Annotated in this window: 114 protein-coding genes (1 of these 114 running past the window's edge); 70 read left to right on the top strand and 44 right to left on the bottom strand. The window is 34.4% G+C overall.

Annotated elements, in window-relative coordinates; translation table 11 throughout:
* Positions 1–251: the 5' portion of a 5-(carboxyamino)imidazole ribonucleotide synthase gene (locus DFQ11_RS11475; protein WP_110476024.1), read on the bottom strand. It extends 940 nt beyond the left edge of the window; the window shows 251 of its 1,191 coding nt (coding positions 1–251); its start codon is at positions 249–251; the stop codon falls past the left edge of the window.
* A gap of 219 nt (positions 252–470) precedes the next feature.
* On the opposite strand from DFQ11_RS11475, the gene DFQ11_RS11465 reads away from it, so the two are divergent.
* The 5 genes from DFQ11_RS11465 (at position 471) to DFQ11_RS11445 (ending at position 4,786) form a co-directional block, all read left to right on the top strand.
* Positions 471–1,580: an adenylate kinase gene (locus DFQ11_RS11465; RefSeq protein WP_110476022.1), complete on the top strand. Its 1,110-nt coding sequence runs from the start codon at positions 471–473 to the stop codon at positions 1,578–1,580.
* Positions 1,581–1,680: 100 nt separating this feature from the next.
* Positions 1,681–2,679 carry a GTPase ObgE gene (gene obgE / locus DFQ11_RS11460; RefSeq protein WP_110476021.1) on the top strand — a complete coding sequence of 333 codons (999 nt, stop codon included), beginning with the start codon at positions 1,681–1,683 and terminating at the stop codon, positions 2,677–2,679.
* 15 nt (positions 2,680–2,694) lie between these two features.
* Positions 2,695–3,411: an ion transporter gene (locus tag DFQ11_RS11455; RefSeq protein ID WP_110476020.1), complete on the top strand. Its 717-nt coding sequence runs from the start codon at positions 2,695–2,697 to the stop codon at positions 3,409–3,411.
* A gap of 41 nt (positions 3,412–3,452) precedes the next feature.
* On the top strand, positions 3,453–3,980 hold the full coding sequence (locus DFQ11_RS11450; RefSeq protein ID WP_229791287.1) for a DUF4136 domain-containing protein: 528 nt from the start codon (positions 3,453–3,455) through the stop codon (positions 3,978–3,980).
* A gap of 80 nt (positions 3,981–4,060) precedes the next feature.
* Entirely contained in the window at positions 4,061–4,786 is a 726-nt protein-coding gene (locus tag DFQ11_RS11445; protein ID WP_110476018.1) for an SDR family oxidoreductase, read from the top strand.
* An 80-nt stretch (positions 4,787–4,866) separates the two neighbouring features.
* Here the strand turns inward: DFQ11_RS11445 and DFQ11_RS11440 are convergent, their stop codons facing one another.
* The 3 genes from DFQ11_RS11440 to DFQ11_RS11430 all read right to left on the bottom strand — a co-directional run bounded on the left by DFQ11_RS11440 (position 4,867) and on the right by DFQ11_RS11430 (position 12,947).
* Positions 4,867–6,258: a T9SS type A sorting domain-containing protein gene (locus DFQ11_RS11440; RefSeq protein ID WP_110476017.1), complete on the bottom strand. Its 1,392-nt coding sequence runs from the start codon at positions 6,256–6,258 to the stop codon at positions 4,867–4,869.
* Positions 6,259–6,260: 2 nt separating this feature from the next.
* On the bottom strand, positions 6,261–6,761 hold the full coding sequence (locus DFQ11_RS11435) for a hypothetical protein (protein WP_146221533.1): 501 nt from the start codon (positions 6,759–6,761) through the stop codon (positions 6,261–6,263).
* Positions 6,762–6,908: 147 nt separating this feature from the next.
* The gene (locus DFQ11_RS11430) at positions 6,909–12,947 is read right to left on the bottom strand and encodes an alpha-2-macroglobulin family protein (RefSeq protein WP_110476015.1); all 6,039 of its coding nucleotides are present in this window, start codon (positions 12,945–12,947) and stop codon (positions 6,909–6,911) included.
* A gap of 226 nt (positions 12,948–13,173) precedes the next feature.
* On the opposite strand from DFQ11_RS11430, the gene DFQ11_RS11425 reads away from it, so the two are divergent.
* Together DFQ11_RS11425 and DFQ11_RS11420 are read left to right on the top strand one after the other, a co-directional pair.
* Positions 13,174–14,091, top strand: a complete 918-nt coding sequence (locus DFQ11_RS11425) for a tetratricopeptide repeat protein (protein ID WP_229791288.1) — start codon at positions 13,174–13,176, stop codon at positions 14,089–14,091.
* Between the two features lie 177 nt (positions 14,092–14,268).
* Positions 14,269–15,624, top strand: coding sequence for a UDP-N-acetylmuramate--L-alanine ligase (locus DFQ11_RS11420; protein WP_110476013.1), 1,356 nt, complete (start codon positions 14,269–14,271; stop codon positions 15,622–15,624).
* 148 nt (positions 15,625–15,772) lie between these two features.
* Here the strand turns inward: DFQ11_RS11420 and DFQ11_RS15175 are convergent, their stop codons facing one another.
* The 4 genes from DFQ11_RS15175 to DFQ11_RS11400 all read right to left on the bottom strand — a co-directional run bounded on the left by DFQ11_RS15175 (position 15,773) and on the right by DFQ11_RS11400 (position 19,891).
* Positions 15,773–17,617, bottom strand: coding sequence for a PLP-dependent aminotransferase family protein (locus DFQ11_RS15175; RefSeq protein WP_158525001.1), 1,845 nt, complete (start codon positions 17,615–17,617; stop codon positions 15,773–15,775).
* 189 nt (positions 17,618–17,806) lie between these two features.
* Positions 17,807–18,751, bottom strand: coding sequence for a tRNA dihydrouridine synthase (locus tag DFQ11_RS11410; protein ID WP_110476012.1), 945 nt, complete (start codon positions 18,749–18,751; stop codon positions 17,807–17,809).
* 130 nt (positions 18,752–18,881) lie between these two features.
* A complete protein-coding gene (locus tag DFQ11_RS11405) occupies positions 18,882–19,289 on the bottom strand; it encodes a hypothetical protein (protein ID WP_110476011.1) in 408 nt (135 codons plus the stop codon).
* Positions 19,290–19,300: 11 nt separating this feature from the next.
* Complete coding sequence (locus DFQ11_RS11400) at positions 19,301–19,891, bottom strand: FMN-binding negative transcriptional regulator (RefSeq protein ID WP_110476010.1); 591 nt, start codon at positions 19,889–19,891, stop codon at positions 19,301–19,303.
* A 104-nt stretch (positions 19,892–19,995) separates the two neighbouring features.
* On the opposite strand from DFQ11_RS11400, the gene radC reads away from it, so the two are divergent.
* The 4 genes from radC to DFQ11_RS11380 all read left to right on the top strand — a co-directional run bounded on the left by radC (position 19,996) and on the right by DFQ11_RS11380 (position 23,531).
* On the top strand, positions 19,996–20,694 hold the full coding sequence (radC, locus tag DFQ11_RS11395) for a RadC family protein (RefSeq protein WP_110476009.1): 699 nt from the start codon (positions 19,996–19,998) through the stop codon (positions 20,692–20,694).
* Positions 20,695–20,787: 93 nt separating this feature from the next.
* Positions 20,788–22,083 (top strand): polysaccharide deacetylase family protein, encoded by a 1,296-nt coding sequence (locus DFQ11_RS11390; protein ID WP_110476072.1) that lies wholly within the window; start codon positions 20,788–20,790, stop codon positions 22,081–22,083.
* Positions 22,080–22,766 (top strand): YjjG family noncanonical pyrimidine nucleotidase, encoded by a 687-nt coding sequence (locus tag DFQ11_RS11385; protein WP_110476008.1) that lies wholly within the window; start codon positions 22,080–22,082, stop codon positions 22,764–22,766. Before DFQ11_RS11390 ends, DFQ11_RS11385 begins: the two co-directional genes overlap by 4 nt.
* Before the next feature lie 12 nt (positions 22,767–22,778).
* Positions 22,779–23,531: a hypothetical protein gene (locus DFQ11_RS11380; RefSeq protein WP_110476007.1), complete on the top strand. Its 753-nt coding sequence runs from the start codon at positions 22,779–22,781 to the stop codon at positions 23,529–23,531.
* A gap of 40 nt (positions 23,532–23,571) precedes the next feature.
* On the opposite strand, the gene DFQ11_RS11375 is transcribed toward DFQ11_RS11380, so the two are convergent.
* Complete coding sequence (locus tag DFQ11_RS11375; RefSeq protein ID WP_110476006.1) at positions 23,572–24,849, bottom strand: replication-associated recombination protein A; 1,278 nt, start codon at positions 24,847–24,849, stop codon at positions 23,572–23,574.
* A 148-nt stretch (positions 24,850–24,997) separates the two neighbouring features.
* On the opposite strand from DFQ11_RS11375, the gene DFQ11_RS11370 reads away from it, so the two are divergent.
* On the top strand, positions 24,998–25,777 hold the full coding sequence (locus tag DFQ11_RS11370) for a rhomboid family intramembrane serine protease (RefSeq protein ID WP_110476005.1): 780 nt from the start codon (positions 24,998–25,000) through the stop codon (positions 25,775–25,777).
* A gap of 213 nt (positions 25,778–25,990) precedes the next feature.
* Here the strand turns inward: DFQ11_RS11370 and DFQ11_RS11365 are convergent, their stop codons facing one another.
* The 6 genes from DFQ11_RS11365 to DFQ11_RS11340 all read right to left on the bottom strand — a co-directional run bounded on the left by DFQ11_RS11365 (position 25,991) and on the right by DFQ11_RS11340 (position 38,904).
* A complete protein-coding gene (locus DFQ11_RS11365) occupies positions 25,991–27,427 on the bottom strand; it encodes a SusD/RagB family nutrient-binding outer membrane lipoprotein (RefSeq protein WP_110476004.1) in 1,437 nt (478 codons plus the stop codon).
* A gap of 13 nt (positions 27,428–27,440) precedes the next feature.
* Positions 27,441–30,680 carry a SusC/RagA family TonB-linked outer membrane protein gene (locus DFQ11_RS11360; RefSeq protein WP_110476003.1) on the bottom strand — a complete coding sequence of 1,080 codons (3,240 nt, stop codon included), beginning with the start codon at positions 30,678–30,680 and terminating at the stop codon, positions 27,441–27,443.
* Between the two features lie 493 nt (positions 30,681–31,173).
* A complete protein-coding gene (rlmB, locus tag DFQ11_RS11355; protein ID WP_110476002.1) occupies positions 31,174–31,908 on the bottom strand; it encodes a 23S rRNA (guanosine(2251)-2'-O)-methyltransferase RlmB in 735 nt (244 codons plus the stop codon).
* Between the two features lie 215 nt (positions 31,909–32,123).
* The gene (locus tag DFQ11_RS11350) at positions 32,124–33,767 is read right to left on the bottom strand and encodes a RagB/SusD family nutrient uptake outer membrane protein (protein ID WP_110476001.1); all 1,644 of its coding nucleotides are present in this window, start codon (positions 33,765–33,767) and stop codon (positions 32,124–32,126) included.
* A gap of 29 nt (positions 33,768–33,796) precedes the next feature.
* A complete protein-coding gene (locus tag DFQ11_RS11345; RefSeq protein WP_110476000.1) occupies positions 33,797–36,925 on the bottom strand; it encodes a SusC/RagA family TonB-linked outer membrane protein in 3,129 nt (1,042 codons plus the stop codon).
* Positions 36,926–37,215: 290 nt separating this feature from the next.
* Positions 37,216–38,904, bottom strand: coding sequence for a POTRA domain-containing protein (locus tag DFQ11_RS11340; RefSeq protein ID WP_229791289.1), 1,689 nt, complete (start codon positions 38,902–38,904; stop codon positions 37,216–37,218).
* A gap of 177 nt (positions 38,905–39,081) precedes the next feature.
* Between DFQ11_RS11340 and rpsL the strand changes: the two genes are divergently transcribed.
* The 34 genes from rpsL (at position 39,082) to eno (ending at position 59,675) form a co-directional block, all read left to right on the top strand.
* Entirely contained in the window at positions 39,082–39,456 is a 375-nt protein-coding gene (gene rpsL, locus DFQ11_RS11335; RefSeq protein WP_019386263.1) for a 30S ribosomal protein S12, read from the top strand.
* 92 nt (positions 39,457–39,548) lie between these two features.
* Positions 39,549–40,025, top strand: a complete 477-nt coding sequence (rpsG, locus tag DFQ11_RS11330) for a 30S ribosomal protein S7 (RefSeq protein WP_110475999.1) — start codon at positions 39,549–39,551, stop codon at positions 40,023–40,025.
* A 7-nt stretch (positions 40,026–40,032) separates the two neighbouring features.
* Positions 40,033–42,159 carry an elongation factor G gene (gene fusA, locus DFQ11_RS11325; RefSeq protein ID WP_110475998.1) on the top strand — a complete coding sequence of 709 codons (2,127 nt, stop codon included), beginning with the start codon at positions 40,033–40,035 and terminating at the stop codon, positions 42,157–42,159.
* Between the two features lie 11 nt (positions 42,160–42,170).
* Positions 42,171–42,476, top strand: coding sequence for a 30S ribosomal protein S10 (gene rpsJ / locus DFQ11_RS11320; protein ID WP_007650482.1), 306 nt, complete (start codon positions 42,171–42,173; stop codon positions 42,474–42,476).
* A 182-nt stretch (positions 42,477–42,658) separates the two neighbouring features.
* Complete coding sequence (gene rplC, locus DFQ11_RS11315) at positions 42,659–43,273, top strand: 50S ribosomal protein L3 (protein ID WP_110475997.1); 615 nt, start codon at positions 42,659–42,661, stop codon at positions 43,271–43,273.
* Positions 43,273–43,902, top strand: coding sequence for a 50S ribosomal protein L4 (rplD, locus tag DFQ11_RS11310; protein WP_110475996.1), 630 nt, complete (start codon positions 43,273–43,275; stop codon positions 43,900–43,902). The genes rplC and rplD overlap by 1 nt, the downstream gene beginning before the upstream one ends.
* A 5-nt stretch (positions 43,903–43,907) precedes the next feature.
* Positions 43,908–44,198 (top strand): 50S ribosomal protein L23, encoded by a 291-nt coding sequence (gene rplW / locus DFQ11_RS11305; protein ID WP_110475995.1) that lies wholly within the window; start codon positions 43,908–43,910, stop codon positions 44,196–44,198.
* Positions 44,199–44,210: 12 nt separating this feature from the next.
* Entirely contained in the window at positions 44,211–45,038 is an 828-nt protein-coding gene (gene rplB, locus DFQ11_RS11300) for a 50S ribosomal protein L2 (RefSeq protein WP_110475994.1), read from the top strand.
* Positions 45,039–45,048: 10 nt separating this feature from the next.
* A complete protein-coding gene (rpsS, locus tag DFQ11_RS11295) occupies positions 45,049–45,327 on the top strand; it encodes a 30S ribosomal protein S19 (RefSeq protein WP_020897652.1) in 279 nt (92 codons plus the stop codon).
* A gap of 5 nt (positions 45,328–45,332) precedes the next feature.
* Positions 45,333–45,740 carry a 50S ribosomal protein L22 gene (gene rplV / locus DFQ11_RS11290; RefSeq protein ID WP_110475993.1) on the top strand — a complete coding sequence of 136 codons (408 nt, stop codon included), beginning with the start codon at positions 45,333–45,335 and terminating at the stop codon, positions 45,738–45,740.
* A gap of 9 nt (positions 45,741–45,749) precedes the next feature.
* A complete protein-coding gene (rpsC, locus tag DFQ11_RS11285) occupies positions 45,750–46,466 on the top strand; it encodes a 30S ribosomal protein S3 (protein WP_110475992.1) in 717 nt (238 codons plus the stop codon).
* A gap of 20 nt (positions 46,467–46,486) precedes the next feature.
* Positions 46,487–46,906, top strand: coding sequence for a 50S ribosomal protein L16 (rplP, locus tag DFQ11_RS11280; protein WP_110475991.1), 420 nt, complete (start codon positions 46,487–46,489; stop codon positions 46,904–46,906).
* 12 nt (positions 46,907–46,918) lie between these two features.
* On the top strand, positions 46,919–47,110 hold the full coding sequence (rpmC, locus tag DFQ11_RS11275; protein ID WP_110475990.1) for a 50S ribosomal protein L29: 192 nt from the start codon (positions 46,919–46,921) through the stop codon (positions 47,108–47,110).
* 17 nt (positions 47,111–47,127) lie between these two features.
* Positions 47,128–47,385 (top strand): 30S ribosomal protein S17, encoded by a 258-nt coding sequence (gene rpsQ / locus DFQ11_RS11270; protein WP_110475989.1) that lies wholly within the window; start codon positions 47,128–47,130, stop codon positions 47,383–47,385.
* 2 nt (positions 47,386–47,387) lie between these two features.
* Positions 47,388–47,756, top strand: coding sequence for a 50S ribosomal protein L14 (gene rplN, locus DFQ11_RS11265; protein ID WP_110475988.1), 369 nt, complete (start codon positions 47,388–47,390; stop codon positions 47,754–47,756).
* 12 nt (positions 47,757–47,768) lie between these two features.
* On the top strand, positions 47,769–48,080 hold the full coding sequence (gene rplX / locus DFQ11_RS11260; RefSeq protein WP_110475987.1) for a 50S ribosomal protein L24: 312 nt from the start codon (positions 47,769–47,771) through the stop codon (positions 48,078–48,080).
* Positions 48,081–48,082: 2 nt separating this feature from the next.
* A complete protein-coding gene (gene rplE, locus DFQ11_RS11255) occupies positions 48,083–48,634 on the top strand; it encodes a 50S ribosomal protein L5 (protein WP_110475986.1) in 552 nt (183 codons plus the stop codon).
* A gap of 2 nt (positions 48,635–48,636) precedes the next feature.
* A complete protein-coding gene (gene rpsN, locus DFQ11_RS11250) occupies positions 48,637–48,906 on the top strand; it encodes a 30S ribosomal protein S14 (RefSeq protein ID WP_110475985.1) in 270 nt (89 codons plus the stop codon).
* A gap of 62 nt (positions 48,907–48,968) precedes the next feature.
* A complete protein-coding gene (gene rpsH, locus DFQ11_RS11245) occupies positions 48,969–49,367 on the top strand; it encodes a 30S ribosomal protein S8 (RefSeq protein ID WP_110475984.1) in 399 nt (132 codons plus the stop codon).
* 12 nt (positions 49,368–49,379) lie between these two features.
* A complete protein-coding gene (rplF, locus tag DFQ11_RS11240; RefSeq protein WP_110475983.1) occupies positions 49,380–49,922 on the top strand; it encodes a 50S ribosomal protein L6 in 543 nt (180 codons plus the stop codon).
* Positions 49,923–49,932: 10 nt separating this feature from the next.
* A complete protein-coding gene (rplR, locus tag DFQ11_RS11235; protein WP_110475982.1) occupies positions 49,933–50,289 on the top strand; it encodes a 50S ribosomal protein L18 in 357 nt (118 codons plus the stop codon).
* Between the two features lie 6 nt (positions 50,290–50,295).
* A complete protein-coding gene (rpsE, locus tag DFQ11_RS11230) occupies positions 50,296–50,820 on the top strand; it encodes a 30S ribosomal protein S5 (protein WP_110475981.1) in 525 nt (174 codons plus the stop codon).
* A gap of 13 nt (positions 50,821–50,833) precedes the next feature.
* Positions 50,834–51,013, top strand: a complete 180-nt coding sequence (gene rpmD, locus DFQ11_RS11225; protein ID WP_110475980.1) for a 50S ribosomal protein L30 — start codon at positions 50,834–50,836, stop codon at positions 51,011–51,013.
* Positions 51,014–51,029: 16 nt separating this feature from the next.
* Positions 51,030–51,482: a 50S ribosomal protein L15 gene (gene rplO / locus DFQ11_RS11220; RefSeq protein WP_110475979.1), complete on the top strand. Its 453-nt coding sequence runs from the start codon at positions 51,030–51,032 to the stop codon at positions 51,480–51,482.
* A 10-nt stretch (positions 51,483–51,492) separates the two neighbouring features.
* The gene (gene secY, locus DFQ11_RS11215) at positions 51,493–52,854 is read left to right on the top strand and encodes a preprotein translocase subunit SecY (RefSeq protein WP_110475978.1); all 1,362 of its coding nucleotides are present in this window, start codon (positions 51,493–51,495) and stop codon (positions 52,852–52,854) included.
* Positions 52,855–52,933: 79 nt separating this feature from the next.
* Positions 52,934–53,149 carry a translation initiation factor IF-1 gene (gene infA, locus DFQ11_RS11210; RefSeq protein WP_007094967.1) on the top strand — a complete coding sequence of 72 codons (216 nt, stop codon included), beginning with the start codon at positions 52,934–52,936 and terminating at the stop codon, positions 53,147–53,149.
* 53 nt (positions 53,150–53,202) lie between these two features.
* Entirely contained in the window at positions 53,203–53,319 is a 117-nt protein-coding gene (gene ykgO / locus DFQ11_RS11205) for a type B 50S ribosomal protein L36 (RefSeq protein ID WP_008269159.1), read from the top strand.
* Between the two features lie 2 nt (positions 53,320–53,321).
* On the top strand, positions 53,322–53,696 hold the full coding sequence (rpsM, locus tag DFQ11_RS11200) for a 30S ribosomal protein S13 (RefSeq protein WP_110475977.1): 375 nt from the start codon (positions 53,322–53,324) through the stop codon (positions 53,694–53,696).
* 102 nt (positions 53,697–53,798) lie between these two features.
* Positions 53,799–54,182 carry a 30S ribosomal protein S11 gene (rpsK, locus tag DFQ11_RS11195; RefSeq protein ID WP_087491750.1) on the top strand — a complete coding sequence of 128 codons (384 nt, stop codon included), beginning with the start codon at positions 53,799–53,801 and terminating at the stop codon, positions 54,180–54,182.
* 215 nt (positions 54,183–54,397) lie between these two features.
* Positions 54,398–55,003 carry a 30S ribosomal protein S4 gene (gene rpsD / locus DFQ11_RS11190; protein ID WP_110475976.1) on the top strand — a complete coding sequence of 202 codons (606 nt, stop codon included), beginning with the start codon at positions 54,398–54,400 and terminating at the stop codon, positions 55,001–55,003.
* Between the two features lie 94 nt (positions 55,004–55,097).
* Positions 55,098–56,090, top strand: a complete 993-nt coding sequence (locus tag DFQ11_RS11185; RefSeq protein WP_110475975.1) for a DNA-directed RNA polymerase subunit alpha — start codon at positions 55,098–55,100, stop codon at positions 56,088–56,090.
* Between the two features lie 154 nt (positions 56,091–56,244).
* On the top strand, positions 56,245–56,724 hold the full coding sequence (gene rplQ / locus DFQ11_RS11180; protein ID WP_110475974.1) for a 50S ribosomal protein L17: 480 nt from the start codon (positions 56,245–56,247) through the stop codon (positions 56,722–56,724).
* 330 nt (positions 56,725–57,054) lie between these two features.
* Entirely contained in the window at positions 57,055–58,155 is a 1,101-nt protein-coding gene (gene carA / locus DFQ11_RS11175) for a glutamine-hydrolyzing carbamoyl-phosphate synthase small subunit (protein ID WP_110475973.1), read from the top strand.
* A gap of 224 nt (positions 58,156–58,379) precedes the next feature.
* A complete protein-coding gene (gene eno, locus DFQ11_RS11170) occupies positions 58,380–59,675 on the top strand; it encodes a phosphopyruvate hydratase (protein ID WP_110475972.1) in 1,296 nt (431 codons plus the stop codon).
* A gap of 88 nt (positions 59,676–59,763) precedes the next feature.
* Here the strand turns inward: eno and DFQ11_RS11165 are convergent, their stop codons facing one another.
* Positions 59,764–60,522, bottom strand: coding sequence for a DUF481 domain-containing protein (locus DFQ11_RS11165; RefSeq protein ID WP_110475971.1), 759 nt, complete (start codon positions 60,520–60,522; stop codon positions 59,764–59,766).
* Between the two features lie 176 nt (positions 60,523–60,698).
* Here DFQ11_RS11165 and DFQ11_RS11160 point away from each other — a divergent pair, with 176 nt between their 5' ends.
* A complete protein-coding gene (locus DFQ11_RS11160; protein WP_110475970.1) occupies positions 60,699–61,985 on the top strand; it encodes a citrate synthase in 1,287 nt (428 codons plus the stop codon).
* Positions 61,986–62,048: 63 nt separating this feature from the next.
* A complete protein-coding gene (locus DFQ11_RS11155) occupies positions 62,049–62,960 on the top strand; it encodes a dimethylarginine dimethylaminohydrolase family protein (protein ID WP_110476070.1) in 912 nt (303 codons plus the stop codon).
* Positions 62,961–62,968: 8 nt separating this feature from the next.
* On the opposite strand, the gene DFQ11_RS11150 is transcribed toward DFQ11_RS11155, so the two are convergent.
* The 6 genes from DFQ11_RS11150 to rsfS all read right to left on the bottom strand — a co-directional run bounded on the left by DFQ11_RS11150 (position 62,969) and on the right by rsfS (position 67,749).
* The gene (locus DFQ11_RS11150) at positions 62,969–63,235 is read right to left on the bottom strand and encodes an acyl-CoA-binding protein (protein ID WP_110475969.1); all 267 of its coding nucleotides are present in this window, start codon (positions 63,233–63,235) and stop codon (positions 62,969–62,971) included.
* Positions 63,236–63,889: a phosphatidylserine decarboxylase family protein gene (locus tag DFQ11_RS11145; RefSeq protein WP_110475968.1), complete on the bottom strand. Its 654-nt coding sequence runs from the start codon at positions 63,887–63,889 to the stop codon at positions 63,236–63,238.
* Positions 63,879–64,700 carry a phosphatidate cytidylyltransferase gene (locus DFQ11_RS11140; RefSeq protein ID WP_110475967.1) on the bottom strand — a complete coding sequence of 274 codons (822 nt, stop codon included), beginning with the start codon at positions 64,698–64,700 and terminating at the stop codon, positions 63,879–63,881. The genes DFQ11_RS11145 and DFQ11_RS11140 overlap by 11 nt, the downstream gene beginning before the upstream one ends.
* On the bottom strand, positions 64,700–65,308 hold the full coding sequence (locus DFQ11_RS11135) for an LUD domain-containing protein (protein ID WP_110475966.1): 609 nt from the start codon (positions 65,306–65,308) through the stop codon (positions 64,700–64,702). Before DFQ11_RS11135 ends, DFQ11_RS11140 begins: the two co-directional genes overlap by 1 nt.
* Before the next feature lie 108 nt (positions 65,309–65,416).
* On the bottom strand, positions 65,417–67,360 hold the full coding sequence (gene ftsH / locus DFQ11_RS11130; protein WP_110475965.1) for an ATP-dependent zinc metalloprotease FtsH: 1,944 nt from the start codon (positions 67,358–67,360) through the stop codon (positions 65,417–65,419).
* 17 nt (positions 67,361–67,377) lie between these two features.
* Positions 67,378–67,749 (bottom strand): ribosome silencing factor, encoded by a 372-nt coding sequence (gene rsfS, locus DFQ11_RS11125; RefSeq protein WP_110475964.1) that lies wholly within the window; start codon positions 67,747–67,749, stop codon positions 67,378–67,380.
* Between the two features lie 94 nt (positions 67,750–67,843).
* Here rsfS and DFQ11_RS11120 point away from each other — a divergent pair, with 94 nt between their 5' ends.
* Entirely contained in the window at positions 67,844–68,575 is a 732-nt protein-coding gene (locus tag DFQ11_RS11120; protein ID WP_110475963.1) for a biotin--[acetyl-CoA-carboxylase] ligase, read from the top strand.
* Positions 68,576–68,605: 30 nt separating this feature from the next.
* Here the strand turns inward: DFQ11_RS11120 and DFQ11_RS11115 are convergent, their stop codons facing one another.
* A complete protein-coding gene (locus DFQ11_RS11115) occupies positions 68,606–69,001 on the bottom strand; it encodes an SRPBCC family protein (protein WP_110475962.1) in 396 nt (131 codons plus the stop codon).
* A gap of 73 nt (positions 69,002–69,074) precedes the next feature.
* Positions 69,075–69,719, bottom strand: coding sequence for an orotate phosphoribosyltransferase (pyrE, locus tag DFQ11_RS11110; protein ID WP_110475961.1), 645 nt, complete (start codon positions 69,717–69,719; stop codon positions 69,075–69,077).
* Positions 69,720–69,839: 120 nt separating this feature from the next.
* On the opposite strand from pyrE, the gene DFQ11_RS11105 reads away from it, so the two are divergent.
* The gene (locus DFQ11_RS11105; protein ID WP_110475960.1) at positions 69,840–70,421 is read left to right on the top strand and encodes an NUDIX hydrolase; all 582 of its coding nucleotides are present in this window, start codon (positions 69,840–69,842) and stop codon (positions 70,419–70,421) included.
* 24 nt (positions 70,422–70,445) lie between these two features.
* Here the strand turns inward: DFQ11_RS11105 and DFQ11_RS11100 are convergent, their stop codons facing one another.
* From DFQ11_RS11100 to DFQ11_RS11075, 6 genes are all read right to left on the bottom strand, one after another.
* Positions 70,446–71,156, bottom strand: coding sequence for a membrane or secreted protein (locus DFQ11_RS11100; RefSeq protein ID WP_110475959.1), 711 nt, complete (start codon positions 71,154–71,156; stop codon positions 70,446–70,448).
* A 78-nt stretch (positions 71,157–71,234) separates the two neighbouring features.
* Entirely contained in the window at positions 71,235–71,906 is a 672-nt protein-coding gene (locus DFQ11_RS11095; protein ID WP_110475958.1) for an N-formylglutamate amidohydrolase, read from the bottom strand.
* The gene (locus tag DFQ11_RS11090) at positions 71,903–73,129 is read right to left on the bottom strand and encodes a glutamate-cysteine ligase family protein (protein WP_110475957.1); all 1,227 of its coding nucleotides are present in this window, start codon (positions 73,127–73,129) and stop codon (positions 71,903–71,905) included. The genes DFQ11_RS11095 and DFQ11_RS11090 overlap by 4 nt, the downstream gene beginning before the upstream one ends.
* 85 nt (positions 73,130–73,214) lie before the next feature.
* On the bottom strand, positions 73,215–74,660 hold the full coding sequence (locus tag DFQ11_RS11085; protein ID WP_110475956.1) for a RimK family protein: 1,446 nt from the start codon (positions 74,658–74,660) through the stop codon (positions 73,215–73,217).
* Positions 74,661–74,740: 80 nt separating this feature from the next.
* Positions 74,741–75,373 (bottom strand): class I SAM-dependent DNA methyltransferase, encoded by a 633-nt coding sequence (locus DFQ11_RS11080; protein ID WP_110475955.1) that lies wholly within the window; start codon positions 75,371–75,373, stop codon positions 74,741–74,743.
* A gap of 38 nt (positions 75,374–75,411) precedes the next feature.
* Entirely contained in the window at positions 75,412–77,169 is a 1,758-nt protein-coding gene (locus DFQ11_RS11075; protein ID WP_110475954.1) for a M14 family metallopeptidase, read from the bottom strand.
* Positions 77,170–77,291: 122 nt separating this feature from the next.
* Here DFQ11_RS11075 and ctlX point away from each other — a divergent pair, with 122 nt between their 5' ends.
* The gene (gene ctlX / locus DFQ11_RS11070) at positions 77,292–78,224 is read left to right on the top strand and encodes a citrulline utilization hydrolase CtlX (protein WP_110475953.1); all 933 of its coding nucleotides are present in this window, start codon (positions 77,292–77,294) and stop codon (positions 78,222–78,224) included.
* 42 nt (positions 78,225–78,266) lie between these two features.
* On the opposite strand, the gene DFQ11_RS11065 is transcribed toward ctlX, so the two are convergent.
* Positions 78,267–80,324 carry an ATP-binding protein gene (locus DFQ11_RS11065; protein ID WP_110475952.1) on the bottom strand — a complete coding sequence of 686 codons (2,058 nt, stop codon included), beginning with the start codon at positions 80,322–80,324 and terminating at the stop codon, positions 78,267–78,269.
* A gap of 640 nt (positions 80,325–80,964) precedes the next feature.
* Between DFQ11_RS11065 and argS the strand changes: the two genes are divergently transcribed.
* From argS to DFQ11_RS11035, 6 genes are all read left to right on the top strand, one after another.
* Positions 80,965–82,743 carry an arginine--tRNA ligase gene (gene argS, locus DFQ11_RS11060; RefSeq protein ID WP_110475951.1) on the top strand — a complete coding sequence of 593 codons (1,779 nt, stop codon included), beginning with the start codon at positions 80,965–80,967 and terminating at the stop codon, positions 82,741–82,743.
* Between the two features lie 515 nt (positions 82,744–83,258).
* Positions 83,259–84,026, top strand: a complete 768-nt coding sequence (locus DFQ11_RS11055) for a helix-turn-helix domain-containing protein (RefSeq protein WP_146221532.1) — start codon at positions 83,259–83,261, stop codon at positions 84,024–84,026.
* Positions 84,027–84,125: 99 nt separating this feature from the next.
* Complete coding sequence (locus tag DFQ11_RS11050; RefSeq protein ID WP_110475949.1) at positions 84,126–85,418, top strand: carboxypeptidase-like regulatory domain-containing protein; 1,293 nt, start codon at positions 84,126–84,128, stop codon at positions 85,416–85,418.
* A gap of 319 nt (positions 85,419–85,737) precedes the next feature.
* On the top strand, positions 85,738–87,069 hold the full coding sequence (gene ffh, locus DFQ11_RS11045) for a signal recognition particle protein (RefSeq protein ID WP_110475948.1): 1,332 nt from the start codon (positions 85,738–85,740) through the stop codon (positions 87,067–87,069).
* 107 nt (positions 87,070–87,176) lie between these two features.
* Positions 87,177–88,061 carry a bifunctional 5,10-methylenetetrahydrofolate dehydrogenase/5,10-methenyltetrahydrofolate cyclohydrolase gene (locus DFQ11_RS11040; protein WP_110475947.1) on the top strand — a complete coding sequence of 295 codons (885 nt, stop codon included), beginning with the start codon at positions 87,177–87,179 and terminating at the stop codon, positions 88,059–88,061.
* A gap of 9 nt (positions 88,062–88,070) precedes the next feature.
* Positions 88,071–88,805: a YwaF family protein gene (locus DFQ11_RS11035; protein ID WP_110475946.1), complete on the top strand. Its 735-nt coding sequence runs from the start codon at positions 88,071–88,073 to the stop codon at positions 88,803–88,805.
* On the opposite strand, the gene DFQ11_RS11030 is transcribed toward DFQ11_RS11035, so the two are convergent.
* The 6 genes from DFQ11_RS11030 to DFQ11_RS11005 are packed head-to-tail and all read right to left on the bottom strand — an operon-like array spanning position 88,791 to position 93,361.
* Entirely contained in the window at positions 88,791–89,210 is a 420-nt protein-coding gene (locus tag DFQ11_RS11030) for a VOC family protein (protein ID WP_110475945.1), read from the bottom strand. The two genes, DFQ11_RS11035 and DFQ11_RS11030, sit on opposite strands and share 15 nt — an antisense overlap.
* A gap of 2 nt (positions 89,211–89,212) precedes the next feature.
* Positions 89,213–89,983, bottom strand: coding sequence for a 23S rRNA pseudouridine(2604) synthase RluF (gene rluF, locus DFQ11_RS11025; protein WP_110475944.1), 771 nt, complete (start codon positions 89,981–89,983; stop codon positions 89,213–89,215).
* Between the two features lie 21 nt (positions 89,984–90,004).
* Positions 90,005–90,832 (bottom strand): alpha/beta fold hydrolase, encoded by an 828-nt coding sequence (locus DFQ11_RS11020; protein WP_110475943.1) that lies wholly within the window; start codon positions 90,830–90,832, stop codon positions 90,005–90,007.
* A gap of 2 nt (positions 90,833–90,834) precedes the next feature.
* A complete protein-coding gene (locus DFQ11_RS11015; protein WP_110476069.1) occupies positions 90,835–91,209 on the bottom strand; it encodes a cupin domain-containing protein in 375 nt (124 codons plus the stop codon).
* A gap of 41 nt (positions 91,210–91,250) precedes the next feature.
* The gene (locus DFQ11_RS11010; RefSeq protein ID WP_110475942.1) at positions 91,251–91,805 is read right to left on the bottom strand and encodes a hypothetical protein; all 555 of its coding nucleotides are present in this window, start codon (positions 91,803–91,805) and stop codon (positions 91,251–91,253) included.
* Between the two features lie 14 nt (positions 91,806–91,819).
* Positions 91,820–93,361, bottom strand: coding sequence for a helicase HerA-like domain-containing protein (locus DFQ11_RS11005; RefSeq protein ID WP_110475941.1), 1,542 nt, complete (start codon positions 93,359–93,361; stop codon positions 91,820–91,822).
* 188 nt (positions 93,362–93,549) lie between these two features.
* On the opposite strand from DFQ11_RS11005, the gene DFQ11_RS11000 reads away from it, so the two are divergent.
* Positions 93,550–94,182 carry a 7-carboxy-7-deazaguanine synthase QueE gene (locus DFQ11_RS11000; protein ID WP_110475940.1) on the top strand — a complete coding sequence of 211 codons (633 nt, stop codon included), beginning with the start codon at positions 93,550–93,552 and terminating at the stop codon, positions 94,180–94,182.
* Positions 94,183–94,269: 87 nt separating this feature from the next.
* On the opposite strand, the gene DFQ11_RS10995 is transcribed toward DFQ11_RS11000, so the two are convergent.
* Complete coding sequence (locus tag DFQ11_RS10995) at positions 94,270–94,815, bottom strand: DUF2911 domain-containing protein (protein ID WP_110475939.1); 546 nt, start codon at positions 94,813–94,815, stop codon at positions 94,270–94,272.
* A gap of 263 nt (positions 94,816–95,078) precedes the next feature.
* On the opposite strand from DFQ11_RS10995, the gene asnB reads away from it, so the two are divergent.
* The 10 genes from asnB to secDF all read left to right on the top strand — a co-directional run bounded on the left by asnB (position 95,079) and on the right by secDF (position 108,168).
* On the top strand, positions 95,079–96,740 hold the full coding sequence (asnB, locus tag DFQ11_RS10990) for an asparagine synthase B (protein WP_110475938.1): 1,662 nt from the start codon (positions 95,079–95,081) through the stop codon (positions 96,738–96,740).
* Between the two features lie 115 nt (positions 96,741–96,855).
* Positions 96,856–97,446: a Crp/Fnr family transcriptional regulator gene (locus DFQ11_RS10985; RefSeq protein ID WP_110475937.1), complete on the top strand. Its 591-nt coding sequence runs from the start codon at positions 96,856–96,858 to the stop codon at positions 97,444–97,446.
* 118 nt (positions 97,447–97,564) lie between these two features.
* Positions 97,565–98,434 carry a pirin family protein gene (locus DFQ11_RS10980; protein ID WP_110475936.1) on the top strand — a complete coding sequence of 290 codons (870 nt, stop codon included), beginning with the start codon at positions 97,565–97,567 and terminating at the stop codon, positions 98,432–98,434.
* Between the two features lie 149 nt (positions 98,435–98,583).
* The gene (locus DFQ11_RS10975) at positions 98,584–98,886 is read left to right on the top strand and encodes a phosphoribosylpyrophosphate synthetase (protein WP_110475935.1); all 303 of its coding nucleotides are present in this window, start codon (positions 98,584–98,586) and stop codon (positions 98,884–98,886) included.
* Positions 98,887–99,336: 450 nt separating this feature from the next.
* Positions 99,337–101,286, top strand: coding sequence for a DNA topoisomerase (ATP-hydrolyzing) subunit B (gene gyrB / locus DFQ11_RS10970; RefSeq protein WP_110475934.1), 1,950 nt, complete (start codon positions 99,337–99,339; stop codon positions 101,284–101,286).
* Positions 101,287–101,439: 153 nt separating this feature from the next.
* On the top strand, positions 101,440–102,456 hold the full coding sequence (locus DFQ11_RS10965; protein ID WP_110475933.1) for a DUF6588 family protein: 1,017 nt from the start codon (positions 101,440–101,442) through the stop codon (positions 102,454–102,456).
* 129 nt (positions 102,457–102,585) lie between these two features.
* The gene (locus DFQ11_RS10960) at positions 102,586–103,512 is read left to right on the top strand and encodes a malate dehydrogenase (RefSeq protein WP_110475932.1); all 927 of its coding nucleotides are present in this window, start codon (positions 102,586–102,588) and stop codon (positions 103,510–103,512) included.
* 93 nt (positions 103,513–103,605) lie between these two features.
* Positions 103,606–104,262, top strand: a complete 657-nt coding sequence (locus tag DFQ11_RS10955; protein WP_110475931.1) for a DUF4412 domain-containing protein — start codon at positions 103,606–103,608, stop codon at positions 104,260–104,262.
* A 70-nt stretch (positions 104,263–104,332) separates the two neighbouring features.
* Positions 104,333–104,944: a hypothetical protein gene (locus DFQ11_RS10950; RefSeq protein WP_110475930.1), complete on the top strand. Its 612-nt coding sequence runs from the start codon at positions 104,333–104,335 to the stop codon at positions 104,942–104,944.
* Between the two features lie 176 nt (positions 104,945–105,120).
* Positions 105,121–108,168 (top strand): protein translocase subunit SecDF, encoded by a 3,048-nt coding sequence (secDF, locus tag DFQ11_RS10945; RefSeq protein ID WP_110475929.1) that lies wholly within the window; start codon positions 105,121–105,123, stop codon positions 108,166–108,168.
* A 420-nt stretch (positions 108,169–108,588) separates the two neighbouring features.
* Here the strand turns inward: secDF and DFQ11_RS10940 are convergent, their stop codons facing one another.
* The 6 genes from DFQ11_RS10940 to folE all read right to left on the bottom strand — a co-directional run bounded on the left by DFQ11_RS10940 (position 108,589) and on the right by folE (position 112,832).
* Positions 108,589–109,089, bottom strand: coding sequence for a DUF192 domain-containing protein (locus DFQ11_RS10940; RefSeq protein WP_110475928.1), 501 nt, complete (start codon positions 109,087–109,089; stop codon positions 108,589–108,591).
* On the bottom strand, positions 109,089–109,913 hold the full coding sequence (gene lgt / locus DFQ11_RS10935; protein WP_110475927.1) for a prolipoprotein diacylglyceryl transferase: 825 nt from the start codon (positions 109,911–109,913) through the stop codon (positions 109,089–109,091). Before lgt ends, DFQ11_RS10940 begins: the two co-directional genes overlap by 1 nt.
* A 240-nt stretch (positions 109,914–110,153) precedes the next feature.
* Entirely contained in the window at positions 110,154–110,285 is a 132-nt protein-coding gene (locus tag DFQ11_RS15385; protein WP_262508287.1) for a hypothetical protein, read from the bottom strand.
* Positions 110,275–110,514 (bottom strand): membrane protein insertion efficiency factor YidD, encoded by a 240-nt coding sequence (gene yidD / locus DFQ11_RS10930; RefSeq protein ID WP_373287856.1) that lies wholly within the window; start codon positions 110,512–110,514, stop codon positions 110,275–110,277. Before yidD ends, DFQ11_RS15385 begins: the two co-directional genes overlap by 11 nt.
* 98 nt (positions 110,515–110,612) lie before the next feature.
* Complete coding sequence (gene cysS, locus DFQ11_RS10925; RefSeq protein ID WP_110475926.1) at positions 110,613–112,094, bottom strand: cysteine--tRNA ligase; 1,482 nt, start codon at positions 112,092–112,094, stop codon at positions 110,613–110,615.
* Between the two features lie 60 nt (positions 112,095–112,154).
* Positions 112,155–112,832 (bottom strand): GTP cyclohydrolase I FolE, encoded by a 678-nt coding sequence (folE, locus tag DFQ11_RS10920; protein ID WP_110475925.1) that lies wholly within the window; start codon positions 112,830–112,832, stop codon positions 112,155–112,157.
* Positions 112,833–113,033: 201 nt separating this feature from the next.
* Between folE and DFQ11_RS10915 the strand changes: the two genes are divergently transcribed.
* Both DFQ11_RS10915 and DFQ11_RS10910 read left to right on the top strand, forming a co-directional pair.
* Positions 113,034–113,495 (top strand): hypothetical protein, encoded by a 462-nt coding sequence (locus DFQ11_RS10915; RefSeq protein WP_158525000.1) that lies wholly within the window; start codon positions 113,034–113,036, stop codon positions 113,493–113,495.
* Between the two features lie 21 nt (positions 113,496–113,516).
* Positions 113,517–115,343: PKD domain-containing protein (locus DFQ11_RS10910; RefSeq protein WP_146221530.1), on the top strand; the 1,827-nt coding region annotated here is incomplete at its 3' end.

Raw genomic sequence — 115,343 nt, 5'->3', positions numbered from 1 at the left:
AAGGCATCTACATTAACGTTTTCTATTTCAATAGTTAAAACATCTACGTTTTTACCAAAGTCCACTACAGTTTGATAGTCTAATAAGTCGCCAACATAGAATTCGTCGCAGGCTAATCTTGAAGGCGCATCTGGACTTGGATCTAATACACAGGTGTAAATATCAAATTTACGCGTGTCGTATAACATCATTTTGCCAAGTTGGCCACCGCCTAGAATGCCGAGTTTAAAATTTGAAGAAAAATAGTTCATATTAATGTCCCACGAAGGTGGAAATACTTATAATTTAAAGGAAAGTTTTCGAAAGCGTCTGGATTTCTCGAGAATACATTCGGAAACTTTTGGGATTAAAAATCTGCTTTTCAATAGCAAAAATACGCTAATTCTACTATATAATTCTAAATTCCTAAATCAAAAAACCCTCAAACCTCAATCAAATATGTATCTTTGCATTTCTAAAATAAAAAGAAAGTGATTAAGCTTCACGATTTATACTTTAAACCCTTTATATCTGAGGAAGAAATAGATACTGCCGTTCAAAAGATGGTAGATGGCATTGCTGAAGATTTAGGAGACGAGGTGCCTGTATTTATTGGTATACTAAATGGTTCCTTTATGTTGGTGAGTGATTTTGTAAAAAAATATCCAAAACCATGTGAGGTGACCTTTATTAAATTAGCCTCTTATGAAGGTGTGAAATCAACTGAAGATATTCAACGATTAATTGGTTTAACCCAAGACTTAACGGGAAGAACGGTTGTTATTTTAGAAGATATTATAGATTCAGGAAATACCTTAGCAGAGGTTCATCGTATTTTTAAAAATGAGAATGTAAAGCAATTACTCATTGCTACTTTGTTTTTTAAACCTGAAGCCTATAAGAAAGATTTTAAACTTCATTATGTTGGCATGGAAATTCCGGATAAGTTTATCGTTGGCTATGGCTTAGACTATAACGGATTAGGAAGAGATTTGCCAAACGTCTATCAATTAAAAACTACACAACACATGACAAACTTAGTGCTATTTGGTCCTCCTGGAGCAGGCAAAGGAACACAAGCTAACTTTCTAAAAGAAAAATACGATTTAATCCATATCTCTACCGGCGACGTTTTTAGATTCAATATCAAAAATGAAACTGCATTAGGTATGTTGGCTAAATCTTATATGGACAAAGGCGAATTAGTTCCTGATCAAGTCACTATTGATATGTTGAGTAAAGAGGTTGAAAAGAATGCCGGTGCTAAAGGTTTTATTTTTGATGGCTTTCCGAGAACAAATGCTCAAGCGAAAGCTTTAGATGTATTAATGGAAAGTAAAGATTCTCAAATCGATGCGATGGTAGCTTTAGAAGTTGATGATGAGGTTTTGGTAAATCGTTTACTTGAAAGAGGAAAAACGAGTGGAAGAACAGATGATGCCGATGAAAGCATTATTAGAAACCGAATTTCTCTATATTATAAGAAAACAGCAGTACTAAAGAACTACTACATGGATCAAGATAAATATTTTGGTGTTGATGGAGTAGGTAGTATTGAAGAAATCACTGAGCGTTTAAGCAAAGTGATTGATAATCTATAATTAAAGACCATTAATCGAAATAGATTAAATCGTTTTTGAATAATAGAATAAAGAATTAAGATTTTAACTAATACAATTCCCATTGAGATGGGAAGTGAACATGACTGAAGGAAATTTTGTTGATTACGTAAAGATGCACGTCGCTTCTGGAAACGGGGGGAAAGGCTCTGCGCATTTACATCGCGAAAAATATATACAAAAAGGAGGGCCTGATGGAGGAGATGGTGGTCGTGGAGGTCATGTGATAATTCGTGGGAACTCTAACTTATGGACGCTTGTTCACTTAAAGTTTCAGCGACACATGAAAGCCGGACATGGTGCTCATGGAAGTAGAGGTAGAAGCACGGGAGCTGATGGTGAAGATGTTTATGTAGAAGTACCATTAGGAACTGTTGTTCGCGATTCGGAGACAAATGATATCTTGTTTGAAATCACTGAAGATGGTGAAGAAAGAATTGTAGTTGAAGGAGGAATGGGAGGCCGTGGAAACTGGCATTTTAAAAATTCAGTAAATCAAACACCTCGTTACGCACAACCTGGAATTCCACAAGAGGAAAAGGATATTACTTTAGAACTTAAAGTATTAGCAGACGTTGGATTAGTAGGTTTTCCTAACGCTGGAAAATCGACATTATTATCGGTCTTAACTTCTGCGAAACCTAAAATTGCAGATTATGAGTTTACAACTCTGAAACCCAATTTAGGTATTGTAGAGTATCGTGATTTCCAGTCTTTTGTAATGGCGGATATCCCTGGTATTATTGAAGGAGCAGCAGAAGGAAAGGGATTAGGATATTATTTCTTAAGACATATTGAACGAAACTCAATTCTACTGTTTCTGATTCCTGCAGATGCTAATGATCATATTGAACAATATGAAATTCTTGTAGACGAACTCAGACGTTACAATCCTGAAATGTTAGATAAGGAACGTTTTGTTGTGATTTCAAAATCTGATATGTTAGATGACGAGCTAAAAACAGAAGTTGCCGCTATTTTAGACAAAAATTTAGAGACGGATTATATGTTTATTTCTTCTGTTGCACAACAAGGTTTAACAGAATTGAAAGACAAGCTCTGGAAAATGTTAAATGTATAAGGATTAGTTTTTTGTATGAAAGCAGATTTAAAAAATCTTGTTGAGCTTAATAGTTCTAAGCGAAGTAAGACATTTGCTATAGTCATTCAGTTATTAATTATACTTTCAGTAGTAACCTTTTCAATTGAAACTTTACCGAATCTTAAGCCGCAAACCAGAGTCATTTTAAACTCTATTGAAACGTTTTGTGTTATCATATTCACTTTTGAATATTTAGCTCGAATTTATGTAGCTGATAGTAAACCCAAATTTATTTTTAGTTTTTTCGGAATTATCGATTTTTTAGCGATTCTTCCATTTTATTTGTCCTTTGGTATCGACTTACGCTCACTGCGAATGTTGCGAATGTTCCGATTGTTTAGGCTTTTCAAATTAGTTCGATATAATAAAGCCTTACGTCACTTCGGTAACGCCATGATGATGGCCAAAGAGCAGATTATTCTGTTTATGGTGATTACATTAATGCTCATCTATTTTGCGGCAGTGGGTATATTCTACTTTGAAAACGAAGCGCAACCCGAACATTTTTCCTCTATATTCGATAGCCTTTGGTGGTCTATAGTAACACTTACTACAGTAGGTTATGGTGATGTTTATCCAATTACTATGGGAGGTAGAATCTTTACTTTTTTTATATTAATCATCGGATTAGGTATTGTTGCTATCCCAACAGGAATTATTTCCTCCTCATTGACAAAAGCTGTTGAGCCTTTAGAGGAAGACCAAGCCTAATTACGTCTTCCACGAAAATTTTAATACCTTTAGAATAAAAAATGATGAAGATATTAAAGCTCTTAATTATAGCCATACTTTTTACCTCATGTGGAAGTATTGTGCATTACGATTACGAAAAGTCAACCAACTTTAAGGATTATAGAACCTATAATTATTTTGGTGATATGAAAACAGGATTAAGCGAATTAGATACAAAACGCTTAATTAGATCCATGGATGAACAACTAAAGACTATGGGGCTATCTCGAACGGATAATCCTGATTTTTATATTGATATACAAAGTCAGGAAGTGCGACAACGAACCAATAGTAATTTTGGAATTGGTGTTGGAGGAACCGGAAGACGCGTTGGTGGAGGTGTCTCAGTAGGAATTCCTGTAGGTGTTAATAAACAATCACGTGAAATAGTGATAGAGTTTGTAGATGAACGGAAAACTGGAATGTTTTGGCAAGCTATAGCCGAAAGCAGTTTTAAGTCGAACGCCAATCCAGAACAGAGGGACGCTCATTTTCAAGATTTAGTAGAGAAAGTATTGGCTAAATATCCACCTAAAGTAAAGCCATAATTTTATCATTTTCATAACAGTTTAAAATTCGGCTTTCTAGTGTTGTTTTTTACATTTGATTAAAACAAATAGGACAAAGTATGAAAGACTTAAAAGGAAAAGTAGCTCTGATTACCGGAGGTACTAAAGGAATAGGTTATGGTGTGGCAGAAGCTTTGCTCAACCAAGGATTGAAGGTTGTTATAACAAGTAGGAATAAACAATCTGCGGAAGACGTAGCTAAAGAATTAGCGATTAAAACGAATACTTCTGATGCTGTTATTGGAGTAGAAGCCGATGTGAGGCAACTACAATCTCAAGAAGCTGCAGTAAAACAAGCAATAGATAAATTTGGTAAGTTAGATTTAGTTTTAGCCAACGCGGGCTTAGGTCATTTTGGTAGTATTGAGGATATTACAGTAGAACAATGGAATGATGTCATAGATACTAACCTCACGGGAGTGTTTAATTCTATTAAAGCAAGTGTAGATGAATTAAAAAAATCGAAAGGCTATTATATTACCATATCAAGTTTAGCTGGTACAAATTTCTTTGCGGGAGGTTCTGCGTATAATGCAAGTAAATTTGGTGTTACTGGATTTACACAAGCTGTAATGTTAGACTTAAGGCAGCATGGAATAAAAGTGAGTACTATAATGCCAGGATCTGTTTCTACTCATTTCAATGGAAATGAACCAAGTGAAAAAGGCGCATGGAAAATACAGATTGAAGATATAGGGGAACTTGTTGTTGATTTATTAAAGATGAATCCAAGAACGTTACCAAGTAAAATTGAGGTGCGACCTACAACGCCACCAAGTAAGTAGTAACGATTTAAATCAATAAAAAAGAGGTTTCAATATGAAACCTCTTTTTGTTTTACAACTTTGTGATATTCAGATTTCACTTAGTTTTTTATCAACTTTTTACTAGAAATAAGAATGCCTTCAGCATAGAAGTTAGTAATGTAAACACCTTCAATTAAGTTGCTTATGTCTACCTGTGTATCCTGATTATTTTGAAGACTAACCGATTTTACCATTTTTCCGTCTAGACTTATAATATCAACTCTCATATCCTTATTTAGATTATTTTCTAATTTGATATTTACGAAAGTGCTTGATGGATTTGGATATATAGTTAAGCTATAATCGTTTGCAATGACATCTTGAACTCCTAATGTGTTATCTATGGTCCATGTTACTGTAGATACGTGAATAGTTTCATGATTATCGACATTAATTAATGGAGAATTATCGTGAACAACCGCTGTTAAGGTATTAACCGCTTCATTTAAGTCACTTTCTTCAAGAGTCGCTATAAAGTTATCTGCATCGAAATTATTTCCATTTAAAGTCCACATCGCTTCAACAGTATTTGTTGGCAGTGTTTCAATAACGTTCAATTGAAAATCTAATGGAAATTCAGCATCACTAATAGTGGCTTCTGATGGAGAATACGAATCAACTGAAGAAACTAAGCTATGTATCTTTTCTATAATGCCTTCTTTACACACTGAGCAGAAATCATAGTCTAAGTAGCGCATTTTACAGGCTTGATGAGGTCTATACCAAGTTGCCGCAGTTCCGGTAGAAGCGTAAGGGAATATTCCAATACCATTTTGCCCCATCCAGTTCTTCCACCTTACCAATGTTGGATCAGTTTCTTGCGTCATATTTATGGCTTCTTCAGCAAGAATATCACCTGGGTAATATTCGTCTTTTAAATCAGAAAAAGAATGACCTATTTCATGAATAACAATTTCATCGGCATCTGTTCCAGTTGAGGCAATTGGAATGTCACCACCACTTCCACCGTAATAAGGTGAATTTACCAATACAAGAGCTTGGTCGAATTCAGGGAAATTATTGGCTAAAACCGTATTCAATAACCCCACGTTTTCTGTGTAAAGTAATCTGTGAATATTAAACCCGTCATAAGTTGTTCCAAAATAATTGTTGACATTCAATAAGGTAGGAACGGCTGGGTTTGTTGGTTCATCACTAGCAGTTCCAGGGTGAGTGGCACCACTTTCCTCAGACGGTACCTTAATTATATAAACATTAAAATAACTTTCATAATTAGAAAACGGCTCTTGACTAAACATGTCGTTCATCAAATTGGTAGCGTCAGTATGAAACTTGGTCATTTCACTTTCTTGATACCCTTCGCTTAAAATCACTAGGTTAATTCGCTTATCGTTATCACCTGAAGTTTTTATAGCTTGAACTTCGAAACTTTGTGAAAAAGCCAATTGAAAATTATAAATAAGAAGTAATAAAAGTAATGTTCTTTTCATGCTTATTCTATTTTAGTTGATATGTGTTTTATAGGATTGGTTTCTGTAATTTCATTTATAATAATATATCGAGCTTTCGGATGAAGCTGTAATTTCAATGAGAATTGTGCACTGTCTAAATTGAGTTGTCTCTTTTCTAATTCTCCTGCGTCATTTATAAACTCTACAATCTTCTTTAATGGGTTTTTAATAGTATGTCTTTCTAGCTGTATTAAGCGTTCATCTAAAACTAAACATTCTAAATCACCAACAGTTGTACTAACTTGAGTTTTTGTTTTATCCTTTAGTTTACCATCTGTCGTGATTTGATTGATAAGGGTAATATTGGTCTTATCATTTAATTTCTGCATTTGATAGTTTAAGAAAAGCAACTTTGGATCAGATTTTATAATCATCTCTTCTTTTGTAGTCGTTTCTTGTTTTGAAGCACAAGAAAACACTAGCATAGATGCTGATAGAATAAAAATTAATATAGTAAATAATGGGTTTTTTAATTGATACACAAGGACATATTTAAGTGGTTAAAGTTAAACATTTAAAGGATTTAAAGAAGATTAGCGTTGTGAAAAATTAATTTTATGAAAATGAAATTAGAAATAATAATCCTACAAGATAAAAAGAACCTTGTAGGACTTATATAATTTAGAAATCTACTTTACAAAAATTCGAACACCTTCACTATGGCTACTAAATTCTGGAGCATACATACTTTGGATGGTGCTAATGCCATTACTCATGTCGCCAGCATTATTCACACGTAAATCGTATTCAAATACGAAAACACCTTTTGGTAAATAGTCCATAAAGAAATTGGTCGCCGCATCTTTGGTGCTTTCATAATAGCCTAAACCATCTTGCCATTTATATTGCGATAATACATTAACAGGTTCTAATCCTGAAGCTCGCATATCTTTTAAATGAACAAACTCCATATTGCGATCCGATCTTAACTCTATTCGAACCCTAATTAAATCACCAACCTTTAATTGTGTTTCTGATGTAATTTCTGAAATCTCTTCACCTTTCTCTGTATTCGTTTTTAAGAATAGTTTCTTGCTTAATTTTAAAGGCGTTTCTGCTGAAGTAATTTTATCCAAATCTTCAAAATATTGCCAGTATAGGGCTCCCCATGCAATACCTTTTCCTTTTTTAGTGATCGTCACATCGGCTTGTTCTGGTTTAATTTCAGGACCTGTCCAAGATGTTTTGTAATATCCTGTTCCGGCTTCAACTTTTACGTTTTCTAATGTTGAAGGTGAAATCTTCTCCGTACCAACCGTTACATCAACTTGATCAGTTACACTTAACCAATCACTGCCTTGTAACAATAAGGCATAAACTGCTTCAGTCGTTGCTTTAGTTGTTTTCCAATTATTGGTCTGTTTATTTTTTAATAACCAGATTTTTAGATTATCTATACTTTCAAGATTCTTTGTTTCACTCTGTATACTATTTCCAACTTCCGAAAAGGCTTCAATCATTAAAGCTTGAGTTTCTATTGGCGCTTGGTACCAATACCATGAGCTCGTATTATCTTTCCAGTACATTCCTAATTCTTCTGAGGTAATACTATTTTCATTTAAAGACTTTAGAATTTGTCCTGCGGTTTTAGAATCGCCTATTCTGTTCATGGTTAAGGTCATTAATCCCTTAGCATACAACGATTGACTTAACCAATACTTTTTAATTTGATCTTGGTAATAAGCCATAATTTTTTGGACTTCTGCGCTAGTCTTATGTTCAGGATAAAAGCTTCGAGTATATAAATAATGTAATTGCATATGCGATAAATGATCTTTGCTGAGATCAACATCTTTATTGTACTTTCTAATGTCCTTGTATTCCTTTATAAATTGGGCATCTAAATATTGTAATGCGTTTTTGATAAGAGATTCTTCGCTACCATTCTGAATGACATTTAGTTTCTTGAGGTGTCCAAATCCAGCAACAATTTGTTGAGTGATAAATCGATTGTCTGGTCCACCATTAAACCAAGGCCAAGCTCCAGAGCTGTATTGATTGTTCTTGAGTTTTCGAAGTGCCAATTGCAGTTCATTATTCATTTTATTAAGATCGAATAATAAGGCAATTCGTTTTTTCTGCTCTGTTTCAGATTGCGCATCTCGCAACCAAGGTGTTTCTTGAATCAATAGAGATTTCAATTCTTGATTCTTTTCTAAATTACTTAATAAAGCATCTGTTGATTTCCATTGGTTAAAAACGGCTTCAATCTTTGGGTTCGATTTTACAATATGTTGGGCTAATGCATTGGCAAAATATCTCGAAAAAGTCTGTTCGTTACAATCATAAGGATATTCCATTAAATATGGCAGAGCTTGTACGGCATACCACGCAGGATTCGACGTCATTTCTAAAGTCAACTTATGATGGCTAAGTGTAGTCGAGGTTTGGTTCTTCAACTTATCTAAAGTGAAAGTTTTAGTTTGATTAGATCGAATCCACATTGGAAGTGTTTCCGTTACCATCATTCGATTACTCAGCACAGGTAAAGCGTTTTGTTCGCCATCACTAAAATCACCAGCTTTAGCTACAACTTTGTACTGAACGGCTTGAATACCTTCAGGAATATCTAAACTCCAAGAGACTTGGGTATTGCCTTTTGCATCAACGACAAAACTAGAGGCGTTGTTGGAATTTGAAAGCTCCGAATTAATATCCTTTCCGGTTACAGCATCCGTTAAAATTAAATGGGCAACGCCAGTTAATTGTTTGTCACTAAGATTTGCAATTTTAGAACTTATAGTAATTTTATCACCTTCTCTTAAAAAGCGAGGTGCATTTGGCATTACCATCAACTCTTTTTGAGTCACGGTTTCAATTTGTGTTATGGCACTTTCCAAAGATTTGGTGTGTGCCAAAAGTTGTAATTTCCATTTGGTTAAAGCTTCTGGTGCTTTGAAGTTGAAACTTACATTGCCTTCTTTGTCGGTTTGTAATTGTGGAAAGAAGAATGCGGTTTCGTTTAGGTTTTTCCTTATTTGGATGTTATCTAATTCTGTTTTTATATTAGGTAATTCGTTGATGCTGTTTGAAGCTTCTTTATTTTCAAAACCATTGCCAACAACTACAGACTCTTCCAATTCAGCAGAATCTTCAACCACTAAGATATCAGCTTCGGGTGCAGCCATTGATTTCATAGAGGCATAACCTCTTATTAAATATCGATTATTACCGAAATAAAACCCAAACCAATTCAAGGCATCACGACCTTGGTCAGGCACAGATCCAACCGTATAAAACTGGTTAAATAATCTAAATTCAGTGGTGCCAAAACTCTGTCTTGAGTTTTTATGAATTTGACTAAAATACTCTGGTGTTTGAATTGGATTAAAACTCCAATTATGTGGAACGAACTCATCTAAAGAAGCATCGTACATACTCGCTAATAACTCAGCTGTAACTTTATCACCATTTGGACCTTTTATTTTGAAACTCCAAGTTTCATCTTGTCCTGGCAGTAGTTTATCACGAAATGTTTTTGTTTCGATGTCCAAATCTGTTTTAGGATATGGCACATTAACTCTAAAACTACGAGACACAAACTCATTAAAAGCGGCAAATGTTGTATGAACGACAAAACCTCCTAAATCACTTTTTAAAACCGGAATCGTGATTGTTTTTTTAGAATTGTTAAGCTGTACTAATTGTGTCATAATAATTTTACTGTCTTTTTCAATTTCAACAGTAACTGTAATGTTTTCAGCAGCAGAACCTAAAGTGAGTTTAGCCATGGAATCGACTTCGTAACTCGATTTGTCAAGCTGAGCTTCAAACAATTTTTGGTCGGCAACTTCTTTATCATTATCAGAAGATAAGGCGGTAAAAATTTCATCTTTTACGGTTTGACCGAATCTATCTTTGCTCTCAGCGATAATGATATATTGACCTGAATCCCATTTTTGAAGACGTTTTAAAGTAAGGGTTTTAGATTCTTCAGTATTAAAATCGGTATTAAATACCATATCGCCTTTCTCCCAATTCGTCATTTGGTTTTCATTTTGATAAGGCTCATGAGGAAAGAGTTTTTTAAATTCCTCTTTTGAAAGCATTTGGTAGTCTGGTGCTTGCCATGGTCTTGTTCTTAAAACATGATCTGGTGACTTGAGTTTGTAGATTTTTAAGGTTCCTGTTGACGGTACAGTTTCACCATTTAAATTTTTTGAAATGATATTAAAATCTAATTCCTTTTGGTTTTTATCGATTTGTTGAGGTGCATCAATATGCAGTGTCATTGAATGGTAGCCAACATTTACGATCGTGGAGGTAGATCTTGTTTCTCCATTAATATCAGTAATGTCTGCCGTGATTTCATAGTTGAAAATCGGAAGGTTGTCTTTAGATACGGTTTCATCTGGAATCGCTTTAAAAGTGACCTCAAATTCGCCCTGAGCATTCGTTTTTGTTTCTCCAAATGTGATTTCTTGAGCCTCATGAACATAATATGGACGTCTCCAATAAAACCATCCAGGAAATCTAATATTTCGTTTCACTCGATAAACCACGTTGGCATCTGTAATAGGACTACCAGCAAAGGCCATCGCTGTTCCTTTTACAGTAACACTATCATTAACCTTAAAGGCTTCAGAAATAGGTTGAAATTCTGGTTTGAATTTTGGACGCTTATATTCCTCAACCGAAAAATAAGCATGGGCATAAGTGCCAGAAAACATGTCAATATGATAAGATCCCGTTAATCCGTCATTAGGTAAAATAAACTCACCTTGAACGGATCCAAATTCATTTGTTTCTAATAAGAGTTCGCTAACAACTTCACCATTAACATTTTTCAATCTTATTTTTGCAGCTCGTTTAGAGAATACTTCGGTCTTTCCATCTCTAGATTGTGTGGCGATACCTTTGAAATAAACAGTTTGGCCAGGTCTATAAATGCTTCGATCTGTAAATAAGAAGTTTTTGTGTTTAGTGTCATTATTTTCACTCTTCTCATATTTTGGATTCAAATAATAATCACCAAAATAAGCGGTGTCTTCCTTTGAATTAATTTTTATTTCAACCTGTCTATAATAATTCTTGTCTTTTTTTAATTCAAACTTTCCAAAACGATCACTTATAAATGTTTTCGTCTGTTTCTTATTTGTTCTATTTAAAGAATAAGTTAACTCTGCCTCAGCACCAACAATAGGTGAGCCATTATGTCTATTAATAAGCTGGTAGTAATAGGTAGCATCTTCAACACTTTCTACAATCGCCATATCGGTTACTTGTAGATGTGTGGCCACAAAAACATTAGAATTAGTTTCTGCTTTAATTAAATAGAGTCCATTGGCAAGATTTGGAATCACAATTTCTGTACTATGTGTTTGGAAGTCGCCTTTTGTCTTTAATGACCTCGAAAACGTCTCTATAGGATTTAAATTTTTAAAAAATGCTGCTTTGTCATCTACACGATAAGTCTCATTATATTTTTTTAATTGCTGAGCAGTCACTTTATAAATTTTGAAATCTAGTTGCTCTAAGTTTTTATAGTTTACCAAAACTTTGGAAGGTGAGTTAATGCCAATAAACTCTTCCGCTTGAATTCGTAAAAAAGGTAAGTTGATTTGTTGTATTAAAGCTTCACATTTTTTTGCGCCAATACTATTTGGAAATTTAGCAATTGTAGAACTGCAAATTTTCGCGGCTTCCTTTAGTTTCCAACGGCTTTCAGTATTAGATTCGCGATCGGTATTACTAGTGTATAAATCACCTTGTTTTTTTAAAAGTGAAGCGATTTCATAATTATACAATGCAGATAATTCTGAAGTACTTAATTCATCGGATTTCGATTTTAAAGTCTTGAGAAGTAACTCGTCTTTATTTGAAAAGGTAGCATGTTGAGCAACGAAATTTAAACGCTTTATATCAACTTCTACAAAGGCTAAAGTTGCTTTTTCGCTTTTGTGAAATTTTAGTAAATTTTTGTAAATCTTTAGAGCATTTAGCTGAAGGGAAAACGTGTCTTCTGAATCTAAATTTGTAGCTATGAAAACTTCTGCATCACCTATCAGTTCTTCATTATCAATCGTAAACTTATATGATGGTTGCGTAATACTGTTTTCATCTGTTTTATAAAAACTAAGCGCATTATGACTTAATAAATCAAATAGTGTAGGACGATAGTCTTTGGAGTTTTGTGCTTCATGTAAAAGCAAACTGTACTTTTCTAAAGGTTCTTGTTGAAGTAAAACGTCATCAGTAAGGGAACATTGATAATACTTATGAATTTCATTAAAAATGGTTTCTAAATCCCATGCTCTAAAATCATCACTAACTTTTTCTGAAGTTTTTGTTCTGTTGTAGAACTGATAACGGCTTTGTTGAAAATACTGCCAATACATTGTGGCTAACATATTTTCTAAAAGATGTTTTGTTACCAGATCTTTAGTCGTGTCTATTTCCGATTTAAAACGATTAACTATTTTGAGTTGCGCATCTTCCTCCAGCGTCTGCATATACTTACTTATATGCAATAAGGCTTTTATACGATGGGTTTGGTTTCCCGCTTTGGTCGCTGTGGCGTAAATAGTTTCTACAAGATCAGAAGCACTTTTCGTTAAGCCTTGATCTTCAAGTTTGGTGACTTTTTTCCATTGATTTTCAAAATCGTTTTGAGCTTGTGAAAAGGAAGCGAAGCAAATAAGCATAAAGAGAGGTATATAATTTTTCATAGGTATGTCTTTATTTTTTTGAAGGTGGCATATAATTAATATTTAAAATTATATGATTTTTTCTACAAGATACCTTCAAAAGCTATTCCAAAAACAGTCTCAATGAGTGAAAGATCAGTTTCGATGAGTGAAGTTAATCAATTTGTGAGTGACCTAAAGTGTTATTAAATTGTATTTTCGTGAAAAGTCGCACTTTATTATGCTTAGATTATTATTTGTTTTGTTAATGTCAACTATCTGTTTCGCACAAGGACCCAAAGCCAATGCTGAACTGTTTATAGCAGAAAAACAATTTGATAAAGCACAACAAGAAATGATTGGGTTTTTGAAATCCAACCCAAACGATATGAAAGCAATCGAATTATTAGGTGATGCTTATGGTCATCAAAAAAAGTGGGATGCAGCTATACAACAATATCAATTGTTGGTTAAAAAAATGCCGGCTAATGCCAATTATCACTATAAATATGGTGGCGCTTTAGGTATGAAAGCTTTGAGTATTAGTAAAATTAAAGCGTTTGGGATTATTGGTGATGTTAAGGCTGCATTTTTGAAGGCGGCGGAATTAGACCCGAAACATATCGATACACGCTGGGCATTAGTGGAATTATATATTTCCCTACCTGGAATTATAGGAGGAAGCACGTCAAAAGCATTGGATTATGCGGAAGAATTAGAACAACTCTCAAAAGTTGATGGCTACTTGGCAAAAGGTTATGTCTATGAATACGATAATGAGCCAAAATTGGCCGAAAAATATTATAAACTCGCAGTAAAAGTAGGAGGTTCGATAACTTGCTTTGATAAATTAACAAATTTCTACGAAGGGCAGAACCAACCTGATAAAGCTATAAGTAATCTCGAAGAAGGATATCATAAACTTCAGCGAAACGCTATGCATTATCAAATAGGAAAAGTTAGTGCCGATTATAATGTGCAGCTAGAGAAAGGCGAGAAATGTTTGAAAGCTTATTTGTTTAATCATTCAGCAAAAGATGGCGTTCCTAAAGAATGGGCTTATTATCGATTAGCTCAGATTTATAAGCATAAGAATAATACCGAAAAAGCCTTGAAATGGATAGACAAAGCGATTGCTGGTCTACCTAAGGTCGAAGTGTTTCAAACATTTAAAAACTCGATTTAATTCACAGGTTGGGTTATATCGCTACTAAAAGAAGACTCGAAGAATTCAACTTTAGTTATGGCTTTTGATAGAGAGTTAAAAGGTTTCTATACGGTTTAGACAAGCATTTAGAAACCCTCCTTGTTCTTCTCAGTTCAAAAAACTTATAGTATTTTTACGCACTTATTTAAGGATACTATGAACGTACATTTTATTGCTATTGGTGGTGCAGCGATGCACAATTTGGCTATAGCACTTCACAATAAAGGATATAAGGTTACAGGAAGTGACGACACTATTTTTGATCCATCCAAATCTCGATTAGAAGCTAAAGGTTTACTGCCAGAAAGCTTTGGCTGGTATCCAGAGAAAATCACCTCAAATTTGGATGCTATTGTTTTAGGAATGCATGCTAAAGCAGATAATCCCGAATTATTAAAAGCTCAAGAACTTGGCTTAAAAATTTATAGTTATCCTGAGTTTCTGTACGAGCAGTCTAAGCATAAAACTCGTGTGGTAATTGGAGGTAGTCATGGAAAAACGACTATTACATCCATGATTTTACACGTAATGCATTATCACGATCGTGATGTAGATTATATGGTGGGCGCACAGCTTGAAGGTTTTGATGTGATGGTAAAACTCACAGAAGAGAACGATTTTATTGTGCTTGAAGGAGATGAGTATTTGAGCTCTCCAATAGACCGACGACCAAAATTTCATTTATACAAACCTAATATTGCCTTATTAAGTGGGATTGCTTGGGATCATATCAATGTGTTTCCAACCTATGAAAATTATGTAGAGCAGTTTAGCATTTTTGTAGATTCCATTGTAACTGGAGGAAGTATAAATTATAATGAAGAAGATGAGGAAGTAAAGCGTATTGTTGAGGCATCCGAAAATCAAATTAGAAAGTTGCCTTATCAAACGCCAGAATATACGGTTGAAAATGGAGAGACTTTATTAGAAACTCCAGAAGGACCAATGCCAATTGAAGTTTTTGGCGCACATAACCTAAATAACTTGGCTGGAGCAAAGTGGATATGTCAGCATATGGGAATCGATGAAGATGATTTCTATGAAGCGATTTCTACATTTAAAGGCGCGAGTAAACGATTAGAAAAGATTGCAGAATCGAAGTCGTCTGTAGCTTATAAAGATTTTGCACATTCCCCAAGTAAGGTTGAAGCTACTACAAAAGCAGTAAAAGAACAGTATAGTGACCGAACTTTAGTGGCTTGTTTAGAGTTGCACACATATAGCAGTCTTAATGCTGAATTCCTTAAAGAGTATAAAGGTGCCTTAGATGCTGCAGATGTTGCTGTTGTGTTTTACTCACCTCATGCTGTAGAAATCAAAAAACTTGAGGAAGTGAGTAAGGAGCAAATCGCTAAGGCTTTTGAACGTGACGACCTAATTATCTATACAAATCCTGATGATTTTAAAAACTTCTTGTTCTCTCAAAAATTTGAAAACAAGTCATTATTACTCATGAGTTCTGGTAATTATGGTGGTTTAGATTTTGATGAGGTAAAAGGGTTGATTAGATAAAATCCTTTAACACCAAGTTTTGCTAGTCAACACCGTTTGTGTTGGTTTTATTATAAATGTCAAATCGGGTGATTTTCGTTAGAAAATCACCCGATTTGTTATGTTAATCTGTTGAGGTTTTTCCCATCAACAAAGGATAAACCTTTAACTATATACTTTCAACAAAGTCTGAAAAAACTTTTTTATGAAGTTCCAGATCTAAATCAGGAGATAAGGAAACTCTAGCGATATAATCTTTATCGCCTTCCTTAGTTGTACCCTGTGTAGAAGTCGCCGGAATAGTCCAATAACAACCTTTTAGCTGTCCGTAGCTTACACAATATTTACTTTCATTCGGAATTTCAGTAATCATTAAATGGATTAATTTATGATTCAATTCTCTCTTATAAGCTTCTTTTTCTTCAGCAGTATCGCCTTTAGTAGGAAGATCTAGCGAAAATACAGAAGGCGTAAAACCTTGTTCTGCTAATTCTTCAGAAACAAAATTGATTTTCGCATCTGGCAGTACATCGTGAATAAAGTTAACAAACTCCCTTGTGTTTTTATATGCATCAGCTATTCTTTGATTCATAGATGGAAGTTGCTTTGCTAAAATTTCATATTGAAGTGCCGTTGCTTCATTATCACAAAGATTTAAATGCAATTCTATTTTATCCATCAAGGCCTGAGTCTTTTGATTTCCTGCACAATAACCGGCTGTACATTTTCCACCACTTGGAAATTTAGATCCACTCGCATAAGAAATCGTTCTCATGGTTGAAAGGATATCTCCTTCACCTAAAAAGAGAACATTTGGACAAAAGGTTTGATCTAATATAAATACCGGATCTATTGCTTTTTCTCCTGAATCAGTTTCACGTACTTCACATAATACATTTTTTAAGTCTTCAAGATTCGGAACTTCGACTCTCGGGTTAGTTGGGATTTCCGCAATGATATATGGAATGGCATCTTCTTTTGCAATTTTGGCCAAAATGGTGTCAATGCTTTGAACCATATCATTATCACCATCTACAGGTAAGTCAACAATTTCAACATTATCAATACACGCAGCAACGCGTCGCGCTTGATCATTTGTTCCTCCGTAACAATTAGGTGGAACAATAAATTTAATATCTTTTCCTTTATGATTTTCTAAAGCATCATGAATTAATCCCATCATAATGGCATATTGCATAGATAATCCGCTTGATGCCACTAAAGGTTTTAAATTCGTATTCGTAATTTTCTTAAGTGAATCAGTTACGAGATTCTTGTCTGATGATATATTGTGCTTAGGAATATTGAAAGAAGTACCTTCAGTAAGAGATTTTAGTGCAACAAGACAATTAGCAGGTGTCATGGCAATCGTTTCTCTTCGTCTTACATGCTGAATGTCCGAAATATAATGTTCATTTTTTTCGCCATTAACAATTAAAACACTGCCAAGTTCTGCATGAAGATTAATATAGAAATCTATTTTTCTAGATCGTTTGATGGTTTCGATTTTGTCATGTTCAGAAATAAACACGGTACTACCTTCAAAGGACGATGCTTCTTTGGCGTTTTCAACCTGTTTTAATTCGAAATTATAACCGTATACAAGTTTGATAATCTCGGCATCAAAACCCTTCGGAAGTTTTCCTGTATACAGGATTTGAGTGTTTTTCTTTTCTAACAGGTTTGTTCTTAGAATAGCTAAAAGGGGAGCAGTCTGTGATGAAAAGCTTATCACCTGATTAGCCTCTAAGTCATGTAGTTTAGCAATGGTCCACTCTAATATACAAGATAATGGATGACCTAATCGAATATAATCGTAAGCCGTTGGTAACTCACTAAGTAGTGATGCATCCGAATTGCTGGCTCTATATAAGAGGTCGAATTGAAATAAAAATTGTGATTTGGCCAAATCTTCATTGTAAATATCTAAGCGATGCGTTGTTAGATTTAACCAATCAGCAGGCATGTTTTCTAATACCTCTTTTATATAGTTCAGTGTTTTATTGTTTTGCATAATTTATTCTATTAGATAGGAAGACAAATATATTAAATCATTAAGTTTTAAAAGAGTTTCACTAGGCATAGTTAAATTATTGCAGATAGTAAACCGCATCAAAGAAGATCTTTGTGAAAAGGCTTAGAATTGTTTTGAAAAGTTGTAGAAGTCGAGCAGGAATTGAAATCTTAGAAAGAATATCAAATATTAACCGTTCTTTAAAATCTCGGCAACAGCTTGTTGGTAAGCTTTTGGGTTATTAGCCTTTTTAATTTTCTTGAAAGTTTTTTGAGGATTAGAAAAAGATTGCGAAAAGTATTCCCAAAAGCCTTGCATTTTCATTTTTATAGGCGTTGGCCCAGATAAGGCATCATCGTACTGTTTGTAAATAGTATCGTGAAACTCTGAAAACATCTCCCATCTGTTTTTCGGATACTCTGAGGTGTTGTTTTTAATCATGCTTGGTAAAAATGGATCGGCAATAAGACCTCTGCCAATCATAAAGTGGTCAATGTTTGGAAATCGCTCTTGCATCTCTTTAAATTTTGCTACACTAGTAATATCTCCGTTGTAGTATAATTTATGTTTAGTGCTATCTATACAACGTTCAAAGGCATCAAGGTTCACGCCTCCTTTATAGAGTTGCTTGCCAATTCGGGCATGAATTGCAATGTTTTTAAGCGGATAACGATCTAAAATAGGAAAGGTATCGAGAATTTCTTCAGGGTGATCATAACCCATTCGCATTTTCATGGACACAGTAATGTCAGTTTCATTATGAACACGCTCTAATATATGATTTATTTTTTCTGGTTCGCAAATAAGTCCAGAGCCCATTCCGCGTTTGGTAACCATTGGATAAGGACAACCGAGATTCCAATTCAATTCTTTATAACCTAATTGCTGAATATAATCTACAACAAATAAAAACTCTTCGGCATCATTGGTCATGATTTGTGGAATCAGTTCGAGACCTGTATTATTTTCTGGTAATAAGTCTGTTTTATAGGAGTTTTTAATGATTAACTTATTATTAAACCTAATGTATGGCGCATAAAATGTATCAATTCCACCGAAGTATTTATTAAAGGCATTTCTAAAACGGAAATCAGTAAAACCTTGTAAAGGTGACGATAGTAGTGTAATTGACATTTAATATTTTGTGTTTGAGAGGAGGGTTTATTCTTTTAATAGAAAAACCACCTTTATTTTAGAGAACAAAGGTGGTTTATTTTTTTTTAATGTATCAAATAAAATATCCGATCATTTGAAGTTGATGAATTTAGTTGACGCGTTTCAGAATTATTGAATTTTCATTAAACTCTGAGGGTCTTTCAGCATCAAATGACATATTAAACTTCATAATATTTTTTCCTGTAAATTCGGCAATTCCAAGAATATGTTTTGTTTCGCCAGATTCAGTTTTTGTAAGCGTAAAATCGATTTCAATTGGAGTTGTGTCGTGGTTAATGGTATAAGTCATCTTTCCTTTTTTACCATTCATTGTGAATTCTTTTCCTCCTAAAACTTTTCCGTTGATTTCAAATGCAGCGTATCCGTCAGCATCAAATATGACATAGCCAACTTCATTTTGGTCGTCACCTATCCATTTCCCAACAATGTTTTCTTTCTGATTAAAATAGCTTAGTAAAAAAAATGGAATAAGAAATAATGTGAGTAAATGTTTCATAATGGTTGAATTTAAAATATGGTTTTTAAAAAATCTCTAATACTTTTTTGGTTGGCTCTAATCAATTCCATTCGTGCGGCTTCAATGTCTTGAGGCTGTTTGTCTTGTGAGAGTTTGAATTTGCCTTCCCAATGGTTGATTGTTATTTCGAACATCTCAATATAAGAAAGATTTTTGTCTAATCGTGGATGCTCTGCTTTCAAAATGAATTTATGATTTGGAGCTTCAAGATATTCTGTCATGTTTATTAGGGACTGCTTCAAGTCATTTTCATTATTATTAGCCTTCACAGTTCCTTTGAGGTGAACTTTGATATAGTTCCAAGTAGGAAGCTGCTCCGTTGTATAAATACTTGGAGAGATATAACAATCTGGGCCTGAAAAAATAAGAGTGACCTCCTTATTATCTTTAAGTAATTCTGCTTGCGGATTAGTAATGTCAATATGGCCAATTAGTTTATTGTCTTCATAAATTAAAGGTAAATGGGTAATAAATGGTTGATTATCTTTTACTGAAATAACCGTAGCGAGAGGGTAAGTTTTTATGACGTCGATCATATGGTTAATATTATTATCTTGATGATGTTGAGGGGGATAGGTCATAGGTGTGAGATTGAAATCCTTTCAGATATTCATAAATTTTGATTAGATTTCATTTAAAATCAGCATGTTGCTATTCGAAATTTACAATTTTTTATTTTCATTTCATGTCAGAAAAAGCAAGTTCATTTTCCATTAAGAACTGGTCACAGGATGATCAGCCTCGAGAAAAGCTTAGAGACAAAGGGAAGTCAGCCCTTAGTGACGCTGAGCTTATAGCCATTTTAATAGGTTCTGGCAATAGGGAGGAAAGTGCCGTGGCACTTTGTAAACGTATTTATGCAAGCGTAGATAATAATTTGAACGCCTTAGGGAAATTAACATTAAGCCAATTAATGGAATTTAAAGGCATTGGTGAAGCGAAAGCTATCACTATTACTGCCGCTTTGGAACTGGGAAGACGACGACGATTAGAAGACGTACGACAGTTAGATAAAATCACATCAAGTAGTGCTGTTTTTGATCTTATGCAGCCTGTTCTTGGAGAATTACCTCATGAAGAATTTTGGATTTTATATCTTAATAATTCAAATAAAGTCATTCAGAAAAATCAACTGAGTAAAGGAGGAATTACTGGTACTTTGGTCGATGTTCGTTTAGTGCTCAAAACGGCTTTAGAAGTTGGAGCTGTTGCCTTAATATTATGTCATAATCACCCCTCAGGAACTTTAAAACCCAGTCAGGCAGATAAAGACATTACTCAAAAATTGAAGCGAGCGGCTCAGAGTTTGGATATTTCCGTTTTAGATCATCTTATCATTACTGAATCTGCGTATTATAGTTTTGCAGATGAAAACCTGATGTAAATATCCAAGTTTTAAGTTCTAGAAGAACTACTCGATTTACGGTATTTGGAGTTGGAATTTGTTATTTTTAACCTTTGGAATTTTCAATATCCTATGCTATTAGTTTACACACATAAAATCACACCTCGAGTTACCTATACCTTTAAGCATATTTGCAAACGTATTTTGGGTATCGAAGTTAGATTTACCTCTAAGGTTGAAGATTTTATCGCCCATGAAAGCCTGAAAATGTCTTATGCCAAGTCTCCTTTAAGTAGTGAGTTGTTTGTAAGAAGCCATGATTTGCTTTTTGAAACTGGCCTCTCTGATATTGAAGTTAATGTGCAACAATGGGATCATACTAAGGGGTTCTTTTCTACGAACGACCGCAGTGATTTACCTTTCGATATATTTGCAGCTTCTTTTTATTTGCTAAGTAGATATGAAGAATATTTGCCTCATGTAAACGATGCCTATGGTCGATTCTCAGCAGCAGAAAGCTTGGCTTATGAACATAAATTTCTAAATCAACCTGTTGTTGATATTTGGGCGTATAAGCTTAAAGCCGTATTGCAAAATCGTTTTCCAAATTATGAATTTGTAGATCGTAAATACAAAGTGCTTCCTGTGATTGATGTGCCGATGGCCTATTACTTTAAATATAAAGGCTTATTACGTACAATTGGAGGGACATTGAACGACTTAAGACGCTTAAAGTTAAAACAACTGTATTTTAGATACTTAGTATTGATGGGTTTTAAACGAGACCCTTATGATACGTTTAGGTGGATAATTAGAAAACAAAAGAAATATGACTTCAAATTCATGGTTTTGTTTCTGGTAGGGGATTACTCTACCTACGATAAGAACATAAATATTAATAAAAAGGAATTTGTATCTCTGATTAAATCGGTTGCGGATTATTGTAAGGTTGGTTTGAAAGCGTCTTATTTTTCAATGGAGGATATTTCTGTCTTGAAAAAAGAAAAATTAAAAATGGAATCCTTAACGCATAGCAATTTGAAGGCTGTCCGAAATTCCTTTTCAAAATTAAACTTACCGCAATCCTATCGAAATTTTGTGGAATTAGAAATAGATGAAGATTTTTCAATGGGTTATATTGATACTTTGGGGTTTAGAGCTGGTACCTGTACACCTTTTCAATTTTACGATTTGGATTTTGAAGTGCAAACACCGTTAAAGATTAATCCGTATCAATGTTTAGACTTTGCCCTATTAAAATACAACTCACAGTTAGATAAAACTGAACATTTGCAAAAATTGATAGATGAAGTTAAAGCCGTTAATGGTACCTTTATTCCCATATTTCATAACTATACATTTAGTGATTCATACCGATGGAAAGGCTTCAGGTCACTATTTAATTTAATATTAGAATCTACAAAATGAACCGTCAAATAAAACATGTTTTTTTCGATTTAGATCATACACTATGGGACTTTGATAAAAATTCAGAATTGACTTTCGAAAAGATTTTTAAAGACAATCAAATTGAAGTGAATATAGATGACTTTATTCCTGTTTATGAACCGATTAACTTTAAATATTGGAAACTTTATAGAGAAGAGAAAGTAACTAAATCGGCATTGCGTTATGGACGTTTAAAAGAAGCTTTTGATGGGATAGGAGTTAAGGTGGAAGATGATATGATACATCATTTATCTGAGGCTTATATAGAAAATTTAACCACCTTTAATCATTTGTTTGAGCATACATTTGAAATATTAGATTATCTCAAGGAAAAATACCTGTTACATATTATCACTAATGGATTTGAAGAAGCCCAAGAGAAAAAACTGATAACATCGAATATTAAACACTATTTCACAACAGTGACTAATTCTGAAATGGTTGGCGTTAAAAAACCAAATCCGAAAATTTTTAATTTTGCTTTACATAAGGCTAAGGCACAACCACAAGAAAGTGTGATGATTGGTGATAATATAGAAGCAGATGTGGAGGGAGCGGCCCAAATTGGAATGCATGCGATTCACTTCGATTACAAGAATGAATTTACCTCGAGTAATTACAACCGAATTACACACTTAAAAGCATTAATAAATCATTTATAAGTTTTAAAATATATGTCTAAGAAAATCATATTTACAATAGTCATCCTATCCGTAAGTTTAAGCGCAATTGCTCAAAAAAGTATAAATAATTACAAGTATGTTATCGTACCGGAATCTTTTAATTTTACGAATGGTGAAGATCAGTACCAATTAAGTTCATTGACCAAATTTTTATTTAATAAAGCTAATTTCCAAGCCTATTTTGCTGATGAAATGCCTGAAGACTTGAAGAAGGATCGTTGCTTAGCTTTAACTTCAGATGTTAATAAAGTCAAAGGTGGTATGTTTAAAACGAAACTTGAAATTACTCTCAAAGATTGTTATGGTGCTGTAGTGCTGACTTCTAAAATTGGAGAATCACGAATAAAGGATTATGGGAAAGCCTATCATGAAGCGTTAAGAGATGCTTTTAAATCTTTAGAGGATTTAAATTATAACTATGTGCCAGCAGAAAAGGAAGAGCCTGTAAAAGAGGATAAGGTAAAGGAAGAAACAGTAGTTTTTGAAACGCCTACAGAATCAAGTCAAACAGATATAATTTTAGATAAAGATCAAGATCTCTATTATGCGCAAGCTATTACTAATGGTTTTCAGATTGTAGATTCAGAACCTAAGGTGATTATGATTTTGCTTAAAACGTCAGCACCTGATACTTTTATTGTGAAAGACAAAAATGCCATTGTTTTTAAGAAAGGGAATCAATGGATATACTCTGAAAATGATGGTAGTTCAACTTCGGAAAAAGTTTTAACTATTAAGTTTTAAAAGTTGAGCAGGAAAGTTTAAAAGCCAGAACTAAATCGATTTAATAACCATATTTATCTTTCCACAGTGCTTTTAAATAATTGCGCTGTGCTTGCTCTCTAGCGTTGTTTCCGGGCTCATATAATTTTGTATTAGCAATTTCCTCTGGGAGAAATTCCTGTGCAGCAAAATTATTGGGGTAGTGGTGTGCATATTTATAAGATTCACCATAACCTAATTCTTGCATCAGTTTAGTCGGGGCATTTCTTATAGCGAGAGGAACAGATAAATCTCCGGTTTCTTTCACCAATTGTTGTGCCTTATTAATAGCTTCGTAGGCCGCATTACTCTTTGGAGATGTTGCTAGGTATGTCGTGCATTGACTTAAGATAATTCGAGATTCTGGGTGGCCAATAATAGAAACAGCTTTAAAGGTGTTAGTAGCAATAACTAAAGCAGTTGGGTTGGCATTGCCAATATCTTCACTAGCTAAAATTAAAAGTCGTCTTGCAATAAATTTCACATCTTCACCACCTTCTATCATTCGTGCTAAATAATACACAGCAGCATTGGGATCGCTACCTCTAATAGATTTTATAAACGCTGAAATAATATCATAATGCTGTTCGCCAGTCTTATCGTATCTAGCGGCTTTATTTTGAACTTGCTTCATCACTAAATCGTTAGTGATAACAATGTTATCTCCGTCAAATGAAGCGACTAACAATTCAAAAATATTAAGGAGTTTACGAGCATCACCTCCAGATAATCTGAGAAGAGCTTCTGTTTCTTTTAATTCAATATTTAATTTCGAAAGAATAGGGTCTTCCGTCAAAGCACGTTGTAAAAGTGCTTCTAAATCCGATTTGCTAAAAGCATTCAAAGTGTAAACTTGGCAACGAGACAGAAGTGCAGAAATTACTTCAAAACTAGGGTTTTCGGTTGTTGCTCCAATTAAAGTTACCCAACCTTTTTCCACGGCTTCCAAAAGAGAATCTTGTTGAGATTTACTAAAACGATGAATCTCATCAATAAATAAAATAGGATTCTTAGCTGTAAATAACCCACCACTTTTCTTCGCTTTATCTATAATTTCTCTAATATCTTTAACCCCAGAATTAATAGCGCTGAGTTTAAAGAATGGGCGCTCAGATTCGTTGGCAATAATATTGGCCAAAGTTGTTTTACCAATTCCTGGAGGTCCCCATAGTATAAGAGAAGGAATCACACCACTTTTCATTTGTTGATACAACATGCCCTCTTTACCTACTAAGTGTTGCTGACTCAGGTAATCATTTAAGGTTTTAGGACGTAATCGTTCGGCTAATGGAATATTCATGTTTCAAAATTACAAAATGCTTTTGTGATGAATTCATTTATTAGTGAATTTCATCTTAAAATAAGGGCGTTCAAAATTCCTATACTGCCATTATTACAGACAATCCTAATTTGGATTCACTTTTGAAATGGTTTCTGTAAATTTGAGTATGTCCAATTCACAACAATTTAAATATTCTAATAGCATTATTGTCTACCCATTACTGATTCTATTCTCCATTTGGTTGGTGTTTTGGTATCAAGTCAGGATAGATAGTGGAATTAAAGCCTATGGAATTCGGCCACAAAAAATTGAGGGATTAATTGGAATTGTAACCAGTCCTTTTCTTCATGGCGATATTAATCATATTTATAATAATTCTATACCCTTATTCGTACTGTGCTTAGCCTTATTTTACTTTTATAATAAGATTGCATGGAAAGTCTTAGGTTTTGGTATTCTACTATCAGGCTTTTTAACTTGGCTTATTGCGAACACAGGGAATCATATTGGTGCGAGTGGTCTAGTTTATGTTTTAGTGAGTTTTATGTTCTTCAAAGGGATTTTTGCAAAACATTATAGGCTAATCGCTTTGTCTTTATTAGTCATTTTTCTTTATGGAAGTATGATTTGGTATGTGTTTCCAATCAAGACAGGAATGTCATGGCAAGGACATTTAAGCGGAATGATCACAGGTTTAATTTTTGCTTTGATATTTAGAAAACAAGTCATGAAGCCTGAACGTTATAAATGGGAAGAGCCAGAGTATAATGAAGAAGAAGATGAGTTTATGCGTCATTTTGACGAAAATGGAAATTTTATTGAATTTGAACCAGAGCCTGAAGTTCAAATTGAAACTGAAGTAGAAAGAGATAGTCTTACAGAAACGGATACGTTTAGGAATTCAGCTACTAACATTAATTATATTTATAAAAAGTCTGAAGAATAATTAATAATAATAAAGTAGGTTATGATTATATTTTGAGTTGAGGCCTATAAATCCTAATATAGTGAGTTAAACAACATTCGTTGTTATACTTAATAGTATATTATAAACTTTTATCAAATAAAGGCTAGTTATAAAAAGAACATAAAGTCTATAAAAAAAACCTCTTAAGTTCTTAAGCTTAAGAGGTTTTTAATAGAACTAACTATGGTTTATTTAGTTAACATCCCAGAATAATTTAGTCGTTTGCTCGTCACCACCAATTGCTGCTGATGCTGCTGACCAATTAGCCTCATTAAGGTTTTGCTCATTTACAGGGTATGTATATCTTGTAGGAACTGGAAGTCCAGATCCTGCAGGTAAGTTAAGCGTTGGTACATCATAAGTTCTCCATGCAGTCCAAGCTTCGTAACCTCTGTTATACATAGCTAACCAAAATTGTTTTCCAATTTTCTCCTTCCAAGTACCTGGGGCAGTTGCGTAATTTACATCAGATTGTGCTAAGTAACTTGCAACATCAGGGACTCCCCAATCATTAAAGGAAGCTGTAATGGCGTCATTATAAAAACCTTCAGCCATTGCTGGTGTTCCAGATAAAGAACGCTCAGCCGCGTCAGCTAAATAAAATGATACCTCAGAAAAATCTATTAAAGATGCAGGATTAGTTGGGTCTAACATTCTTTCACCTACGTGAGTGTAACTACTGAAACTATTATTGTCTCCATAAGGTCCTCCAACATAAACACCACTACCAAGATTTTGATCAAAGTAGTAAGGTCTTCTTGGATCATCTAAATCATTCATTATGTCCACTAAAGTATTAGCAGCAATAAAATCAGAACGACCAGATTGCACTAAATCAACCCAAACTGGATTTGTATTTGGAGTAGTGCTAGAATACATTAAAGATGCGTTATCTGCATTTGATGTGAACACCCCACCATTAACAGCAGTTGTTACAGCTGCTTGAGCTTCTGATGATAATCCAGGAGCGTCAGCAATTCTAATTCCCATTCTTAAGAGTAGCGAGTTCGCAAACTTTTTCCAATTATCTGACTCACCTCCATATATCGGATCTGCGGAACCAAACCCTGAACCATTAAGATCAGGGATGGCTGTAGTTAAACGTGATAATAAATCTGTATAGATTGTCGCTGCATCATCATACTCAGGTAAAACATATTCTGTAGGGTTTAATGCTTGAGTATATGGAATATCTCCAAAAGTTTCAACTAAATGAGACCAAGTGTATACCATAAGAACTTCAATTTGAGCATTTCTAGAGTCCTTTTCAGCTTGAGTTAACTCAACATCGGAGTTCGTGTTTTCTCGTGCTGTTTTTAGGTCTAAAAGAACGTCTCTATATAACTCTGACCAATGGTTTTGAGTAATATTTCTACCATTTAAGTCGAAATTTGCCTCATCGGTATAAGTTGTTTCTGTCCAGTGTTGCCCTAACATTCTAAAAACGTTATTGTTTACATTCGTGCTAGTCATTTGATCGAACAAACTCTTCGTGGCTGAATTGAATAAAAATTCAGCTTGTACTTCAGTTGGATTTTTTGGATCCTTATTTAAATCTTCGTAGGCCTGGTCAGACTGACAGGACACTAAGGCTACGAGAGTAAAAACGGTTAATATTATTTTTTTCATAATTATTTTTTTTTTAAAACTGTAGTTTAATACTTGCTCCTATTTCTCTTATTGAAGGGTATGAACCTGATTGATATCCTTGAACATTACCAGAACTTAAACCTGCTTCAGGATCAGCGTATGGAGTGCTCTTGTCAATAATCCATAAGTTTCTTCCAATTAATGAGATTGAAGCTCCTGTAAATGGAATTTTATCTAAAATTTTAGAATCAAAGTTATACGTTAAACTAGCTTCACGTAATTTTACATAACCTGCATCATAAACGTGAGCTGCATTAGGAGTTCTTACATATCCCCATGGGTTAGCGTAAGTGGTTGCGCTAGCTCTAACGTTGTTAGGAGTTCCATCCGCTTGAACACCATCTAAAATAACACCACCACTGTTTGCTGCATAGTTGCCAGGAGTACCTACAACAGGGTTTCTTACTGGGTTACCTAAGTCATTAGATCCTGCAGTGAAGTCATATAGACCTGTTGCATAACCGTACCATGTATCTAAAGAGAATACATCACCACCTTTTTGAATGTCAATTAAGAATCCAAAGTTAAAGTTTTTATATTTAAAGTTGTTGTATACACCACCTTTCCAATCAGGGTTAATATCACCAATAACATTATTGTTGGTACCAGTTCTTTCGTAATAACCGCTAGAATTAATAGTTCTTTGTCCGTTTGTATAAACGAAATCAGTACCTCTAATAGTTCCATATGGCTGACCAGGTGTTGCATTGATAGAAATTCCTCCTTGTAAAGATGCTAATTGTAAGTTGTCGATACCATTTAATAATTCAACAACTAAACTTTCGTTTTTAGACCAGTTTGTAGTGATATCCCATTGAAAATCATCGGTTTTAATTGGAGTTAGGTTTAATTGTACTTCCACACCCTTATTTTCGATTGTTCCTGCGTTATAAAGTGCAGATGTATAACCTGTTGAATTAGATAATGGAATACTTGTAATTTGGTTAATGTTTTGAGTGTTATAATAAGACACATCAAAACCTACACGTCTATCTGCAAATTGCATCTCTAAACCTATTTCAAAACTTTCCTGTCTTTCTGGTAGTAATTCTGCATTAGCTAAAGCGTTAGGGTTTGTAGCAACTCCAGTGCCATTATATGGTGTTCCAATACCAAATGTCTTGAAAACTCTATATGGATTAGTGTCATTACCAACTTCAGCATAATTAGCTCTTAATTTACCAAATGATAACCAGTTTGCTTCTATGAATTGAGAGAATAATAAACTTCCAGATACAGAGAAATAACCATATCTATTATTGTCTTTTGGAAGGGTCGAAGAACGGTCAGTTCTATAAGAACCCTCTAAGTAGGCAAAATTGTCATAACCTAAGCTTGCTCTTATGTATTGACCATCAACCATAGTAGTTGCGTCGTATTCTGTTGGAGCGTTTATTGGGCTTACACTATTAGATAAGGCGTAAAGACCTGCTAAGTTTAATCCACCATTAGTTCTAGCATAAATGCTGTTGTACTTGTTTTGTCTAATGTTAAAACCAATATTACCCTCTAAGTTTAACTTGTCAGATAAATCTTTATTGAAATTAAACATTAAATCATAATTGTATTCTCCAACATTATTATTGAATCTTGAATAGGCTGATACATCAGCACTACCAACGTTTACTCTTTCCTCTTGTAACTCACTGTAGCTGTCAAAAGAAAATCTTCCCATCACATTTAACCAATCTGTAATTTCATAGTCTAGAGCGAAGTTACCAAAGTATCTAGAACGAGTATCAGTCTCGTAATTTTCATAAAATGTCCAATATGGGTTGTCTGAGTAGATAGGACTTAAGTTGTCTGGTCCATTTGGATTCCATGTAATGTTTTCACCTGTAGCAAAATAGGCTTCTTTTTGTTCTTGGAAATCCACATTTGTTTGAAACCATTGTCTAAACTGTTGCATAACGTTTCCTGAACTATAACCAGTTCCATAACGTCCTTTACCATCAGTTTTAATGAAGTTGAATGTCGTTGACACGGTAACCTTATCACTTAAATCATGAGATCCAGAAAAGTTAACTGTGTTTCTTTTGATCTCACTATTAGGTAAATTACCTTCTTGTAATAAGTTAGTAAAACCTAACCTAAAAGTACTTTCATCGGTTCCACCGTCTAATGATACAGAATTTACTGTTGTAGTCGATGCTTTGTAGATTGTATTCGGGTCATTTTTACCAGCTATCCAAGGAGTTGCTTCTTGATAGGTGTCTAACTGAGGATAAATCGATGTCCATTGATAGACCATTAAGTTTGGATCAAAGGCTGCACCATAAGATGCGTCTTCTGTAAACGGTGTAGTTAAATCTGGAATGCCGTCTCCGTTGATGTCTGCTTCGTTAAAGTACGAATCTTCGTTAGGGCCGTAATAAGGACCATATCCTGCACCATACTTTTTCTGATAAACAGGTAATGTTGATGAGTCTGCAGTCCCTAGAGTTACACTAGAGCTTACAGTGATACCAAGACCTTTTCTAGCTGTACCCTTTTTTGTGGTAATCATTACGACACCATTAGAAGCACGTGAACCATAAAGTGCTGTAGCAGCTGCACCTTTTAATACGTTTATAGAAGCTATGTCATCCGGGTTGATATCTGAAGCAGCATTTCCATAATCATAACCACCTCTACCGGATTTTTGATCTGCTGAATTAGAATTGCTATTGTCAACAGGTACACCATCGATCACGAACAAGGCTTGGTTGTTACCTGCAATAGAGTTGTTACCTCTAATGACTACGTTGGTAGAGCCGCCTAAAGTACCAGATGTTTTAATATCTAAACCAGCGACCTTACCTGATAATGAATTTACAAAATTTGAACTTTTAACATTAGATACAGCGTCTCCTTTAACTTCTTGGGTAGCGTAACCTAAACTTTTCTTTTCCCTTTTTATACCAAGGGCTGTCACCACTACTTCATCTAGGGCAGATGCATCTTCTACTAATTGAATGTTGATTGTGTCGGCGTTACCAACAATCACTTCTTGTGTTTTAAAACCGATATAACTGAAAGAGATGGTCTCGCCTACATTAACATTGAGGCTAAAAATTCCATCAAAATCGGTTTGCGTTCCATTTGTAGTTCCCTTTACTAATACTGTCACGCCTGGAAGTGGAAGACCGGATTGATCTTGGACAGTTCCTGTAATTGTTTTCTCTTGTGCGAATGAGAGTTGCACAACTAACGCTAGTAAAAACGTTAGAATGCCTTTACGCTTTGTTTTCATGTATTTGGTTTTATGATTATGCTACTAAAGTCTTAAAAAATTGTTAAACGACAAAGATAAAATGCAAAAAGCTGAAATAAATGTGTTAGAAATGATTAAAAAATATGAAAATATCAGTTTGTAGCTATTAAACTAAGAAAAGCGTATCCTGTTTTTATAAGCTAAATTAACAGATGATGACGAAGATGAAGTAGCCATAATTATATCAATAGGGATTGAGATATGATATTGAACCTGTTAAATCTAAGGACGTGTGTAAATTTTACAATTTCGGAATCTAATAAGAGCGAAGTTTAAGTCTAGAAAGGATTAGAATTTAGAATGTGCAGGAATTCAATTTTATCAGATAGAAATCATTCTGCGATATAGCATTTCTGTTACTTTGCTAGAGTAATAACCTACTGTTTGAAGGTAAACATAGGGTGGGTGAGTAGGACTCATTGTAGTTTAATAACCCAATGAGTAGCAGGAAATAAGTATGATTGAAGGAGTGTTATTGTCTTTGTCTTACAGCTTCATATAAGAATGCGCCACAAGCGACAGAAACATTTAAAGATTCAATTTCACCAAGAATAGGGAGCTTTGCTTGATCATCAACAACTTTTAATACTGAAGGGTTGATTCCTCTTCCTTCAGATCCCATAATAATCGCGCAAGGTTCTTTAAAAGACACGTCGTATAAATAATTCTCTGCTTTTTCTGTAGCCGCAATGACTCTTATACCGGATGACTGCATGTGAAAAACAGCATCTTTAATATGGTCTACTTTGCAAATCGGCATTTTGAAAATAGCGCCCGCACTTGTTTTTATAGTGTCTCCATTAATCGGAGCACCGCCTTTTTTCTGAATGATAATACCATTCACACCTGTACATTCTGCTGTTCTAACAATTGCCCCAAAGTTTCTAACATCGCTTAATTGATCTAATAAAAGAAACAAAGGAGTCTTACCTGATTCAATAATACTCATGACTAACTCATCAATATCGTGAAAGGCAATTGGAGAGATTTGTGCGACAGCACCTTGATGATTACCTCTAGTTAGTCGATTCAGTTTTTCAACAGGAACATATGACGAATTTATACCTTCAGTATGAATAAGAGATTCTAGTTCTTGAAAGAGTTCACCTTTCAAGCTTTTCTGCATAAAAACCTTATCGATAGTTTCACCTGATTTAATAGCTTCGATAATAGCTCTTATTCCAAAAATTGTTGTCTCTTTTTCCATTTGTAGTTGAAATTTTTAAATTACTACACAACTTATAAATGAGGTTAAATATATTGTGTAAAATTCTTCTCTTAGTTTGTCTGTAAAGGTATAGAATCAGATTTAATTTGTAGGTATACAAATCATTTAAACTTTGTTTTTTAAAATAACTGATATAAAAAATCCCCAACGATAGTCATCGTTAGGGATTTGTGTTTAAGAATGCTTTTAAAAAATTAATTTTGATCTGACGAACTTAAATTCGGGTTAGCGTCAATTTCTTTTTGTGGGATTTTGAAAATCCAATCGCTATTTACAGATGGTTTTGGTTGTACGTAACCGTTTTGGTATAATATGGAAGCAGCTCCTGAGCCACCGTCAGCTCCATGATCAATACCTTCATCCCAACGTATATGGTCTGTATATCCGAATCCTTCCCCCCAAAGCTCTAAACGTCTTTGAAATTTAATATGGTCTAGCATACTCGCTTGAGTATTAAAAGCTGTAACATCGTAAGCAGAGTCTCTAGCTTCTGCTAATGGAGTTAAAGCGGCTTGTGCGCCAGTGATATCATTTAACATAGTTTTTGCTTCTGCTTCTATTAAGTACATCTCAGAGCTACGCATTAAGATGATGTCGTCTGGATCTGTAGTTCCAGGGTTGCTACTTAAAAACTTGACATGCATATAAGGATGTAAATTTTGGTTAGAAGCTAATCCGTACTGTTCTCTTATTTCATTTCTTCTTGCGTTAAATGCTGCTTCATCTGTATAATTTGGATCATTTCCAAAACCTCCTTGACCGTTTGAAGCAGATGAATTGGTGTTAGGTGCATCAGCTAAGAATAAGTCTCTTCTATAATCTGTTACTGGAATTTGATTGTATAACCTCTTGTCCATAATTTTGGGGTTATTCCTGTTTTGACTTCCTCCAAACGTATTACTTAGCAAGTAAAAATGTGATCGGAAATAAGTTGTTTCAGTAGGAATAACATTACTTCCCCAAATAACTTCTGATAAGAGTGTAGTATTAAAACCTGACTTATACTCACTTTCGCCCATCAATGGGTAATTTTGACGAGCTGCTGCGGCTGCTGTAGCTGCTGCGGCCCAATCTCCCTTAGCCAAAGCTATACGTGCTTTAATTCCTTGGGCAACGTCAATGTTTAATTGAGACTTTGCATCTGCACTTCCTGTTGGTCGTGGGGCAGCTCCATCGAAGTAACTAATAGCTGAATTGATATCTTCCATACATTGATCATAGATTTCTTGTACAGTTGATCTTGGTGCACTTGTAAAAGGTGCTTCCGAAGAAAATAGCAATGGTACACCAGGATCTGTAGAAGGGTTGCCTATTAAGTAGCCTTTCGCATAATGAGTTACCAAATCATGGTATGCAAATGCTCTATATGTATAAGCTTGACCTATGATATTTCTCAATTGCGCATCTAAAGGAATGCTGCCATCTGTTGCCTTTTTAATTATAGCATTAACACTAGCAATCAAGTGATAGCGTTGGTACCATAATTGTTCGTTAGTTGTTGAAGTAGGTACCGTGTGAGATGTCCATTTTAATTCAGTTTGCCACCCTAGGTTATTGGCACTGGCTGTGTGAATTACATCTCCAGTGGTGTTATCTCCTAGTGGAACCCAATAATGATTACCAGATCTATAGCTATCACCACCAGGGATTAATGTTTGTGGTTGTGCGTACTGTAGTCTGTGTAAGCCATTAAGGATTAGTGCCATGTTTTCTGCTGTGGCTAAAGCATCACCAGCAGCAATTGCATCTGTTGGTCTGGTTTCCATGAAATCTTCTGAGCAGGACAGGGTAGTGAGCGCTATACCTGCTAACAGTGTTATTTTTATTCTTCTTAACATGATTGTTGTATTTTATGAAGTTATTTTAATTAAAACGAAACATTTAAGCCTAAAGAGAATATTCTTGCAGGGTTATAATCAATTCCTGAAGGTGTACCCGATAAGCTATATTGTGGATCTAAACCTTTTCTCTTACTCTTAATATATAAATTCTCTCCAGAAACATAGAGTCTTAAGTTATCTATATTAAGAGCGTCTGTTAGTTGCTTGTCAAATGTATATCCTAAGTTCACATTTTTTAAAGACCAGAAAGAAGCATCCGTCAAGAATCGTGTAGAAGAACCTACAACAAGACCTGTGCTTCCAGTTTCTAATCTTGGTACATCTGTAATATCACCTGGCTCTCTCCATGCATTTAAAATATCTGGGTGAGAAGAGCGTCCAAATGAACCACTGTGCATCATGCTTGAGTAACCTCCATCTAATATTTTGCCACCTATACCATAAGTAATTAGGAAGTCTAAAGAGAATCCTTTATAACTCATACTGTTGGATATAGAACCTAAGAAATCAGGGATTGAACTATCGCCAGTATAAGCTCTTTCTGTTTCAGTATAATCATTAGTAGTTTCTTGATTTCCGTTGGCATCTAATACAGGAACGCTATCACCATTATCATCAATTTCGAACATGTAGAATAATTGATCACCGTTATCTGGGTCAACTCCAGCTGTGTGGTAGATGTAATAGTCATATCTTGAACGACCCACTTCCCAACGTTTAGAGCCATTAATAAATGGTGAAGGAAGATCCGTAATTTCGTTTTTGAAGGAAGATCCTTGTAAGGTTACATCCCATTTAAAATCTTGCTTGTTAGCAAGGTGAGCAGTTAAACCAACTTCCCATCCTGCGTTATATAAACCACCAATATTAGTAGGGAATTCATCTAGTCCAATACTTAATGGTAGCGGTAAGTTATACAATAGTTTTGAGGAACTTTTCTTATAGTATTCTATAGAGCCATCAAGGAAATTATTAAACATTGTGAATTCTAATGCAACATCCCAGCTTGAAACAGCCTCCCATTGTAAATCGGCATTACCAATTTTTTCCCATACTAGTGCTGGGTTACCTGCGTTTGATGTTAATCCGTACCTTGGTTGAGATAAGAAGAAATCTCCTAAATTGTCATTTCCAACTTCACCATAAGAAGCTCTTAGTTTTAATTTATCAATAAATGACACATTCTCCATGAAGTTTTCTTGATCAACCCTCCAAGATCCACCGATAGAATAAAAATTACCCCATCTAGATTTTTTGTCAAATACTGAAGACGCATCTCGTCTTGCAGATGCACTAATGTAGTATTTGTTATCGAAGTTATAATTCGCTCGTAAGAAGTAACCTTCTAATGTTTTATTCGTAGTAGAACCACCAACTCTTACTGGTTGAGAGAAGTTATCAAATTCATATATTCCTGTTGCAACTTGTGTAATGGCAGAACCACTAATACTTGAGTATGTTCTATCAAAACTTTCATGTCCAGCTGTGATATCTATATTATGAATGTCGTTGATACTAGTAGAATACGTTAATATTTGGTTGAAGTTTTCCACTTGTCTTCTGTACCTGTCTTCACCGTAGCGTCCACCTGGAGCACCATCACCAATGATGTGGTTTTCGTAGCTTTTGTTTAAACCTTCCTGAATGTCGCGAGAGTAATTAACTCTAAAGTTCAAACCTTTAAAAACTTCAGCATCTGCGTAAAATCTTAGGCCATAAGTATTGTTTCTGTTAACCTCGTCGTTTAATAACAACTCTTGTAAAGCATGGCGACCTTGGTTTGTTGGTCTTGTGCCAATATTGTATTCAGAATAACCAGAACCATCATCAAAAATTGGATTTCCAGCTACATCACGAACTAAATTTCCATTTAAATCATTAACATATACTGGATAGATAGACCCCAAACCTTTAGCAAATCCAAAAGGGTTTACAATAGAACTTGTACCTGCGCTCGCAGGACCATTAGATTCAGATAAGGAAATATTAGCACTACCACCAAGGGTTAACCAATCGGATGCATCAAAATCTGCGTTTAAACGTGCTGTTAAACGATCGAAATCAGAAGTTACCACGTAACCTTCTTCATCTAAATAAGAAGCTGAAAAGAATACTTGATGTTTCTCACCGCCACCTGCAACATTCACACTGTAGTTAGTTCTTAAACCTGTTCTTTCCATGGCATCATACCAATCGAGAGATTTGTAAATTACTTCAGCATTAGGATTTATTCTACCATCTACACCTACAATCTGGTCGTTTGGAACGTTAAAAGGATTATATCCTAATTGATTGTAAATGTTTGCTGAAGCAAAAGCAGGATCTCCACCAGCCGCACTCGAATTTCTTAATGCTTCCCACATAGTTTCGTAATATCTATGTGGACCAATAGCTTCGTACTCTGAAATACCTTTGGTAACGAAACCTGTTTGAACTGAAATATTTGTTTTTATGCCACCTTTATTACCACTTTTTGTAGTAATTAAAACGACACCGTTGGCTGCTCTAGATCCATATAGAGATGTGGAAGCAGCATCCTTTAAAATTGTAAAAGATTTAATATCATCTTGATTAAGCGTGTTTAAAGAACCTTCGTACTGAACTCCATCAACAATAAATAAAGGCGTAGCCGACCCATTCAAAGTACCAACACCTCTAATTACTATTCCTGGTGAAGAACCTGGTTGTCCGGAAGCCGAAGTAAACTGTACACCTGTTGCTTTACCTTCAATAGCAGCAACTGGAGATGTTACACTTCTTAATGAAAGATCTTTTTCACCAATAACACTTGCTGAACCAGTAAAAGCCTCCATACTGGTTGTACCAAATGCTACCACAACGACTTCATCTAAGGAAGAAGCGTCTTCCGTTAATGTTATATTATAGGTGTTAGCACTGCCAATTCTAACTTCTTCAGTTCTCAGACCGATATAACTTATAACTAAAACGTTTCCGACATTGGCTGTGAGCGTATATTCACCGTCGAAATTAGTTTGGGTACCTTTATTTGTTCCCTTTATAATAATATTCACTCCAGGGAGAGGAAGTCCAGACTCATCCGAAACAACCCCTGATACCGATTTCTCCTGTGCAAACGAGAGTTGCACGAGAAACACTAATAAAAGTGTTAAAATTCCTTTGAACTTTGTTTTCATGTTTTTAAATATTTGTTGATTATAGTTAAAAATGATAATAAAAAGTTAAAGTAAACATAATTTTTGTTAAAAAAAAAGAGAATTTGATATATGGAGTTAATATTAGTGATTCAATATTGGCTGTTGCTAGAAGAATTTATTGGTGCTTTATTTTTTACTTGTTGATTGTTAGAGTTTTATGTGTTGTTCAAGTAAGTTTTTTGAATTAAAGTCAATAACAGCCTTAGAGTGTTAAAATTTTGAGGAATTGAAATTAAATAAGAAAAACTAAAATATTGATATTTAGTTATTTAAAAAGTAGCTGTTAAGCTCACATGAACTTTAGAGTCCGATAGTTTAAACTGACGGTTTTCAGTTTTTCCACTTGAATAGTTGAGACGAAACAATCCGGCATTAGTTAATACGCCTAAGCCAAATCCAAATCCGAATAGTTTTTCTTTGTTCTCAGCAATTTGATTCTCAAAATAGGCAGCATCAATAACCGAGTGGACATAAATGTTATTACTTAAACGATAGCGATATTCGGTGCTAAGTACGGCATAGAGGTTGGCGACTAAGCTGTTTTCTTCAAACCCACGTATTGAATTTATGCCTCCAAACCTAAATAACTCGTTGTCTAAGTAATTATTTGACTTTAAGGTTGCTCCATTAAAACGAGCATAAAAACTGTTTCTATGATTTAAATTGAAGATTTTATAGGTGTCTAAAGTAAAAACACTTTGGTTTTGAGTTTCTATATCATCTGCTCTTTTACCAAAACCCGAAGAGAAGTCGACCCAGAAATTTATAGGGAATAAGGGGTCTGAAAATTGTGCTTGTGTAAAATTGTAATGAAGGGTGTAGTAATTCGATTTATAATCATTTAAAATAGTAGTGTCATCGGCTAATAGATTAGTTGAGTTGGTGGAACTAAGACCAAGGCCAATTTTTTGTTGAGCATTTAGGAGGTAATTAATTTTTGCATATTGCTTCGCGTTTAAAAATGTTGAGTCTTTTCTAAAAATATTGAGTCCTACCTGAAGCTCAATAGGTGAAGATAATAGATAGGGTAAGTCTGTATCAACTTTAAAAGTTTGTTGATCTATTTCATCAGATTTATAGAATAGGTTTAAAGTTTCGCCAAAATTAAGGTTGTTAGTTAATCTTAAATCTAAGTATCCATCAAACTCAATTTTATTCGTGTTTTCGTTGGTTCCAAAACCTAGGAAGCCATCAAAATTATTTGTTCTTGCTTTTTCGATATATAAATATAGAGTAGTGGAGTCTTGAGTGAATAGCACTTCCGGATCTTTTATCTTATTCGCAAATCGCAGTTCATCTAATAATTCAACTTTTTTCCTAATAGAGTTAAGGTTGAAGGATTTTCCTGTTTTTAGTTTTAGAAAATGTTTGACGTAAGATTTTGGAAAGTTCTCATAGCCCTTTATGATAATCTTGTCTATTCGTCTTTTTTGATTGGTGACTACTTTTAAATTTGCAGATAGTAATTCGGAATTCTCCTTAGTAATATTGACCAGTTGTAAAGTTGAGAATGGATCACCTAGCTCCGCAATCTTAGTGTTTAAAAATTTTAAATCATTTTCTAAGCTTTTCATTTTTAGCTCGAAGAAATTTTCGTCCTTTGAATGCTGCAAAGATTTTAGTAAGTCAACATTAAATGTTGAATCATAAAAGATGCGTATTCTTGTGATGCGATGACCTAGGCTAAATGAGGTATTAAATAAGGTGTCGTTTAGTTTTGCTACCTTATTAATAGAGGTATCTATATATCCCGTTTTGGTAAGTTTCTGTTTTAAACGATCAATTTCAGATTGTAAGGTTTTATAATTTTTATGCTTTTTCAGGTATCCAATTGAGTCGATTATTTTGGTATTCGTATCATTTTCAGCATGAACTGTTAAATAAACGGATTGCGCATAGCCTTGATTAAAAAAAATCAGAAGGCATATAAAAAAAATGAATCGATAAAAAAACGGCATCGTTACTTAATAGAATGGCTATTATGGTAACGTAAAAATAAGTCATATTATATATGACAGAAATAAAAGTTGTAATTTCTTTGAAAAAATAGTTCTCAACTGTTTGAATAATAAATATATATTTCTACCTTTGCAGCCCTCAAAAGTGAGGGTTAATAAAATTTTATATAGAAATATATGCCAACAATTTCACAATTAGTACGAAAAGGAAGAGCCAAAATAACCAAGAAGAGTAAATCGGCTGCTTTAGATTCGTGTCCTCAAAGACGTGGTGTATGTACTCGTGTTTATACAACGACGCCTAAGAAACCTAACTCAGCGATGAGAAAGGTAGCAAGGGTTCGTTTAACAAACGGTAACGAGGTCAATGCATACATTGGTGGAGAAGGTCACAACCTACAAGAGCACTCGATAGTATTGGTTAGAGGTGGAAGGGTAAAAGATTTGCCAGGAGTTAGATATCACATCGTTCGTGGTGCTTTAGATACAGCAGGTGTATCTGGAAGAACACAACGTAGATCTAAGTATGGTGCAAAACGCCCTAAGAAGTAAAATTAAAGTTTGAAATTAGAAGCTTGGCGTTGAAAGAAAATTTCTGAAAACTAAAAGCTAATAATTAAAAACAAAAAACTCAAAAAGAAGACATGAGAAAAAAAGCAGCAAAAAAGAGACCTCTTTTGCCGGATCCAAAATTTAATGATCAGTTAGTAACTCGTTTTGTTAACATGATGATGTGGGATGGTAAAAAGTCTGTAGCTTTTAAAGTATTCTACGATGCAATTGATATTGTTGAGGAGAAAAAAAATGATGACGAAAAAACAGCTTTAGAAATTTGGAAAGAAGCTTTATCTAATGTGATGCCTCACGTAGAAGTACGTAGCCGTCGTGTTGGTGGTGCTACATTCCAAATTCCAATGCAAATTCGTCCAGATCGTAAGGTTTCTACTGCGATGAAATGGTTAATTAGCTATTCTCGTAAAAGAAACGAAAAATCTATGGCACAGCGTTTAGCATCTGAGGTGTTAGCTGCGGCTAAAGAAGAAGGAGCTGCGGTGAAAAAACGTATGGATACGCATAAAATGGCGGAAGCAAACAAAGCATTCTCACACTTTAGATTTTAGTAGATAGATGGCAAGAGATTTAAAACTTACAAGAAACATAGGAATTGCGGCTCATATTGATGCTGGTAAAACAACAACAACTGAGCGTATATTATTTTACACGGGTGTAAACCATAAAATGGGTGAAACCCATGAGGGTTCATCTACAATGGACTGGATGGAACAAGAAGCAGAAAGGGGTATTACTATTACTTCTGCTGCAACAACTTGTGATTGGACGTTTCCAATGGAAAACGGTGAGCCAACTCCAGATGCAAAAGATTACCACTTTAATATTATTGATACTCCTGGTCACGTTGATTTTACGGTAGAAGTTAACCGTTCTTTACGTGTATTAGATGGGTTAGTATTCTTATTTAGTGCAGTTGATGGTGTAGAGCCTCAATCTGAAACTAACTGGAGATTAGCTGATAATTATAAAGTACCAAGAATCGGTTTCGTTAACAAAATGGACCGTCAAGGTGCAGACTTCTTAGCAGTTTGTGGGCAAGTTAAAGATATGTTGAAGTCTAACGCAGTGCCAATTGTATTAAACATTGGTGATGAGGATAACTTCAAAGGTATCGTTGATTTAGTAAAGAACAGAGCTATTGTATGGCATGACGATAACTACGGATCTACATTCGATGTTGTTGAAATTCCTGCAGATATGAAGGATGAAGTGCGTAAGTACCGTGCTTTATTAATCGAAGAAGTAGCTAGTTACGATGAGAACTTATTAGAGAAATTCATGGAAGATGAAGATTCTATTACAGAAGACGAAGTGCACGCTGCACTTAGAGCTGCTGTAATGGATATGGCTATCATTCCTATGGTTTGTGGTTCTTCATTCAAAAATAAAGGTGTACAATTCTTATTAGATGCTGTATGTCGTTACTTACCTTCTCCAATGGATAAGGAAGGTATCGTTGGTGTTAATCCAAATACAGAGAAAGAAGAAATTCGTAAGCCAGACGTAAAAGAACCATTCGCGGCATTAGCGTTTAAGATTGCTACAGATCCTTTCGTAGGTCGTTTAGCATTCTTCCGTGCTTATTCTGGTCGTTTAGATGCCGGTTCTTACGTGTTAAACAACCGCTCAGGTAAAAAGGAACGTATTTCACGTATCTATCAAATGCACGCTAACAAGCAAAATGCAATTGATTTTATCGAAGCTGGTGATATTGGAGCTGCTGTTGGATTCAAGTCTATTAAGACAGGAGATACACTTACAGATGAAAAGCACCCTATTGTTTTAGAATCTATGGACTTCCCTGATCCAGTAATTGGTATCGCGGTAGAGCCTAAGACTAAAGCAGATGTAGATAGATTAGGTATGGGCTTAGCTAAATTAGCTGAAGAAGATCCTACATTTACAGTGCGTTCAGATGAGTCTTCAGGTCAAACAATTATTTCAGGAATGGGTGAGCTTCACTTAGATGTAATTGTAGATCGTTTAAAAAGAGAATTCAAAGTTGAGGTTAACCAAGGTCAACCACAAGTAGAATATAAAGAAGCGATTACGCAAAAAGCACAACACAGAGAAGTTTATAAGAAACAATCTGGTGGACGTGGTAAATTTGCTGATATCGTATTTACTATTGAGCCGGCAGAAGAAGGTAAAGTAGGATTAGAGTTTGTTTCTGAAATCAAAGGTGGTAACGTTCCTAAAGAATTTATCCCATCTATTGAAAAAGGATTCAAAATGGCAATGCAAAATGGTCCATTAGCAGGATACGAAGTTGATGCTATGAAAGTAACATTAACAGATGGTTCTTATCACGATGTGGATTCGGATCAATTATCATTCGAATTGGCAGCTAAGCTTGGATTTAAAAATGCTGCAAAAGCGGCTAAAGCTGTAATCATGGAACCTATTATGAAACTTGAGGTAATTACTCCTGAAGAAAATATGGGTGATATCGTTGGAGATTTAAACCGTCGTCGTGGACAAATGAGTGACATGGGAGATAGAGGTGGAGCTAAAACTGTAAAAGCTACAGTTCCATTATCAGAAATGTTTGGATATGTTACAACATTGAGAACATTATCTTCAGGACGTGCAACATCTACAATGGAATTTTCACACTATGCTGAAACTCCATCTAACATATCAGAAGAAGTAATTGCGGCTGCAAAAGGCGTTGAATCGTAAATCTTAAGAAAATGAGTCAAAAAATCAGAATAAAATTAAAGTCTTACGATCACAACTTAGTAGACAAGTCTGCTGATAAGATTGTAAAAACAGTAAAAAGTACTGGTGCAGTTGTAACAGGTCCAATTCCTTTACCAACGCACAAGAAGATTTTCACTGTGTTACGTTCACCACACGTAAACAAGAAGTCTAGAGAACAATTTCAATTAAGCTCTTACAAGAGATTATTAGATATTTACTCTTCATCTTCTAAAACAATTGATGCATTAATGAAACTTGAATTGCCAAGTGGAGTTGAAGTTGAGATTAAAGTGTAATTGAACACTAACATGTCCTAAGCTGCGAGCGAAGGAAAAACGGTAAAAAATACAATTCAAGGCTGAAACGTATTTTCGGCCTTGATACTTTTACAGATAAATGGACTAGTCGCGAATAGTCCATATAAAAACAAACAAGAAAGGGCAAATCGCGAGTTGTCTTAATAAAAACAAACAAAATTATGTCTGGGTTAATTGGAAAAAAAATCGGTATGACCAGCATTTTCGACGAAAATGGAAAGAATATTCCATGTACAGTAATCGAAGCTGGACCATGTATCGTTACCCAAGTCAGAACTGAAGAAGTGGATGGTTATTCTGCACTTCAATTAGGTTTCGATGACGCGACAGAAAAAAGCGCTACTAAAGCTGACATAGGTCATGCTAAGAAAGCGGGTACTTCTGTAAAACGCAAAGTTGTTGAATTTAAAGGTTTTGACGGGGAGTACAAATTAGGTGATGCTATCACAGTTGAACAATTTACTGAAGGAGAATATGTGGATGTCGCAGGAACTTCTAAAGGTAAAGGTTTTCAAGGTGTAGTAAAACGTCACGGATTCGCTGGATCTGAAAGAACGCACGGTCAACAAAGTATGGGAAGAGCTCCTGGTTCTGTTGGTGCTGCATCTTATCCTGCGAGAATATTCAAAGGCATGAAAATGGCCGGAAGAATGGGTGGTGAAACAGTTAAAGTTCAAAATTTAAGAGTTTATAAAGTAGTTCCTGAAAAGAACTTACTAGTGGTAAAAGGATGTGTTCCTGGTCACAAGAATTCTTATGTAATCATTGAGAAGTAATGAAGGTAGCAGTTTTAGATATAAACGGAAAAGACACTGGTAGGAAAGCTGAGCTTTCTAACGAAGTGTTCGCTATAGAGCCAAATAAGCATGCTGTCTATTTAGATGTTAAGCAATACTTAGCAAATCAAAGACAAGGTACGCATAAGGCGAAAGAAAGAGCAGAAATTGCTGGAAGTACACGTAAGATTAAAAAACAAAAAGGTACTGGTACTGCAAGAGCAGGTAGTATTAAGTCTGGTGTATTTAAAGGTGGTGGTCGTATGTTTGGTCCTAGACCAAGAAATTATGGTTTTAAATTAAACAAAAGCCTTAAGAGATTAGCACGTAAATCTGCACTAAGCATGAAGGCAAATGACAAATCAATAGTGGTAATGGAAGACTTCAATTTTGATACTCCAAACACTAAAGGTTTCGTTAATGTATTGAAAGCATTAGAAGTAGACAAGAAAAAATCTTTAATTGTGTTGGGTGGCTCAAATAATAATGTATATTTGTCCTCACGCAATTTTAAAGGTTCTGATGTTATAACTAGCTCAGAATTAAGTACTTATAAAATTATGAAAGCTAATAAGGTGATCGTAATTGAGAGTGCTTTAGAAGGAATTGAATCGAATTTAAGTAAATAGAACAGATGAGTATCTTAATAAAACCTATAATCACAGAAAAAGCAACCATGCAAAGTGAGTTGTTAAATGCGTACGCATTTGAAGTGAACACAAAGGCGAACAAGGTAGAAATCAAAAAAGCGGTTGAAGCTGCTTATGGAGTTTCTGTTGAAAAAGTTCGTACGATTAATGTCCGTCCAGATAGAAAGACCAAGTTTACAAAAACTGGTGTTCAACATGGTAAAACAAATGCTGTTAAAAAGGCAATTGTACAACTGGCGGAAGGTGAAACAATAGATTTATACACTAACATGTAATTTTAGACATTAATGTCAGTAAGAAAATTAAAACCGATCACATCAGGTCAGCGATTTAGAGTAGTTAATGGATTTGACGCCATTACTACTGATAAGCCGGAGAAAAGCTTGCTTGCTCCGAAAAAAAGATCTGGTGGTAGAAACAGTCAAGGAAAGATGACCATGCGCCAAATAGGTGGAGGTCACAAGAAACGTTATCGTATTATCGATTTCAAACGTAACAAACCTGGAATTCCAGCGGAAGTTAAGTCAATTGAATACGATCCAAACAGAACAGCTTTTATTGCACTATTACATTACCAAGATGGAGAAAAACGTTATATCGTTGCTCAGAATGGTTTACAAGTAGGGCAAAATATTGTCTCTGGTGAAACAGGAATTGCGCCAAATATTGGTAATGCAATGCCTATTAGTGAAATCCCTTTAGGTACTATTATCTCTTGTGTAGAGTTAAGACCAGGACAAGGAGCTGTTATGGCTCGTAGTGCTGGAGCTTTCGCTCAGTTAATTGCAAGAAGTGATAAATTCGCAACTTTAAAGTTACCATCAGGTGAAATTAGATTAATTCTAATTACATGTATGGCAACAATTGGAGCGGTTTCTAACTCAGATCATCAATTATTAGTGTCTGGTAAAGCAGGTAGAAGTAGATGGTTAGGAAGACGTCCAAGAGTAAGACCAGTAGTTATGAACCCAGTCGATCATCCAATGGGTGGTGGTGAAGGTAAGTCTGCCGGTGGACATCCAAGAAACAGAAACGGTATTCCAGCTAAAGGATATAGAACACGTTCTAAGATCAAAGCGAGTAATAAGTATATTGTAGAACGTAGAAAGAAATAATTAAGATAGTATGGCACGTTCATTAAAAAAAGGACCTTATATCCATTATAAATTAGACAAGAAAGTTGCAGAAAATGTAGCTTCAAACAAAAAGACGGTGATTAAGACTTGGTCTAGAGCATCAATGATTTCTCCGGATTTCGTTGGGCAAACTATAGCAGTTCACAATGGTCGTCAATTTGTTCCAGTCTTCGTTACTGAAAATATGGTAGGTCACAAATTAGGAGAATTTTCACCAACAAGATCTTTTAGAGGTCATGCAGGTGCTAAGAATAAAGGTAAAAAATAAGAATCATGGGAAGTCGTAAAAAACAAATGGCGGAAGCTATTAAAGCGGAGAAGAAGCAAGTTGCTTTTGCTAAGCTAAATAACTGTCCTACATCTCCAAGAAAAATGCGTTTAGTTGCGGATTTAGTTAGAGGTGAAAAGGCTGAAAAAGCTCTTCAGATTCTTAGATTTAGCCAAAAAGAAGCGTCACGTCGTTTAGAGAAATTGGTTATGTCTGCGATTGCAAACTGGCAAGCGAAGAACGAAGACGCAGATGTTGAGGAAGCAAATTTATTTGTTAAAGAAATAAGAGTAGACGGAGGATCAATGTTAAAGAGATTACGTCCAGCTCCTCAAGGTAGAGCACATAGAATTAGAAAGAGATCGAATCACGTTACAGTTGTGATAGATTCATTAAACAAAACACAAAGCTAGGATAGAGATATGGGACAAAAGACAAATCCAATCGGAAATCGCTTAGGAATTATCAGAGGATGGGAATCTAACTGGTACGGAGGAAACGATTATGGTGACAAACTTGCCGAAGACGATAAGATTAGAAAGTATATTCATGCTCGTCTATCTAAAGCTAGTGTAAGTAGAGTAATTATTGAGCGTACGCTTAAACTTGTAACCGTTACTATCACTACTGCTAGACCTGGTATTATTATCGGGAAAGGTGGCCAAGAGGTAGATAAGTTGAAAGAAGAGCTTAAGAAAATTACAGGCAAAGAGGTTCAATTGAACATCTTTGAAATAAAGAGACCTGAACTAGATGCATTCTTAGTAGCAGCAAGTGTGGCTCGTCAAATTGAAAGTAGAATTTCATACAGACGTGCTATAAAAATGGCTATTGCAGCGGCTATGCGTATGAATGCAGAAGGTATTAAAATTCAGATTAGTGGTCGTTTAAATGGTGCTGAAATGGCACGTACTGAGCACTATAAAGAAGGTCGTATTCCTTTATCTACCTTTAGAGCTGATATAGATTATGCTCTAGTAGAAGCACACACTACCTATGGTAGATTAGGTGTGAAAGTTTGGATAATGAAAGGCGAAGTATATGGTAAAAGAGAACTTTCTCCATTAGTTGGCTTATCTAAGCAAAAAGGTAAAGGTGGACGTGGTGGAAACAAGAACCAATCTCGTCGTAGAAAGTAATTTTTTAAAGAAAAGAAAAAATGTTACAGCCTAAAAGAACAAAATTTCGTAAGCAGCAAAAAGGTCGTATGAAAGGTAATGCTGGAAGAGGTCATTTGTTATCAAATGGTACCTTCGGTATTAAATCATTAGACTCGTCTTTTATAACTGCACGTCAAATAGAAGCAGCGCGTATTGCCGCTACTCGTTACATGAAAAGAGAAGGATCGTTATGGATTAAAATATTTCCAGACAAGCCTATTACAAAGAAACCTCTTGAAGTACGTATGGGTAAAGGTAAAGGTGCCGTTGAATATTGGGCAGCTGTTGTAAAACCTGGACGCATGTTATTTGAAGTAAGTGGTGTGCCATTAGAAACAGCGCAAGAAGCGTTACGTTTGGCCGCTCAAAAACTTCCAGTTAAAACTAAGTTTATCATAGCTAGAGATTACGAAGCTTAATAGAAAGATATTATGAAGCAATCAGAAATTAAACAGCTTTCAACAGCTGAGTTACAAGAGAAACTTAGTGAGACTAAAAAGAGTTATACGGACCTAAAAATGGCTCACGCTATATCTCCTTTAGACAATCCAATCCAGTTACGAGTTGCGCGTCGCACTGTAGCTAGAGTGGCAACAGAATTAACTAATAGAGACGTACAATAATTGTATTCTGCTGAAAGATGGAAAAAAGAAACTTAAGAAAAGAACGTATAGGGATCGTAACTAGTAACAAAATGGAGAAATCTATTGTTGTTGCCGAAGTTAAGAAGGTAAAACACCCTATGTATGGAAAATTCGTGACTAAGACAAAGAAATATGTCGCTCACGATGAGAAAAACGACTGCAACGAAGGAGATACAGTAAAGATCATGGAAACACGACCTTTAAGTAAATCTAAATGTTGGAGATTAGTAGAAATAATTGAAAGAGCGAAGTAATTATGGTACAACAAGAATCAAGATTAAAAGTAGCTGATAACACTGGTGCAAAGACAGTTTTAACTATCCGAGTACTAGGTGGAACTAATAGAAGGTATGCTTCTGTAGGGGATAAAATTGTAGTGGCTGTTAAAGATGCTACACCTAACGGAAACATTAAAAAAGGTGCTGTATCTACAGCAGTAGTTGTTCGTACAGCTAAAGAAGTAAGACGCCCAGATGGATCTTACATCCGATTTGACGACAACGCATGTGTTTTATTAAACCCACAAGGGGAGATGAGAGGAACACGTGTTTTTGGACCTGTAGCTAGAGAACTTCGTGATAAACAATTCATGAAAATTGTATCATTGGCACCTGAAGTGCTTTAATTGATAAATAAGATGACAAAGCTTAAAATAAAATCAGGAGATACAGTAAGAGTAATTGCTGGAGATCACAAAGGATCAGAAGGTAAAGTACTTAAAGTATTAATTGAAAAGAACAAAGCCATCGTAGAAGGTGTGAACATGGTTAAGAAACATACAAAACCAAGTGCACAAAGCCCTCAAGGTGGAATTGTAGAGAAAGAAGCCGCTATACATATTTCAAACTTATCATTGTTAACTTCGAAAGGAGAAACAACAAGAGTTGGTTATAAAATGGACGGTGATAATAAAGTAAGATTTTCTAAAAAATCTAATGAAGTAATTTAACTATGGCTTACGTTGCAAGATTAAAACAAGAGTATAAGGAAAAAGTAGTTCCTGCTCTTACGGAAGAATTTGGATATAAAAATGTAATGCAAGTGCCTAAGCTTAAAAAGATAGTAATATCTAAAGGTGTTGGTGCTGCTGTTGCTGATAAGAAATTAATCGATCACGCAGTAGAAGAACTTACAAAAATATCTGGACAGAAAGCTATCCAAACATTATCTAAGAAAGACGTTGCCTCTTTTAAGTTACGTAAAGGTATGCCAATTGGCGCCAAAGTAACATTAAGAGGAGAGCAAATGTATGAGTTCTTAGATCGTTTAGTGACTTCTGCTTTACCACGAGTTAGAGATTTTAACGGTATCAAAGCTACTGGTTTTGATGGACGAGGAAACTATAATTTAGGTATTGTAGAACAAATCATTTTCCCAGAAATTAATATTGATAAAGTCAATAAAATTTCAGGAATGGATATCACTTTTGTGACTTCAGCTGAAACCGATAAGGAAGCGAAGTCTTTATTAACAGAACTAGGATTACCTTTTAAAAAGAATTAATTATGGCTAAAGAATCAATGAAAGCCCGTGAGGTTAAGCGTTCTAAAACAGTAGCTAAGTATGCAGAAAAACGCAAAGCTTTAAAAGAAGCAGGCGATTACGAAGCATTACAGAAACTACCAAGAAATGCTTCACCTATACGTCAGCATAACCGTTGTAAACTTACAGGAAGACCTAGAGGTTACATGAGACAATTTGGAATTTCTCGTGTAATGTTTAGAGAAATGGCTAACCAAGGCCTTATACCTGGAGTAAGAAAAGCAAGTTGGTAAAATTATAAATTGGTTTCAGGTTTGACAATAGTGTCGAAAACCGCTACCGCAAATTAATACATATGAACACAGATCCAATAGCGGATTATTTAACGCGAGTTAGAAACGCAGTTATGGCAAATCACAGAGTGGTTGAGATTCCTGCATCTAACTTAAAAAAAGAAATAACTAAGATTTTATTCGATCAAGGATACATCTTAAGTTATAAATTTGACGACTCAACAGTACAGGGTACTATCAAAATTGCTTTGAAGTACAGTAAAGACACTAAAGAGTCAGTTATCAAAGAAATTCAAAGAATCAGTAAACCAGGTTTACGTAAGTATGCTAGTGCTAACGAAATGCCAAGAATCCTTAACGGATTAGGTATTGCAATTGTTTCTACGTCTCACGGAGTGATGACAGGAAAACAAGCGCAAAGAGAAAACGTTGGTGGTGAAGTATTATGTTACGTATACTAAAAACAGGAAATTATGTCAAGAATAGGTAAAAACCCAATAACAATTCCTGAAGGTGTAACAGTTGAAGTTAAGGACAACGTGATTACTGCTAAAGGTAAACTAGGAGAATTAACTCAAGAGTATTCGGAGGTTGAAATTAAGATAGAAGACGGAACTATTACATTAGAACGTGCTTCAGATAAGAAAGATTTAAGAGCAAAACACGGTCTTTACAGATCTTTAATTGCTAATATGATAGAAGGTGTTTCTAAAGGTTGGACTAAGCAACTAGAGTTGGTTGGTGTAGGTTATAGAGCATCTAATCAAGGACAGAAGTTAGATTTAGCCTTAGGATTTTCTCATAATATCGTTATGGACATCGCTCCAGAAGTAACGGTAGAGACAGTTTCAGAAAAAGGTAAAAATCCAATAGTTAAATTAACATCTTTTGACAAACAATTGGTTGGTCAAGTTGCAGCTAAAATTCGCGGCTTTAGAAAACCAGAACCTTACAAAGGAAAAGGTATCAAGTTTGTTGGTGAAGAAGTTAGAAGAAAAGCAGGTAAATCAGCTTAATAATTAAGTTATGGCATTGACAAAGAACGAAAGAAGAATAAGAATTAAAAACAGAATCCGTAAGGTAGTATCTGGTACTGAAAGCAGACCAAGATTAACTGTTTTTAGAAGTAATAAAGAAATTTATGCTCAAGTCGTAGATGATGTATCTGGTAAAACTATTGCTGCTGCATCTTCTAGAGATAAAGACATTGCAAAGTCTAAAGGTAATAAATCAGAGATCGCTACATTAGTAGGTAAATCTGTAGCTGAAAAGGCGATGAAAGCTGGTGTTGAAACTATTTCTTTTGATAGAGGTGGTTACTTATATCACGGAAGAGTAAAATCATTAGCAGAAGGTGCTAGAGAAGCAGGACTTAAATTTTAAGACATTATGTATCAAAAATATAAAAACGCAGAGCTTGTTAAACCAGGCGGATTAGATTTAAAAGATAGCTTAGTTGGCGTTCAGCGTGTAACTAAAGTAACAAAAGGTGGTAGAGCATTTGGATTTTCTGCTATTGTTGTTATAGGTGACGAAAAAAATGTAGTTGGACACGGATTAGGGAAGTCTAAAGATGTAGCTACGGCTATTGCTAAGGCTATTGAAGATGCTAAGAAAAACTTAGTAAGAATTCCTATTCTTAACGGAACAATACCACACGAACAAAAAGGTAAGTATGGTGGAGCGAGAGTTAATATCATTCCAGCTTCAGAAGGTACAGGAGTAATTGCAGGTGGTGCGGTAAGAACAGTACTTGAAGCCGTAGGTATTCAAGATGTATTATCAAAATCTCAAGGATCTTCAAACCCTCACAACGTTGTAAAAGCTACTTTTGATGCTTTGTTACAATTAAGAGATGCTAAGTCTGTAGCGAAAGAGCGTGGAATTTCACTTGAAAAAGTATTTAACGGATAATCGATAGGACAAGATGGCAAAGATAAAAGTAACTAAAGTAAGAAGTGCAATCAATCGTACTAAAAGACAAAAGCTAACATTAGAAGCTTTAGGTTTAAAAAAGATTGGTCAAGTAGTAGAGCACGATGCCACTCCTAATATTCTTGGGATGGTAAAGAAGGTTGAACACTTAGTTTCTGTAGAGGAAGCTTAAAAATATAAACTTATCAATGGATTTAAGTAATTTAAAACCTGCAGAAGGTTCAGTAAAAAATCAGGGAAAACGTATTGGCCGTGGTCAAGGATCTGGTAAAGGTGGTACCGCTACACGTGGTCACAAAGGGGCTAAATCACGTTCAGGTTATTCTAAGAAATTAGGATTTGAAGGTGGTCAAATGCCATTACAAAGACGTGTTCCTAAATTTGGATTCACTAACATTAATAGAGTAGAGTACCAAGGTATTAACTTGGATACACTTCAAAAGTTAGTCGATGAAGATAAAATTAAGGACAATGTTGATTTTGATACTCTTGTATCTATGGGGTTAGTTGGCAAAAATGAGCCATTAAAAATCTTAGGAAGAGGAGAATTAAAAGCAAAATTAACAGTAACTGCTCATAAATTTACTGCTACGGCAAAAGTGGCTATTGAAGCTGCTGGTGGTGAAGCTGTAACTTTATAAGATTTTTAGGATGAAAATAATAGAAACATTAAAAAACGTTTGGAAAATCACAGAGCTTAAGGATAGAATTATCCTAACCTTAGGCTTGCTTTTAGTGTATCGTTTTGGTGCTCAGGTTGTATTGCCAGGCATTAATATAGATGCATTAGGTGGTCTCCAATCTGGAATGGATGGTGGATTATTAGGTTTATTAAACGCATTTACAGGAGGAGCATTTGCTAACGCTTCTGTATTTGCTTTAGGTATTATGCCTTATATTTCTGCATCTATTGTTGTTCAATTAATGGGTATTGCAATTCCTTATTTGCAAAAACTTCAGAAAGAAGGAGCAAGTGGTCAAAAGAAAATCACGCAAATTACGCGTTGGTTAACTATCGCAATTTGTTTAGTACAAGCACCAGGTTACTTAGCTAGTATTCCAATGTTATCGGGATCTACGTCTTTAAGTGCTTTATTAGTTCCTGGTTTTAGTGAAAGTATGTTCTATTTCTCATCAGTAATCATTTTAGTGACAGGGTGTGTATTCGCCATGTGGTTAGGTGAAAAAATTACAGATAAAGGAATTGGAAATGGTATTTCATTATTAATTATGGTTGGTATTATCGCGACTTTGCCACAATCATTCATTCAAAACTCGGCTTCGAGATTAGAAGGTGGTGGTGGTTTCATGATGATATTAATTGAACTTGTAATTTGGTTCTTAATCATTTTGGCTTCTGTGTTCTTAGTAATGGCAGTAAGAAAGATTGCTGTACAATACGCTAGAAGAACTGCTTCTGGTGGTTATGAAAAGAACGCTTTCGGATCACGTCAGTTTTTACCATTAAAGTTAAATGCTTCTGGTGTAATGCCAATTATCTTCGCGCAAGCTATCATGTTCGTTCCAGGATTAATTGGAGAATCAGCTTGGTTAAAAGATACAGACGCTGGAGTTTGGATGCAAACTAACTTTTCAGACATGTTTGGTTTTTGGTATAACTTAATATTCGCTTTATTAATTATAGTTTTTACTTATTTTTACACAGCGATTACAGTACCAACTAATAAGATGGCAGATGATTTAAAACGAAGCGGTGGATTTATTCCAGGTATTCGTCCAGGATCAGAAACCTCTGAGTATTTAGACAAAATTATGTCACAAATAACATTACCTGGTTCTATATTCTTAGCATTAGTAGCTGTTTTTCCAGCTTTTATTGTGAAGTTAATGAACGTTCAAGCAGGTTGGGCATTGTTCTTCGGTGGAACATCACTATTAATTATGGTAGGTGTTGCTATTGATACGATGCAACAAGTTAATTCTTATTTACTAAATAAGCATTACGACGGTTTGATGAAAACAGGTAAGAACAGAAAAGCGGTGGCGCAATAAGGATAAAATGTTTAGAATGTCAGTCTGAACATTTAGGCAAGATATTTGCTAATTGAAGACTGAACACTAAAAATATATTATGGCAAAACAAGCAGCAATAGAACAAGACGGAACAATTATAGAAGCATTATCAAATGCGATGTTTCGTGTAGAATTAGAAAATGGTCATATAGTGACTGCACATATCTCAGGTAAAATGCGTATGCATTATATTAAATTATTACCAGGAGATAAGGTGAAATTAGAAATGAGTCCTTACGATTTAACTAAGGCTCGTATAACCTATAGATACTAACACAAAGTGAATCCGTAAGGTTCATTTGAAATAGTAATAATTAATAATACAAGATGAAAGTAAGAGCATCAGTAAAGAAAAGAAGTGCAGACTGCAAGTTAGTCCGCAGAAAAGGTAGACTTTACGTCATTAACAAAAAGAATCCTAGATTCAAACAAAGACAAGGGTAATTATGGCAAGAATCGCAGGTGTAGACATACCAAAACAAAAGAGAGGTGTAATCTCTTTAACTTATATCTACGGAGTAGGTAGAAGTAGAGCAAAAGAAATTTTAGCAACTGCTAAAGTTGATGAGAACACAAAAGTACAAGATTGGTCTGATGATGAAATTGGAGCCATCCGTGAAGCGGTTGGGTCTTTTAAAATCGAAGGTGAATTACGTTCTGAAACACAAATGAACATTAAGCGATTAATGGACATCGGATGTTATAGAGGTATTCGTCACAGAACAGGTCTTCCATTAAGAGGACAACGTACTAAGAACAACTCTCGTACAAGAAAAGGAAGACGTAAAACAGTTGCTAACAAGAAGAAAGTAACTAAGTAACACATAGTCTTTAGTCTTTAGACGTTGGAAAGAATCTGTTTGAAATTTAACGGTTTAGGATTCTAGCGACTATTAACTAAAACTAAAAACTAAAAAGATAAAATGGCAAAGTCAAGTACTAAAAAACGTAAAGTAATTGTTGACGCAATTGGAGAAGCACATATCACGGCTTCTTTTAACAACATCATCGTTTCTTTAACAAACAAAAAAGGTGACGTTATTTCTTGGTCATCAGCAGGAAAAATGGGCTTTAGAGGCTCTAAAAAGAACACTCCATATGCTGCACAATTAGCTGCAGAAGATGCTGCAGGTGTTGCAAAAGAAGCTGGTTTAAAGAAAGTAAAAGTATATGTGAAAGGACCAGGTAACGGTAGAGAATCGGCTATCAGATCTATTCACAATGCAGGTATCGAAGTTTCAGAAATTATTGATGTAACTCCATTACCACATAACGGTTGTCGTCCTCCAAAAAGACGTAGAGTATAATCTGATTGCAAGTCAGATACCTAACTAAAACCTAGTTAGAAACACTCCTAAAACTAGAGATAAACTAATATCATTCATTAAAGTATTGATATTAGTTTATTTTGTGTAAATTTGCAAACTCAAAAATATTAACAAGTATTAACGAGAGACTCCCGATTATTGAAGGATAAGATTTAGACCTTAATTCACTAATCACTCTCAAAACACAAATCAAAATGGCAAGATATACTGGTCCTAAAACTAAAATAGCCCGAAAATTCGGTGAAGCTATCTACGGAGACGACAAAGCCTTCGAAAAAAGAAATTACCCTCCTGGACAACACGGAGCTAACAGAAGAAGAGGAAAAAAATCTGAATACTCTATTCAATTAATGGAGAAGCAAAAAGCTAAATATACTTACGGTATTTTAGAAAAGCAATTCAGAAACATGTTTAAAAGAGCAACTTCAGCAAGAGGTATTACTGGTGAAGTTTTACTTCAAATTTGTGAGTCTCGTTTAGACAACGTGGTTTACAGAATGGGAATTGCACCTACAAGAAGTGCTGCTAGACAATTAGTATCTCATAGACATATTACGGTAAATGGTGAGAAGGTAAACATTCCTTCTTATATCTTAAAGCCAGGTGATGTAGTTGCTGTTAGAGAAAAATCAAAATCATTAGAAGCTATCCAGAATTCATTGTCTAATTCTAGCAATGTTTACGAATGGATTACTTGGAACACAAGTACTATGGAAGGAACATTTGTTGCAGTACCTGCAAGAATTCAAATTCCAGAAAACATCAACGAACAATTGATCGTTGAACTTTACTCTAAATAATAAATAATCATATTGGTATTTAGCCAAAGGATTTATTAGTCTTCTTCATACTTCTAAATCGCGCAACTAAATAACAATTAAAAAGAAGAAAAATATGGCAATTTTAAATTTTCAGAAGCCTGACAAAGTAATCATGATTGATTCTACTGATTTTGAAGGTAAATTTGAATTTAGACCTTTAGAACCAGGATACGGATTAACAGTTGGAAATGCTTTAAGAAGAGTTTTATTATCTTCTTTAGAGGGCTTTGGGATTACATCAGTAAAAATAGAAGGAGTAGATCACGAGTTTTCTACAATCTCAGGGGTTGTTGAGGATGTTACTGAAATGATTTTGAATTTAAAGCAAGTTAACTTTAAACGTCAAATCGAAGAAGTTGATAACGAAACTGTGACAATTTCTATCTCAGGACAAAATCAAATTACTGCAGGTGACTTTCAGAAGTTTATCTCTGGTTTCCAAGTATTAAATACAGATTTAGTAATCTGTAACTTAGATCCTAAGGTAAACATCAATATGGAATTGACGATTGAAAAAGGTAGAGGTTATGTGCCAGCTGAAGAAAACAAAAAAGCTTCTGCAGCAATAGGAACTATCTTTACAGATTCAATCTTTACGCCAATTAAAAATGTAAAGTATGCTGTTGAAAATTTCCGTGTAGAGCAAAAAACGGATTACGAAAAATTAGTTTTCGAAATTCAAACAGACGGATCAATTAATCCTAAAGATGCTTTAACGGAAGCTGCTAAAATATTAATTCATCACTTCATGTTATTCTCTGATGAGCGTATCACTTTAGAAGCAGATGAAATTGCACAGACTGAAACTTATGATGAAGAATCACTTCACATGAGACAACTATTGAAAACTAAATTAGTTGATATGGATCTTTCTGTTCGTGCACTTAACTGTTTAAAAGCAGCAGAAGTAGATACTTTAGGAGACTTAGTATCATATAACAAAAACGATTTAATGAAATTCAGAAACTTCGGTAAGAAGTCTTTAACTGAGCTAGAAGAATTAGTGAGCGTTAAAGGATTAAATTTCGGAATGGATTTAAGTAAATATAAATTAGATAAAGATTAAGGATTTGCGATATCAGATTTACGAATTACGATTTTAAATTCATAATTCAATAATCTAAAATCGAAAGTCGTAAATTAATAGTAACAATCATATTTTGCTCTCTCTTCGTTTAAACAAAATAGGGATTTGGTAGCAAGATGATAATTAATAAGTTATGAGACACGGAAAAAAATTCAACCACTTAGGTAGACAAACAGCACACAGAAAAGCAATGTTAGCTAATATGGCTTGTTCATTAATTGAGCACAAGCGTATTAATACTACAGTTGCAAAAGCAAAAGCTTTAAAGCAGTTTGTAGAGCCAATGATTACTAAATCGAAGTCAGATACAACTCACAACAGACGTATCGTTATGTCTAAATTAAGACAAAAAGATGTGGTTGCAGAATTGTTTAGAGATGTTGCACCAAAGATCGGAGATCGTCCAGGTGGATACACACGTATCATTAAATTGGGGAACAGACTTGGTGATAACGCTGACATGGCAATGATTGAGTTAGTTGATTACAACGAACTTTACAATGCTGGTAAAGCACCTAAGAAAACAACTCGTAGAAGTAGAAGAGGTGGAAGTAAATCTGCGGCTCCTAAAGCTGCTGCAACAGAAACTAAAGCTTCAAACGAAGAAGAATAAAAATGCTGAGTAAAATGCGAATAGAGTTAGATCTCAAAACTATTAATAATTTGATACTGACTTTCGCATTATTTAAATCTCGATTATCGAGTGTTAATAAGCATTAATAATTATAAAGGATAAACTGTTTCAGTTTATCCTTTTTTTTTGGACTTTTGCAAAACTTAAAAGATTGTTCATTTTGGGCGTTCCCTCATTAGTTTAATAAAACTAATAAGGTCGTGCTTTCACTACTCGCTCTCTGCGAGGAGCTCAAACAAACCGTTCAATCCCTAACGCAAACAATTGAATAAACAATAAAATAGCTACACTATTCAACACAACAACGCTATGAAATACAAGCAAAGAAATAAAGCAATTATCCTATTAGCAGACGGAACAATTTTTCACGGTAAATCTTTAGGAAAAGAAGGCTCCGCATTTGGTGAGGTTTGTTTTAATACAGGAACTACTGGATATCAAGAGATATTTACAGATCCATCGTATTACGGACAGCTTATGGTAACCACCAATGCTCATATTGGAAATTATGGAACTAAAGAAGATGAAGTTGAGTCCAATGATATTAAAATAGCAGGTTTAATCTGTAAAAACTTTAGTTTTAATTATTCAAGAACCGCAGCTGATGCCTCATTAGAAGAGTTTTTTGAAAAACACAATACTTTGGCAATTTCAGATGTAGATACACGTGCCTTGGTAAGTTATATTAGAGATAATGGCGCTATGAATGCTGTAATTTCTACTGAAGTAGATAATGTTGAAGGCCTTAAAAAACAATTGGCAGAAATGCCTTCAATGAAAGGTCTTGAGTTAGCCTCTAAAGTTTCTACTAAAGAACCATACTTTTTCGGTAATGAAAATGCGACTTATAAAATATCGGCTTTAGATATTGGAATCAAAAGAAGTATACTAAAGAATTTAGCGGAACGCGATTGCTATATTAAAGTGTTTCCTTATAATGCCACTTTTAAAGATTTAGAAACGTTTAATCCAGATGGCTATTTCTTATCTAATGGGCCTGGAGATCCGGCACCATTGGTAGAAGCTCAAGCTTTGGCAAAGGAAATAATTGCTCAAAATAAACCTTTATTTGGAATTTGTTTAGGACATCAAGTTATTGCACTTGCAAACGGAATTTCAACATACAAAATGCACAATGGTCATAGAGGTATCAACCATCCCGTTAAAAATCTATTAACAGGTAAGGGTGAAATTACATCTCAGAATCACGGTTTCGCTATTAACAGGGAAGAAACGGAAGCTAACCCTAATGTGGAAATCACCCATGTTCATTTAAATGATCATACCGTGGCAGGAATTAGACTAAAAGATAAAAACTGTTTTTCTGTTCAGTACCATCCAGAAGCAAGTCCTGGACCAAATGATTCTTTGTATTTATTTGATCAATTTATAGAAAACATCAAAAAATAAATAATAACAAAAACGCAATAAAAATTCATCATTATTGCGTTTTTTATTTAATGTATAGCCGCTACTGATATTAATCATAATTATGATTTTTGTTCTGTTTAAAGCTATAGATTTTTGTAAATTTGGCTAACCTTAGCGGCCTAGTACGCTGAATACAGTCAATCTGTGAATTCAGATAAAGAGCTGTTTAGACATCAATTCATAGTTAACTAAAACCAAAAATAATGAGCATTATAATTAATGTACACGCAAGACAAATTTTAGATTCTAGAGGAAATCCTACAGTGGAGGTAGATGTGACTACCGAGAATGGTATCATGGGAAGAGCAGCAGTTCCTTCAGGAGCTTCTACAGGAGAACATGAGGCTGTTGAATTAAGAGACGGTGGAGATTCTTATATGGGCAAAGGAGTTTTAAAGGCTGTTGAGAATGTGAATTCAATTCTTGCACAAGAATTATTAGGAGTTTCGGTATTTGAACAAAACGCCATTGACAAATTGATGATGGACTTAGATGGTACACCTAATAAATCGAAATTAGGAGCTAATGCTATTTTAGGAGTGTCATTGGCCGTTGCCAAAGCTGCAGCTAATGAATTAGGAATGCCATTATATAGATATGTAGGAGGAGTTTCAGCCAATACTTTACCTGTGCCTATGATGAATATCATTAATGGAGGTTCTCATAGTGATGCACCTATTGCATTCCAGGAATTTATGATAATGCCTGTTAAAGCCAAAAATTTTACACATGCCATGCAAATGGGAACTGAAATTTTCCATCACCTAAAAAAGGTATTACATGATAGAGATTTAAGTACCGCTGTTGGAGATGAAGGAGGTTTTGCACCTAACTTACCGGGTGGTACAGAAGATGCCTTAGATACTATTAAAAAGGCTGTGGAAAATGCAGGGTATTCCTTTGGAGATGATATCAAGATCGCTTTAGATTGTGCGGCGGCAGAATTCTATAAAGATGGTAAATATGTTTATACCATTTTCGAAGGCGATAAAGGTGTTGTTAGAACCAGTAAAGAACAAGCTGATTACTTAGCAGAATTAGCAGCGAAATATCCGATCATTTCTATTGAAGATGGAATGGACGAAAATGATTGGGATGGCTGGAAATATTTAACTGAAAAAATTGGTGATACAGTTCAATTGGTTGGAGACGATTTATTTGTAACTAATGTAGAACGTTTGTCACGCGGAATTGATAATGGTATTGCAAATTCTATTTTAATTAAAGTGAACCAAATTGGTACCTTAACAGAAACTATCGCTGCTGTGAATATGGCTCATAATGCCGGTTATACTTCTGTAATGTCACATAGATCTGGTGAAACTGAAGATTATACCATTGCAGATTTAGCGGTTGCTTTAAACTGTGGTCAAATTAAAACAGGATCAGCATCACGAAGCGACCGTATGGCTAAATACAACCAATTGTTACGCATAGAAGAAGAATTAGGTGATGTAGCCTACTTTCCTCAAGAGCATGCGTTTAAAGTGAAAGCTTAATTTATATAAAAGATAATTAATTAAAAAAAACCATCTAAATAAAATTTTAGATGGTTTTTTAGTTTTTATAATTGAAAGATAACAATCGTTAATTAAAGGTATATACAATTCCATTTGATAATTCATATTGCGTCTTGGGAATACCAACTATAGGACTAGCATCAAAATTATAAGTAAAGGTTGTTTTAAATAATAAGTCTTCAATAATTTTAAAGGCCACCGAGGTTTCGTTGGCAACTCTAAAGTCAGAAAACTGTTTTAACAAAGGTTGGTAATAGGTCGTACTTACAATAGATAAATTGTTTAGAGGAAATAAACTAAAAGAAAAATAAGCACTACCTCTAAAATCACGTAATATGTCGATTGAACGATCTGAAGATTCTTCATGCTCATACATTAGTAATGTGCCGAGATAATATCTGTAATTATCATTTTTTGAAAGTTTGAGTCGTGGGCCAACACCGACTAATCCTCTAAATTTAATATCCGAAATAGCATCGTATTGAGTTTGAGCGAAAGCTTCAAGTTTTAGTCGCTCAGAAATTCTTCTATTATATCTAAAGTGTTGTGTGCCTTTATTTACAAACGAACTGCTTTCAATTTGTTCCAGTTTTAAATCATTCATAAACAAGTATAAATTCTTTCCGTTATTATACTGAAGTCTGAGTTTATTGGTTATCTTGAAAATGGACTTGGTGTTTTTAATGAGATCTATATCTAATCCAGCAGAGCCAGACCATTTGGCAGAGTCAGAAACGCGCCTTAAAGATTCAACATTCACAATTTGTGCTGAAGCAAGGGTGAAACTTAGAGCAGTTAATAGAATTAGACAACAATATTTTTTCATTATAGCGAATTAGTGTTAAAAATAGTATCAATTTTTGCATTAAACGTTAAAAAGCATAAAACAAGTGACTAATACTTTTTGTAATTGTTAAAACCATTATAAATCTCCTTTCGTAATCGTTGGAGATTTTGTAAATTTACAATCCTTTAAAAATATACTAAAACCCGAAAAGAAATATGTCAGATAAAGCTACGTTAGAAATTAATGGTGAAAAGTACGAATTCCCTATACTAGTAGGTTCCGAAAAAGAAGTCGCTATTGATATTAAAAGTTTAAGAAGTGCAACAGGTGGTGTCATTACTTTAGATCCAGGTTATAAAAATACTGGAAGTTGTGAAAGTGCCATTACATTTCTTGATGGTGAAAATGGCGTCTTAAGATATAGAGGTTATTCAATTGAGGAACTTGCTGAAAAGGCTGATTTTCTTGAAGTAGCTTATTTATTAATTTTTGGTGAATTACCAACGAAAGAGCAATTAGATAAATTTGATAAGGATATTAAATCGCACTCAGTTGTAGATGATGATATCAAAAAAATACTAGACGCTTTTCCTAAGTCGGCACACCCTATGGGAGTGTTGTCATCTTTAACTAGCGCTTTAACAGCGTTTTATCCAACTTCTGTAGATGTAACTTCAGAAGAGCAAATGTATAACTCTATTGTACGAATCTTAGCGAAATTCCCAGTTTTAGTGGCTTGGACATTACGCAAAAAACATGGTTTACCATTAGATTATGGCGACAATAAATTAAGCTACGTTGAGAACATCTTAAAAATGATGTTCAAGAGTCCAAGTAGTGATTATGAGCAAAACCCAATTTTAGTAAATGCACTTGATAAATTATTGATTTTACATGCAGATCATGAACAAAACTGTTCTACATCTACAGTAAGAATTGCAGGTTCTTCACATGCAGGTTTATTTGTGTCATTAGCCTCTGGTATTTCAGCACTTTGGGGACCACTTCACGGTGGAGCCAACCAAGCTGTATTAGAAATGCTTGAAGCTATCAAAGCCGACGGTGGAGATACTAAAAAATATATGGCTAAGGCAAAGGATAAAAACGATCCTTTCCGTTTAATGGGCTTCGGACATAGAGTTTATAAGAACTTTGATCCTAGAGCTAAGATTATTAAGGCTGCAGCAGATGAAGTATTAAACGATTTAGGTATCGACGATCCAATTTTAGATATCGCTAAAGGTTTAGCAAAAGAAGCTTTAGAAGATCCATATTTCATTGATCGTAAACTATATCCAAACGTTGATTTCTATTCAGGAATCATCTATAGAGCTATGGGAATCCCGGTAGAAATGTTTACCGTTATGTTCGCATTAGGTCGTTTACCAGGTTGGATTGCACAGTGGAGAGAAATGCGCTTGCGTAATGAGCCAATTGGCAGACCAAGACAATTATATATTGGTGAAACTCTTAGGGAGTTTAAAACTATTGAGAAAAGATAGATTACTTTTATAAACAACAAAAAGCTTCATATGTATTATGGAGCTTTTTCTATTTCAAAAAATATGAAACTAAACATACAAAACGAAACATCACGTCTTAGAGCTGTTATTTTAGGAACAGCTGTTAGCAACGGTCCAGAACCTTCGATAGAGGAAGCTTACGATCCTAAATCGGTATTACATATCAAAGCAGGAACCTATCCGGAGGAAACGGATATGGTCAAAGAAATGGAAGCAGTGGCTGAAGTTTTTAAAAAGTACGATATTAAGGTATATAGACCCAAGGTTATTGAAGATTACAATCAAATATTTTCAAGAGATATTGCATTTGTAATCGAAGATAAATTAATCAAAGCTAATATCTTACCAGATCGTGAACGCGAATATGAAGCCATTCAACATATCGTTGATGAGATAGATAACGATAAAGTTATTGTTCTGCCTGAAGAATGTCATGTTGAAGGGGGAGATGTAATGCCATGGAATGATTATATTTTTATCGGTACATACTCAGGTGAGGATTATTCAGATTATATAACAGCTAGGACTAATATGGATGCCGTAATCGCGATTCAGGAGTTGTTTCCACATAAGACCGTTAAGTCTTTCGAATTAAGAAAGTCGAATACCGATCCAAAAGAGAATGCTTTGCATTTAGATTGTTGTTTTCAACCCATAGGAAAGGATAAAGCTATTCTTCATAAAAATGGATTTTTAGTAGAAAGAGAGTATGAATGGTTACTGAATTATTTCGGTAAGGACAATGTTTTCGAAATTACAAAAGACGAAATGTTTAATATGAATAGTAATGTGTTTTCAATTTCTGAAGATGTGATCGTTTCTGAAAAGAATTTTACAAGACTGAATACTTGGTTGAGGGAACAAGGCTTTACTGTTGAGGAAGTTGCTTATTCTGAAATAGCAAAGCAAGAAGGCTTATTACGTTGCTCTACTTTGCCGTTAATAAGAGATTAATAAGAGTCTTATTTTCTATAAAGAAAGTACTTGGTAACAAGTGCTATATATTCTTTTTTCGCTTCGTCTCTGCTAATATTTTGTACTTGAAATAAGGCATTAGCTTTAAAAGCATTAATGATGGGTTTACGACTGCTTGGGCGGTCGTAATTGTTTGTAGCCTTTTTGTAATAAGCGTAGAGGCGAAGTAAAAAATCGGCAGGAAAAGGTTCCGTATGATCGTTTATACGATCTACAGCTTCTTTAAATTCTATGTCCAATTCTTCGGAAGTCATCTATTTCATTTCTGCAATTACAGTTTCTCCACCACGTACTTTTTGATTGAGCTCAACTTTAATTTCTGCATCCAAAGGTAAGAATAAATCAACTCTAGACCCAAATTTTATGAATCCAGAATCTCGACCCTGAATGGCCAGTGAATCTACCTTAGCATAATTTACAATACGTTTTGCCAAGGCTCCAGCTATTTGACGGTATAATACTTTACCGAAGTGTTGGTTTTCCACTACTACCGTAGTACGTTCATTCTCTTCACTAGCCTTAGGATGCCATGCCACTAAGTATTTACCTGGGTGATACTTACTATAACTTACTCTACCACTTATAGGATGCCTAGTTACGTGAACATTTATTGGTGACATAAATACAGATACTTGTATACGTTTGTCTTTAAAAACCTCATTTTCCATTACCTCTTCGATAACCACAACTTTACCATCTACTGGTGATAAAGCTTGCATTTCATTAGCGTGGGTGTTTCGTTTAGGGTTTCTGAAAAACTGTAAAATAAGAATAAAGAAAGCCAAAACAGCTATCATTAAACCTTTACGTAACCATTCGTTGAGAATAAACTCATCGATTAGGAAAAATGAACCCACGACAATAACTAGGGTTACGAATATGATCTTATGACCTTCTTTATGAAACATGGTTGGATATTCTTAAAAATAAATATATAAATGGTGCTGCAAATATAATACTATCTAATCGATCTAATAGTCCGCCGTGGCCTGGCATTATAACGCCACTATCTTTTACACCTGCCTGACGTTTAAATTTCGACTCAATTAAATCACCAAATGTACCTAACACGCTCACTATAATAGCTAATATTAACCATTTAGTAAATCCTAATGTTTCAGTATAAATTGCAATAAAATAACTAGATATGCATGCGACAAATAATCCGCCTAAGAAACCTTCAACAGTTTTTTTCGGTGATATGCTTGGAAATAATTTTTGTTTACCAAAATTCTTTCCAACTAAATAGGCTGCACTATCATTCACCCAAACTAGTATGAAACTTCCTAATAATAAAAGAGGAGTGAAGGCATGATCATAATTAGCAATAAGTAGCATAAATACAAAACCACTTGATAAGTAGAACGTGGTTAAGATATAACGTTTGGATTCAAATAATGGGATTTTTTTAGAGGTGAATAAATCCTTTATCAGAATTAGATTCACAAATATTGAGAGAACTAATAATATTTGACTTGCTTCACTGCAACCAGGCATGTTAGTGTTATGTATACATAAGTACCAAAATCCAATATAGACTATAGGAAAAATAGCATATTGTATAAAAGATTTGAGTTTTATTAAGTTGCTAAACTCTGCAATACAAATCATTCCAAATATGCCGATTAATATGACAGAAGCATCTTGCACATAGAGAGAACCTACGAGAAGCAATACATAAATAGCACCAGAAATGGCTCTTATAAATAACTCTTTCATTATAAATCTTCTTGTAGAAGTAGGTACAAATTTTTTGAACTACTTCCATAAGTTAGAAAGTTCTTATCATCTGCCGATTTAAAATGTTTAATTGTCGTAATATTTGTTGGAATACTAGACTTGCTTTTAGCTTTTATACCTTTAAGACCTTCACCTATAGTTTCAACAAACTGACTTGTAGTGGCATAAATTATAAAGTTATCAGGTAATTCTAATAATTTTTTTTCGGCTATTTGATTTGAAGAAATTAACAATGAGCCGTCGTCAGAAATTAAATATTCACAAGTGGATAAAAAATAAGCAGAATCGGAAACAGATTTACTGCTTTTAAGATTGAAATCCTTAAATAAAGACGACAAACGATTATCAATTAAAAACACACTTTCATTGTGCCAATTATTTTCGTTTAAGATGGCGTTAAAACTTTCTTTTACTTCATCAAGGTTTTCACAATACAAAAACTTACCACCATTAGCTTTAAAATTAATGGTAAATCGTTCATCTACAGGTAGCTTTATTTCAGGCATGTATTTGCCGCGCTCCTGATTAGGTATGCGCTCTTCAGTCTTTTCAGATTTTTTTCCGAAGATTTTACGAAATAAACTCATTGAATATGCTATTAATCCTGATTTTTATGCGATTCCCAAATATAAAAAAACTTAAACTAACATAAGGTTAATTTAAGTTTTTTATAAGATTCTATAACAAGGAAGTTTTTATTCTTCTTCTTCGTTAATTACGTGTTCTTTCTCAAAAGCACGTTTGCCAAAAATTTTCTCAAGATTATCTTTAAAAATAACTTCTTTGTCTAATAAAACTTCAGCTAACTCTGTTAGCTTATCTTTATTCTCTTCTAGTAACTTTATTGCTCGTTGGTATTGTTCTTCAATAATAGCTGAAATTTCCTGGTCAATAAGTTCTGCCGTCTTTTCACTGTATGGCTTAGAGAAACCAAATTCAGATTGTCCTGAAGAATCGTAATAAGTCAAGTTTCCTACTTTGTCACTCAATCCGTAAACAGTAACCATAGCTCTGGCTTGCTTCGTAACTTTTTCTAAATCACTTAAAGCACCTGTAGAGATTTTATTAAAAATCACTTTCTCTGCAGCTCGTCCTCCTAATGCAGCGCACATTTCGTCTAACATTTGCTCAGGGTGAACAATCAAACGTTCTTCTGGTAGATACCAAGCAGCTCCTAAAGATCGGCCTCTAGGTACAATAGTTACTTTTACTAATGGAGCAGCATGTTCTAACATCCAGCTAACTGTAGCATGTCCAGCTTCGTGGAAAGCCACAGCTCTCTTTTCTGCTGGGGTTATAATTTTGTTTTTCTTTTCTAAACCTCCGATAATTCTATCTACCGCATCTAAGAAGTCTTGCTTATTTACAGCTTTCTTTCCTTTTCTAGCTGCGATTAAAGCGGCTTCGTTACAAACGTTAGCAATATCTGCACCTGAAAAACCAGGTGTTTGTTTCGCTAAGAAATCGATGTCTAACGTCTCTTCCTTTTTAAGCGGACGTAAATGCACTTCAAAAATTTCTTTACGCTCTCTAACATCAGGAAGATCAACGTAAATCTGACGGTCAAAACGACCAGCTCGCATTAATGCGCTATCTAAAACATCGGCTCTGTTGGTTGCAGCTAATACAATAACATTAGTATTAGTGCCAAAACCGTCCATTTCAGTTAGTAGTTGGTTTAATGTATTTTCTCTTTCATCATTTGAGCCAGACATATTGTTTTTACCTCTTGCTCTACCAATGGCATCAATCTCATCAATAAATATTATTGAAGGTGACTTTTCTTTAGCTTGCTTAAATAAATCTCTAACTCGAGATGCTCCAACACCTACAAACATTTCCACGAAATCTGAACCAGACAATGAAAAGAAAGGCACCTGTGCTTCACCAGCAACGGCTTTAGCTAATAAGGTTTTACCAGTTCCTGGAGGCCCTACTAATAATGCGCCTTTTGGTATTTTTCCACCTAATGCGGTATATTTTTCTGGGAATTTTAAGAAATCTACAATTTCTTGAACTTCTTCTTTAGCGCCTTCTAATCCAGCCACATCTTTAAAAGACGTTTTCGTATCTGTTTTTTCGTCGAAGAGTTTAGCTTTAGATTTACCAATATTAAAAATCTGGCCTCCAGCTCCACCACCTGCACCGCCTGACATACGACGCATAATAAAAATCCAAACCCCAATAATAATTATAAACGGCAGTAAAGTAAGGAGAAAATCGCCCCAAACATTATGCTCAGTTTCGTAAACTAACTTGGTTTCAAGATTCTTAGATTTAATAATTTCATTAACCTCTTTCTCGAAGTTTTGAAGATCACCAAATTCGAATGTATAATTAGGAGCAGCTGCTACCGACGGAAGAATTGTATTCGGTTTTGTTTTTTTATGTTCCGTTTGTTCTTTCGCTTCAGGAGTTAGGAAAACTCTAGCTTCTCGTTTGTTTACAATTTCTATCTTTGCAACATCGCCATTACTTAAGTAGCCTAAGAATTGAGCAGGTGTTGTTTGTGTTCCTTCAGAACCACCAAATCCACCAGAGAACATCTGGATAAATATAAATGCAGCAATAATGATCCCATAAATCCAGTACGGATTTAGTTTAGGTTTTTTGTTTAAATTTTTATTGTCTTTTGCCATTATAAGCGTTTGTCTTTTTAGTAACTTGTTTCTATTCGGGTAGTTTTAGCATCTCCCCAAAGCTCTTCAATATTGTAATATTCTCTAATGCGTTTTTGGAACACATGTACGACAACATTAACGTAATCCATTAAAACCCATTCGGCATTTTCAGTACCCTCAATATGCCAAGGTTTGTCTTTAAGTGCTTTGCTAACTTGTTTTTGAACCGAACCGACGATTGCGTTTACTTGCGTATTTGAAGATCCTTCGCAAATAATAAAATAATCACAAACCGTATTTTCTATTTCTCTTAAATCTAGAATTGTTATCTCTTTTCCTTTTACTTCTTCAATACCACCAATAATGGTTGTAATGAGTTGGTCTGTAGGGATTTTATCTTTCGTCATTAAAATGTATTAATTTTGTGCAAAGTTATTATTTTTTTAGTTCTTGTGCCCTCTTAATCTCATAAGAAAACCTTAAAATAAAATTGTTTATTTAATGTATATAATCAAACTTGATGCCATTGACTCTACAAATAGCTACCTCAAAGATTTAGCGAGTGTTACCTTGCCACGTGATTATTCGGTGGTAGTGGCTGAAGTACAAACTAAGGGGAGAGGGCAAATGGGCTCAGTTTGGGATTCAGAAAGTGGTAAAAACCTTACTGCGAGTGTGTTTAAAAGATTGCCAAACTTTATTATAACTAATCAATTTTATATAAGTATGGCGGTTTCTTTGGCGATATTTAAAACATTGAACCACTATAATTTGCCGCAAATACGAATAAAATGGCCTAACGACATTTTGTCAGCAGACAAAAAAATATGTGGAATTCTAATCGAAAATATCATTAAATCTAACAAAATTCAAGGATGTATTATTGGATTAGGACTTAATGTTAATCAGAAAACTTTCGAAAATTTACCACAAGCCTCGTCAATGAGTCTGTTAACTGGTGTTATATTTGATAAGGACGAAATTCTTTCAGCTATTCTAGAGCAGTTAAAATTCTATTTTAATTCAATTGAAACTGAAAATTATGCTGAAATAAAACGAGAATATGAAGCAGTTCTTTTTAGAAAAAATAAGCCGTCAACTTTTAGAACTTCTAAAAATGACAGCTTTTCTGGAATTATACAGGGTGTGACTGAAACTGGTGAACTTAAAGTTTGGACCGAAGATGGGATAATAAAAACCTTCGACCTTAAAGAAATAACTTTGTTGTACTAGTTTTTCACCTCAGGGTATTATAACTACAGTCTAAATAGCAGTTTTCATATTTGTTACTAATGTTTCAATAAACTTGCTAATAGGTCCTTTAATCATCATGGCCATCATGGCATTAAATTCACCTTCAAATGATAATTGAACATCTGTTTTATTTGGTTCTATTTCAGTAATGTTTCCAATTAGAGCGAAATCTAATTTTCCGCCTGCAGCTCCAAGTACAATCTTATTATGAGGAACCGCTTCCTTTTTCTTTAGGATAATTTCTGGCATTCCTTTTAGCGCAAAAAGAAATTTGTCATTATCTAAAACTTCAAATTTACTAATGTTACTAGGCATTAGTTTTTCAAAATTTTTCACATCAGAAAGAAAATTGAAAGTTTCTTCTGCAGACTTATCTAAGGTTACTTTTGGTGATTCTAAATTCATTATAATATTGTTAAGTTATTTATTGTTGATTTGTATAGTGCTGAGTTGCACCTAACTGGTTCAACTGTGTATATCAATTTCCATTCCATTCACTTGGATTGGCATTCCATTTCGTTAAACTGTGCTGTTCATCTTGAGTTATATAATAAGTCTCCAAAGCTTGCTCTAATAAAGTTTCGTAGTTACTAAGCGTATGTAATTCTACACCAGCTTCCTCAAAATTCTTTGCAGCGACCTCAAACCCATAGGAAAAAATGGCTACCATGCCTTTTACATTTACTTCAGCTTCTTCAAGAGCACGAACCGCATTAAGACTGCTATTTCCAGTGCTGATTAAATCCTCAACCACAACTACAGTTTGGCCTTTTTCAATAAAACCTTCAATCTGATTTTGACGACCGTGTTTTTTAGCTTCTGGTCTCACATAAACAAATGGCAGGTTTAAATATTCTGCCACCAAGGCGCCAATTCCAATAGCACCTGTTGCAACGCCAGCAATCACATCTGGTTTGCCATATAAATCTTCTATATGTTTCGCTAAGGCTCCTCTAATGTAATTTCTAATAAGAGGAAACGATAGTACAATTCTATTATCGCAATAAATTGGCGATTGCCAGCCAGAAGCCCAAGTAAATGGATCTTTGGGTTGCAATTTTATAGCATCTATCTGCAATAAAACTTCGGCTGTTTTTTTAGCGGTTTCTTTGTTAAAAATCATGCTGCAAAAATAATGAATTTTAAAGGTTAAGAAATTTTAATCTAAAATAATTTTCATTTCAAATAGTTTCTCATAAAAAATAATATTTTTACAATAACAAAGTAGAAACATATCTGAACGATGTATACCATTTATGTAGGTGATAAACCTATTATTTTAACTTCTGAAATACAAAAGGAAACTGATTTTAAATCGTTTCTTTTAAAGTCTGTAAATATAGGTAAGGTGATAAAAACCTTAAATAATACAGATTTAAAGGCAGTGCATTTAATTCATGAAAATAAAGATAAACTCCTAAAGAAATTTTTAAAGCTATTACCTAATGTAGTCGCTGGAGGTGGTAAAGTCTATAATGCTAAGAATGAAATTCTATTTATTTACCGCAACGATAAATGGGATTTACCAAAAGGAAAAGCAGAACGTAAAGAGACGATTGAAGAAACCGCGATTAGGGAAGTAGAGGAGGAAACTGGAGTTGAAGGTCTGAAAATAACCAAGCCTTTACCAACGACTTATCACATTTTTAAGCGAAATGGAAAACACAAAATCAAGGTGACTTATTGGTTTGAAATGAAAACCGATTTTGAAGGTGATCTATCGCCTCAAGAAAATGAAGGTATAACCAAAGTAGAATGGCTGAATGGAAAGTCCTCTCAAAAGGCTTTAAAGAATAGCTATGCTAATATTCGGTTATTAGTGTAATGAAGTTTCGACGTAGTAAGAGTTTCATTCTCTCAAACGCCATACTTCGTGAAGTGGATCTCCTTTACTAGAGAAACCACTATGATGCCAATCACCATTGTCTAAGTTGTAATCAAATTCCAAACTAGCACCAACCCTTGAGTTGTCTCTTGAGAAAAATTCTATGTTCTCGGTATATTTACCGTTTTTAGTGGTGTAGGTTCCGCCACCTGTTCCCATGAACTTTTTAGTTTCTGTATTATAAGCTATCCACTGGAAACGCGTTCCAGACATGATTTTCATTGTTTTTCTAGGGCCACTTGTATCTCTTAATTGCGATTTCCCATTTATAACTCTACCAGACATTAACCAAGCACCTTGCAGTTTTCCAGGTTCTCCATTATCAATACGATTAAATTGAATTTCATCGTTTATATGATTAAATACTGTTTTTGAAATAGTAATTGTTGTACTGAATTCCTGACCTATTGATTCCGAATTCTTCGTGTCGAATTCTATTGTTTCTATTAAGATTCTTCCTTCTAATTTCCAAGAACCTCCTTTGCTGTGGATAAATTCACCGGTGTCAGCATTATATGTTGTAACTACGTTATATCCTTCCGAAAAAATTGCTACGCGTTTTAACTTCTCTCCACTTTCAGAGGTATAATAATTTTCCCAGGCACCAATTAAATTTTGAGCATAGGCCCCAAATGATAAAAGAGTAAATACAACTATTGTGATTAATTTCTTCATGATAAAAAATGTGGTTTAGACGAATTTAAACAATAGAAATATAATATCAAAGCTCTGATGTCTAGGTTGCTACGAATGTCAAGGAACTATGGCTTTAGAAATTGACTCTTTTGTTTCTTTTGACATCAAATTATTGAAAGAAAACTTTTGATTCACCTCAATTTCAATACCTAAATACTGAGTAGGAAATTGTTTTCTCAAATAGGTTGTGAAACCATCAGCCTTTCCTAAATAAGGGTAGTTAAATCGTACATTCAGGCTTGGATTGTACCTTAAGAGTCTTGATTTAAGATCTTTGCAATACTGTCGTTCAGGTTTTCTTGAGGAGTCATATAGTAAACCAAAATCACAGTTTCGGAGGTTGCCATTTAGTTGTGGTGTAAAACTATGTATAGATAAATGGAGAACAGTGTTTCCCCTTTCTATATAATCCCTAATACTGTTTTCTACTTTAGATCTGTATGGCGTATAGTGCGTTTTTAAGATTTGATCTTTCTCGATTTTTGAAAGTTCTTTTGTGAATTCAGAAAATAAGTTGTTATGATGTATTGAGCGATTCAGCTCCACTAATAGTCGGGATGTGGTACTATAGAAAGATGAATTAGATAAGGGTTTTAAATAATTAAATAGGTCTAAAGCTCCCAAGTCATATGCACGATGGGTTTCTAATACCGATTTATTCTTGAAGTATTTCTCGTAATTTTTAGGGATGTTATTCCCAGCATGCTCACATGTTAAAACTAGTTTCATGCTTGAAACATTTTATTCTGTTTTAAGCAGTCTTGAAGTTGGCGATATACAGAAATTATGTGTTTTTCCGAAGAATCATCCCCAATGGCATTTAATATTCTAGTAGCTAAAGTTCCTTCTTCTAAAATTAACTCAATAGCATTGTGATGAGACTTGTGAAGTTTTGATTTTACAGATTGGAATAAATGTTTCCAAACTTCTTTAACCGTTACAAAATCGTTTAGGCCGAATAAGTTTAAGTATTCCTTATTACCAACAATAGAGTTTTCAGCATGTTTTATAGCATCATTTAATAGAGGGAATAACTGTTCTTTAGTCCAAGCTTTTTGTTCTTTTAATGAGCAAAATTCTTTATTAATTAGTGCTTTTAAAATTTCAATTAGGAAAGCACAAATTGCGAGGTCAGCTTTTGGGCATTCTTGTATATCCATCAATCGGATTTCAATAGCATTACGATCGAAACGCGCAATAGCGCCACGAGAGTTTAGAAAATATTGGTCTAAAATCTTGTCTTTATCATAAGGCTGAATGGCTTTTTTTATAGGTTCAAATATGGTAGCATAATAATCAACTTTTGAAAATGAACGCTCAGGAATAACTAGACCTGTCAACTCGGGAATTTCCTTTTGGTTGCTTTTGTAATATTCTAGTCGTGTATCTTTAAACCCTGTGATTTTACCATCTAAAATTGGAGAACTGGCACATAGACCTGGTAATAAAGGCAAGATGATCCGAATGGCAGCATGAAGCTTTTCAAATTCCTTATCATCATAAAAGGGTAAGTTGATATGTGTGCTTTGTACATTGCTCCATCCATGACCTTTACAATTAAAAATAGTATTGTAAAGTGCATAAACCTCACTGTAGCTGTGTTTCCATAATTGTGTGTCTGTATCAGGATTCATCAACGGGTGTGATGCCGAGCCTAAAAGTGAAAGGTTTAAGGGGTGTAAAATTTCATTAATTTCTAAAATGTTTTTGTGAAACTTTTCAGCCAAATCAGTAGTGCTTTTTGCAGGACCGTTGGTTTTGAGTTCAACGACATGGGCTACAAGTTCATTACTCCATGCTATAGATCCATTTTCAATATCGGCCTTTAGTTCACCTGCTTTAAGTGTTAATAATTCGTCTACTTGAGGCGCAACCTTAAAAGTATGGTTATTAACTAGCATATATTCGAGTTCAATGCCATAGACCTCGAAGAGGTGATATTTCTTTTTCATGTGTTTAGATCAGTTGTAATTAAATGATCGAATAGTTCATTGCTAGTTCAGAAGAATATAGCTTTTAAACCTGTTCGTGAGATGTTTAAGTTAAGCGTTTTTTTAATGCTGAAAGAATCTCGGTGTAAATCAAATCGCCATAATGCGCATCTTCAACTCCAAAATCAATATTAGGATTGTCGTTGATTTCAATAACCATGAGTTTACCTTCTACAACTTTAATGTCAATGCCGTAAAGCCCAAGTCCCATAAGTTTAGCCGACTTTAAAGCCATGTCAATGACGTTTTTTGGAACGTCTTCTATCGCTAAACAATCAGCTTCACCATCTTGCTCGTTTTTGTCGGTGGCTTTCCAATTGTAAATTTGCCAATGGCCTTTTGCCATATAGTATCTACAAGCGTAAAATGGTTTATTGTCAATTATGCCAATGCGCCAATCATAATCAGAAGGACAATACTCTTGTGCTATTATTAAATCTGATTCTTTCAACATTTCTGAAACCAAGGCGTCAAATTCTTCCTTCGTCTTTGCCTTTTTAACGCCAAAAGAAAATGTAGAGTCAGGTGCTTTTAGTACACACGGTAATCCTGTTTGTTCCAAAACCGTATTTCTATTATTGCTGTGAACAATGACTGTTTTTGGAGTGTTGATGTTGGCGTTTTGTAGTGCTTCGGCCATATACACTTTATTGCAACATTTTAAAATGGCATCAGGATAATCAATAATGGCAATCCCTTCTTGTTGTGCTTTTCGAGCAAAAGTGTATGCTTCGTTATTCACTTCTGTACTTTGTCTCAAAAACAAAGCATCAAAAGACGAGAGTCTTGATAAATCTTTTGGCTCAACAATTTCAGCATAGATATTCATTCTTTCTGCGATATCTATAAACTTTTTTAAGGCTTTAGGATTACTTGGTGGAGCTGGATCATTCGGATGAACTAAAATAGCTAGGTCAAAATCGTAATTAGTAGGTTTTGCTGTGTCGTAACGCTTTTTTGCGAAATATTGATTGGCGAATTGATGCACGCTCGGCATATGCTCTTGTGGAATTTCAGATTCCGAAATTGCTTTTATGCTCTGTATGTTCCATTTGGTCGTATGGTTGAATTTAATACGTAAAAAAGGCACTTGAAAATGTCGGTAAAACAAAGCACTTAGGTTTTTGTATTTCTGTGCTACGTTTTGACCAAAATAGATACTTAGGGTAAATTCTTGAGACTTTATATTTTTCAAACTTTGTTGAATAACATCATCGAATTCATCAGAAACAATTCTAACAAGTTTCAAGGCTTTTAAATCTACAATGTTTTTAGTGGTTGGAATGGGTAAATGACCTCTAGCTTCCGCTAAAAGAGAAACATAATATCCTTTAGATTGGTAAGAGTAATCTTTACATAAATTGAAGATTCGTGCGTTTTTTAATAAGGAATACTTCGGATTTGTAAGGTAATCTTGGGAGGATAATACGGTAATATTATCAATTGAAAAGTTCCATTTTTCAGGTTGATTTACAACAATGTATTTATTCATTTAGAGCGCATTACGCTATTTAAATTTTAAGTAAATGTATGTCATTTTTTAATTGCTTTTACATTGCTTGAAAAATTATTTTAGACGAGTTTTGATATTATAATATATTGGTTTTCAGGAGTTTTGTCTGCTTTAGGATACTTTATTTGAAAGGACTTTTGCAATTCAAAAGATGCGTCTTTTAATTGTTTCTTTATAGAATTCAACAGATGATAATAAAAATAAACTCTGTTAGTCATGCTTCCCGAAATAAAACCAGAATGGCTGTACTGTCCTGGAACGAAACTTAAATATAAAACACCATTATTATTGAGCAGATTTTTGCAATCCGTTATCAGTTTAGAGACGTCTGCTTTTGATAAGTACGGAATACAGAATCCACATATAATCGCATCGTATTTTTCGTTTAAGTTATGTATTTCTCTAATGTCCATGACTTCATAATGAGCATTTGGTACGTTTTGTTTTGCTAGGCTAATCATGTTTTCCGAAATATCAATTCCTGTTAATCTTAACTCAGAATTTTTGGATAGAAGGTATTTTGAAATATGACCAGGACCACAGCCAATGTCTATAAGTGAAGCTTTAGGAGTCGGTATTAAATTTAGAAAGGCATCATAAGTTTCATTGTACAAGTCTAATTTCATAAACTTGTCATCATAATTTTTCGCCACCTTATTCCAAGTTTCAAATGTTTCTTGATATTTATCCACATTTGAAAATACGACAAAATTTTTAGAACCTTGAGATTTTACTTCAAGCGATATATAGGGTATTGAAGGTGAGCCGATTCATAATGCTTACTTTTCTTATGTAGCCAATCTAATTGTGTGTACCAATTATTAGCGAAATCTTCGTCATAGCTAACCATGATATTGTATTCAATTTGAAGCTTCGGATTTCGTTTTAATAATTCTTCAGCGTTATCTTCCCATACATACGGTGAGAAGCCTTCTTTTTGTTGTAGAATGGTGTCAAAGAAATTCCAATTAAAGAATGAATCAGGCGCTGTTGGCTCTAAAGTTTCTAATAAATAGCGCACCGCTTTTTGATCGGTTGAAATCATGACATCACCTTCTTTAAAAGTTACTTTTTCCTCTGTAGATGTTATGCTTGTGTTGTAATGAGAATAGTGGCCTTCGTATGGCGTCTTTCTAGTTTCATAGTTGGCTATTTTGTAAGATTCAACTGTAAGTGTTGTGTCGTTTTGAAGTTGAGCCATTTCAACATTATTCAGTTGTAATAATTTAATAATATGATGCCAACCTTGAGGAATGATATAGGCTTTTGGGATTAGAACGGAATCAACCGGTTTGAAATGATTGTGATATGTGATTTCTTTTGTGAAGGGTTTGGTTCTATCATATTTTAAACGTTTGGATCCTGTGAGGTTACTTGGAATCATTTCACCTTCGTAACCCTTAAAATTTAAGGTGGAGGTTTTAGTAGAATCGACGGTCCAAGAAAGAGGATAGCTTTTTCCAACCGACCATAATTTTTCTTGTTTCTTTCTTAATTCTGAAATTTTATCACCTTGCTCTTCGGTGAGTTCGATCATGCTTTTCATTAATTCATAGGTGCCTTCAACACGTTGCTTATAAGGCTTTAGCATATGTGTTTCAATCATCATACCTAAGGTGTTAAATAAAGCCGTGTATCCTGTAGAGTAGCGAGGTGTATCTAGAAATTGTGTAAATCCAGAGTCCGGTGTACGATTAAATACATTGACATAGGGAGTGATGTCCCAAGATTTTGTTTCGAGCTTTTGTTCGAGTTTTGGCATCATTTCAGTATGCATATAGTCTCCAAGTTCACCGCCTAATTTATTATGTTGTGTAAACAAGTGGGTTAGGGTGTATTGGTAATCTGCACCATTACTCACGTGATTATCGATAAAAATATCGGGTTGTACTAAATGAAATATTTTAGCGAAAGTTTGTGCGTTTTTAGTGTCGGCTTTTATGAAGTCTCTGTTTAAATCATAATTTCTTGCATTTCCTCTAAAACCATATTCCTTTGGGCCATTCTGATTGGTACGAGATGTAGAATTGCGGTTTAAACTACCACCAACATTATAGATAGGAATAGTAACTACAACTGTGTTTTTCGGTGTTTCTATTTTTCTTTGAGCAAAATCTCTAAACAACATCATCGTGGCGTCAATGCCATCGGATTCTCCTGGGTGAATACCATTGTTGACTAAAATGATTCTATGGTTTTGTCGTAGTTGTTCAAAATTATCTCCAGATCCGTCCATGTTTAAGGTCACTATATGAAGTGGTGTTCCTGAATCTGTTTCACCTATGTTTTGAATTGAAATTTCAGCATAGCGGTCGGCCAAATCTTGATAGTAAGCAATCGTTTCTTGATAAGTAGCTGTTTCAACGCCCTCGCTTTTTTCGAACACCGTTGTGAAATCTATTTCGGTTTGATTGGTTTTTATTTCTTTTTGTTGGGATTTATCGGAGCAGGAAGAAATGATTAAGAAAATTATGAAGAGTTTTTTCATGAATAAAACGTATTATATACTATACCTCAAACTTAACAAAATTATGTCAGGAAAAGTTGTGTTAATTGGGTTTTTAGAGTCATAAAATTGACTAATTTTGCAACAATTTTAGATTTCAGATTATGCAACAAACTACAAATACAATAGTAATGATTCGTCCTGTAAATTTCAGGATGAATGAACAAACGGCTGTCAATAATTATTTCCAGGAAGAATTGGATTTAAAAAATGCCGAAATCAATGCTAAAGCACAAGAAGAATTTGATGCTTTTGTGGAGAAATTACAAGCTGTTGGTGTTAATGTAGTCGTTATTAATGATGATGAAACTGCTGATACGCCAGATTCAATTTTTCCTAATAACTGGGTAAGTTTTCACGGAAATGGTGATGTAGCAAAATATCCAATGTTTGCAGAAAACAGAAGAAAGGAAAGACGTGATGATGTGTTTATTCGACTAGAAGAAGACGGTTTTGCTATTGAAAATATTATTGATTATACCTCTGCAGAACACGAAGGTGTGTTTTTAGAAGGAACAGGTAGTATTATTTTAGATCGTGAGAACAGAAAAGCCTATTGCGCTTTGTCTGCAAGAGCGGATGAGGAATTATTCATTGAGTTTTGTGAAGATTTTGAATACAGTCCTGTAATATTTACAGCATATCAAAACGTAAAAGGTAAGCGATTACCAATCTATCATACTAATGTGATGATGTGTGTGGCAGAAACTTTTGCGGTAATCTGTTTAGATAGCATAGATGATAAAAAGGAGCGTAAGAGCGTTGTAAAACAGCTGAAACAGGATGGTAAGGAAATCGTTTCTATTACTGAAGCTCAAATGCATCAGTTTGCTGGAAATATGTTGCAGGTGAGAGGTGAGAACGAGCAGCGTTATTTAATTATGAGTGAAACCGCTTATAAGAGTTTAACTCCTAATCAAATTAAGACTATAGAAAAACATTGTCCTATATTGTATAGCTCATTAAATACTATTGAAATTTTAGGAGGTGGTAGTGCTCGTTGTATGATGGCTGAGGTATTTTTACCTAAGAAATAAATAAAGATAATTATACTTTAATAGTGAATAAAAGAAGCTTAATTAAGCTTCTTTTTCATTTTTAGGAAGTTCAACAAAGAACTTACTACCTACATTTGGCGTGCTTTCAACCCAAATTCTACCGTCATTTAACTCAATTAAATCTTTAGCGATAGTTAACCCTAAACCGGTTCCCTTTTCGTTTTTAGTTCCAACAGTAGTGAAGTTTTTATGAGCATGGAATAATTTAGAGATATTTTCTTTCGAAATGCCAACTCCGGTATCTTCAATACAGATTAAAGATTTGCCATCAACTTCTTTATTTGAGATGGTAATCACGTCTCCAGTTCTACTAAACTTCACGGCATTAGTTAGTAAATTCTGAATGACGATTTCTACCATGCTGCGATCGGCATAGATATATTCAGGTTGTGTCTCGTCAATTAGAATAATTTGTTTGTCCTCTATTTTTTGTTCTACTAAAGCAACTTTAGTATGGAAGACATCTTGAATATTAAGCATTTCAGGTTTCGGTTCTAAATTCTGCATTTGAGACTTAGACCAATTCAGTAGATTGTATAATAAAGAGGATGCATTATTAGCATTTTCACTCAACTCCGGAATAAGGTTATAAAACTCATCTTTTGAAATGTTACCTTCTTTTAATAAGTCTAAAAAGGCTTTGATGGAGGAAATAGAATCTTTTAAATCATGTGAAACAATAGAGAACAGTTTGTCTTTTACCTGATTAACTTCTTCTAAATGATGCGTTTGCTCTATAATAGCTTCAGTGTTTATTTTTTCCTTTTTGAGTTTATTCTTTTGTTCTTCAAGAGCAGATTTATGGGATCTCGTTCTTAATAGACTAAAAATTAAAAATATTAAAAGAATGGCTATAATAGCAAGAAGACCGTAAACAACAAATGGATAATTGAAAGATGATTGAGTTTTATCTGGTTGCGATGCTTTGTTGATGTCGCTTTTTGAAGAGTCTACTTTTGAAAAGTCTAAATCTAAAGGTGTTAAATCTTCAGTAGGAAACATAGGCTCATTTGCCTTAGATAATGAATCCTTTAATTTATAGTATTTGTTTTGCCAGAAAAAAGCATTCTGAAAATAACCACGAGTAGAGTCTAGGGCGATTCTTAACTTATAGTTTTCTAACAACTCAGATTTGTTATTGATTTTTAGAGCTAAACGATAAGCTTCATTTAATTGATTTTCTGCTAATTTAACTTTTTTCTTCTGAAGGTTTAACTGACCAATCGCGTTTAACGCTCTTAATAGTCCTTCTTGATTATTATGTTTTCTATTATACTTTAATCCTTCAATTAAATATTCAGAAGCTCTATCGTATTCTTTAAAACGTAAATATTCAGATCCGATTTTTGGTAATATTTCACCACGAAGATTTTGATCTGAATCTAAGTTTAAAATATCTAATACTCGCTCGTAGTATTCAATAGACTTTCTGTGTTCTTTAAGTATGGAATATAATTCAGCAATATTTTTAGTCGATTCTTTAACTCCAGCTTTATGATTGATTTTTCTTCTAACTTCTAGAGCTTTAAAATTAAACTCAATCGCTTTGTCTATTTGATTAGTTTTAAAATATGCTTCAGCAAGGTTATTATAAGCAGAACTTAATTCCTCTTGTAGATTTTGTTCTTCGAAAATAGAAATAGCTGATAAAGAATTTTGCAATCCTACAGCGTAATTACCACGTTTAATTTCTAATAGGCCTATACTGTTACTCACTTTGGCCACGCCAAGTGTATCGTTTATACGTAAATAAAGTCCCCTTGATTTGTTGAAATTGTCTATTGCGTTGAAGTAATCGTTTCGTTCTGTAAATATTAAAGCGCGATAGTAATTACTTTCGGCGATACCTTTCGTGTAATTAAGGTCTTCTGAGAGTTTTGATGTCTGGTTAATATATAATAAAGCTTTGCTGTAATCTGAAGCTTTAAATAGTTCGTTAATGAGTATAAGCGACATATCCACTTTCGTGGAGTCAGAATTTTGATATGCCAATTGCACCGTAAGTTGATCTATTTTTTCATTTTGAGAAAAAACAGAAAAAGTTAAGAAACAAACAGCTAAAATTAATAACTGTTTCATCTTAATTTATGGGTAATACGAATTGTGATGTTTTGGTGTGATTAACTTTTATAGAGGGATAAAAAAGTAAGTTAACACAAAACAGTAACAACTGGGTTAATGTTTGATAATTAAACCTCATTAATGTTTGGGACATTGATTAATAGCTTATCAAAAGTGCTATTATGTCTACAAATATGCTAATTATTAAGACTTAATGCTAATAAATTAGGTGAATGGTTAATTTACAAAAAATGAAAAAATCGAATATCGATAAAAGGTGTGAAAATATAGAGGTATGGCTGTTTTATCGATGAAATACACGGTTTATGTAAGTGATTGATTTTTAATGTTTTATGTGTCGGTTGGTTTGGTTTTATATGTTTCTGATTTAAAATGCTTTATGATTTTAAAATCTTTAATTTGAGATAATTCCGAAGTTTTAAAGTGTCGTATTTAGATGTAAAAACGCTAAAAATTATTGTAAGATCATTAGTTGCGAAATTGGCCTATTAAAGTTTTCGGTTCTATCCTATTAGATTAAGAGTTTTGACCCAGAAATACAGTCTTAAATATTGCTTAATAATGTAGATTGAAGCCTAATAAAAGAATTAAACTAACTATCTTTGCCCACGTTTTTAAATACAAAATAAGACAGGATATGAATCTTCAAGAAACTTTAGAATTACATGTGAAGGCAGCGGTAAAAGCGTTGTTTGAATCGGAATTAGAATCTGTAGAATTTCAAGCCACTCGTAGGGAGTTTGCTGGTGATATTACAGTGGTTGTATTTCCAATGTTGCGTGTAATTAAAGGAAATCCTGCGGTTATTGGAGAACAAGTTGGTCAATACTTGTTAGATAATGTTGATTTGGTAAAAGGTTTTAACGTGGTTAAAGGCTTTCTAAATATTGAAATTAGTGATGCGTATTACATTAATTTCTTTCAACAGATTAAAGACGATGAAAGCTATGGTTTTTCTGAGGTGAAAGATGATAAAGCTGTTATGGTTGAGTACTCATCACCTAATACTAACAAACCTTTGCATTTAGGACATGTAAGAAATGTGTTGTTAGGTTATAGTGTTGCTGAAATTTTAAAAGCTTCAGGAAAGAAAGTTTACAAAACTCAAATTATTAACGATAGAGGTATTCATATTTGTAAAAGTATGTTGGCTTACCAAAAATTCGGTAATAATGAAGAGCCAACGGCAGAGCTAAAAGGTGATAAGTTAGTTGGAAATTATTATGTGAAATTCGATCAAGCATATAAAGCTGAAATATCAGAGTTAATGGCTCAAGGTCAATCTGAAGAAGAGGCAAAAAAGAATGCGCCCATGCTATTGGAAGCACAAGAAATGCTTATTAAGTGGGAGGCAGGAGATGAAGATGTTGTTGCGCTTTGGAAGAAAATGAACCAATGGGTTTATGATGGTTTCGATGTCACTTATAAAAATATAGGTGTTGATTTCGATACTTATTATTACGAGAGTGATACGTACTTGTTAGGAAAGGAATTTGTTTCAGAAGGATTGAGAACAGGAGTTTTCTTTAAAAAAGAAGATGGGTCTGTTTGGTGTGATTTAACCGAAGATGGACTTGATGAAAAAATAGTATTGCGTAGCGATGGCACTGCGGTTTATATGACACAAGATATAGGTACAGCTATTCAACGTATAAAAGATTACCCAGATGTTGGAGGAATGGTTTATACCGTAGGAAATGAGCAAGATTATCATTTCAAGGTGCTTTTCTTAATATTGAAAAAATTAGGTTTCGACTGGGCTAAAAATTTATTCCACTTGAGCTATGGTATGGTTGATTTGCCAAGCGGAAAAATGAAGAGTAGAGAAGGAACTGTAGTAGATGCCGATGATTTAATTCAAGAAATGGCAGATACAGCGGAAGAGATTTCTAAAGACTTAGGTAAGCTTGAAGATTATTCTGAGGAAGAAAAACAAGAGTTATATAAAACCATAGGTTTAGGTGCTTTAAAGTATTATATTTTAAAAGTAGATCCTAAAAAACGAATTCTATTCGACCCGAAAGAATCTATCGATTTCCAAGGAAATACAGGCCCGTTTATCCAATATACTTATGCTAGAATTCAATCTATCTTAAGAAAAGCAGATTCAGCTGGAAGTGATATTCCAAGTTCAGAAGAGGTGGCTTTACATGATAAAGAAAAAGAACTCATCAAGCAATTAGAGTTATTTCCAGAAGTAATTCAAAATGCTGCAGATCAACATAGCCCTGCGCTAATTGCTAATTATACTTATGATTTGGTAAAAGAATTTAATTCTTTCTATCAAAATGTATCTATTCTTGGCGCAGACACTGAAATCGAAAAAAGTTTCAGAGTAGCTTTATCTAGAACCGTTAGTCATACTATTAAAAATGCATTTCAAGTTTTAGGAATTGAGGTTCCTGAAAGAATGTAATATTATAAATTAAAGACAGGATTGAAAAAGTTCTTACTTGCGAATAGCGAGTAGGAACTTTTTGTTTTAGTTAAGTACCCTAAATGATTTTCGTACGATAGCAAATAGTCAAAAGTAAGGTGTGAAACGAGTTGAAGATTAATAGGTTACCTGTAATCAATCCTTTGGTCGCATGGAATAACTAGAAAATAAATCTTATATTGTAGTATGTAAATCTAAGCCTATTGGAAGTTGTCCGCTACATATTATTTGCACAAGTATTTGTTGCATTTTTTGTGGCAGGTGGTGTCTTTTTTAAATCTCGAAATTTAAGAAGTCTTACACTATCTTCGTTAATAGCGCTTGTTGGATTTCATATTTTATTATTCTTATTCGGCTCCGGTGAGTTAGTAAATTTATATCCTCAGTTTAAAAGTTGGTTCTATTATGAGGTCGCATTGTTGTTTGGTCCGCTAGTCTTTATTCATCTACAATGTTTAATTTTAAATAAGCGAAAGTTATATTTTATTGATCTTTTGCATCTAGCTCCTATTGTAATTTTTTGGATAGGTTATGGTGATGTTTTAATGATGGAAGGACGAATCCGCAGTCAGTATGTTATTGAACATTTTTATGATAGGACAATGACATGGAATTACTTTTTAGCTGTAGTAATGATGGTGTATTCTCTTAGTTCTTTAGTATTACTTTATGTAAAAGGAAAAGATTTAACTGCAAAACGACTTCAATATGCCGTATTTATAGTGCTGGCTTATGTGTGTTCCTCTGTACTTATTTTATATCTCACTCGTTATGCTGAAGGTTGGAGGGATTTTGCGTCTTATTATTTAGTGCTAACGCTTCTTATTTTTGGAGTGGGTTATTTCTTAATTAAGAATCCGGATTTTTTAAAACAAATCAAAAAAAAATACTTTACTTCTAATCTTAGAAAGAATGATATGAAGCGGATTCAATCTAAGATTGAAAATGCTTTTATAAATGATAAGGTATTTTTAGACGGCAAGATTAATATTTCAAAATTAAGTAAGTTATTGAATGAAAAACAGCATCATGTTTCTCAAACATTTTCGGAAGTCTTATTTGAGAATTTTAACGACTATGTGAATAGGCATCGAGTAGAGGTTGCAAAAAAATACTTAAGAGATGCATCTTATAATAATTTTAAGATTGAAGCTATAGCTAAAGAGTGTGGATTTAATAATAAAGTTACGTTTTATAAGGCATTTACGAAGTTTGCGAATGAAACACCATCGGCTTTTAGAAAGAAAAAAAAGAGTGAATAATAATTATTTTTAACGTTTTAATGTGTTGATACAGAGTTAGTTTTGCTGCTTTTGTTGTAACTTAGTAAGAGAATAAAATGTTCATTAAATCTTACTGTTATGGAAAAGTCACTCACATTAAAACATTATGCAAGTACAGTTATAGCAATGCTATTTGTGCTTTTTTCTTTAAATGCTCAAACAGGATTTACTGAGTATCACGGAAAAGTTGTCGATGGAAGAACTAATAAAGCTTTAGAAGCTGCGAGTTTAAGTATTAATAATACGAATATAAGTACCATAGCAAATTCCGAAGGAGAGTTTCTTCTCAAAGTGCCTAATAATTATTCTGATTCTAAAGTAATAGTGTCGTTTCTAGGGTATAATACCTATGTGTTACCGTTGACCGAGTTACGTGGGTCAGAACAACCTATTAAACTATATGTTGCTGTTACCGAATTATCTACGGTAAGTATTTCTGCCTTTAAGGATGCTCAAAGTTTAATTCGAAAAGTGTTCCAAGATAAAAATAATAATGCTGGTAATGAGTCTGTTTTTATGACTGCATTTTATAGAGAAACTATTAAGCGTCGAAGTCGAAATGTGTCATTAACGGAGGCAGTTGTTAATATTTTAAAGCAACCAAACTCATCAGAGCAACGTGACATTATTGGGTTAGGAAAAGCGAGAAAAAGTACTGATTATAAACGCTTGGATACCGTGTCTGTTAAACTGCAAGGAGGGCCATTTTCGACAGTCTATTTGGATATAATGAAGTACCCAGAGTATATTTTTACAGAAGAGAGTATTAACTCTTATAGGTTTACTTTTGATGAACCGTCAACAATAAATAATAGAACAGTATACGTCGTGAATTTTACACCAAAAGATAATGAGTTTAGAATAAATTATAAAGGAAAATTATTTATAGATGTAAAGTCATTAGCTTTAGTAAGTGCCAACTATGCTTTAGATGTGAGCGATAAAAGGAATACAAGAAATCTATTAGTGAAAAAGAAGCCAAGGGACGTAGAGGTTTATCCACTAGAAGCTATATATAAAGTGGACTATAAGCAAAAAGGTGATAAATGGTATTATAGTTATTCTAATTTAAGCCTCACATTTAAGGTGAGTAAAAAACGACAAATCTTTAATAAAGTGTATACTCTTTCCAGTGAAATGGCAGTGACAGATTGGGAGATTTATGGTGTAAATAAAAAAATAAAAAATAGAGATAGGCTAAGACCTTCAGTGATTATTACGGATGCAATTTCTGGTTTTTCGGATCCTGATTTTTGGGGTGAATATAATCTTATCGAACCGGATAAATCGATTCAGTCTGCTATAGATAAAATCAGAAAAAGTATTGAGAAGGAAAAACAACGTGAAGAGAAAAACACGGTTAATGGTTAGTACCGATTGAGATTTCAACCTAATTATAGAATTTATTAAAAAGTCACTCTTAGTTGGGTGGCTTTTTAATTTTTATTGAAGATGCTGTTGGGTTATATGTCAAGGTATTAGGAAGCTGTTTGACAGTGCTTGTCAAAAGGTGTGTTCAACTTTTTACGATCCAAAAGTAGTGTTCTAGATGTTGTGGTTGTGATAAACTGTTTTTTTGTAGATAAATGTAATCAACGCATTAGTAAATCCCTCATAAATTCTTAAATTTGCAACTCATTAAAATAACCCAGACTGCATAGGTGCAGACTGATAACTGAATACAAAAGACATGTTTAATAATTTAAGTGATAAGTTAGATAAAGCGTTACACGTATTAAAAGGTCATGGTAGCATTACTGAGGTAAATGTTGCTGAAACTTTAAAAGAAGTAAGACGTGCGCTTTTAGATGCCGATGTTAACTTTAAAATTGCTAAAGAATTTACCGTTCGAGTAAAGGAAAAAGCTCTTGGTCAAGATGTATTAACTACATTACAGCCTGGTCAGTTAATGGTTAAAATCGTTAAGGATGAATTAACCGAACTTATGGGCGGTGATGCCGAAGGTATTAACCTTTTTGGTAATCCTAGCGTAATTTTAATGTCTGGTCTTCAGGGTTCTGGTAAAACAACCTTCTCTGGGAAACTTGCTAATTATTTAAAAAACAAAAAAACTAAAAAACCATTATTAGTGGCCTGTGACGTTTATCGTCCTGCTGCGATTGATCAATTACATGTTGTAGGTGATCAAATTGGTGTAGAGGTTTATAGTGATAAAGGAAATACGGATCCAGTAGCTATTTCGCAAGCAGGTATTGCACATGCAAAAGCTAATGGTCATAACGTAGTAATTATAGATACCGCAGGTCGTTTAGCTGTAGATGAAGCGATGATGACGGAGATTTCTAATATTCATAAAGCAATTCAGCCTGAGGAAACACTATTTGTAGTGGATTCGATGACTGGTCAGGATGCTGTAAATACGGCAAAAGCTTTCAACGATATTTTGAATTTCGATGGTGTTATCCTTACTAAATTAGATGGTGATACACGAGGTGGTGCTGCAATTTCTATTAAATCTGTAGTTAATAAACCAATTAAGTTTATTGGTACAGGTGAGAAGATGGAAGCTATTGATGTGTTCTACCCATCACGTATGGCAGATCGTATTCTTGGAATGGGTGACGTTGTTTCCTTAGTTGAACGTGCTCAAGAGCAGTTTGATGAGGTTGAAGCGCGTAAACTTCAGAAGAAGATTGCTAAGAACCAATTCGGGTTTGATGATTTCTTGAAACAGATTCAGCAGATCAAGAAAATGGGTAATATGAAGGATCTTATTGGAATGATTCCTGGTGCTGGAAAAATGATGAAAGATATTGATATAGACGACGATGCTTTCAAAGGTATTGAAGCTATTATCCATTCAATGACTCCAGAAGAACGTTCAAATCCATCTATTATAAATGCAAGTCGTAAAAAACGTATTGGTAAAGGTTCGGGAACTTCAGTTCAAGAAGTGAATCAATTATTGAAACAATTTACGCAAATGAGTAAAATGATGAAGATGATGCAAGGTGGTGGCGGAAAACGTATGATGCAGATGATGCAGAATATGCCGAAGTAAAACTTATAAGTCGGCAGTCACAGTAAGCTGTGTTCAGTTGACATCTTTATAAAACAATCATTTATGGCTTTGGTCATTAGTACCTTCGCACAATAACAGCTACAAACATGACAATTCTTGACGGAAAAAAGGTAAGTAACGACATTAAAAATGAAATTAAAGCTGAAGTCGATAAGATGAAAGCTAATGGTGAAAAGGTACCGCATTTAGCTGCTGTTATTGTGGGTAATGATGGTGCGAGTTTAACTTATGTGGGTAGTAAGGTTAGAGCTTGTGAGCGCGTTGGGTTTCAGTCTACAATGGTGAGATTATCCAATACAACAAGTGAAATCGAATTATTGGATAAAATTGATGAGTTAAACAAGAATGATGATATCGATGGTTTCATTATTCAATTACCATTGCCACGTCAAATTAATACGCAAAAGGTATTAATGGCTGTAGACCCTAATAAAGATGTTGATGGATTTCATCCTATGAATTTCGGGAAAATGTCTTTAGATATGTCTACTTTTATTCCGGCAACGCCTTTTGGAATTTTAGAACTACTAGATCGTTATAATGTTGAAACTAAAGGAAAACATACCGTTGTAATTGGTCGTTCGCACATTGTTGGTCGTCCAATGAGTATTTTAATGGGCCGTAAAGGTTTCCCTGGTAATTCAACAGTAACACTGACGCATAGTCATACTAAAAATATCACACAGATTACTTCTCAGGCAGATATTATAATTTCAGCTTTAGGTATTCCTCACTTTTTAAAAGCTGAAATGGTGAAGGATGATGTGGTTGTTATTGATGTTGGAATTACGCGTGTCCCTGATGATACAGAAAAAGGCTATCATATCACCGGTGATGTCGATTTTGAAAATGTTAGTAAAAAAGCAAGTTTTATTACTCCAGTTCCTGGAGGAGTAGGGCCAATGACTATTGCAATGCTATTAAAGAACACTTTGTTAGCTAGAGAACAACACAGACTAAAAAAGCACTAGAATTTATTTATGAATGTATGGTTGTCGATTTCAGATATCGTTCTATCAAAAGTAACGATAGGAAGTCTTCAGCATGTTATTCCGATATTAATTGCTATTGTTTTTACAGTTGCATTTATAAAGTATGCTAATCAAAAATTAAATCTAGCTCAAAAGCAGAAGGCTGTACATTATTTAGCTTGGTTTATTTCCATTACACTTGTTAGTTTTCATGTGTACTATATAAGTTTTGGAGACTATAATTTCAAAACAGATTTACCTCTTTATCTGTGCAGCTTAATGGCCTTATTACTGCCGATATTCACCTATTATCGGAAGTATTGGATGCTAGAAATTCTAATATTTTGGATTTTAGGAGGAACAATTCAAGCTATTTTTACACCAGATATTGTAGAAGGTTTTCCGAGTTTTAATTATATAAGATATTGGGTGGTACACTTAGGTTTATTAGCCGTAATCTTCTATTTCATCTTTGTTTTTAAGATGAAACCAACACTGAAAAGTGTATTTAAATCCATCTTAGCTCTACAAGTTTATGTGTTAATTATGATGGGGTTAAACTATCTTTTAGGAGCAAACTATTTTTATTTAAGTAGAAAACCTCAATCGGCTTCATTATTAGATTATTTCGGAGAATGGCCTCACTACATTTTAGTTGGTCAGTTAGTACTTATCCCATTATTCTTGCTCATTTATTTACCTTTCTATCTTTTAGAGAGAAAAAATAGATCACTTAGTAAATAGTTGAGACATATCTTTAAAGGCTTTAAATTCTAATGCATTTCCTGAAGGGTCTTTAAAAAACATGGTGGCCTGTTCGCCTATCAGTCCTTCAAATCTAATGTAGGGTTCAATAATAAAATGAATGTCTTTCGATTTTAATAAGTCGGCAAAAGTATGGAATTGAGTCCATTCTAAAACGACGCCAAAATGCGGAATAGGAACCTCTTTTCCGTCTACTGGATTTGAAGTAACATCTGATCTGTGATTTTCTTTATAATGAATAACAAGTTGATGTCCAAAAAAATCATAATCAACCCAATGATCGCTACTTCGTCCTTCTTTAAAATTTAAGGTGTTCGTGTAGAAGTCTCTACATAACTTTGAATCATGAACAGGAATAGCTAAGTGAAAGGGTGTTAATGCCATAACTACCGTCTGTTTCTTCTCGATTTTTCTTCTTGTTCCTCCTTATAAGTTTTATCGGAGTCACTAATCAATTCGCTTAAAGTGTCAAATTCTTTTTTAGTTAATTCACGATATTTACCAACAGGAACGTCAAGTTCTATATTCATTATTCTAATTCGTTTTAGGGTTTGTACCTCGTAATTGAGATATTCACACATTCTACGAATTTGTCTATTTAGTCCTTGAGTTAGTATAATACTGAAAGTGTAGGTATCAATCTTTTTAACTTCACACTTATTAGTATGCTTATCTAATTCTTCCAAGTAGATTCCACCAGCCATTCGCTCAATAAAGGTTTGTGAAATAGGTTGGTCTACGGTGACGATATATTCCTTATCGTGATTATTACTAGCTCTAAGAATTTTATTTACAATATCACCATCGTCAGTAAGGAGAATTAATCCTTCACTTGGTTTATCTAGTCGGCCAATTGGAAAAATACGTTTAGGATAATTGATGTAATCAATGATGTTATCTTTTTCAACCCGAGTATCCGTGGTACAGACAATCCCAACCGGTTTATTAAAAGCCAGGTATACAAAGTCTTGTTTTCTTGCGCCAATAATTTCTCCGTCCACTTTAACTATATCTCCTGGAGCAACTTTAGTACCCATTTCCGGTACCACATCGTTAATAGTGACTCTTCCTGCTTCAATAAGTCGGTCGGCAGCTCTACGAGAACAGTATCCTGCTTCGCTGAGGTATTTATTTAGGCGTTTTAAATCTTGTGACATAATGTAAAAATACAATAAACTTTATGTATTAATAAATTCAATAATTTGAGGTGTTAGCGAGGGATCTTTTAATCCATGACCAAAACCATTTGTAGAAATTAATTGGGAGTTTTTATACCTATGAGCAATCAATTGCGCATCTTCGTAAGGAATAATTCGATCTTTTTTATCATGGATTATTAAACCCTTAGCGTCGATTGATTCCGTGAATTGTGCCGTTGAGAAATAAGAGACAGGTTTACCAAAGCGTTCCATAATAATTTTATCCAATTCGGATGAAACACGGTTGTTATAACCCATCATGTTCTTATATCTATCAAATACACCTGTGAAGTGAGCTGGAGCGCCAAGTAGAACCACTTTTTCAACAGATGGAAGTTCATTCTGGTATAAGGATAAAATATGAGACATGGCTCCGACAGAATGACCTATTAAGACATCTGGCTTGTATTTTTTAGCGACTACATTGATAAATTCAGCGTACATTATCGCTGTAAATTGTTTACCGCTAGATCTACCGTGTGCAGGTGCATCTAAAGAAACGATATTGTAATCTTGTGCTTTAAAATCATTTAAAATATAGCTCCATCGTGCTGTATTACTTTCCCAGCCGTGAGCAAGTAAAATGGTTTTTCCTTTTCCTGCCCATCGGTAGGTTGCAATATCCATATTGTTATAACGGATCTCGTCTTGTAAAGCGGTTTCAACAAGAAGTTTTTGATCTTCCGTATATCGTCCTTTTCTTGGAGAAGCAAATAACTTTAATGCTTTTTTAGCTGCAAATTTTGATGAAACAAAACTCGAGGCATTTACGGCACTTCCTACGGTTTTTATAACAATACTACTCATAGTTACTGGTCTTCTCTATTTACGGAATCAACAGAAAAGGCAGGTAAACAAATGGCTAAATACTCACAAGGTTCTGTAAAAGGATTAGAGTACTGAAGTCTAGTATGTTTTTCTACTTTTATAGATTGGCCAGCTTCAAGTACAATAGTTTCCCCATCAATTATAAATTGCTTTTTTCCTTTTATGATAAAGGTATATTCATCAAACTCAGGGGTTTGAAATGGTTCGGACCATCCTGCAGGTGCCACCATATGAGCAATGCTTATTTGAGAATTACCATCCGTTGCATTTCCAAAATGTTCCTTGATGATTTTTCCATCATTTGTTGGGAAAACAAAAGGGGCATTTTGAACTGTATATTTCTTTTTGTCTTGCATATCTATTATGTGTTTTACAGCAGTGGAACCTGTTTTGTGTTCTACCAATGAATTATAAAAAGCTTAATTTTAGCTTTCTCAGGAATCTGAATAGGATCAATTTGCATATCCATATCAAATCGCATACTTGCAGGAAGTTCCTTCTTATCTATTGTGAATGTCGCGTTTATTTCATCTACAGAAACAACAATCACGTTGATAAGATTATCAATTTTTGAAATTTTATAAGCGGCTTTTATGTCTTTAAAAGTGCTTAAGGTATTAATGTTTTTCTCTGTTTTATAGCGATCGTCAAAAATACGGACACTAGAAATTAAGGATGTTGAGTCTTGTCCTTTCTTTGGAGAAATGTCTAATAGCTTTTTGCCTCCTTTTTCGTAGATTTCAATATTTCCAGAAGCCATATAGGATCTTACAGCATTAAATTGAACTACTGAATCATTACTAAAAATTGTTTTCAAGTCTTTGACTTGAGTGGAGTCGGTCAGTAAACCGATATGATTCTTTTTAATTACAAATGGGTTTGGTGCTTTGTCGTTTGCACAGCTTGTAATGATAAAAGCACAAATAAGTGCTGTAAAGAAGGTATTCTTCATATAGTATTTAATATTTATTTTTTAATCATTTTACTAATAATTCCTAGTACGCCTCTTATAACGGTAGCACTGGTTAAAACCTTTACAATTGGGTTCATTTTATTGCTTCGAGTTCTTGTACTCGAAGTTCTTCTCTTGCTCTCAGCACGTTTAAGCGCTTCGTTCTCTTCTATAGCTTTTTGTTTGGCTTCCTCTTCTTCTGCTAATTTAATTTTTTCATTAAGCATTTCGTAAGCACTCTCACGATCAATGGTTTTATTGTACTTTCTTGCAAGTCGCGATTGTGAAATAAGGCTACTGAGTTCAGTTTCATTCAATATATCCATTCTACTCATTGGTGCACGGATAAGAGTTGCGGCTAAAGGCGTTGGTCTTCCTTTTTCATCTAAAGCTGAAACTAAAGCTTCACCAATACCTAAAGAGGTTAGTACTTCCGCCGTATCATAATATTCTGAATCTGGATAGTTTTGAGCGGTTAGTTTAATAGCTTGTCTGTCTTTTGCCGTAAAAGCACGTAAGGCATGCTGAACTTTTAAACCTAACTGTCCTAAAACTGCTTCGGGAACATCTGTTGGATTTTGAGTCACAAAATATAGTCCAACACCTTTACTTCGAATCAACTTTACAATACTTTCAATTTGGTTGAGTAAAGCACTTGAAGCCTCATTAAAAATTAAATGCGCTTCATCAATAAACATTATCAATTCTGGTCTTCCGCTATCACCTTGTTCTGGGAAAGTAGAATAAATTTCAGCTAATAAACTCAACATAAATGTCGAGAACAATTTAGGTCTATCTTGAATATCAGTTAATCTAATAATGTTGATATAACCACGGCCATTTTCATCTATTCGTAATAAATCTTGTGGATCGAAAGATGTTTCACCAAAGAATAAATCACCTCCTTGTTGTTCAATTTCGATGATCTTTCTAAGAATGGCCCCAGTAGATGCCGATGAAATTCTTCCGTAAGATTCTTCAAATTCTTTTTTACCTTCATTAGTCGCATATTGGAGGATTTTTTTGAAATCCTTAAGGTCTAATAACGGCAAGTGATTGTCGTCACAATATTTAAATATCACAGAAATGATTCCAGCTTGAGTTTCGGTAACGTCGAGAATTCTTGAAATTAACACCGGGCCAAATTCACTTACAGTCGCTCTCAATCGGACACCGTCTTGTTCCGACAAGGTGAGCATTTCCACAGGAAATGCTTTTGATTCGAAAGGCAAACCAATTTTTTCATGGCGCTCATCGATCTTTGCATGTCCAGGACTTGGTTTTGCTAACCCACTTAAATCTCCTTTGATGTCCATAAGTAAAACAGGAACTCCTTTTTCAGATAAGTTTTCTGCTAAAACTTGTAGGGTTTTGGTTTTACCAGTTCCTGTTGCTCCTGCAATAAGACCATGTCTGTTCATGGTTTTTAACGGAACATTTACAAAGGCATTTGTTATGGCTTCACCATCTAACATGGCAGAACCTAAGGTAATATAATCACCTTTAAACAGGTTTCCTTCAGTGATTTCTTTTACGAAAGCTTCAGTATTCTTCATTCATCAAAAAATTTGGATAAAAATAATGTAATTTTAATCAAGTAGGAAATAGTTTTCGGTATCTGTAAACCGTTTCAGTGTTTTTTTTAGCTCAATATAGTTCTGCTTATCTTAATATGAATCTTTTATAATTAGTTTAAGTATTGGAGCAGTCGAATAATGCTTACTTATTAATATATTTGCCGACTATGACAAGAAGAGAACGACAAGAGTTAATCGATAAAGGGCTATTGCTCCCATTAATGGAAGAGTTTTACACCATTCAGGGTGAAGGTTTTCATAAAGGAACGGCTGCCTATTTTATACGTATTGGTGGTTGCGATGTAGGTTGCCATTGGTGCGACGTTAAAGAAAGTTGGTTGGCCGAATTGCACCCTCCAACTGAAACTGAAAAGATTGTTGAAAATGCAGTAAAGTACAGTAACACTATTGTAGTTACTGGTGGGGAGCCTTTAACATGGGATATGGGGCCTTTAACAGCACAATTGAAAGCTAAAGGCGTTCAAACACATATAGAAACTTCTGGGGCTTATAAGCTAACCGGTGAATGGGATTGGATTTGTTTATCTCCAAAGAAAATGAAACTCCCAACAGAAGAGGTTTTAGCGAAAGCAAATGAGTTAAAATGTATAATATACAATAAAGACGACTTTAGGTTTGCTGAAGAGTATGCGGATAAAGTGAATGAGAATTGTATTTTATATTTACAGCCGGAATGGAGTAAGCGTGAAAAAATGATGCCGATGATTGTGGATTATGTGATGGCAAATCCGAAATGGAAAGTGTCCTTACAAACGCATAAGTACTTGAATATTCCTTAAACTGAATTAAGAAATAATCATAAACAGAAAAGCTTCGAACGGTATTTTATCTTTCGAAGCTTTTTGCTTTTTTAGGGAGTTGAAAGGCTATAATTTAAAAGGTATAGCAACTCTAAGTGTTCCCCAGCCTAAATGCATATTAAGTCCGTTGTCTCCTTTTTCAAAAGCTATGGAGAACGCTTCTATTGATTCTTTTCCTTCCGTAATACGAACCTTCACACGTGCTACGTCATTCTTTTCATCATAAAAATAGCTTCCCCAAACGTTGAGGTCGGAGCTAATAATTGCAGTCCATTCTTTTTCTCCTGGAATGACATAAAAAGTGTAGGTACCAGCCTTAACTTCTTTGTCGCCAAAAACCATGTCTTTGTAGAGCGTAAGTTCGGCTGCTTCATTGGCTCCAGTTCTCCATACTTCACCATTTTTTATCAAATCCTCCACAGAGCGACCGTTTAATTGTGGACGACTATAGATGATTTTTACTAATTTATTTGATTCCTTGTATGAACTTGGAAAAGAAGCTGCATCCATAGGACTTTTGTCTAAGTCTGGGAATTCTTGCGCATTTACGTTAAATGAAAATAACATGGCGCAAGCAAAGGCAATAGCGGTAATAAATTTAAATTTTTTCATAATTATACATGTTGAGTTTTATTAAAAGTAGTCATTCTAAAGTTTATTAGAGATGGATGAGGCTTAAAATTAACAGATTAAAAGTAAAATTAGATTTATGTGCTCAATGTTCTTTCGTATATATATAAATATGCGTCTATTTGTTTTATTTTGAAATCAATTAAAGATCATGTGTTTACAATATGAAAGTTTTATTTGATATTTGTCCTATAATTAGTAATAATTGGGTTACATAAAATAGCCTAAACTTAAAAGATAGATTTATGTGCGGAATAGTATGTGCGTTTGATATAAAACAAAAAGTAGAGGATTTAAGACCTCAGGTATTAGAGATGGCTAAGAAGATTCGTCATCGTGGACCAGATTGGAGTGGGATTTATAGTGACGACAAAGTTATTATGGCTCATGAGCGTTTGGCAATTGTAGATCCAGCTTCTGGTAAGCAACCTTTGTTAAGTGAAGATAAAAAATTGATTCTAGCCGCCAATGGTGAAATCTATAACCATAAAATATTAAAAACTCAATTTCCCGATTATCAGTTTCAAACTCAAAGTGACTGTGAAGTCATTTTAGCTTTATATAAAGAAAAAGGTCATGATTTTATTGATGATATGAACGGCATTTTTGGATTTGCTATTTATGATGTGGACAAGGACGAATACCTCATTGCTCGGGACCATATGGGTATTATTCCACTTTATATGGGCTGGGATCAATTCGGAACATTTTATGTGGCTTCAGAATTAAAAGCTTTAGAAGGAGTTTGTACAAAAATTGAATTATTTCCTCCAGGACATTATATGAGTAGTTCAGATGGAAAGTTAGTACAGTGGTATAAACGTGATTGGGAAGATTATGATGCGGTGAAGGAAAATGAAACCAGTATTCTAGAAATAAAACAGGCGCTTGAAGATGCTGTGCATAGACAACTTATGAGTGATGTTCCTTATGGTGTATTACTGTCTGGAGGCTTAGACTCATCCGTGACTTCTGCCATAGCAAAAAAGTATTCTGAAAGACGAATTGAAGCCGATGATAAAGAAAAAGCTTGGTGGCCACAATTACATTCATTTTCGGTAGGACTAGAAGGTTCGCCAGATTTGGCTGCGGCAAAAAAGGTAGCAGATCATATTGGAACTGTTCATCATGAAATTAAATTTACTATTCAAGAAGGCTTAGATGCCGTAAAGGATGTTATTTATCAACTGGAAACTTATGATATAACTACGATTAGAGCAAGTACACCAATGTATTTAATGGCTAGAGTTATTAAGTCTATGGGTATAAAAATGGTGTTGTCAGGCGAAGGCGCTGACGAATTATTTGGCGGTTATCTATACTTTCATAAAGCACCAAACGCGAGAGAGTTCCATGAAGAAACGGTTAGAAAGTTAAGTAAACTACATCAGTACGATTGCTTAAGAGCTAACAAAAGTTTAGCGGCTTGGGGAATTGAAGGACGTGTGCCATTTTTAGATAAAGAATTTATGGATGTAGCTATGCGCATCAACCCACAAGATAAAATGATTAACGGAGAGCGTATGGAGAAATGGGTAGTTCGTAAAGCCTTTGAAGATATGATTCCAGAAAGTGTGGCTTGGAGGCAAAAAGAGCAATTTAGTGATGGTGTAGGTTACGAGTGGATTGATACTCTAAAGGAAGTAGTGGCAAAAGAAGTAAGCGATGAACAATTGGCCAACGCAGGTTTTCGTTTCCCAATTCAAACCCCACAGAACAAAGAGGAGTATTATTATAGATCCATTTTTGAGAGCCATTTTCCAAGTGATGCGGCAGCTTTAAGTGTTCCACAAGAACCGAGTGTGGCTTGTAGTACTAAAATAGCATTGGAATGGGATGAGGCTTTTAAAAACATGAACGACCCTTCTGGTAGAGCGGTATCCAAAGTTCATGCGGTTTCGTATTAAAAGAGTTTGTGTTTAAGTTAGTTTATGTTAGTAGTAAAACGGCCAATCTAAAAATAAGATTGGTCTTTTTTTTATTACAATTTTTTAGTGTAATTTCATAATCTGAATCTAAACCATGACATTACCTAATTTTAAGAGACACCTAATTGATAAACACGGGTTGTCAGAGGAGCAGTTTGATCAAATTACTCCTTTTATTCGTACGAGAACTATATCTAAAAATAAATTTCTATTAAAAGAAGGAGAAATTGGTACTGCTGCTTTTTTTGTAGAAAAAGGCTTGTTGCGTTTATATAATGTGAATAGTGAAGGCAAAGAAAACCATCTGCAGTTTGCTGTAGAAAACTGGATTATTACAGATAGGTGTAGTGTTTATTTTCAGGAGCCTTCAACATCTAATATTGATGCTTTAGAGGACACCTTAACTGTTTTATTAGATGATGAACTTGTGAGTGAAATCACCAAAGTAAATTCAACATTTAGAGAGCAAAACGAAATCTTATTGCAAAATCATATCCGTCATTTATACAGAAGGATAAGCTCACTAATAGGGTCGTCAGCCAAAGTTCGTTATATTGAATTTGCTGAGACTTATCCAGAACTCATGCAAAGAGTACCACAATGGATGATTGCTTCTTACCTAGGAATAACTCCTGAAAGTCTAAGTCGTGTGCGTAAAACACTAATGGATGAAAGTTACAAATAGAGTATATTTTATATTCGATAAAACTACCGCTTCAATATAAAGAATGCTATTTACTTGTTTATTTCGTATCTTATAACATTACTGTCTTTTTACAGTAACCTTATAAAAATGATTTGAAATGAAAATAAGATCTATAGAAAAAGTAACAAAACCTGGTACTCCACATTTTGTTGGTGATGGGTTTCGAGTGCATAATTTTATACCAGGAACTTCAACAATGAAACGAATGGATCCTTTTATTATGTTGGATTATAATTCGAAGTATACTTTTCCCCCAACTGATAAACCAAAAGGAGTTGGAGTGCATCCTCACAAAGGATTTGAAACAGTTACTATTGCTTATAAAGGAAGAGTAGAGCATGGAGATAGTGCTGGCGGAGGTGGTGTTATTGGTGAAGGTGATGTGCAGTGGATGACAGCGGCTTCAGGTATTTTGCATAAAGAGTTTCATGAAACTGAATGGAGTAAAACTGGAGGTGAATTTCAGATGGTCCAATTATGGGTAAATCTAACTGCAAAGGACAAATTAGGTCCACCGAAATACCAAGCCATTTCAAATGCTGAAATTAAAAGAGTGGCCTTACCTGATGAAGCAGGAACGGTTGAAATTATTGCAGGAGATTTTAATGGGCAATCAGGACCAGCTTCAACTTTTTCGTCTATACATATGTATAATGTGAGATTGAAAAAAGGAAGGAGAACTAGTTTAACTTTTCCTAGACATTATACGACCTCAATATTAATGGTAGAAGGGAATGCAAAGGTGAATGATACTACAGAAGTTTTAGAAGACCATTTCGCTTTATTTAGTTCAGATGGCGATACATTTAAAATTGAAGCATTAAGCGATTCTATTATTTTAGTTCTAAGTGGTGAACCGCTGAATGAACCTATTGCGGCTCATGGTCCTTTTGTGATGAATACGCAACAGGAGTTAATAGAGGCCTTTCAGGATTTTAATTCGGGGAAATTTGGTCATTTCGAGTAGTGGAAAATTATATAAAAAGCAGTTCAAAATATGAGCTGCTTTTTTTGTATCTTTAAAAGAGGATTTTGGAGTTTAAAAGTTTGAAACTTAATGTTCTATGTTTTGAAAAATTAATTTGACTACTACGAGAAATTTAAAATATAAATGCTATGCGTGATTGTGATACATTAAGTGAAAGTATGAATGCTCTTAGAGAGGAAGGTTATACTGTAGATTTTAATTTAGATAAGAATTGTTTAATCTGTGCAGATGGTCGTTATAGATTAATGCCTGATGAATTTAATATTGATAAGTACTTTCGGTTTGAAGGCATGACTGATCCTGGTGACGAGAGCATCTTATATGCGATTTCATCTGAAAAACATAATATCAAAGGGGTATTTGTAAATGGTTATGGAATTTATAGTGATGCTATAGCTAGTGAAATGATAGATAAATTGAAAGTTCATTAGTAATAATCTTCATTCTTTCTTCTCGAATTCTGATTAATCCAGACCAATTTCAATCGGTATTTTGACGTTTTTTCGTCGAAAAACTAGGTTTCCTAAATTCAGCATAATTTCAAAATATCACTTTTACGAGGTTTTTAGTTTGTTCGATTCATTTGATCTAATAAAAAATAGGTGAAATTTAATTTAAGGCTATTTTTAAGCGATTTAAGGCATTTTTAAATAATTAACAAATGTTGATAATTTATCGCTTGAATCGATGAAAAGCTTTTAAAATGCATCAGATTTTCGTATCTTTGTTAGTGTTGGAAGTCCCGATTAATACGGGATTTTTTTATGTGAATCACATTCCGATTTTTTTAAGATTAATCAAGATAAATTTGGACCGTTGATTCAGACCGTTGAAGAGCGGAAACAACAAATAATTTAAAATTAAACAACAAACGTTTTATAATGAGCGAAAAAAGAGAAGAATTTAACAAGGATAACTATTCAGCGGATAGTATTCAGGCCCTAGAGGGAATGGAGCACGTGCGTATGCGTCCTTCCATGTATATTGGAGATACTGGAGTCAGAGGGTTGCATCACTTGGTGTATGAGGTTGTAGATAACTCTATTGATGAGGCCTTAGCTGGACATTGTGATAATATTAGCGTTACAATAAATGAGGATAACTCAATTACTACGGAAGATGATGGTCGTGGTATTCCTGTAGACTTACATAAGAAAGAAGGTGTTTCTGCATTAGAGGTTGTAATGACTAAAATTGGTGCAGGTGGTAAATTCGATAAAGATTCTTATAAAGTTTCTGGTGGACTTCACGGTGTAGGTGTAAGTTGTGTTAACGCACTATCTGATCATTTAAAAGCCACAGTTTATAGAAAAGGTGAAATATGGGAGCAGGAATACGAAAAGGGAAAACCTATGTATCCTGTAAAGAAAATTGGTGATACGGATAAAAGAGGAACAATTGTTACCTTTAAACCAGATCCAGCAATTTTTACTCAGACTTTAGAGTATAGTTACGAAACTTTAGCCAGTAGAATGCGTGAATTGGCTTACCTGAATAAAGGGATCACAATTCACTTAATTGATAGACGACACAAGAAAGAAGATGGTTCTTTTGAAGGTGAAACATTCCATTCAGAGGAAGGTCTTAAAGAATTTATCAAGTTCTTAGATGGAAACAGAGAGCCTTTAACCAGAGAAGTTATTGCTTTTGAAGGTGAAAAGAATGGAGTTCCAGTTGAAGTAGCAATGGTGTACAATACGAGTTATGCTGAAAACTTACACTCGTACGTAAACAATATTAATACGCATGAAGGTGGTACTCACTTATCAGGATTCCGTCGTGGATTAACGCATACACTTAAGAAGTATGCCGATGAATCTGGAATGTTAGACAAACTGAAGTTTGATATTGCAGGAGATGATTTTCGAGAAGGTTTAACAGCTATTATTTCTGTAAAAGTTCAGGAACCACAGTTCGAAGGTCAAACAAAAACCAAATTAGGAAACCGTGAAGTTTCAGCTTCTGTGAGTCAGGCTGTATCTGAAATGCTTACCGATTATTTGGAGGAACATCCAGAGGATGCTAAGATTATTGTTCAAAAAGTAATCCTTGCAGCTCAAGCACGTCACGCAGCACAAAAAGCTCGTGAAATGGTTCAGCGTAAAACTGTAATGAGTATTGGAGGATTACCTGGAAAATTATCTGACTGTTCAGAACAAGATCCTTCAAAATGTGAAGTATTCCTTGTCGAGGGGGATTCGGCAGGTGGTACTGCAAAACAAGGACGTAATAGAGAGTTTCAAGCTATCTTACCATTACGAGGTAAAATTCTTAATGTTGAAAAAGCAATGTCTCATAAGGTTTTTGAAAATGAAGAGATCAAGAACATTTATACGGCCTTAGGTGTAACCATAGGTACAGAAGAAGATAGTAAAGCTCTTAACTTATCTAAATTACGTTATCATAAAGTAGTAATCATGTGTGATGCCGATATCGATGGTAGTCACATTGCTACACTTATTTTAACGTTCTTCTTTAGATACATGAGAGAACTTGTTGAAAACGGACATATCTATATCGCTACACCTCCTTTATACTTAGTTAAAAAAGGAGCTAGAAAGCAATATGCTTGGAGTGATGAAGAGCGTGATAAAATTATTGAAGAGTATGGCGATGGAGCAAAAATCCAACGTTATAAGGGTCTTGGAGAAATGAACGCGGAGCAACTTTGGGATACGACAATGAATCCTGAATTTAGAACCATGCGTTTAGTTCAGATCGAAAACGGCGTTGAAGCAGATCGAGTGTTCTCAATGTTAATGGGAGACGATGTTCCGCCACGTAGAGAGTTTATTGAAAAGAACGCTATTTATGCAAATATTGATGCGTAAATAGGTTTGACTAATTCAAAATATTAAAAGCAACTATATAAATTATAGTTGTTTTTTTTGTGTTCTAATAGAGATGAATTGCAATAATTATCGATAAAACACATTATATTAGATGCTTTTAGTACATTTACCTAGAATCATAATTAGCACCTCATGAAAATATTAATCACAGTACTAGCTTGTTTATTAATTACAATTGAGTCAACAGCACAAAATGATATTGATGTATTGCTTGCTGCAGGAATAGAAGATGCCGAGCATTTCGCTAATGATTATTTAACACCTGGTTCTAATGGAATTATGCATAGTATGAATGCTAACTGGTTTAACTCGGCAAAAGCAAAACCGCTTGGTGCTTTCGAAATTTCAGTTATAGTTAATGCATCTTTGGTTAAGGATGAACATAAAATGTTTCATCTAAATACGGCAGATTATAATAATGTTCAATTTGTTCAAGGACCGATTTCTCAGATGGTATCATCTGTATTAGGAGAAAATGATCCAGAAATATTTGTTGAGGTAGAATACGACGATCCTATTTTTGGGACACAAACTACCCAATTCGAATTGCCACAAGGAATAGGTGAAAGTAGTAGAAATCTATTACCGACTGCCTTTATACAAGGGGCATTGGGATTGAGTAGCGGTTTAGAGTTAAAAGCCAGATTTGTTCCTAAGATAGATACTGATGATGTGAGTTTAGGAATGTACGGCGCAGGATTGCAAATGGAGTTTACAGAATGGCTTCCTGCGAGTAAAATGTGGCCTATTGCTATATCAGGATTGATGGCTTATAATCATTTAGATGGTTCCTATGATATAACAGGTTCATCGGGAATTGAAGGGGAAAATCAACGAATAGAAAATGATACAAATACTTGGTTGTTTCAGTTTGTAGCTTCAACCAAGTTGCCGGTCATCAATTTTTATGGAGGTCTTGGCTATATTAAGGGTAAATCTGAGTCAGATTTATTAGGAAGCTATAGAGTTACTAATGGAATTCTAACCACAGAAACAATTGTAGATCCCTTTTCAGTCTCAAGTGAAGTTTCCGCAGTTAGAGCTACTATTGGAACAAAGTTGAAATTAGGGTTCTTTAGACTTAATGCCGAGTATCATCTATCTGAGTATGATGCGTTTTCAATAGGGGTTAATTTTGGAATGAGATAAAAATTTAAACAGTTTATAATCTAAAAGGCATAAGATTTACTCTTGTGCTTTTTTCGTTAACAGTATTTTTATTCGTAATTTTGCAATCGTTTTAAATACATAGTTTCACATTAAATAACATATATAATTATGAAAGTAACCGTAGTTGGTGCAGGCGCAGTAGGAGCAAGTTGTGCAGAGTATATTGCAATCAAAGATTTTGCTTCAGAAGTTGTTTTATTAGACATTAAAGAAGGTTTTGCTGAAGGTAAAGCCATGGACTTAATGCAGACAGCATCTTTAAATGGTTTTGATACAAAAATCACAGGAGTAACTAACGATTATTCTAAAACAGCAGGTTCTGATGTTTGTGTAATAACTTCTGGGATTCCTAGAAAACCTGGGATGACTCGAGAAGAGTTAATCGGTATCAATGCTGGAATTGTTAAAACAGTTTCATCTAACTTAATTGAGCACTCTCCAAACACAATTATTATTGTGGTAAGTAATCCAATGGATACAATGACATACTTAGTGCACAAAACTACAGACTTACCAAAAAATAGAGTTATAGGTATGGGAGGAGCTTTAGACTCTGCTCGTTTTAAATATAGATTAGCTGAAGCTTTAGGTGCGCCTATTAGTGATGTTGACGGTATGGTAATTGGTGGACACTCTGACAAAGGCATGGTGCCATTAATTAACAAAGCAGCAAGAAACAGTGTTAAAGTTTCTGAGTTTTTAACAGAAGAAAGAATGGAACAAGTAGTACAAGATACTAAGGTAGGAGGCGCAACTCTTACTGGGTTATTAGGTACTTCAGCTTGGTATGCTCCAGGAGCAGCAGTATCAGCAATGGTTCAAGCAATTGCCTGTGATACTAAGAAGATATTCCCTTGTTCTGCCTTATTGGATGGTGAGTTTGGATTAAGTGATTTATCTATTGGTGTTCCTTGTGTATTAGGAGCTAATGGAATTGAAAAAATCGTTGAAATTAGTTTAAGCGATGCAGAAAAAGAAAAACTAGCTGAATCTGCAGAAGGTGTTAAAAAGACCAATGGTTTATTAGAACTATAGTTATATATACATATTTAAATTTAAAAAACCTTACTAACTATTTTGTTGGTAAGGTTTTTGTTTCTAATATTATAAATTAATAAATATAAAATCATGAAGAAATTCCTATTACTAAGTTTGACATTAATGCTAAGCGTTGTGTTGACGGCTCAAGAAAATATCACTGAAGGTGTGATGGTCATGAAACAAACCATGTCTAGTGATAATGAGCAAATGAATGCGCAACTGCAAGCAATGGCAGCAGCTAATACTACAATTTATTTTAAGGGAGATAAGTCTCGTAACGAATCTAACAATCCTATGACAGGTGATATGATCGTTATAGTAGATGGCACTAAAAAGCAAATGCTAATGCTCATGGATCAGGCCGCTTATGGTAAAAAATACATGATTCAATCTACAGAGCCAAGTAAGGAAGATTTAGAAGCTGTTACCGTAAAAAAAGGAGATAAAACTAAAACTGTTTTAGGCTATGAGTGTCAAGAATATATTGTTTCTATGAAACAAAATGGTCAAGATGTTGAAATGCAAATGTTCACAACAGATAAAATTTCAGCTGTTAGTCAAAATACCACTGCTATGGGAGATAAAGTAGAAGGGTTTCCTTTATACTTTAACATGAAGATGAATCAAATGGGAACAACCATTAATGTTGAAATGGAAGTCGTAAAGATTGATCAGCAATCTGTGCCAAATGAAAAGTTCAGTTTAACACCTCCAGAAGGGTATACTAAAATGGAAGGCATGTAATTGATTCTTTATAACGAATTTATAACGATTGCAGAAATGCAGTCGTTATTTTTTTATCTATATTTGCCGCATGAAAACCAAACTGCATGTTGGGATATTAGTTGTGCTTTTAGCGTTCATTGGAACGTATGTGGAGCGTAATACACTACCTAATCAGCAGATTGTTATACAATTCTCAGATTCAGAGGTTTCTTCTGAAGATACCGAGAAAGCGATAAAAGCTATTCAAACGAAGCTTGAAAGTGTCGGTGTTACTCATATACAGATAGGGAAGAAGGAAAATGGACAATTAAAAATTGTGTATCACAGTGATACCGATGTTGAACATATTCAAAACGTACTATTTAAAACTAATAATTTTAAATTAGCCTTTCAGTCACAACAGGATTCTTCAAATCAGTACCCAGAGCATCATAGAGCAGATGACTATAAGCTCAATATTTCAGAAATTAAAACTGATAGTGGCTCAGATTGGGGGGTTGAGGATGCTCAAATTGTAGAAATAAATCAAAAAACGGATCGTCTTTCATTTCCACAGAGTAATAACTTTAGCAATACGGTAAGTATTCAACAAACCAACTGCATTTATTCAATTGCTATCTTAGTAAATAACACAGTAGCAATTGCAATTGATAATCATTCCTATAAAATTCCTGAGGTAAGAGCAGGACCTACTGCTTAAGGAAGGTTTTTATCTGAAAAACTTCCCACGTCAAAACCTGTCTTTCATCATTCAAAAGACTGAAAATCTAATTATTAAAAAACATTGTCCAATTATAGTGTAAACTCTATATTTGCGCGCCTGTCTCGGTAACTATCGAGAGGGTATTAAAATTTGACATTAAACAACTATTAAAAATGCAAAACAAAGGAATAATTAAACTTTTTGCGATTTTATTCGGTTTAGTAAGTATTTATCAATTATCATTTACTTTCAAAGCCAATCAAATCGAAGCAAATGCTAAAGAAGCAGCAATTGCTAAAATCGCAGACACAGAAGAAGATTACCAAACTAAAAGGAATCAAGAAGAAATTCGCTACTTAGATTCTTTAAAAACAACTAAAGTTCAAGTAGGTGACAAGTTTGAGCCTATTGAAGTTTATAACTTAGGTGTTGCAAAGTACACATATTCAGATGTTGAGAATAACGCGATGAACCTTGGTCTTGACCTTAAAGGTGGTATTAACGTTATTCTTCAAATTTCAGTTAGAGATATCTTAAAAGGATTATCTAATAACAGTAAAAACCCAGTTTTTAACAAAGCTTTGGATGATGCTGAAGAATTACAGAAAAACTCACAAGATTCTTATTTACAATCATTTTTTAAAGCATTTGACGCTATTAAAGGTGATACTAAGTTAGCATCGCCAGATATTTTTGCTAACCGTACGTTAAGTGAAGAGATTAAGTTTGACATGTCAGACAACGAAGTTAAAGGAATCATCGAAAAGAAAATTGATGAATCTATCGTTTCTGCTTTCGAAGTATTGCGTAAGCGTATTGATAAGTTTGGTGTAACCTCTCCAAATATTCAGCGTTTAGGAAACTCTGGACGTATTCTTTTAGAATTACCAGGGGCTAAAGATATCGAGCGTGTTAAGGATTTAGTTACTAAAACCGCTCAATTACAGTTTTGGGAAACTTATAAGACAGATGAGGTATTACCTTATTTATTACAAGTAAACCAAAATTTAGTTGAAGAGAATAAGAAAAATGCTTCTAAAGATGAGGTTGCTGAAGTTACTGAGAATGTAGAAGAAACAACTTCAGACGCTATTGACGAATTAACAGGACAAATAGAAACAGATTCAACAGACGTTTCAGAAATCAATCCTCTTGGAATTCAAGGATACGGTAATGGTGGATCTGTTATCGGTATGTTTTTAGCTAAAGACAAAGAAAAGGTTTTAGAGCAATTAAACTCTCCGAAAAATCGTGCGTCTTTACCAGCGGAAATGCGTTACGTTAAATTCGTATGGGGACTTCAAAACGAAGAGTCTGAGTTTTCAGAATTATATGCGATTAAAGGAAACAGAGATGACGTTCCACAATTAAGTGGAGCTGTAATTACAGACGCAGGACAAGATTATGATCAATTAAGTAGACCTGCAGTGAGTATGCAAATGAACTCAAAAGGAGCTAAGATTTGGGAAGAAATGACCAAAAAGGCTTATGAAACTCAAGGGTTCATTGCAATTGTATTAGATAATACGGTGTATTCTGCACCAAGTGTTTCTTCAGGACCAATTTCTGGAGGGAGATCTCAAATTTCTGGTGCATTTAGCTTAACAGAAGCGGTCGATTTAGCTAACGTTTTAAGAGCTGGTAAATTACCGGCTTCTGCAGAAATCGTTCAAGCCGATGAGGTTGGACCTTCATTAGGACAAGAAGCTATTGATAGTGGTATGAAATCATTTATGATTGCTTTAGTTTTTGTATTGCTTTGGATGATTTTTTACTATGGTAAGTCGGGTGGATTTGCAGATATCGCTTTATTATTAAACATCTTATTAATCTTTGGTGTATTAGCGAGTTTAGGTGCGGTACTTACATTACCAGGTATTGCAGGTATCGTATTAACGATTGGTATTTCGGTCGATGCAAACGTTCTTATTTTTGAGCGTATTAAAGAAGAGTTGGCTAAAGGTAAATCCCAAAAAGACGCTATAAAAGATGGTTTCTCAAATGCATTATCTTCAATTTTAGATGCCAATATTACCACTGGTTTAACAGCTCTAATCTTATTTGTATTTGGTACAGGACCAATTAAAGGTTTCGCTACAACATTAATCATTGGAATTGTAACGTCATTATTTACTGCGATTTTCATCACTCGTTTATTAGTTGACTGGTATGATAATAAAGGTGGAAAATTAGATTTCTCTACGGCTCTTACTAAGAACTTATTTAAGAATGTAAATATCGATTTCTTAAAGAAACGTAAAATAGCTTATGTACTTTCAGGTGCAATGATATTAGCGAGTTTAGGTTCGTTATTTACAACAGGATTAGATCAAGGTATTGATTTCGTTGGTGGTAGAACGTACCAAGTTCGTTTTGCACAGGATATGAGTGTAGAGGAAGTGAAAAGCGATCTTAATGCAGTTTTTGAAAGTGCAGAGGTAAAAACTATTGGTGGAGCAAACCAGTTAAAGATTTCAACAAAATATAAGGTTGAAGATAGTTCTACTGAAGCTGATGAAGAAGTACAGTCTATGTTATTTACGGCGCTTCAAAAATACCTTCCAGAAGGAATGACTTATGATGAATTCTTAGATGGTTCTGGTGATAAGAAAATTGGTAAAATGCTTTCAAGTAAAGTGAGTCCAACAATTGCAGATGATATTAAGAAATCGTCAATTTGGGCTATCTTAGGATCTTTAGTTGTGGTATTCTTATATATCTTATTTAGATTTAAGAAATGGCAATTCTCTCTTGGTGCTGTAGCTGCAGTTTTCCATGATGTTTTAATCGTATTAGGTATCTATTCATTAACGTGGAGATTTATGCCATTTAGCATGGAAATTGATCAAACGTTTATTGCGGCAATTTTAACGGTAATTGGTTACTCACTGAATGATACGGTTGTGGTATTTGATAGAATCAGGGAATTCATAAATGAGAATTTAGGATGGAAATTTGATACAACAATTAATAAGTCAATCAACAGTACTATTAGTAGAACATTAAATACCTCTTTAACTACTTTAGTGGTGTTAATAGCAATGTTCATATTTGGTGCTGATTCACTTAAGGATTTATTATTCGCATTAATCGTAGGTGTTGTGGTCGGTACATACTCTTCAGTATTTATCGCTACACCAATTATGTACGATACTGCTAAAAGAGGTGATGCAGCTGAATCACTTAAGAAAAAAGAAGTAGAAGTAGCTGAAGAAGCATAATTCTAATCTTAGTATATATAAAGAATGCCATTCTGAAAAGGATGGCATTTTTGTTTTAAAGTAGTTTGGTTTATTAAATCCGGATGTTCTACGTCATTGAATTTTGATGATATAAATTGGAAGATATCCTATTGTTGGAGGCTCTATTAGTAGCTGTTTATTGGCTTTTAGAAGGAAAATGACCTCATGGGTATAATAATCCGTCTGCTCTTTAAGGAGGTTTAAGAATAGGGAATAAGTACTTCAGTAAAAATTATACCATCGTCATTAATAGTATAATTATCGTTTCCCCATAAGACTTTTTAAAGGCATATAATTTGAAGCACTACAATTTCATGCGCGTCTTCAATGTCATCTTGAAGGCAAATTTTCAAAAAGATAATGATGAATTATAGGTGGTCTAATTTATAGGAAAGGGAGTTACTTTAATCTCTTAAAATCGATCTTATCTCCAGTGGTAAGTTGCCATTCGTCCGAAAGTCCAGCATTAATTTCTAAAACATATTTAGCTGGTGCTTCAGAAGGTAGTGACGTTTCATCATATGGCTTAGCGTTCTTCTGAAAGCTAACTATAGAGTAATCTTCGTCGATATAAATAATGTCTAAAGGAATTTTAGTGTTTTTCATATAGAAGCTTCGCATTTGCGATCTTGGAAATATGAATAACATACCTTGATCTGTTTCAAGACTTGTTCTGTACATTAAACCTGTTTGAGTCGTATACTCGTCGTCTGCAATTTCAATATCTATAGTTTTGATTATAGAATCGGTTTCAGCTTTTTTTAATGTCAATGTACCTTCTTTTTTAAAGCTAACCACTACTTTTTTTTCAGTGGTATTGTTTTTTTCCTCTTTACAAGACGATAAAGTTATTAATCCAAATGCAACAATAAATGATTTTAAGAATAGAGAAGTACGCATTATTTTAGTTCTGTTTTAGGTTTATAAATAAACATAAAGTACAATCCAATTAAAATAAATGGAATACTCAAAAGTTGTCCTGTGTTAAGAATCCAATCAGCACGTTCTGGGTTTTGCGCTTCTTTTACATATTCTACAAAGAATCTTACAGACCATAGTAAAACTAAAAATAAGCCAAATAAAAATCCTTGCTGTTCAGATTTTTTAGTTTTCCAATAAAAATAAAATAGAATTAAAAAAACAAATACATAACAGACGGCTTCATACAATTGTGCGGGATGCCTAGGTTCAGTTTCACCTAATTGCATAAATACAACACCGAAGTCGCTGTTCGTATATTTTCCGATAATTTCCGAGTTGATAAAGTTACCAATTCTAACAAATACTGCCCCTAAAGCTACAGGAACAACGACACGATCTAAAATCCAAAGGACTGTTTTGTGTAGTACTTTTTTATTGTAAAGATACATTGATATGATCATAGCAATAGCAGCACCATGACTCGCTAAACCTTGAAATCCGGTGAACTCAAATCCGCCTTTAAATTTGAAAGGTAAAAAGATGCTGAAAAAATCTTCAGTAATAAGTTCAGGCTGATAGAATATGACATGGCCTAATCGTGCCCCTAGCATAATTCCTAAAACAGAATAAATAAATAACGAATCTAAAGCTTCATCTGTCTGTCCTTCCTTTTTATAAATACGTTTAGTGATATTAAAACCTAAAACGAAGGCGGCAATCCACATTAAGCTGTAAAAATGAAGTTTAAAAAATCCTAAATCAATATACTTTATAGGATCCCAATCAATCTGTAATAAAAACATAGATATTCTATTTATGCTGTAAATATAATATTTTGAATGTGATTGAAAATGAGATTAACGTAATATTAATGGACATTCAATACGGTTTAAAGAAAACCATTAATTCTTTGTCGACAAGAAATCTATATATAATAAATGAATTTTATATTCAAGGTGGGAATTGTCCGAGGCGGTGGTACGATAATTAAATGTGCGGAGTGCTTTTACATAGATCGTGTGAGCTGGCGCGTTGGCCAATTTTTAATTGTCATCCTTGTCAGGAACAGAATCGTATCCACTACCTCCCCAAGGCGACGGAGCGTTAATAAAATGTACAGTGTACATTTTTAGGGATCGTGCGAGCTGGCGCGTTGGCCAATTTTTAGTTGTCATCCTTATCAGGAACAGGATCGTATCCGCTACCTCCCCAAGGATGACAACTAAAAATCCTCTTCACAGCTAACCAACCACCTTTAAAAAAACCATGTAACTCAAGGGCTTCTTTAGCGTATTGAGAACATGTGGGTTGATATCTGCAACTAGCCGGAGTTAATGGAGAAATAAACGTCTGATAAATTTTTATCAGAAAAAGAAAAGGATATGTAAGTAGCTTTTTAATAATCTTATGTGGTTTAATTTCAAGTTGAATAGTTTCCTCGCGAAATCTTAAGTCTTAATTTTCTAAAGGGTTTTTAGTACCTAAACAACATTATAACAAACCTACTGAATAGAGAATGTCGTTCCATCTCTACTATCCTTAAGCTGAATTCCCGCTTCCGCTAATTCGTCTCTGATTTTATCAGATAATGCAAAGTCTTTATTTATGCGTGCCTCTTTTCTAAGATTAATTAAAATTTCAACAGCTTTGGATAATTTATCAGTACCGGTATTTTCATTCGAAATATTAACTAAACCAAGAACACTGAAAGCAAATGTCTCAAGTGTGTCTTTTAAGATTGTTAAATCTTCAGAAGTTACCGTAGCGCTACCGTCTTTAATTTGGTTAATAAATTTTACAGCCTCGAAAAGTGTCGCGATTAAAATAGGTGTATTAAAATCGTCATTCATCGCCTCGTAGCATTTTTGCTTCCACTCAATAATATTAAATGATGATGAAGATCCTGTTTTTAAACTATCCGTTAAATCAATCGCATCCATAAGTCTATGATGCCCTTTTTCAGCAGCACTTAATCCAGCGTCCGTGAGATCTAAAACTGATCTATAGGAAGCTTGCATCATAAAGAAACGGACCACACTTGGATTATAAGCTTTAGACATAATGTCATTATCTCCAGTGATTAATTCACCCGGATTAATATAGTTACCGGTTGACTTACTCATGCGAGCGCCGTTTAGCTCAAGCATATTCGCATGCATCCAATATTTTACAGGTGTTTGACCTTTAGCGGCTTGGTTTTGAGCGATTTCACATTCGTGGTGTGGGAATTTTAAATCCATTCCGCCACCGTGAATATCAAAATAATCGCCTAAATATTTGGTACTCATTGCGGTACATTCTAAATGCCATCCAGGGAATCCGTCACTCCAAGGTGATGGCCAACGCATAATATGAGTCGGTTCTGCTTTTTTCCAGAGTGCAAAATCTTGAGGATTTTTTTTATCGCTTTGACCGTCTAGTTCTCGTGTATTATGAATTAAATCTTCTAATTTACGTTTACTAAGAATGCCGTACTCGTTAGATTCGTTGTATTTATGTACATCAAAATAAACTGAACCATTCACAACGTATGCCAATCCGTTATCTATTATCGTTTGAATTAATTCTATCTGCTCAATAATATGCCCCGTAGCCGTAGGTTCGATGCTTGGTGGTAAAAAGTTAAAGGTGTTGAGGACATTGTGGAAATCAACCGTATAACGTTGTACGATCTCCATTGGCTCAATGGCTTCTAGACGTGCCTTTTTTGTGATTTTATCTTCACCAACGTCCGCATCATTTTCCAAATGGCCAGCATCCGTAATATTACGCACGTATCTCACTTTATAGCCTAAATGTTTCAGGTAGCGAAAGATAACGTCAAAAGACATAAATGTTCTTACGTTACCTAAATGTACATTACTATACACGGTAGGTCCACAAACGTACATTCCAACATATCCTTCTGTTATAGGTTGAAAAACTTCTTTTTCCCCCGAAAGTGTATTGTAAATTTTTATCTGTTGCGTGTTATATAATGACATACTGCGATTTTGTATAGTGAATCAAAAGTTTTAATTATTTCAATTATTACAGTGAAATGATTAGAACTGTGTATCGAGTTGAATATAGTCTAAAAACTCACGTTTTGTTTGGTTGTCTTTAAATTTACCTCCAAATTCTGAAGTAACGGTACTGCTTTCAATATCTCTAATACCACGAGAATTTACACAGAGGTGTTTAGCATCAATCACACAAGCCACATCTTCCGTATTTAAAACTTTTTGAAGCTCTTTAACCACTTGAATCGTTAATCTTTCTTGAACCTGAGGTCGTTTGGCGAAATAATCGACAATTCTATTCATCTTAGATAAGCCTACAACTGTTCCATTAGATATATAAGCAATATGTGCTCGTCCAACGATTGGTAATAGGTGGTGTTCACAGGTAGAATAAACTGTAATGTTTTTTTCTACTAACATTTCACCATACTTATACTTATTGTCAAAAGTAGATGCGCTAGGTTTTTTCTTAGGATCTAATCCTCCAAAAATTTCATTAACAAACATTTTAGCAACTCGATTTGGAGTACCTTTTAGGCTGTCGTCATTCAAGTCAAGCCCTAATGTTTCTAAAATATGCCTAACATCATCTTTAATGATATCTATTTTTTCATTGCTAGATAATTTAAAGGCATCTGCTCTTAAAGGTGTATCGCTAGATGAACCTACGTGGTCATCTCCGATAGCATCTATATCGTTAAAATCACTTTCGATTTTCATTGTTCAAAAAATATTAGTAGTTCTTTCTTTAAAAGAGGGTGCAAAGATAAGCAATAAAAATAGTTTCAATAAGGTAGAGGATTTTTTATTACTCTGATTAAATGGAGGAAACCGTTAAAATGTGAATATCGTTAACAAATTAACAATTGTTTTATTAAAATTTTCTTAATTTTCGGGATTCTAACCTATCCTAAGTTAATTATGAAAAAAATACTCCTACTAACTATTTTTACGTTTATGGCTATTTCCTTAAATAGTCAAAATTTGAAAAACATAAACATTAATTATCCAGATAATGTCTATGAAGTTCTTACTGAGAAGGAAAAGACTATGATAGAAGAAGTTTATCATTTAAAAACGAATGAAATAGTATATAAAGATGCAAGCTTTTTAAAGGACCTAAAACATTTATTAAGAAATCGAATTACCATTTATAAGGATGATAACCCTAAAACGCAGAAGAACGGTAAAACCTTATCTGAAGTCCCTTTATTTGATACGTATAATAAAGACTTAAAACGTGATACTAATTTCGATATTAATACTTTTAATCCACTTAAGTACAAATTAGACTTTTTTGCCAATGGAACGTACGTTTATCGAATAGATAATACTAACTACTTTATTCAAATAACATCTCAATATAGAAATTTTAAACGATAATATATCCGATACATCCATATAATGAAAAATATTTTACTATTACTAGCACTTATAGTTACAGGCCTTGGATCTTCACAGGATCTTCTTATGCAGAACGGTACATTTAATCAATGTAGTGGTTTGTTTTATGATTCAGGAGGAGAGTTTGGTAATTATGGAAATAATGAAAATCTAGTTACTACAATTTGTTCAGATGTAGCAGGTGATTTTGTGCAATTAAATTTTACTCAATTTGTTACACAAGGTGGTGCGCAAGCAGACACTATGTATATATACGATGGTGATGATACCACAGCTGCATTAATTGGAAGTTATACCTTAACCAATAGTCCAGGAGTAGTTTCTGCTTCAGAATCTAATACATCAGGATGTTTAACTATTGAATTTGTATCTAGTCCATCTGGAAATGCCCAAGGTTGGATTGCAGAAATAGAGTGTTTTACACCTTGTCAAACCATTACAGCATCAATTGATGATACAACACCTGCAGCGGTGGCTGGAGTTATTGAAGTTGATCCAGGGGATATAGTCACCTTTAATGGTAGCGCAACATTTTCGGAAGACGGGACTGGTGCTGAGTACTCATGGGATTTTGGTAATGGAGCATCTATGGCCGGTCAGACAGTTAATTATGCTTACCCTAACCCTGGAACTTATATTGTTACATTAACTGTATCTGACGATAATCCTTTAGGTTGTTTTGCTTCGAGTAATACCATAGAGGTTAAAGTACTTGATAATGATATGTGTTCTGGAGCTTTACCTATATGTGGTGATATTGAGGATGTTCCTTCACCTGTAGGTGCCGGTGATGCAGAAAATGGTATTAATTATGGTTGTTTAAGTTCTGTGCCTAATCCAAGGTGGTATTTTATGCAAACAGGGCCTGAGGCAGGAACTTTGAATTTTACTTTATCGCAAAATACAGGTCAAAATGGCACGGGATCTGGTCTTGATATCGACTTTATTTTATGGGGACCATTTGATGAACCTGTTTGTGGTCCTGCAAACTTGAATCCAACTAATCAAGTGGATTGTAGTTATTCAGCTGATTCTGTCGAACAGATAGATATCCCAAATGCTCCGGCTAATTCGTATTATGTCTTATTAATTACAAACTATAGCGGTAATGCTGGGTATATTAATTTACAAATGAATCCAGTACCTGGTTCTAATGCAACTACAAATTGTGATATTATTTGCCAGGTAGACTTAGGAGATGATCAACAAATTTGTAATGGGGGAAGTTATACTATTGAAGCTGAATTTACAGGAGCATTCAATACATTTGAATGGCAGTTAGATGGAGAGACCATCCCAGGAGAAACAGGTTCTACTTTAACAGTAACGGAGTCTGGAACTTATAAGTTGATAGCAGAAGGATTTGATGCTGTTTTTGGTGATCCTTGTACCGCTGAGAATGAAGTTGTAGTAACAATAGCCGATTCAATAGCTTTAAATGATTTAACAATTTCTACATGTAGTGCAAGCACCACAAATGCAGACTTCGATTTAGATGCTGAAATAGTAAATATATTGAGCCCATTGGATGCTGCTGATTATTCAGTGACTTTCCATAACAGTTTGGCAGATGCAGAAGCTGATGCACCATCAATTACAGGAACAGATTCTTATAATGGTACTGACGGTGAAGTTATTCATGTAAGAGTAGAGGCAAATGGGACAGACTGTTTCGCGGTTAGTACAATTACTTTAGGAATATCGCCTCAACCTGCTCTTAACCCAGCACCCGACATGGAGTTATGCGATGACAACAGCAACGACGGCTTCGAGAGTTTCGATTTAAGTGCTCAAACGGCTTCGATTTTAGGCGGGCAATCAGCAGCA

Origin of the sequence: Winogradskyella epiphytica (assembly GCF_003217215.1) — a bacterium.
Lineage (GTDB): Bacteria > Bacteroidota > Bacteroidia > Flavobacteriales > Flavobacteriaceae > Winogradskyella > Winogradskyella epiphytica.
The sequence above is the reverse complement of the archived record's forward strand: the minus strand, read 5'-3'. Positions and strand labels throughout refer to the sequence as shown.

Bases quoted from the DNA above. Each gene is read 5' to 3' on its own strand.
- DFQ11_RS11120 (WP_110475963.1), top strand. From the start codon at position 67,844: ATGTATATAATCAAACTTGATGCCATTGACTCTACAAATAGCTACCTC.
- carA (WP_110475973.1), top strand. From the start codon at position 57,055: ATGAAATACAAGCAAAGAAATAAAGCAATTATCCTATTAGCAGACGGA.
- DFQ11_RS11150 (WP_110475969.1), bottom strand. From the start codon at position 63,235: ATGACTTCCGAAGAATTGGACATAGAATTTAAAGAAGCTGTAGATCGT.
- DFQ11_RS11185 (WP_110475975.1), top strand. From the start codon at position 55,098: ATGGCAATTTTAAATTTTCAGAAGCCTGACAAAGTAATCATGATTGAT.
- rplO (WP_110475979.1), top strand. From the start codon at position 51,030: ATGGATTTAAGTAATTTAAAACCTGCAGAAGGTTCAGTAAAAAATCAG.
- ykgO (WP_008269159.1), top strand. From the start codon at position 53,203: ATGAAAGTAAGAGCATCAGTAAAGAAAAGAAGTGCAGACTGCAAGTTA.
- rpsC (WP_110475992.1), top strand. From the start codon at position 45,750: ATGGGACAAAAGACAAATCCAATCGGAAATCGCTTAGGAATTATCAGA.
- DFQ11_RS11095 (WP_110475958.1), bottom strand. From the start codon at position 71,906: ATGAAACTAGTTTTAACATGTGAGCATGCTGGGAATAACATCCCTAAA.
- DFQ11_RS11010 (WP_110475942.1), bottom strand. From the start codon at position 91,805: ATGAAGAATACCTTCTTTACAGCACTTATTTGTGCTTTTATCATTACA.
- rpsM (WP_110475977.1), top strand. From the start codon at position 53,322: ATGGCAAGAATCGCAGGTGTAGACATACCAAAACAAAAGAGAGGTGTA.
- folE (WP_110475925.1), bottom strand. From the start codon at position 112,832: ATGAAAATCGAAAGTGATTTTAACGATATAGATGCTATCGGAGATGAC.
- rpsJ (WP_007650482.1), top strand. From the start codon at position 42,171: ATGAGTCAAAAAATCAGAATAAAATTAAAGTCTTACGATCACAACTTA.
- DFQ11_RS11390 (WP_110476072.1), top strand. From the start codon at position 20,788: ATGCTATTAGTTTACACACATAAAATCACACCTCGAGTTACCTATACC.
- DFQ11_RS11350 (WP_110476001.1), bottom strand. From the start codon at position 33,767: ATGTTAAGAAGAATAAAAATAACACTGTTAGCAGGTATAGCGCTCACT.
- DFQ11_RS11040 (WP_110475947.1), top strand. From the start codon at position 87,177: ATGACAATTCTTGACGGAAAAAAGGTAAGTAACGACATTAAAAATGAA.
- DFQ11_RS11410 (WP_110476012.1), bottom strand. From the start codon at position 18,751: ATGTCAATTACACTACTATCGTCACCTTTACAAGGTTTTACTGATTTC.
- cysS (WP_110475926.1), bottom strand. From the start codon at position 112,094: ATGTCATTATATAACACGCAACAGATAAAAATTTACAATACACTTTCG.
- DFQ11_RS11380 (WP_110476007.1), top strand. From the start codon at position 22,779: ATGTCTAAGAAAATCATATTTACAATAGTCATCCTATCCGTAAGTTTA.
- DFQ11_RS11165 (WP_110475971.1), bottom strand. From the start codon at position 60,522: ATGAAAAAATATTGTTGTCTAATTCTATTAACTGCTCTAAGTTTCACC.
- rpsL (WP_019386263.1), top strand. From the start codon at position 39,082: ATGCCAACAATTTCACAATTAGTACGAAAAGGAAGAGCCAAAATAACC.
- DFQ11_RS11140 (WP_110475967.1), bottom strand. From the start codon at position 64,700: ATGAAAGAGTTATTTATAAGAGCCATTTCTGGTGCTATTTATGTATTG.
- eno (WP_110475972.1), top strand. From the start codon at position 58,380: ATGAGCATTATAATTAATGTACACGCAAGACAAATTTTAGATTCTAGA.
- rplN (WP_110475988.1), top strand. From the start codon at position 47,388: ATGGTACAACAAGAATCAAGATTAAAAGTAGCTGATAACACTGGTGCA.
- DFQ11_RS10975 (WP_110475935.1), top strand. From the start codon at position 98,584: ATGCGTGATTGTGATACATTAAGTGAAAGTATGAATGCTCTTAGAGAG.
- DFQ11_RS11075 (WP_110475954.1), bottom strand. From the start codon at position 77,169: ATGAAAAAACTCTTCATAATTTTCTTAATCATTTCTTCCTGCTCCGAT.
- ftsH (WP_110475965.1), bottom strand. From the start codon at position 67,360: ATGGCAAAAGACAATAAAAATTTAAACAAAAAACCTAAACTAAATCCG.
- DFQ11_RS11085 (WP_110475956.1), bottom strand. From the start codon at position 74,660: ATGAATAAATACATTGTTGTAAATCAACCTGAAAAATGGAACTTTTCA.
- DFQ11_RS11030 (WP_110475945.1), bottom strand. From the start codon at position 89,210: ATGGCATTAACACCCTTTCACTTAGCTATTCCTGTTCATGATTCAAAG.
- DFQ11_RS11005 (WP_110475941.1), bottom strand. From the start codon at position 93,361: ATGAAGAATACTGAAGCTTTCGTAAAAGAAATCACTGAAGGAAACCTG.
- DFQ11_RS11375 (WP_110476006.1), bottom strand. From the start codon at position 24,849: ATGAATATTCCATTAGCCGAACGATTACGTCCTAAAACCTTAAATGAT.
- rplE (WP_110475986.1), top strand. From the start codon at position 48,083: ATGGCTTACGTTGCAAGATTAAAACAAGAGTATAAGGAAAAAGTAGTT.
- infA (WP_007094967.1), top strand. From the start codon at position 52,934: ATGGCAAAACAAGCAGCAATAGAACAAGACGGAACAATTATAGAAGCA.
- rluF (WP_110475944.1), bottom strand. From the start codon at position 89,983: ATGTCACAAGATTTAAAACGCCTAAATAAATACCTCAGCGAAGCAGGA.
- DFQ11_RS10940 (WP_110475928.1), bottom strand. From the start codon at position 109,089: ATGCGTACTTCTCTATTCTTAAAATCATTTATTGTTGCATTTGGATTA.
- DFQ11_RS11035 (WP_110475946.1), top strand. From the start codon at position 88,071: ATGAATGTATGGTTGTCGATTTCAGATATCGTTCTATCAAAAGTAACG.
- DFQ11_RS10955 (WP_110475931.1), top strand. From the start codon at position 103,606: ATGAAGAAATTCCTATTACTAAGTTTGACATTAATGCTAAGCGTTGTG.
- ffh (WP_110475948.1), top strand. From the start codon at position 85,738: ATGTTTAATAATTTAAGTGATAAGTTAGATAAAGCGTTACACGTATTA.
- fusA (WP_110475998.1), top strand. From the start codon at position 40,033: ATGGCAAGAGATTTAAAACTTACAAGAAACATAGGAATTGCGGCTCAT.
- radC (WP_110476009.1), top strand. From the start codon at position 19,996: ATGTCAGAAAAAGCAAGTTCATTTTCCATTAAGAACTGGTCACAGGAT.
- DFQ11_RS11440 (WP_110476017.1), bottom strand. From the start codon at position 6,258: ATGAAAAGAACATTACTTTTATTACTTCTTATTTATAATTTTCAATTG.
- rpmC (WP_110475990.1), top strand. From the start codon at position 46,919: ATGAAGCAATCAGAAATTAAACAGCTTTCAACAGCTGAGTTACAAGAG.
- DFQ11_RS11145 (WP_110475968.1), bottom strand. From the start codon at position 63,889: ATGTTTCATAAAGAAGGTCATAAGATCATATTCGTAACCCTAGTTATT.
- DFQ11_RS11105 (WP_110475960.1), top strand. From the start codon at position 69,840: ATGTATACCATTTATGTAGGTGATAAACCTATTATTTTAACTTCTGAA.
- rplQ (WP_110475974.1), top strand. From the start codon at position 56,245: ATGAGACACGGAAAAAAATTCAACCACTTAGGTAGACAAACAGCACAC.
- rplX (WP_110475987.1), top strand. From the start codon at position 47,769: ATGACAAAGCTTAAAATAAAATCAGGAGATACAGTAAGAGTAATTGCT.
- ctlX (WP_110475953.1), top strand. From the start codon at position 77,292: ATGCAACAAACTACAAATACAATAGTAATGATTCGTCCTGTAAATTTC.
- rplW (WP_110475995.1), top strand. From the start codon at position 43,908: ATGAGTATCTTAATAAAACCTATAATCACAGAAAAAGCAACCATGCAA.
- asnB (WP_110475938.1), top strand. From the start codon at position 95,079: ATGTGCGGAATAGTATGTGCGTTTGATATAAAACAAAAAGTAGAGGAT.
- DFQ11_RS11015 (WP_110476069.1), bottom strand. From the start codon at position 91,209: ATGCAAGACAAAAAGAAATATACAGTTCAAAATGCCCCTTTTGTTTTC.
- rplC (WP_110475997.1), top strand. From the start codon at position 42,659: ATGTCTGGGTTAATTGGAAAAAAAATCGGTATGACCAGCATTTTCGAC.
- argS (WP_110475951.1), top strand. From the start codon at position 80,965: ATGAATCTTCAAGAAACTTTAGAATTACATGTGAAGGCAGCGGTAAAA.
- DFQ11_RS11450 (WP_229791287.1), top strand. From the start codon at position 3,453: ATGATGAAGATATTAAAGCTCTTAATTATAGCCATACTTTTTACCTCA.
- gyrB (WP_110475934.1), top strand. From the start codon at position 99,337: ATGAGCGAAAAAAGAGAAGAATTTAACAAGGATAACTATTCAGCGGAT.
- DFQ11_RS10950 (WP_110475930.1), top strand. From the start codon at position 104,333: ATGAAAACCAAACTGCATGTTGGGATATTAGTTGTGCTTTTAGCGTTC.
- DFQ11_RS11000 (WP_110475940.1), top strand. From the start codon at position 93,550: ATGACAAGAAGAGAACGACAAGAGTTAATCGATAAAGGGCTATTGCTC.
- DFQ11_RS11100 (WP_110475959.1), bottom strand. From the start codon at position 71,156: ATGAAGAAATTAATCACAATAGTTGTATTTACTCTTTTATCATTTGGG.
- DFQ11_RS11445 (WP_110476018.1), top strand. From the start codon at position 4,061: ATGAAAGACTTAAAAGGAAAAGTAGCTCTGATTACCGGAGGTACTAAA.
- DFQ11_RS10995 (WP_110475939.1), bottom strand. From the start codon at position 94,815: ATGAAAAAATTTAAATTTATTACCGCTATTGCCTTTGCTTGCGCCATG.
- rsfS (WP_110475964.1), bottom strand. From the start codon at position 67,749: ATGACGAAAGATAAAATCCCTACAGACCAACTCATTACAACCATTATT.
- DFQ11_RS11155 (WP_110476070.1), top strand. From the start codon at position 62,049: ATGAAACTAAACATACAAAACGAAACATCACGTCTTAGAGCTGTTATT.
- rplF (WP_110475983.1), top strand. From the start codon at position 49,380: ATGTCAAGAATAGGTAAAAACCCAATAACAATTCCTGAAGGTGTAACA.
- DFQ11_RS11370 (WP_110476005.1), top strand. From the start codon at position 24,998: ATGTCCAATTCACAACAATTTAAATATTCTAATAGCATTATTGTCTAC.
- rpmD (WP_110475980.1), top strand. From the start codon at position 50,834: ATGGCAAAGATAAAAGTAACTAAAGTAAGAAGTGCAATCAATCGTACT.
- DFQ11_RS15175 (WP_158525001.1), bottom strand. From the start codon at position 17,617: ATGCAAAACAATAAAACACTGAACTATATAAAAGAGGTATTAGAAAAC.
- rpsG (WP_110475999.1), top strand. From the start codon at position 39,549: ATGAGAAAAAAAGCAGCAAAAAAGAGACCTCTTTTGCCGGATCCAAAA.
- DFQ11_RS11365 (WP_110476004.1), bottom strand. From the start codon at position 27,427: ATGAAAAAAATAATATTAACCGTTTTTACTCTCGTAGCCTTAGTGTCC.
- DFQ11_RS11405 (WP_110476011.1), bottom strand. From the start codon at position 19,289: ATGAAACATTTACTCACATTATTTCTTATTCCATTTTTTTTACTAAGC.
- DFQ11_RS11065 (WP_110475952.1), bottom strand. From the start codon at position 80,324: ATGAAACAGTTATTAATTTTAGCTGTTTGTTTCTTAACTTTTTCTGTT.
- rplB (WP_110475994.1), top strand. From the start codon at position 44,211: ATGTCAGTAAGAAAATTAAAACCGATCACATCAGGTCAGCGATTTAGA.
- DFQ11_RS11385 (WP_110476008.1), top strand. From the start codon at position 22,080: ATGAACCGTCAAATAAAACATGTTTTTTTCGATTTAGATCATACACTA.
- DFQ11_RS11400 (WP_110476010.1), bottom strand. From the start codon at position 19,891: ATGACCTATCCCCCTCAACATCATCAAGATAATAATATTAACCATATG.
- rplD (WP_110475996.1), top strand. From the start codon at position 43,273: ATGAAGGTAGCAGTTTTAGATATAAACGGAAAAGACACTGGTAGGAAA.
- DFQ11_RS11135 (WP_110475966.1), bottom strand. From the start codon at position 65,308: ATGAGTTTATTTCGTAAAATCTTCGGAAAAAAATCTGAAAAGACTGAA.
- rpsE (WP_110475981.1), top strand. From the start codon at position 50,296: ATGTATCAAAAATATAAAAACGCAGAGCTTGTTAAACCAGGCGGATTA.
- DFQ11_RS10965 (WP_110475933.1), top strand. From the start codon at position 101,440: ATGAAAATATTAATCACAGTACTAGCTTGTTTATTAATTACAATTGAG.
- rpsS (WP_020897652.1), top strand. From the start codon at position 45,049: ATGGCACGTTCATTAAAAAAAGGACCTTATATCCATTATAAATTAGAC.
- DFQ11_RS11020 (WP_110475943.1), bottom strand. From the start codon at position 90,832: ATGAGTAGTATTGTTATAAAAACCGTAGGAAGTGCCGTAAATGCCTCG.
- rlmB (WP_110476002.1), bottom strand. From the start codon at position 31,908: ATGGAAAAAGAGACAACAATTTTTGGAATAAGAGCTATTATCGAAGCT.
- DFQ11_RS11160 (WP_110475970.1), top strand. From the start codon at position 60,699: ATGTCAGATAAAGCTACGTTAGAAATTAATGGTGAAAAGTACGAATTC.
- rpsD (WP_110475976.1), top strand. From the start codon at position 54,398: ATGGCAAGATATACTGGTCCTAAAACTAAAATAGCCCGAAAATTCGGT.
- pyrE (WP_110475961.1), bottom strand. From the start codon at position 69,719: ATGATTTTTAACAAAGAAACCGCTAAAAAAACAGCCGAAGTTTTATTG.
- DFQ11_RS10985 (WP_110475937.1), top strand. From the start codon at position 96,856: ATGACATTACCTAATTTTAAGAGACACCTAATTGATAAACACGGGTTG.
- rpsQ (WP_110475989.1), top strand. From the start codon at position 47,128: ATGGAAAAAAGAAACTTAAGAAAAGAACGTATAGGGATCGTAACTAGT.
- DFQ11_RS11430 (WP_110476015.1), bottom strand. From the start codon at position 12,947: ATGAAAAATTATATACCTCTCTTTATGCTTATTTGCTTCGCTTCCTTT.
- DFQ11_RS11050 (WP_110475949.1), top strand. From the start codon at position 84,126: ATGGAAAAGTCACTCACATTAAAACATTATGCAAGTACAGTTATAGCA.
- DFQ11_RS11340 (WP_229791289.1), bottom strand. From the start codon at position 38,904: ATGCCGTTTTTTTATCGATTCATTTTTTTTATATGCCTTCTGATTTTT.
- DFQ11_RS11090 (WP_110475957.1), bottom strand. From the start codon at position 73,129: ATGAAAAAGAAATATCACCTCTTCGAGGTCTATGGCATTGAACTCGAA.
- DFQ11_RS11455 (WP_110476020.1), top strand. From the start codon at position 2,695: ATGAAAGCAGATTTAAAAAATCTTGTTGAGCTTAATAGTTCTAAGCGA.
- rplR (WP_110475982.1), top strand. From the start codon at position 49,933: ATGGCATTGACAAAGAACGAAAGAAGAATAAGAATTAAAAACAGAATC.
- rpsN (WP_110475985.1), top strand. From the start codon at position 48,637: ATGGCTAAAGAATCAATGAAAGCCCGTGAGGTTAAGCGTTCTAAAACA.
- DFQ11_RS11420 (WP_110476013.1), top strand. From the start codon at position 14,269: ATGAACGTACATTTTATTGCTATTGGTGGTGCAGCGATGCACAATTTG.
- DFQ11_RS11360 (WP_110476003.1), bottom strand. From the start codon at position 30,680: ATGAAAACAAAGCGTAAAGGCATTCTAACGTTTTTACTAGCGTTAGTT.
- rpsK (WP_087491750.1), top strand. From the start codon at position 53,799: ATGGCAAAGTCAAGTACTAAAAAACGTAAAGTAATTGTTGACGCAATT.
- DFQ11_RS11425 (WP_229791288.1), top strand. From the start codon at position 13,174: ATGTCAACTATCTGTTTCGCACAAGGACCCAAAGCCAATGCTGAACTG.
- lgt (WP_110475927.1), bottom strand. From the start codon at position 109,913: ATGTTTTTATTACAGATTGATTGGGATCCTATAAAGTATATTGATTTA.
- DFQ11_RS10915 (WP_158525000.1), top strand. From the start codon at position 113,034: ATGAAAAAAATACTCCTACTAACTATTTTTACGTTTATGGCTATTTCC.
- secDF (WP_110475929.1), top strand. From the start codon at position 105,121: ATGCAAAACAAAGGAATAATTAAACTTTTTGCGATTTTATTCGGTTTA.
- DFQ11_RS15385 (WP_262508287.1), bottom strand. From the start codon at position 110,285: ATGACAACTAAAAATTGGCCAACGCGCCAGCTCGCACGATCCCTAAAA.
- rpsH (WP_110475984.1), top strand. From the start codon at position 48,969: ATGAACACAGATCCAATAGCGGATTATTTAACGCGAGTTAGAAACGCA.
- DFQ11_RS10960 (WP_110475932.1), top strand. From the start codon at position 102,586: ATGAAAGTAACCGTAGTTGGTGCAGGCGCAGTAGGAGCAAGTTGTGCA.
- DFQ11_RS11115 (WP_110475962.1), bottom strand. From the start codon at position 69,001: ATGAATTTAGAATCACCAAAAGTAACCTTAGATAAGTCTGCAGAAGAA.
- DFQ11_RS11345 (WP_110476000.1), bottom strand. From the start codon at position 36,925: ATGAAAACAAAGTTCAAAGGAATTTTAACACTTTTATTAGTGTTTCTC.
- DFQ11_RS10980 (WP_110475936.1), top strand. From the start codon at position 97,565: ATGAAAATAAGATCTATAGAAAAAGTAACAAAACCTGGTACTCCACAT.
- secY (WP_110475978.1), top strand. From the start codon at position 51,493: ATGAAAATAATAGAAACATTAAAAAACGTTTGGAAAATCACAGAGCTT.
- obgE (WP_110476021.1), top strand. From the start codon at position 1,681: ATGACTGAAGGAAATTTTGTTGATTACGTAAAGATGCACGTCGCTTCT.
- rplP (WP_110475991.1), top strand. From the start codon at position 46,487: ATGTTACAGCCTAAAAGAACAAAATTTCGTAAGCAGCAAAAAGGTCGT.
- rplV (WP_110475993.1), top strand. From the start codon at position 45,333: ATGGGAAGTCGTAAAAAACAAATGGCGGAAGCTATTAAAGCGGAGAAG.